The sequence below is a fragment of the Micromonospora sp. WMMD956 genome (assembly GCF_029626125.1).
Lineage (GTDB): Bacteria > Actinomycetota > Actinomycetes > Mycobacteriales > Micromonosporaceae > Micromonospora > Micromonospora carbonacea.
Genome location: NZ_JARUBI010000005.1, coordinates 132,362 through 247,704, shown reverse-complemented (window position 1 = coordinate 247,704; position 115,343 = coordinate 132,362). Strand labels below are relative to the sequence as shown.

The following is a 115,343-nucleotide window of genomic DNA, read 5'->3' as shown; positions in this document are numbered from 1 at the left end:
CGGACGGCCCGGGCCCGGTCCCCGGCCCAGGCCGCTTCGAGGATCGCGGTGAGGCTGGCGGTGTCGGTCGGGCCCGGATGGTTCTGGATCAGACGGGTGACGCCACCGGCCAGCTCCGCGAAGCGCGGGAGGTCGGCGCGGGCCACGCCGATGTCCGCCAGGCTGGCCGGGATGCCGATGTCGGCGAGGAGGCCGTCGAGCCAGGTGAGGAACGCGTCCGCGGCCTCGGCGTCCGAGGCGTCGGCCACGTCGAGCCCGCACACCCGGGCGAGGTCGGCCAGCCGGTCGCTGACGGCGTCCCTGGCCGCGTCGAGCGCGTAGGGCAGCAGCAGCCCGACGCCCAAGCCGTGCGGCGTGTGGGTGGCCGCGCCGATGGGGTACTGGAGGGCGTGCGGGGCGCCGTTGCCCGCGTGGGAGAAGGCGAGCCCGGCGAGCATGGACCCGTAGGACATGTCCGCGCGCGCGTCGGTGTCGCCCCCGTCTGCGACCGCGCGCCGCAGGCTGCGGGCGATCCGCTCCGCGGCCAGGAGCGCGTAGTGGTCGGTGACCGGGTTGCGACCGAGGAACACCTGCTCCACCGGGTCGCGCGGCCCGTGCGGCCGGGGCCGCGCCGTGTAGCTCTCCACCGCGTGACAGAACGCGTCGATGCCGGAGTGGGCGGTGACGGTCGCGGGGCAGCTGTAGGTGAGCTCGGGGTCGACGATGGCGAAGTCGGGCACGATGTGGACGCTGGAGACCCCCACCTTCAGCGCGCGCTCCGGGTCGGTCAGCACCGAGACGGGGGTGAGCTCGGAGCCGGTGCCGGACGTCGTCGGCACCGCGACGAGCGGAATGGTCGGCCCCGGCACCCTCGACTCGCCGTAGAAGTCGCGCGGCGTCCCGCCGTGTCGCCGGATGACGCCGACGATCTTGGCGAGGTCGATCACCGTGCCGCCGCCGATCGCGAGGATCACGTCGGCGTCCACCCGGGCGGCGGCCGAGACGGCCAGGGCGACATCGGTGAGGGGCACGTCCGGGGTCGCGTCGGAGAACACCTCGACGGCCTCGGCCCGCTCCCGCACGGCGGCCACGATCCCGGCGACGCCCGGCTGCCCCAGCAGGACCCGGTCGGTCACGACGAGGACCCGCGAGCCGCTCTCGGCCACCACCCGGGGGATGTTCTGCGCGACCCCTTCGCCCACGATCAGCTGGCGTGGTCCGCGGACGGTCTCAAGCATGTCGGTGCCTCTCCGGAACGTCGGCGGCGGTGTGCTGGGCGGACGTCCAGGTCACCTGCGGGACCGGGACGGCGTCGGCGAGGTCGGCCGCCCGGGTGGCGCAGCCGTCCCCCGGGTGAGGGCCGGTCAGGTCATGGGCGCGCGGGGCGCGGTGATCCGCGGCGAGCGCGCGGCGTGGCGGGACGGTCACGGCAGGTCGATCGCCGCGTAGGTGAGGTCGAGGTATTCGAGGATGCCCTCGTGCGACCCCTCCTTGCCGATCCCGGACTGCTTCACGCCTCCGAACGGGGCCGACGGGTCCGAGATCAGCCCACGGTTGACGCCGACCATCCCGGTCTCCAGCCCCTCGGCGAACCGGAGCGCCCGTTGCAGGTCACGGGTGAAGACGTAGCCGACCAGGCCGTGCTCGGTGTCGTTGGCCTTCGCCAGCACCTCGTCGTCGGACGTGAACGGGATGATCGGCGCCACCGGGCCGAAGATCTCCGCCCGGAGCAGCCGGGCGTCCTCGGGCACGTCCACGAGGACCGTCGGCGGGTAGAAGTGGCCCGGCCCGTCCGGACGCCCGCCGCCGACCAGGACCCGCGCGCCGCGGTCGACCGCGTCGGCGACGAGTTCGTCGATCTGGGCGACCGACGCCTCGTCGATCAGCGCCCCGACGTCCACGCCGTCGTCGAGACCGTGGCCCACCGACAGCGCGCCCATCCGCTCGGCGAAGCGCGCCGTGAACTCCTCGCGCACCGGCTCCTCGACGTAGATCCGATTGGCCGCGATGCAGGACTCCCCGATGTTGCGCATCTTGGCCACCATGGCCCCGTCGAGCGCGACGTCCAGGTCGGCGTCGGCACACACGATCAGCGCCGCGTTGCCGCCCAGCTCCATCGAGGTGCGCAGCACGTTGTCCGCGGCCTGCCGCAGCAGCACGCGCCCGACCTCGGTCGACCCGGTGAACGAGAGCTTGCGGGTCCGGCCGTCGGCCAGCAGCGCGGAGACGACCTTGCCGGAACGCCTGGTGGTCACCACGTTGACGACGCCCGGGGGTACGCCGACCTCCTCCATGATGCGGGCCAGCAACAGCATGGTCAGCGGCGTCTGGGCGGCCGGTTTGGTGATCGTCGTGCAGCCGGCGGCCAGCGCGGGAGCGATCTTGCGGGCGCCCATGGCCAACGGAAAGTTCCAGGGCGTCACGAAGACGCACGGTCCGACCGGCTTCGGCACGGTGAGGATGCGGTATCCGCCTGCGGGAGCGGTGCCGTAGCGCCCCTCGACGCGTACCGCCTCCTCGGCGAACCACCGGAAGAACTCGGCGCCGTAGGCGACCTCCGCCCGTGCCTCGGCGAGCGGCTTGCCCATCTCCAGCGTGATCAGCCGGGCGATCTCCTCGGACCGCCCGGTCAGGGCACGGTACGTCGCGGTCAGCAACTCCGACCGTCTCCGTGGCGGGGTCGCCGCCCACCCCGCCATCGCGCCGCTCGCCGCGTCCAGGGCCGCGAGGCCGTCGACGACGTCGGCGTCGGCCACCTCGGCGATGGTCTTGCCCGTGGCCGGGTCCTCGACGGCGAAGGTGGCTCCGCTGGCGGCGGCGCGCCAGGCGTCGCCGATCCGCAGCCGCCGGTGCTCGGGGGCCAGGACGTTCGTTGGGTCGCTCATCGCGTCGCCTCCTGTGATCTTCTTGGTCATGTCCGGCGCGCGTCAGCGCACGCGCCGGCCGCGCAGCCGGCCGCAGTCGCTGGCACCGTCGGCGGTGCGGCTACCGCCCGGCCCCGGACAGCGACAGCCCGGTGCCCGCGTCGAACAGGTGCGCCCGGTCCAGGTCGACCGTGACCTGCACCCGTTCGCCCGGCGTGCCGGTGGCGGTGGGTCGTGCCTTGACCTTGAGGATCTCGGTCCCCACCCGGACGTCGACCACCGTCCGGTCGCCGAGCGGTTCGAGCCCGTAGAGTTCCCCCGCCAACGACGCGTCCCCGCGCTGCTCGACGGAGAGGTCCTCCGCGCGCAGGCCCAGCAGCAGCGCCCGGCCCTCCTCCGCCGTGGTCCAGCGGGGCCGCGGCAGCGTCCAGCCCCCCGCGCCGACCAGGCGGTCCCCCTCGGCGCGGCAGGCGAGCAGGCTGATCGGCGGACTCCCGACGAACCCCGCGACCCACTGGTTGGCCGGCCGCTCGTACACCTCGGTCGGCGTGCCGACCTGTTGCACCTTCCCCTCCTTGAGGACCGCGACCTGGTCGGCCATGGACAGGGCCTCGACCTGGTCGTTGGTCACGTAGACGAAGGTCGCGCCGAGGCTGCGGTGGATGCGGGTGAGCTCGGTGCGCATCTCGACGCGGAGCTTGAGGTCGAGGTTCGTCAGCGGCTCGTCCATGAGGAACGCGCGCGGGCGACGGACCAGGGCCCGGGCCAGGGCGACCCGCTGCATCTCCCCGCCCGACAACTGCGCGGGACGACGCTGGAGCAGCCGTTCGATGTGCAGCAGGCTCGACATCCGCTCGACGGCCGCGGCGATCTCGCCCGAGGACGCGCCGCGCGCCCGCAACGGCGACGCGATGTTCTCGAAGGCCGTGCGTCGCGGGTAGAGGGCGTAGTTCTGGAAGACCATGGCCAGGTCGCGTGCGGCCGGGGTGTCACCGGTCGCGTCCCGGCCGTCCAGGCGCACCGAGCCGGCGTCGAGCTTCTCCAGGCCGGCGATCGCGCGCAGGGTCGTCGTCTTGCCCGCCCCCGAGGGCCCGAGCACGACGAAGAACGCGCCGTCCGGCACGTCGAGGGTCACCCCGTCCAGGGCCTGGACCTTGCCGAAGGACTTGCACAGCCCCTGCACCGCCACGGTTCCCATCAGGCCACCAGTTCTTCCGTGCGTACGTCGTAGACCGCTGGGGTCCCGCCGGTGTGCCGCAGCCCGACCTTCGCGTCGGCGGCGAACCGGACGGTCGGTGGCATCCGCACCCGCACGTCGCGCTCACCGCCGTGGTCGACCACGTAGATGATCTCGTCGCCCAGCCATTCGGCGGAGACCACGCGGGCCGGGATCGCGCCCTCGGCCCCCGGCGCGGTGACCTCCAGCGCCTCCGGCCGGACGCCGGCGACCAGGCGACGGTCGCGCGGCAGGCCCTGCGGGGGCGTGAGCACCAGCCCGCCCTGGCCGCGCAGCGTCCCGTCGGCCACCTCCACCTCGATCAGGTTGATCGGCGGCGAGCCGATGAACGCGGCGCAGAAGAGGCTCGCCGGCCGGTCGTAGACCTCCAGCGGCGTGCCGACCTGCTCGACGCGGCCCTTGTTGAGGATGGCGATCCGGTGGCCGAGCGACATCGCCTCCACCTGGTCGTGGGTGACGTAGACCATGGTCGCCCCCAGCTCGCCCTGCAGGTGCTTGATCTCCGTACGCATGTCGGCCCGCAGCTCCGCGTCCAGGTTGGTGAGGGGTTCGTCCATGAGGAACGCGCGCGGCCGGCGCACCAGGGCGCGGGCGAGCGCGACGCGCTGCTGCTCCCCGCCGGACAGCTGGCGTGGTCGCCGGTCCAGCAGCGGACCGAGCCGCATCAGCCGGGCGGCCTCGGCGACCCGCGCCTGCACCTCCGGCTTGGGCAGTCCCTCGGCCCGCAGCGGGAACGCCAGGTTGTCGCGGGTCCTCAGGTGCGGGTAGAGGGCGTAGAACTGGAACACCATGGCGATGTCGCGTTCGGCGGGCGGCAGGTCGTTGACCAGCGTGTCGCCGATGCGGATGTCGCCCGTCGTCTGCCGCTCCAGGCCGGCGATGGCCCGCAGCGTGGTCGTCTTGCCGCAGCCCGAGGGGCCGAGTATCACGAACAACTCGCCGTCGCCGATGGACAGGTCCACGTGCTCGACCGCGACGGTCCCGTCCGGGTAGCGCTTGTGCAGGGCGGTCACCTCGATGCGGGCCATCAGCGTCGCACCGCCCCGAGCGTCACACCGGCGACGAGGTGCTTGCGCACCAGGTAGGCGAAGATGAGCACCGGCAGGGCGAACACCACGGAGGCGGCGGCCACCAGGCCCCAGTCCACGGTGGTGCCGCCGATGAGGCCGGCGATCGCGGGCGGGGCCGTCCGGACGTCGTCGCTGGAGGTGAGGAAGATGGCGAACACGAACTCGTTCCACGAGAAGATGAGGGCGAAGACCGCCGTCGCGGCGATGCCGGGCACGAGCAGGGGGAGGGTGAACTTCCAGAACGCCTGCAGGCGGGTGTAGCCGTCGAGCATGGCGGCGTCCTCGTACTCCGCGGGCACCTCGTCGACGAAGCCCTTCATCATCCAGATCGTGAACGGGACGTTGTAGGCGGCGTAGATGAGGATCAGGCCGAGCTTGCTGTCGATGAGCCCGACCTGGCGGTACATGAGGAAGATCGGGATCACGACCACCACGGGCGGCATGAAGCGGGTGGACAGGATGAAGAAGAGCTGGTCCTTCTTGGCCTTCATGCCGAAGCGTGAGTAGGCCCAGGCCGCCGGGACCCCCAGCACGGTGGCCAGCACCGTGGAGACCCCGGCGACCACCACCGAGTTGAGGAACGAGACGGACAGGGCCGAGCGGCCGCCGTCGGGGGCGACGAACACGTCCCTGAAGTGGTCCAGGGTGACGTCGAAGTCGAAGAACTTCGCCGGGATGGCGTAGACGTCCCGGTTCTCCTTGATGGACGTCTCGATCATCCACAGCACCGGGAAGAGCATCACGACGGCCAGCACGGTCAGCAGCACGATCTCCAGCACGGAGCGGCCCCGGCCGCCGAAGCGACGCGCGGGGGGCGTGCGGTCCCGGGCGGGACCCGTGGACACGGCCTCGTCGACGGAGACGGCCATCAGCCCTCCTTCAGCTTGTTCAGGTAGCGCAGGTAGAGCTGCGTGAGGACCACGACGACGAGGACCATGAGAATCCCGTACGCCGAGGCGGTCCCGGTGTTGAAGCCCAGGAACGCGACCTTGTAGACGTGGAACGACAACGTCTCGGTGGAGACACCCGGGCCGCCGCTGGTGAGGATGTAGACGAGGTCGAACAGCCGGAACGCCTCGATGGCCCGGAACAGCACGGCGATGAGGAGCAGCGGCCACACCAGCGGAAGCGTGATGGTGCGGAACCGGAACCACTCGGAGGCCCGGTCGATCGAGGCGGCCTCGTACAGGTACCTGGGCACCGCGGTGAGGCCCGCGAGCGCGATGAGCATGATGAACGGCGTCCACTGCCAGGTGTCGACCACGATCAGGGAGACCAGCGCCGTCCGCTGCCGGGTGAGCCACTCGACCTGCCCGAGGCCGACCGAGCCGAGCATGCTGTTGATCACGCCGAACTGCGCGTCGAGCATGAATCGCCAGAACAGCCCGACCACGACCGGTGACAGCATCATCGGCACCAGGAACAGGGTGGTCAGCAGTCCCCGCCCGTGCGTACGCCGGGAGATCAGGTACGCGATGGCGAAGCCGAGCACGGTCTGCAACGAGACCGCGCCGACCACGTAGACCAACGTGGTCAGGGCCCTCGTGTGGACCTGCGCCGACGTCAGGATGGCGGTGTAGTTGCCGAACCCGACGAAGTTGGCGGGCCCGCCGCGGGTCGCCGAGTAGTCGGTGAACGACAGGTACAACGCCCACAGCAGCGGGAACACCGACATCGCGAGCAACAGCAGCAGCGCGGGGGAGACGAAGGCCACGGCGAGCCCGCGGTCGCCCAGCCGGCGGGACCGGCCCCGGGCAGGCGGTGTCGCGGACGCCACCTGCCCGGGGTCGTCGGTCGTCAGGGGGACGGGGTCACTCACAGTCCGCCGCCGCCCTTGCGGCCGCTCGAGTCGAGGACGCTCTGCTGCTCCCGGGCGATGTCGTCGAGCGCCTCCTTCGGCTTCTTCGCGCCGTTGAGGGCCGCGTTCACGTTGGTGTTCTCGATGTCGACGAGGCGCGCGTACTCGGGCACGTTCCACATGTCCCGCATCCGGGGCACCGAGTCGGCGTACACCTTGTTGAACGGCCCGGCGTTGAGGAACTCGGGCGACTCCAGGGCGTCCGTGCGCGCCGGCACGCCCCCGGCTGCGGCCCACTTCTTCTGGATGTCGGGCCGCTCGAACCACTTCATGAAGTTCAGCGCCTCCGCCTGGTTGGCCGCGGGGGAGTAGGCCGACACGTGCATCCCCATGCCGCCGAGGGGGACGAGGTTCGTCTTCTGGCTCGGCAGGGTGGCGAAGCCCAGCTTGTCGAGGATCTGCTCCCGCGTGGCGCCGAGCGTCGACTGCTTCGGATCGAGCAGGCCGCCGCTCGCGGCGATCCAGTTGAACGCGATGCACGCCTTGCCCTGGGCGACCGCCGCGTTGACCTCGTCGATGAACCAGTTGCCGGAGCCCTTGGCGGTCAGCGGCTTCATCTTGTTGACCAGGACGTCCATCGCCTCCTGGCCCGCGGCGTCGTTGAGGACGCCGTCGATCTTGCGCGTCTTCGGGTCCCAGAGGTTGCCGCCGTAGACGCCGTTGACCGTGTTGTAGGTGACGGCCGCGGCGTCGGAGCCGTTGGCCTGGTGGAACGCCAGCCCGCTGACGCCCGGGTTGTCCGCCTGGCACTTTCCGGCGACCGAGATCATCTCGTCCCAGGTCTGCGGCGGCTTGTCGCCGATCAGGTCCTTGCGGTAGATCATCGTCCACGTGTCGCCGAGCAGCGGCAGGCCGTACAGGCTGGCGTTCTCGTCGCGCTTGCCGGTCTCCGCCTGGGGGAACTGGCCGTAGGCCGCCAGCAGGTACGGGTTGTAGGCGTTGACGTCGATGTTGTTCTTGACGAAGTCGGTGAGGTCGAGGATGTTGCCGTTCGTCACGGCCTCGCCGATGTGCTGCGAGTCCAGGATCGCGATGTCGAAGTCGGTCTTGCGCGCCGCGAACTGGGTGAACATCGCGTCGTGCCAGTTCGCGTTCGGCACGGTGTTGACCTTGATGGTCGCGTTCGGCCGTTCCTTCTTGTACTCCGCGTTGGCGAACTCCTCCAGCGCGTGGGCGGGGGGCCAGTCGAACCAGATGAAGCTGAGGGTCAGCGGGTCCTTGGTGAGCTCCGGGATGGTCGCCGGGGCCTTGGGGGCGCTCGCCTGCGCGTCGTCGTCCTGGCTGTCGCCGCAGGCCGCCAGGGTGGTGGCGACCAGCAGCATGGCCGCCGTCGCCAGCCGCGCCTTTCGCCCGGGAACGGACAATCGTCCTGTCAGCTTCGGATGCCGCATCTTCTGGCCTGCTTTCTGGTGGGGGTGTGGAGCCTCGCTAGGTGCTTCGCCGAGCGGGTGCCGGATCGTTCAGGCGGGTTGCCGGGCTGTCGCGGGGCCGTCCCGCGGGGGTCGGCGTCGCGGGCGCGCCGGGACGCGCCGGGTCCTCGCGCCGTCGGGCGGCCCGTCGGCCCGTCCGGCCCGGTGCCGGCCGGGGCGGGACGTCGAGCATGCTCATGGGAGCGTCAGGTGATCGAGTGGAGCGGTGGCGGGTGGTGCTGGCGGTGCGGGATGACGGGCGCTCGTCGGATTTCCTATACGATCGAGCGGGGCGTCAGCATGTCGCAGCGTCGTTACCGATGTCAACAGGTTCCCGAAGATGCAGGAAAGGACCTCACGTCACGATGGACGACGAAGCGATGACCGCGCGGGGCCGCAGGGTCGTGACGGGCGGGACGTCGCCGGGTCGAGCCCGCGGCCGACTCGCCGACGAGGTGTACGACACGCTGCTCGGACAGCTGATGTCGCTGCGGATCGAGCCCGGCTCCCGCGTCACGATCGACGTCCTGGCGCGGGAACTGGGGGTCTCGCAGACGCCGATCCGGGACGCGCTCAACCGCATGGAGGCCGAGGGGCTGGTCGTGCGGGTGCCCCACGCCGGCTACCGCATTCCGCCCCAGATCACCCGGCAACGGTTCGAGGACATGCTTGAGATCCGCCTGCTCCTCGAACCGGCGGCGGCGCGCAGGTCCGCCGAACGCGCGTCCCTGGAGCAGGTGGCCGGCCTGCGCCGGATGCTGGAGGAGATGGCGGAGCTGGAGGGGGGCAGCGGGCCGATGGCCTACGGCGCCTTCGGGCTGCGCGACGCCGCCTTCCACGATCTCGTCGCCCTCAGCGCGGGGAACCAGGTCGTCCGCGAGGCGCTCGCCCGCCTGCACAGCCACGTGCACCTCTTCCGGCTGCTCCACGACACCCAGGTCACCCACCTGGCCATGGCCGAGCACGAGGAGGTCGTGGCCGCGGTTGCCGCCCGCGACCCCGACGCCGCCGCCTACGCGATGCGGCGACACATCCTGCGGTCCGGCGAGCGGTTCCGGCGACTGTTCGACGAGGTCGAAGACGCGGCGGCAGTGGCGGTGGAGGCTTGACGGGCGGGCGGGGCAGGGGAATGCTAGCCCCACCGGATCAGATCGGATCTGATCGCGTCCGCCTCACCGCCCACCGCCACCAGATGCGAGGAGAAGCAGGTGCCCAGAGCGCTGCTCCTGACCGGCGACGCCGCCGAGGAACTCGACACCATGTACCCCTACTACCGCGTGCAGGAGGGCGGCTGGGACGTCGACGTCTCGTCGCGGACGAGACGTGACGTGCAACTGGTCATCCACGAGTTCGACCCCAACTCCGACGCCTACGTGGAGAAGAACGGCCGGAAGCTCCCGGTCGACGTGCCCTGGGCCGAGGTCGACGTCGAGCGTTACGACGCCCTCATCATCCCCGGGGGGCGCGCCCCCGAGTGGATCCGGGTCGACGCCGACGTCAGGCGCATCACCGAGCACTTCTTCGCGCGCAACCTCCCCATCGCCCTGGTCTGTCACGGCGCGCAGGTGCCAGCGGTGTACGGGCTGCTGAAGGGCCGGAAGACGGCCTGCTTCCCGCCCATCACCGGTGACATGGAGAACGCGGGCGCGACGGTCATCGACGCTCCCGACGTCGTGGACGGCAACCTCGTCTCGTGCCGGGGCTGGCCCGACATGCCGCAGTTCGGCAGGGCGATGATGGAGGTCTTCTCGAAGTCCGTCGACCCCGCGTCGGCGTGAGCGCACCCGGCCGGTCCCGGTGACGGCACTGCGCACCGTCACCGTCGACGGCTGTCCCGTCCACGTCTTCGACAGCGGCGCGGGGCCCACGGTGCTGATGCTGCACGGCTCCGGACCCGGCACGACCGGGTCCGGAGCCTGGGCGACGACGGCGCAGGCGCTGGGCACGTCCTGGCGCGTGCTGGCTCCCGACCAGGCGGGGTTCGGCCGCACACCCGTCCCGGAGGGGGCCCGGGGCGGGCTCAAGCTGTGGACGGAGCAGGCCGCCGGCCTGATGGACGCCCTCGGGGTCGAGCGCTACGCCGTGGTGGGTCACTCCATGGGCGGGGCGGTGGCGCTGGCGTTGGCGGCCGCGCGCCCTGAGCAGGTCACCCGCGTCGTGGCGGTCTCGACGATGGGCGCCCCCGGGGCCCCGCTGTCCGCCGATCTCGACGCGATCTGGGCCGCCCCCGCCGGCCCGCTCGGGGCCCGCGACATGCTGCGCCGCCTCGTCCACGACCAGGCGCTCGTGACCGACCCGGCCGTCGAGGCCCGGGCCGCCGCGATGCGGGCGGGGGCGGCCGCGTACGCGTCGTTGTTCCCGCCGCCCCGGGCGCGCTGGGCCGACGACCTCGCCCTCCCGGCGCGGACGCTGGCGGCGGTCCGCGCCCCGGTGCTGCTCGTGCACGGCGCCGAGGACCGGGTCACCCCGCTCGCGGCGTCGACCCTGCCCCTGCTCGGGCACCTGGCCGACGTCCGGCTGCACGTGCTCGGCCGGTGCGGGCACGTGCCGGCCGTCGAGCATCCGCACGAGTTCCGGCACCTGCTGTCGTGCTTCCTCGGGCCGGGGCGCTAGGGGCCGGTGTGGATCAGCGCCGCCCACAGTTCCGGGCGATCCGGGTGCGCGCGTCGTACCCGGTCGACGGCCCGGTCCAACGCGACGGCCGCGGTGTCCGCGTCGAGGCGCTCCCCGGCCCTCAGGCCGGCGTAGACGTCGTCGGCGACCTGCGCGGCCACCCGGTCGGAGACCGCCCACTGGCTGCCGATGACGTGCCGGAAGCCGGCCATCTGCAACGCCGCGGTGAGATGGATGGCCTCGTCGGGCAGGTCACGGCCGCCCGCCGCGGTGCGGCACGCCGAGAGGTAGGCGAGGTCGGCGCCGCCGGCCGACCGGCTGCGGGCGGCGAGACGGCCGGCCAGGTCCAGGACGCTGAGCCTGCCGTCGACCAGGCGGAGGGCGGCCGCGCTGGGCCGCTCGAAGTCCTGGTCGCCGTGACAGGCGAAGTGCGCCCACCCGTGCTGTCCGAGCGCGGTCAGCACCCCCTCGACGGTGGCGCTGCGGCCGGTCAGCACCCGTAGGCCGGGCACGTGCGAGCTGACCGCGCGCAGCTCGTCGCTGACCGCCGGCAGCGGCGCCTGGCCGGGCAGCACGCCGAGTCCCACCGCGAACGCCCGCGGTGGTCCGGGCGACGCCGAGGCGGCGCGGGCGCGCAGCAGCGCCGTCAGGCTCGGGGTGTAGGACGACACGCACCGGGCGGCGACCGAGATCCGGCGTTTCGCGGCGAGCGGCGCACTCGCCCCGAACCGGCCGGCAGCGTGCAGCGGCAGCATCGTCAGCGGCCCGGTCGGGCACCACCACACCCGGTGCCGCCGATCCGGCGCGCTGCCGAGGATGTCGTCGAGGGCCGCGCAGACGGGCTCCCCGACGGTGTCCCAGAGCCACCGTTGCAGCGTCACCAGCGTCTGGCGCAGCGCGACCCGCTCGGCCGGCCCGCCGCCCTCCTCCGCCGCCCGCTGGGCCTTGAGGAACGCCACGGCGCGCTGCTGTGCCGTGTCGTGGGACAGCCACGGCAGCGGCACCGCGCGTACCCCGTCGGCGGTGACGATGATCGCGTCGCTGCGCCACCGCGAGGTGTTGACCAGCACCGCCGCGCCGCCGGCGGTCGCCGGTTGCAGGTCGGCGAACGACGGCGGACGGAGGAAGCCCGCGAAGCCCGGCCGGCGGCGGGCCTCGGCCACGAGCTGCTCCCAGCGCTCCGCCAGCCGGCGGCGGTGGCCGGCGTCCTCGGTCTCGGCGCGGTGCGGTCCGCCCAGCGCGCTGGTCAGCAGGTCGCGGCCCAGCTCCCAACCCGGATGGGCCGGCAGCTCGACGAGCTGGGCGGCCTCGGCGCCGTCCAACTCCCGGCGCGTCCGGTCGAGCTCGTCGGCGAGCACGGGCGCGACCGCGGCCAGCTCGGACAGGTCGCTGCGGGTCTGCAGGGCCTGCGACCACAGCACCTGGCGACCCTGCTCCAACAGCTCCACCGCGCGCTCCGGCTGCCCGGCAGCGACGGCCCAGGCGGCCGCGTCGCCGGCCAGGCCGGTCACCGTGGTCAGCCGCTTCTCCTGCACGGCGCGGTCCAGGCCACGCCACGCCAGCAGCGGCAGCAGTTCCACGGCGGCGACGTACGCCTCCAGGGCCAGCTCCGCGTCGCCGGCCTCGGCGGCGGTCCGCGCCCAGGTGCGGGCCGCGGTCATCCTGATCTCGACCGCGCCCGCCCGGGAGGCCGCCGCCGACCGCCACATCCCGACCGCGGCGTCGAGGTCGGCGGGGTCGTGCGCGATCAGGTAGCGGGTCCGCAACGCCATGCCGAGCACGTTGAGGGCGCGCGCCCGGTCCGGGTGGCCGGGAGAGAACCCGGCCAGGGCGGCCATGCCGGTCTCCACGGCGTCACTGACCCCGGCCGGGTCGCTGCTCATCCGGGCCCGGACGAGCAGCGAGTGGGCCAGGTTGACCAGGTGGCCCGCCCGCTGCGTGTCGGCCGTCGGCGAGTCGACGGCCTCCCGGGTGCTGCGGATCGCCTCGTCCAGGTGCCGCGACGAGTTGCTGCTGAGGCCGTGCATGACCAGCAGGGCGCCGTGGGTGGCCAGCAGTTGCGCGCGGACCGCGCCGACGGCCGGCAGGTCCTCGACCACCCGCCGGCTGACCCGGACCGCCTCGTGCAGGTCGGCGTCGTCGCCGTCGGCGCTCACCCAGCGCTGCACCAGCGCGATCACCAGCACGCCGTTGAGGGCGGCCCGGTCGACGTGCCGTTCGGGCATGGCGGCCAGGCCGTCCCGGCAGTGCGCGATCGCCTCGTCGAGGTCGCGTCGGCCGCCGGTCCGGGCGAAGCGCATGACCAGGCAGAGCGCCAGCAGCTGCCGGGCGGTGAGCGCGTGGTCCGGGTCGGTGGAGCGGTGGACCTCCCGGCTGAGGCGGACCGCGGTGTCGATGTCGGCCAGCCGGCCGAACCGCTCGAAACTGAGCCGGTACACGTTCACACAGCGGATCAGCACGTCCGTGCGGATGGGGTCGCTCTCGCCGACGGCGGCCACCGCGACGTCCGCGTGCCGTTTCGCCACCGACAGGTCCGACACCTCGCGCCGGTGCTCGAAGCGGAAGCCGACGACCGAGGCGAGCTGGGCGTTGACGTACGGCCACCACGGGTCGTCGGGCGAGGTCAGCGCCGTCGCCTTCGTGGCGACGGCCACGGCGGCGTCGAGGCGCGCCGGGTCCGAGGCCCGGCCGCGCAGCATCAGCACGGTGGAGAGCGCGGCGAGCACGTCCACCCGGGACGGATCCTCCGCGAGGAGGCCCCGCGCCAGGCCCTCGGCCCGGACCAGCAGCGACTCGTCACCGCTGTCGTTGTAGGCGACGACGAGCGGGTCCACCGCATCGGCGGAACCCGCTGCGGATGGCACCGACTCAGTAGATTCGACAGGAGCCGGGGCGTCAACCGACGGGAGTGTCGTGGATGGAGCAACGCCGTCTGCTGGCCCAGCTGTGCGCCGCCGTGCCGATCCTGCGCGAGCACGCGGAGGCGGGGCTGTGGACCGACCTGCTCGACGAGGCGCTCGACGACCTGGCCGCCGGCAGACCGGTGGCCGAGGTCTGCCGGCAGCTCGGCTGGGCGGTCGAGACCGAGACTGAGCCCGAACGCGGCGTCGGCGAGGCGGTTCCCGACGACGCCGGGGGCGCCCGGCTGGAGGGGCTCGCGCCGGTGGTGCTGGACGGCGGCTACCGCTGCCCGCGTCACCGGTGCACGCGCCGGGCGCACCGCGACGACCAGGGCCGGGTGCCGCACTGCGCGCTGGCCGGGACGCCGATGACGTACCGGTCCGAGCCATGATCGAAGTGCTGCTGGGCGAGGTCGGGCGGCGCATCGAACACCGCTGGCTGACCCGGGCGTTCGGCCCCGCCCTGCTGTGGTGCGCGGTGGCCGCCTTCGCCGTGCTGCCGGGTCGCGGCTCCGTCCTCGACGTACCCGGCGCGGCGCGCGCCGCCGCCGACGCGCTCGATCACCTGAAGGGCCGGGTCAGCCTGGCCGTCGTGGTCGGGGCGCTCGTCGTCGCGGTCGCGGCGGCGGCCGCGGTCGGCGCGCAGGCGGCCGGCGGCGTCGTCCGCCGCGTCTGGCTGGGCGTCTGGGCCGGCCCGGCGAGCCGGATCGCGGCCGCGGTGACCGCCCGCCGGCGGGCCGCTGCCCTGCGGCGGCTCGCCGCGCAGCGCCGGGTGGTGCCGGCGGTGTACCTGCCCGCGCGTCCGACGTGGATCGGCGACCGGCTCCGGCTTCTCGACGACCGGGTGGCCGCGCAGTACGGGCTCCGCCTGGGCCTGATCTGGCCGCGGCTGTGGCTGCTGCTCGGCCCCGACGGACGGACCGACGTGCTACAGGCGCGCGACCGGCTCGACCGGGCCGTCGGCTCGGCCGGTTGGGCGGTGCTCTACCTCACGCTGACGCCCTGGTGGTGGCCGGCGGCCCTGCTCGGCACGGTCCACGGTGTCGTCTCCTGGCGGCGGGCCCGGTCTGCGGCGGGCCTGTTCGCCGACATCGTGGAGGCGACCGTCGACCTGCGGCACCGCAGCCTGGTCGCCGAGCTGGGCTTCCCGGTCGAGGAGGGCCGTCCGCTCGCGCCGTCCACCGCCGACGCCGTCAACGACCTGCTGCACAAGGGTGCCAGCGGTCACGGGCAGGAGGCCCACACCGGTGCGGCGAGCGAGCTGACGCGGTATCCGTCGCCGTCCCTGGCGAGCGACAGCCGGGAACGCCGGCAGCCGGCTGACGAGCCGACGCCGCGCGGCTCGAACACCACGTTGACCTGAGGGTTTCCGTCGGCCGCCGTGCGCAGCCCGATGATCGTCGCGCCGGCGAACGGGCCCCGCTTCGTCAACGCGGCGACGCGGGCGGCCTGGGTCCTGCTCGGGTCGTCCAGGGGCGGCGTCTCGTTGTTGATCGAGCAGAGGAAGCTGCGGACGGCGAGGACGGCGGCCTTCGTCCGGGCGGACGTCCGGTTCAGGCCGGCTCCCACCCTGACGTCGGTGAGGAGACAGACCTCGATCAGGGGAAGCCGGTCGCCGAGGTAGGGATAGGTCGGCAGGGACAGGTCGGGATATCCGGGCAGCCCCGCGGGGCTGCCGGTGGGCAGGACCAGACCGGGAATCCTCGTCGGCGACCCGGGGTAGGCGAACGGTGGGGCGGTGTTCCGCCACAGTCCGGTCGGCAGGTTCTGCCGGGTCGTGGGCGACGGGTCGCCGTTGGCGGTGAGCAGGCCGACCAGCGCCGCGATGGCGGCGAACGCCGCGACGACGAGCGGACCCCAGCCCCGGGCGGCCGGCTGGGGGCCCGCCGCCCCGGGCCCCGGGACGACCCCGCGCACGGGGCTCCACCGGGGCGCGTTGCGGCGCGTCGGCTCCCGGCGCGGCGGGGGAGCGGCCGGTTCCGCCGGCGGTGGCGTCGGCGGCGTGCGTCGGATGCTCCGGTCCAGGGCGCCCAACCACTGCTCCGGCGTCGGCCGGCGGTCGGGGGCGGGGTCGAGACTCCTGCCGGCGAGGGCGACCAGCGGCCGGTCGAGCCGCCGCCGGGCCGCGTCCGGGTCACGTGTCTGCTGGTCACCGGCGAACAGGCGAACCGCGAGAAGCCCGAACTTGAACGCGTCGGTGGCCGGCGTGGCCAGCTCCTCGGCGTCCGCGTCCGGCACGTGCCACTCCGGGGTCTCGGCCTGCGCCAGCACCGAGTCGCCCGCCAGCCGCATCGCGTCGCAGTCGATGAAGTAGCACCGGGGCCGGCCGTCGAGGCTGAAGAGCAGGTTGTTCGGCGACAGGTCGCCGACGCAGACGCCGAGCCGGTGCAGCAGGGTCAGCGCCTCGCCGGTGTCCCGCAGCAGCTCGAGGCGCATCCGGTCGTCGACGTGCAGCCCGCGGTCGAACAGGTAGTCGTCGCTGTTGAGCAGATATTGCACCTGCGCCAGGACGGTGTCCGGCCCGCGCGGCAGCCGGAGCCGGACCCGGAACCGGTCGGGCACCCGGGGCATCAGGAACCCCCGGACCGTGCCCTCCTTGCGGACGACCGCGGTGGGCCAGGCGGCGAGACCGAGCAGCGCGTCCGCGTCCGGTCCGGCCTCGGCGGCGAGCCGGACGAAGCGGTTCAACGTGGCGACGTCGACGTCGTCGACGAGCCGGCTCGCGTACTCCTTGTAGACCCACCGCGGATCGTCGGCGAGGGCGTAGACCGTGCCCTGGCCGCCGGCGCCGATCCGGGTGCGCGGGCCGAGGGCGGACAGGCTCACCTCGGGCGGCAGCGGGCTGGTCATGGCCGACCGGGTGGCACCGGCCAGACGGCCAGCACGGTGCGATCGTCGTCCGACGGCCCCCCGGCGAAGTCGAGCATCCAGGCGAGCCGGGTCATCGGAGGTGGCGTGGCCAGCCCGTCGCCGAACAGCCGCCCGAGGTCCCCGGCGCCGTCGCCGAGCGGCTCGGCGAAGCCGTCGGTGGCCAGCACCAGCACGTCGCCCTCGGCGATCGTCACCTGCACCGGGTGGACCTCGGCGGGCACCCGGGGCAGCGCGGCGACGCCGTCGGGGAGCAGCTCGTCCTGCGGGTCGGACAGCGCGGCGAACAGCGGCTCCCACGCGCCGTCGCGCAACCGCCAGGCGGCCGAGTCGCCGACCCGGACCAGCTGGGCGACGGCCCGACCGGCGTCGTCCGGCCGGACGAGGGCGACGACCACGGTGCTGGCCAGCAGCGCCTCGGCCCGCTGCGGATCGGGTTCGCCCAGCTGCCGGCCGGCGTACTCCACGAGCGCCCATCCCGCGCAGCGCAGCAGGTCGGGCCAGTCGACGGCGGCGTCGGCGTCGGCGCGCAGCAGATAGTCGACGACCGTCCGGCACACCATGGTGGCACCCAGGTGGGACAGCGGGGCGTTGGAGACCCCGTCGGCCACCACCGCGATCACCGAGCCGGCCGCCGTGGCCAGCGCGAAGTCGTCCTGCCGGGGCACACCGGACGCCCGGTGGCCGGGCCCGCGCACCGACGCCGCGCGCACCTCGAAACCGGCCGTCGCCCAGCCGTCGATCACCGTGTCCGACCGGTAGGGCTGCGTCTGCGGGGCGCGGGCCGGCGACTCCGGGCCCGGTGACCCGATCTGCGGAGGCGCCCAGTCGAAGGTCACACCACGTCCACGGCCATCCGGAAGCTGTCCGGCCGCTCCACGACCAGCTCCGCCGTGTCACCGCCGACGGCCTGCCCCGACCGGATGACGCTGCGGGTCAGGGCGGTGCAGAACTCGGCGATCGCGAAGCCCACCTCCACGCCCGGCGTGGCCACGAACGCGAACTCCGGCCGGGTCGCCACGCGCAGGATCGTCTCGGCGCGCGCCTCGCCGATGCCGCACGCGATGATGTTCGGCGCGGTCGGGTTGCGTTCCCGGTCGACCAACTCGGCATAGACCGGCTCCCACTCGCCCGGATCGGTCGGTTGCCCGTCGCTGAGGAAGAACACCGCCGGCCGGTGCACCGCGAAGCCCTCCCGCTTGAGGGCCCGCACATCGGCCGGGATCCGATCGATCAGCAGGCCGAACGCGACGCCGTAGGCGGTCCCGGCCCGCACCGACAGCTGCGGCAGCGCCGTCTCGTTGCGCAGGTCGGACAGCGCCGAATGGACGATCACGTCCTCGGAGAAGCCGACGATCGAGAAGCGGACCTTGGCCGCCGCGAGGGGCTCGCGCAGCAGTGCGTCGTGCAGCGACTGGAGCCCCGCGTTCAACTCGTCCACGACCGGAGTCATGGAGGCGGACTCGTCCGCCACCAGATAGACCGGCAGCACCCGCCCGGCGGTCTCCGCCATGCACACCCCCGCAACCATCGCAAGTGGACGGCCTCAACGTAACACCGGCTGTCTATGCGGGGGTGGCGTCGGGGCGGGGCACGGGCCGCCGGCTCAGGAGCTGGCAGGCCGGTCACGATCCCTGCGGGGGTCGGCCGGCTGCTGTCCCGGCCAGAACGGCCACTCCTCGAACGCCCGGCACCGACCGTCGTCGGCGAATCGCATGACCCACAGGTCGCGGTACTCCTGCTCGACCGGATCGCCGTAGCGGACCTCGTGACGTGACACCGCCGTGTCGCCGTCGACCGCGACGATCTCCCAGGTCATCTGGAAGACCTCGTCGGGCCCCGTGCGCTGTTCCTCCCACATGCGGGCGATGGCGGGCAGACCCACGACGGGCGTCCAGTACGGCCCCTGCTGATAGCTCGCGTCCTCCGTGAAGATCGTGACCAGCGGGTCCGTTACGGTGTGCGCCACGCCTGCTCGTAGGCGGCGAGCCAGTCGCCGACGTGCTTCCTGTCCATGCACCACACCCTGCCATCCCGCCGCCCGTCGATCCGCCCATCCGGGCCACCGGCCCGGACCGGCGCGGGAACGGGTGCCAGAGCCCGCGGGTGTCAGCCGCAGCCGCAGCCGCAGTCGTCGGTGGCGGTGGCGGGTGACGTGGCCGGCGCGGTGGTCGGGGCGCAGCAGGTGTCGCCGCGCCAGGCGTCCCTGCCCTCCTTGACCGCCACGGCGGCGATGACGAGGGCGGCGACGGGGTCGGCCCACCACCAGCCGAACAGCGAGTTCACCGCGAGCCCGGCCAGCAGGACGGCGGACAGGTAGGTGCACAGCAGGGTCTGTCTGGAGTCGGCGACGGCGGAGGCGGAGCCGAGTTCGCGGCCGGCGCGTCGTTGGGCGGCGGAGAGCAGCGGCATGACCGCGAGGGAGACCGCGGCGAGGGCGAGGCCGACGGTGGAGTGCCCGGCTTGGTCGCCGTCGATCAGGGCGTGGACGGATTCGACGGTGACGTAGGCGGCGAGGGCGTAGAACGAGACCGCGATGACGCGCAGGGCGGCGCGTTCGCGGCGTTCGGGGTCGACGCCGGAGAACTGCCAGGCCACGGCGGCGGCCGAGGACACCTCGATGACGGAGTCGAGGCCGAAGCCGATCAGGGCGGTGGAGGACGCGCGGGTGCCGGCGGTGATCGCGATGATCGCCTCCACCACGTTGTAGGCGATGGTCGCGGCGACGAACAGCCGGATCCGGCGGGTGAGGACTGCCCGCCGGGCGGTCGACGGGGGTGTGCTGGGCAGGGCGGTGGCGGCCATCAGCAGCACCCGTCCCGGTCCGCGGCGGGGCAGACGGCGGGGTCCACGGCGACGACGAGGCCGAGCAGGTCGCTCAGGGCGTGGGCGAGCCGGGGGTCGGCGAGCTCGTAGCGGTTGCGGCGGCCCTCGGGCACGGCGACGACGAGGCCGCAGCCGCGCAGGCAGGCCAGGTGGTTCGACAGGTTCTGCCGGCTGGTGCCCAAGGCGTCGGCGAGTTCGGCCGGGTAGCCGGGGCCTTCGCGCAGGGCGAGCAGGAGCCGGGCGCGGACCGGGTCGGACAGGGCGTGGCCGAAGCGGGCGAGGGCCTGCCCCTGAGTCGACGTCTGCACCCGGCAACGATACATCGTACGATGAATTAATCGGCGGCTGTATCGTTGTGCGCGGTGGCGCGGCGCGCTGTCAGACGGGCCAGGGCGTTCCTGCCCCGGCCTCGGCTGCGCTCGGACCAGGGCCGGCCGATGCTGGTGCGAGGACGGCGAGGAGCGCATCCAACCGGCCGTCGAGCGGTCCACTCAACTCCAGGACTGGAGTGTCCTGCCACGCGTCGAGCGGGTCGTCGTACACCAGTTCCAGGAGCGCGTCGTTCATTCGCGCCCGAAGGCCGGGCAACTCCGCGGCGGGCAGGATCCGCTCGGTCTCCGGCGTGATCACCGCGATGACCAGCAGATCGAGGGACGCGAACGCGGAGCGCAACGTGGAGGCGTCGGCCTCCTCCGCCGGGTCCGCTCCGTGTGCGGCCAGGTATGCGAGACAGTCGAGCGGTGTCCGGTCGAAGACGGCCCTGGATGGTGACGGCGACCGCAGGCTCCGGACCGAGCAGGCCAGCATCGCCCGGTAGTCCTCCGGCGACGGCGGGAAACCGAACTCGTACCCCTGCTCTTCCAGAAGGTGGTACGGTTCGTCGACCATGACATGTCCCGGCAGGCGCGCACACAGCGCTTCGGCCAGCGTGGTCTTTCCGATCCCGTGCGTCCCGGAGACCGCGACCCTCATCCGCGCTCCCACTCCTCGAGGGTTCTCGGCGATCATAGGCTCGCGCCAGAACGGCTGGCCTTCGTCCCGGCGCGACGATGTCGAGGCGGAGCAGCCGGATCGGGCGGCACGGACCGGCGTCCTCGCCCCCGGCCCCGGGGCCAGCCGGAGCGACGCCGGGTGGTCACCGGGCGTCGGGGGCGTCCGTGCCGGTCGTTCCGGGGCGGCCGGTCAGACACGCCCGGGTGGCCGCCGTCGCCGGATGGTCGACGCCGAACCATGTGATCTGCTCCCTGAGCAGCCGTTCGAGGAGGTCGGTGGCCTCGGCGTGGCGTCCCTGGCCCTGCAGGGCACGGCCGAGCCAGTAGCGGGGGCAGTTGTCGAGGGTCTCCGGGTGGTCGGGGCCCAGCAGGCGATCACGAGCGGCGACGACCGTGCGCAGCACCGCCTCGGCCTCCTCGTGGCGGTCGTCGAGCACGTAGCCCTCGGCGAGTGAATGGTAGGCGTCGAGGACCTCCACGTGGTCGTCGCCGAGCACCGCCCGACGGTCCGCGATCACGCTCCGGTACTCGGCCTCGGCCTCGGCGGGGGATCCGGTGCGCCAGGTCGCCCAGGCGAGGCAGCACCGGGTGTGCAGCGTGTCCGGATGGTCGGCCCCCAGCAGGCGTCGACGTGCTTCGCCGACCGCGGTCAGTCCGGCTCGTGCCGACTCCCAGTCCCCGGTCCTGCCGATCGACCAGGCGAGCTTGTGGCGCACGTCCAGCACGGGCAGCGGCGGCCGGTCCGCCCGGCTCTCCCAGGTCCGGAGCACCGAGGCCAGCATGGAGCGGGCGGTGTCCCAGTCGCCGTTGCGGCCGGTCGCCCAGGCCAGCTCCGCGCGGAGGTTCAGGCGCGCGGGGTGGTCCTCGTCGAGGGGGGTGGTGCGGGCGAGCGCATGGGAGGCGAGTTGTCCGCTGGCGTCGGCCGCGCCGCTCCACGCCGCGGCGGCCACCAGCCGGGCTGCGACGTCGAGCAGCGCGGTGAGGTGCTCGTCGTCGAGGTAGGCCAGGCTCGTGTCGAGGAGTTGCCGCACGTGCGGGCTGACGATGGCGGCCAGTGGCCAGGTGCGGCTGTCGTCGGAGCGCAGCGGAGCGAGTGCCGCGACGACTGCTTCCACGGCCGCCTGGTGCGGTGCGCCGGCGGCCCGGCTGCGGCTGGCCTCGCTGACCAGCGGATGCAGCGACGCCGTCCGGATCCGCGCCCCGTTCCGCTCCAGGTGTCCTTCGGCGACGAGGCTCAACTGCGCCAGCCCGCGGAGCGCGGTGTGCAGGTGCCGCTGGCGGCCGGCTTCGTCGGCGGGGCCGCCGAGCAGCGCGTCGACCGCCTCGCAGGCGAGGAGGTCGACCGGGATCGGCAGGTTCGGGGCGTAGCAGGACAGCAGCCGCAGCAGCGGCGTCGCCTGCGGCAGGCCCTCCCCGGTGAGACTGGCCAGGGAGATCTCGAAGGTCGTTGCCGGGACCTGGCGCGGATCCGGGGGCCCGCCGACGCCCCGGTCCACGTGGAGCAGGCCGGTCACGTCCCCTGCGTCGAGCGCGCTCTCGTACTCCGCGAGCGACTCCCATCGGGAGAACTCCCAGCCGATGTCGCTGCCGGCGACCTTGAGCGCCAACGGCAGGCCGCCGAGACGGTGGGCGAGGCGGCGCGCCGCCGCCTCGCTGCCGCCGCCGGCCAGGTCCAGCAGCATCCGCGCGGCCGGTCCCTCGGCGAGCGGCCCGAGCCGGATCACCTCGGCGGCGCGTCCCCACGGGTGCGGGCTACCGACCCGGCTGGTGACCAGGACCAGCCCCCGTCCGCTCGGCCGGAGCCAGCCCGTGCCGTCCAGCGCGCCGAGCACCCGCAGTTCGTCGGCGTCGTCGATGACCAGCAGCCAGCCGCGACGCGCCCGGGACAGCAGCTCCCACCAGAGGTCCCGGGCGCGCGCGGTGCCCGCCCGGAGTTCGTCGGCGTCGGCAGGGATGGCGCCGAGGGTCTCCGCGACGTGGACGAGCCCGTCGGCGAACGTCTCCGGCGTGCGCGCCGAGATCCACCAGGCGCTGCGGCCGCGCCGGGCGGCCGCGTGCTCGTGCAGGGCCAGCGCCAGGGCGGACTTCCCGACCCCGCCGAGGCCGGCCAGTACCCGGAACCGTCCTCCCGGACGGGCCAGCGCCGACCGCAACCGGGCCAGCTCGGTCTCGCGTCCGTGCAGCATCCGGGGCGCATCACCGGTCGGCGCGGTCACCGATCGGCGCGGCGGGCCCGCCGCGGCCCCTTCGGCCTGCGGCGTCCGCTGCCGCAGCGGGAGCCAGACACCGAGCACGCCGGCCACCGCGCCCAGCACGCCCGTGACCTTCGCGATGGCCGGGGCGTCCAGGGCGAGGGCGGCGGCGGCGAGAGCGGCCACGGCGACCACGCTACCGACCAGCTGGAGTCGAGCCCGGCGAGAGCTGAGGTGGACTGCCACCACCAGCATTGTGGTCGGTCGGATCAACCCCGGTCGCTGCGTCGGGCACGGCCCGGCGGGGCGGCGCGGCGACGGTGGGCCGCCGCCGGGGGATCAGCGGCCTGCGCTGCGCGAACCCCACCTCCGCCACGGACGGCGGCGGAGGTGGGGCAGCGTTCACCACGTGGTACGGGCACCCGGCCCGCAGGTCGACGCGGGCTAGGAGTGCGGCTTGTCGACGTACCCGATCTCCTCCAGCTTGCCGTCGATGAGCCGGTAGGTGGCCGTCCGCTCGATCACCAACTCGACCATCGACGCGTCGTCGGGCCGGGTCAGGTAGACCACGTGCGCCTGCCCGGCGCTGATGGTGACCTTCTCGACCGGGGTGCGGTCGCCGAGGTCGACCGTGCCGACGTAGGCCGGGGTGCCCTTGACGTTGCGCCAGAGCACGATGCCCCAGAACTTGCCCGTCCCGCCTCCGTCGAGCATGACCGCACGCACCGCGTCGGCGGCGCCGTCGCCGGTCAGGTCGCCGATCGCGCAGGGGGGTTGCAGGGCGACCACCACGCCGTCCTCACCGGCCCAACGCCCCTCGGTCAGCGGGATCGGGTCGGGGTAGTCGTTGTACCGCACCTTGGCGCTGCCCAGCTCCGACTCGGCCACCTGGTCGCAGGTCAGCGCGGCGACCTTCGCGGGCGGGGCGGCGGTCGGCGAGACGTTGTCGTTCTCGCTGCTGCCGTCGCCGAATGGCTCGTCGGTCACCGGTGACTCCGACGGTGTGCTGCTCCCGCCGGGGTCCGGCGTGGTGCCATCGTTGATCTCGATCGTGCAACCGCCCGCCACGAGGACCAGGGCGAGCGCGGCCAGCGGCAGCAGCGTCCTGCGCATGTTTTTCCTTTCGATCAGGTCGGCCGCAGCGTAGTGCGCCCCCGCCACTGCCCGGCCGGCCCCCGCGTCCGGCGCGCGGGCCCCCGGCGCGGCCCCACCGCGCGGCGACCTGGCCGGGGGCGGCCGCCCCGGCTGTCCACGGTGGCGTCCGGCCAGGGACGCGCCGCGACGCGTCAACCGATGCCGTCGACGGCCGCCCGGAGCGCATTGATCGACGGGTCCCAGCTGAAGTTCAGGACGGGCAGGCCGGATGCGGCGGCGTTGCTGTCGCCGCCGAGGACCACCGCGCGCGGCTTGCCGGTGCCCTGGGGGACCACGAGATACCAGCTGCCCCGTACGTTGGCGATGAACACTTCGTCTACCTCCTGGTCGGGTGGGTTGGGGGTGGCGACGTCTCCGACGTAGCTCTCGAAGTCCGCCGTCGCGCCGAAGTTCGTCGGACTTCCGGTGTTCAGCCAGAGGCTCGTGTGCACGTGCGGCCCGACACCCTGGTCGCTGCCGTTCGCCGAGGCGCCGGAGTAGGCGATCGTCTGCCCGCGAGACACGCGTTGACCGGTCGAGACGGCGACCGCCGACAGGTGCAGGTGCCGGGTGTAGTTGCCGTCGTCGTGGGCCATTCCCACGACCCGCCCGGTCGCGGTCGAGGTGTCGCTCTTCACGTAACGGATCGTGCCGCTCGCCGCAGCCACGACGGGCGTGCCGGTGCCGACCGCGTAGTCGGTGCCCGGCTCGCCCGAGGGCGGCGTCCGGTTGCGGTGGTCCTGCCAGGAGCTCGAGATACGGACGTTCCCGCACGGCCGCTGATAGCTGCCGGCGGCCCGGGCGGAGCCGGGCAGCAGGGCGAAGGCGGCCGACACCCCGGACGCCGCCAACGCGGCCCCGGTGATGAACCCCCGCCTGGACAGCCCGCGCAGGTAGGCGACGCCGGCGAGCTCCTCCGGCCGCAGCTCGCCGGGGCTGACACCGTGCGGGTCGGGGCGGGGCTCCTCGTTGAGGATCATCAATGCAAACTAGGGCTACTTCCGTTGCGGGGCAAGGGGTGCTGAGCCTCGGGCGGGCAGACGGGGGCGCTCCGCGAGGGCTTCGGCCCCGATGTCTGCTCCTCGCCGGGGCCGCGTGCGATCAGACGGCGTAGGGCTGCACGCGTTGCTCGTGGCGAGCGTGCCTGAAGCTCAGCTCGTCGAGATTGCCCCTGAGGATGAGCTCCTGTGTCTCCCGGAGAAATCGGCACGGTTCCAGGCCGAGCTCCTCGCGGATCTGCCGTCGCGCCGTCTGGTAAACCTCCAGCGCGTCGGCGCGGCGACCGGACTGGCTGAGCGCCTCCATGAGGAACGCGTAGAGCTTCTCCCGGAGCGGGAACTCGGCGATCAGTCCGTACAGAATCCGCACGGCCTGGCTGCTCTGGTCCGACGCGAGCAGCGAGCGGGCCAGCATTTCGGTGCACTCGACCCGCAGTTCCTCGGCCCAGTTGGCAAACTCCCGGATGATCGGCCCTTTGTAGGAGGATGCCTGGACCGGCTCCCGCCAGTACCGCAGCGCCTCGGTCAGGGTCTCGACGGCCAGGTCGTGCCGGTGGACCGAGCGCTGTAGGCGCGCCTTCTCGGCCAGGGCCACGAACAGTTCGAGGTCGAGTTCGTCGCTGCCGAGCTCCAGCATGTAGCCGGGTGCCCGCGTCGTTATGACGCAGTTGTTGCGCGAGAACCTGTTGAGCACCTTGCGGAGCTGGGACACGTACACGTGGATGGAGGCCCGGGCTCGGATGGGAGGCCTGTCACCCCACAGTTCCATGGCTAGCTGATCGAGAGACAGAATGTGTCCGTTGCGGATCAGGAGCGTCCGCAGCAGCACCTCCACCTTGTGCGTCCCCACCGATGGCGTTTCCTTGCCGGCCGTGATGCGAACGGGACCAAGAATCTCGTATCTCAAGCCGTGGCCTCCAAGTACTCCAATCGGAGCGATGCGACGATAGCAGACCTCATTCTGGCGGAAACAGTTTCTTCTCGCGCTTAGGCGCAGATCGCCGCCCCCGTCCGGCAGCTGTTCATTCGAGCCGGACGAACTCTAACAAGCGGCTTGTTGTGCAGCAAATGGCAAAACTTGTGTGATCTACGACACACCATGCCCGCGGGCCGATTCACCTGGGATTTTATTGGGATTTTAGCGCCGCAAGAAGTGGCTTGTCGGACTACCGCAGTGTATGTCAGACATGCTGTTAACGCTCTTCTTGCAGTTGCACAGAGTTATGTTGGGCGCATTTCACAGGCGATGATCATGGTCGATGGATTTCTGTGCGCGTGGCGGATCCGACGTCGTCGGTCGCGTCGGGGCGGCCCCCTGTCATGGCGCCGTTCGACCTTGCCCCGCCGTGGGTCGGGGCTCCGCGTCGCGGACCGGCTCCGGCGTCGCGCGGCGTCGGCGCGGGGCGCATTTCGCCTCGGCGTGGGGGTGGGGGTCGGCCGGCCCGGCGACCGCCGGGCCGGAGGCCATGCACGCACGGTGACGAATCCTGTTCCCGCGGTGGCGGTCGGAGGTGGGCGCCCCCCGATGTCGCGGCGGCCGTACGGCGGGGCGGGGTGGCGGCGGTGGAGCCTGGGTCCGCGGCGGGGGCGTGGACGCCGCACATCCGGGCGCGCGTCCCCGGTGGCGTCCCGCTGCCCGGTGAGCGGGGACGGTCAGCCGTCGCCGTCGGGGCCGGGCGGCGGCGCGGGGTGCCCGGCAGGCGCGCCAGCCTGCTGGTGCAGGGTCGCGTTGATGGCGTCGGTCAGCAACTCGTTGACCAGCTCGGCCTGCTTGTCCCTGCCGGCCATGTCCAGCCGCCAGCGCAGGAGGGCCAGGATGGTGCGGATGTCGTGGAGCTCGGTGCGCAGTTCGCCGTCGGGAGGGCCCGGGTGCAGGTCCCCGCAGGCGGCTCTCACCGCCGCGGCGGTGACGTATGCCCCGACTGAAAGACCGGCTTTGTCGGCCGCCAATTGGACCAGCCGCAACTCGTCGTCGTTGAAACGCAGCGGGCCGACGCGATGGTCTCGTCGTTGTTTCGTCTTAGCCCGCCGATTGGCCGTCGACCTGGTCATGACGAGTCCTCGCCCCTGCTAGCGCCGCCCTGGTGCACACATCTGCGGGCAAGAATACGCCCTGCGTGTGGTCGGGCACAGGTTTGCGACTCGGGGCGCGGTTCCGCGCGCACCCGTCGGCGCGGTGATCCGTGGGCCGCAACTCTCGGCGGGCTCCGAGCTCTCGGGGCCGGATTGGACCCGACGCCGTGTCCCCGGTGGCGCGGCCATCGGCGGGACCGACGACCGGCTGGGGCCTGCGGTGGGCCGGACGCGGTCGCGCGCCGGCGGCCCTCGTGTCCAGGGCGTCGTCGGCGGCCCGCGTGTCCGGGGACCGTCCCCGGTCGCCGTGGGCGGCGGCGACCCGACGGGGATCCCGGCGGCCGACGTCGCCGCCCCGGGCCGGCGCGCTCCGGGACGCCGCCTCCACCGGCCGTGACGGAACAGCGGCGACTCGGAATGCTCCCGGCCGTTGTGGGAAAGGCGCTTTCGCCATGCTGCCGTCAATTCGCCATGCTGCCGTCAATGGGGACGACGGCGGCGCACAAATAATCCGGCAGGCGCGCGGGATCACCCTCAAGTTGGCGTTCCGCCGTCGAATCCTGGGGCGTCAAGAGCGCCTCCCCAGAGCGGGCGTACGCGCAATGCAGTTCGCTTCGGTGTCTGCGGGGTTCGATTCGGAAACCAGGTTCGGGAAGGTGGGTGGGTCACGGCTCCGGCCGCCGGCCGCGGGGCGCGGGCCGCCCGGCCGGTCGCGCCGTCGTCGCCCCGGCCGGGGAGATCCCCGCCACCCGGGCGGTTGCGCCCCGCGCGGCTGCTGGAGGTCGCCGAGCCGTCGGCGATAGGGTGGGCCGACCGATCTCGACAACCCATGATCCGACCCGGGGGGGCGCCACGCATGGGCGATTCGTTCGCGCATCTGCATGTGCACACCGAGTACTCGATGCTCGACGGTGCGGCCCGGCTGAAGGACCTCTTCGCCGAGGCCAACCGGCTCGGCATGCCGGCGGTCGCGATGACCGACCACGGGAACATGCACGGCGCGAACGACTTCTACAAGCAGGCCATGGCCGCCGGGATCACCCCGATCCTGGGCGTCGAGGCGTACGTGGCGCCGGAGTCGCGCTACCACAAGGCGCGGGTGAAGTGGGGCCGGCCGGAGCAGAAGAGCGACGACGTCTCCGGTAACGGCGCGATCACCCACATGACGATGTGGGCGGCGAACAAGACCGGGCTGCACAACCTGTTCACCCTCAACTCGCGCGCCTCCATGGAGGGCCACTACGTCAAGTGGCCCCGGATGGACATGGAGCTGATCGCCGAGCACGCCGAGGGGATCATGGCCACCACCGGGTGCCCCTCGGGCGCCGTGCAGACCCGGCTGCGGCTGGGCCAGTTCGACGAGGCGATCAAGGTCGCCTCCGCGTACCAGGACATCTTCGGCAAGGACAACTACTTCCTGGAGCTGATGGACCACGGCCTCTCCATCGAGCGCCGGGTCCGCGACGGGCTCACCGAGATCGGCAAGAAGCTCGGCATCCCGCCGGTGGTGACCAACGACTCGCACTACACGCACGAGGCGCAGGCCGAGGCGCACGACGTCCTGCTGTGCGTGCAGACCGGCAGCAACATCGCCGACCCCAACCGGTTCCGCTTCGAGGGCGGCGGCTACTTCATCAAGTCCGCCGACCAGATGCGCGCCGTCGACTCCTCCGACCTGTGGCTCCAGGGCTGCCGCAACACGCTGCTGGTGGCGGAGAAGGTCGACCCGGCGGGGATGTTCGAGTTCCACAACCTGATGCCGCGGTTCCCGATCCCCGACGGGGAGACGGAGGAGTCGTGGTTCCGCAAGGAGACGTTCAGGGGCCTCGCCCGGCGGTTCCCGGGCGGGGTCCCCGAGGGCCACGTGGTGCAGGCGGAGTACGAGCTGGGCGTCATCATCCAGATGGGCTTCCCGTCGTACTTCCTCGTGGTCGCCGACTTCATCCAGTGGGCGAAGAGCCAGGGCATCGCGGTGGGCCCGGGGCGTGGCTCGGCCGCCGGCTCCCTGGTGGCGTACGCGTTGGGGATCACGGACCTGGACCCGATCCCGCACGGGCTGATCTTCGAGCGGTTCCTCAACCCCGAGCGGGTCTCGATGCCGGATGTCGACATCGACTTCGACGAGCGTCGGCGCGGTGAGGTCATCAAGTACGTCACCGACAAGTGGGGCGAGGACAAGGTCGCGCAGATCGCCACCTTCGGCACGATCAAGGCGAAGGCCGCGATCAAGGACTCGGCGCGGGTGCTTGGCTACCCGTACGCGGTGGGGGACCGGATCACCAAGGCGATGCCGCCGGCGGTGATGGGCAAGGACATCCCGCTGTCAGGCATCTTCGACCCGAAGCACCCGCGCTACGCGGAGGCGGGGGAGATCCGGGGCCTGTACGAGTCGGACCCGGACGTGAAGAAGGTCATCGACACGGCGAAGGGCATCGAGGGGCTGATCCGGCAGACCGGCGTGCACGCCGCCGGGGTGATCATGTCGGCGGAGCCGATCATCGAGCACATCCCGCTGATGCGGCGCGACTCCGACGGGGTGATCATCACCCAGTTCGACTACCCGACGTGCGAGTCGCTCGGGCTGTTGAAGATGGACTTCCTCGGCCTGCGCAACCTCACGATCATCGACGACGCGGTCAAGAACATCCAGCTCAACCACGGCAAGGACCTGGACCTGCTGGGCCTGGACCTGGACGACAAGGCCGCCTACGAGCTGCTGGCGCGCGGCGACACGCTCGGGGTGTTCCAGCTCGACGGCGGGCCGATGCGGTCGCTGCTGCGGCTGATGAAGCCGGACAACTTCGAGGACATCTCCGCCGTCCTCGCGCTGTACCGGCCGGGCCCGATGGGCGTGGACTCGCACACCAACTACGCGCTGCGCAAGAACGGCCTCCAGGAGATCACGCCGATCCACCCGGAGCTGGAGGAGCCGCTGCGGGAGATCCTCGCCCCCACCCACGGCCTGATCGTCTACCAGGAGCAGGTGCAGCGCGCCGCGCAGATCCTCGCCGGCTACACGCTCGGCCAGGCGGACCTGCTGCGGCGGGCGATGGGCAAGAAGAAGAAGGAGATCCTCGACAAGGAGTTCGTGCCGTTCCGGGACGGCTGCCGCGAGCGCGGCTACTCCGACGAGGCGATCCAGGCCGTGTGGGACGTCCTCGTGCCGTTCGCCGGGTACGCGTTCAACAAGGCGCACTCGGCGGCGTACGGCCTGGTGTCGTACTGGACGGCGTACCTGAAGGCGCACTACCCGGCCGAGTACATGGCGGCGCTGCTGACCTCCGTCGGCGACGACAAGGACAAGATGGCGCTGTACCTGTCGGAGTGCCGGCGGATGGGCATCCAGGTCCTCCCGCCCGACGTGAACACCTCCGCCGGGCCGTTCACCCCGGTCGGCAAGGACATCCGGTTCGGCCTCGCGGCGATCCGCAACGTCGGGGCGAACGTGGTGACCTCGATCATGCGGTGCCGGCAGGAGAAGGGCGAGTACGCCGACTTCTACGACTTCCTGGCCAAGGTCGACGCGGTGGTCTGCAACAAGAAGACCATCGAATCGCTGATCAAGGCCGGCGCGTTCGACGTCATGGGCCACAGCCGCAAGGGGCTGCTCGCCGTGCACGCCGACGCCATCGACGCGTACGCCGACGTCAAGCGCAAGGAGGCCGTCGGCCAGTACGACCTGTTCGGCGCCGGTTTCGGCGACGCCGAGACCGCCGGCGGCAACACCACCGTCATGCCGACCATCGGCGAGGCCGAGTGGGACAAGCGCGACAAGCTCGCCTTCGAACGCGAGATGCTCGGGCTCTACGTCTCAGACCACCCCCTGTTCGGCCTCGAACACGTCCTCGGCGCGGCGGCCGACTGCACCATCGCCGCCCTCTCCGAGGAGGGCACCGTCCCCGACGGCGCGGTGGTCACCCTCGCCGGCATCCTCTCCGGCGTGCAGCGCCGCGTCACCAAGCAGGGCCGGGCGTGGGCGTCGGCCACCCTGGAGGACCTGGCCGGCGGCGTGGAGGCCCTGTTCTTCCCCAACACGTACGAGGTGATCGGCCAGTACATCGCCGAGGACGCCATCGTCGTGGTCAAGGGCCGGGTCGACCGCCGCGACGACACCCCCCGCATCATGGCGATGGACATGCAACTGCCCGACGTCACCAGCAACCCGGGCAGCAAGCCGGTCACCCTCACCATCCCCGTGCACCGCTGCACCCCGCCCCTGGTCGAACGCCTCAAGGAGACCCTCGTCCTGCACCCCGGCGACACCGAGGTCCACGTCAAGCTCCTCAACGGCGGCAAGACCACCACCCTGCGCCTCGGCCCGTTCCGGGTCGCCGCCACCACCGCCCTGATGGGCGACCTCAAGAGCGTCCTCGGGCCGGCCAACGTCAGCTGACCCTCCCGCCCGGCCCGGCCCCGGTCAGGCCGGGCGGTACTCCACCTCGGGGCGGCCCGGGGTGCCGTAGCGGGGCGCGCGCACCGCCCGCTCGGCGGCCACCAGATACTCCAGGTACCGCCGGGCGGTGACCCGGGAGATGCCGGCCAGCCCCGCCACCTCGGAGGCGGACCGGCCGGCGTCGTCGGCGAGCGAGCCGAGCACCACGCGCAGCGTCTGCTCGTCGAGCCCCTTCGGCAGCGTGTGGGCCGCCGGGCCCCGCAGGGTGGCGAACATCCGGTCCACCTCGTGCTGGGCGGCCACCTCCCCCTCGGCCAGCACCTGACGGCGGTACTCGGCGTAGCGGTGCAGCTTGTCGCGGAACGCCGCGAACGTGAACGGCTTGAGCAGGTAGTGGGTCACGCCAAGCGACACGGCCGTGCGGACCACCGCCAGGTCCCGGGCCGACGTCACGGCCAGCACGTCCACCGTGCTGCCGGCGGCCCGCAGCGCCCGGCACACCTCCAGCCCGTGCAGGTCGGGCAGCCGGAAGTCGAGCAGGACGAGGTCCACGGGGTGCTCCGCGCGCCGCCGCAGCGCCGCCATCGCCTCCCGGCCGGTGTGCGCCACCCCGACCACCACGAACCCCGGCACCCGCTCGGTGTACGCGCGGTGCGCCTCGGCCAGCAGCGGCTCGTCCTCCACCACGAGCACCCGGACGTCCCTCACGGCCGCCCCACCCGCTCCGCCGTCGACCCCGCGCCCGGCCCCGGCCCCGGCCCCGGCCCCGGCCCCGGCACCGGCACCGGCAGCCGTACGGTGAACAGGGTGCCGCCGTCGGCGGAGCGGCCCACGTCGGCCCGACCGCCGTGGCGGCGCACCACCTGGCCGACGAGGGCCAGGCCGAGGCCCCGCCCGGTGCTCTTGGTCGTCCAGCCGCGCCGGAACGCGTCGGCCACCCGGTCCGGCGTCAGCCCCGGCCCGCTGTCGCCGACCCGGACCACGACGGCCCCGTCGTCGGCGCCGACGAAGACCCGCACCCGCCGGGGCGGCGCGCTGCCGGCGACCGCCTCCAGCGCGTTGTCGACCAGGTTCCCGACGACGGTGATCAGGTCCGTCACGGGCAGCGGGGTCCCGTCGAGCCGGCAGTCCGGCTCCACCACCAGGTCGACGCCCCGCTCGCCGGCCTGCGCCGACTTGCCCAGCAGCAGGGCGGCCAGGGCCGGCTCGGTCACCGCGCCGACCACCCGGTCGGTGAGCTGTTGGGCCACCGCCAGGTCCTCGGTGGCCAGCCGGACCGCCTCGTCGGCCCGGCCCAGCTCCACCAGCGTCAGCACGGTGTGCAGCCGGTTGGCCGACTCGTGGGTCTGCGCCCGCAGCGCGTCGGTCAGCGCCCGCACCGAGTCCAGCTCGCTGGTGAGCGTGCGCAGCTCCGTCTGGTCCCGCAGGGTCAGCACCGTGCCGAGGCGGCGCCCCTCGAACAGCGCGGTGCGCTGGTTGACCACCAGCACCCGGTCGCCCGCCACCACCGCCTCGTCGTGCGCGTCCCGCCCGGACGCCAGCAGCTCCGCCACGGCCGGCGGCAGGTCGACCTGCCCGGCCGGCCGGTCCACCACCGCCGCGTCGTCGGCGAGCCCCAGCAGCCGCCGCGCCTCGTCGTTGACCAGGGCCACCCGGCGGTCCACCGTCGCCACCACCAGCCCCTCCCGCACCGAGTGCAGGACCGCGTCGTGGTACTCGTACATCCGGGTCATCTGGGCGGGGCCCAGGCCGTGCGTCTGCCGGCGCAGCCGCCGGCTCAGCAGCCACGAGCCGGCCGCCGCGACGGCGAGCGCCGGGGTCGCGGCGGCGAACAGCACGGGGGCCTGGGCCAGCAGGCGGCGGTTGATCGCGCGGGTGGTGATGCCGACGGAGACCAGCCCGACGACGCGGCCGTCGGCCGCGCGCACCGGCACCACCGCCCGCACCGACTCGCCGAGGGTGCCCACGTTGGTGGTGGTGAACGCCCGCCCGGCCAGCGCCGGACCGATGTCACCCACGAACGGCTGGCCGATCCGCTCCGGGCGGGGGTGGGAGTAGCGGGTCCGGTCGGGGGCCATCACCACTACGAAGTCCGTCCCGGTCGCCACCCGGGTGGCCTCCGCGTACGGCTGCAACGCCGCCGACGGGTCGGCGGCGGCGAGGGCCGCCCGCACGTCCGGGGAACCGGCCACGGTGTGCGCCACGGCCAGCACCTCCTCCCGGGCGGCGTCGCGCGCGTCGCTGCGGGCCAGCCACACCCCGCCGGCCGCGGCCACCAGCACCAGGAGGCCGACCACCAGGGCCTGGAGCGCGAAGAGCTGACCCGCGATGCTCCACTGCCGTCGGGCCACGACACCTCCTGTCCGCGTTCGGGCACGTCTCGGCTGCTGGGCAAGTGTGGCGCGCGGGGCTCGCCGCCGATGTCGGCCGTGGGTCACGGGAGTGAACAGAATGACCACAAGGCTGCCCTGCGGTGAGGCGCGGTTCACATTGTGGGCATGGACACCACCCCCACCGCCACCGCGAAGTCCACCCCCGCCCGCCGGGACCCCACCCGCTACCTCTACCTGGCCGTGATCGCCGCCGCGCTCGCCGGCATCGTCGTCGGGCTCGTCGCGCCCGAGGTCGGCAAGGCGCTCAAGCCGCTCGGCACCGGCTTCGTCGCGCTCATCAAGATGATGATCAGCCCGGTGATCTTCTGCACGATCGTCCTCGGCGTCGGCTCCGTGCGGCAGGCCGCGAAGGTCGGCAAGGTCGGCGGCCTTGCGCTCGGCTACTTCCTGCTGATGTCGACCGTCGCGCTGGCCATCGGGCTCGCCGTGGGCAACGTGATCCAGCCGGGCGCCGGCCTCGACCTGGGCGCGCAGACCGCCGACGCCGGCCAGGCGGCGGCCGCCGGCGAGAGCGGGGGTACGGCCGAGTTCCTGCTCGGGATCATCCCGACCACGCTGGTCTCGGCGCTCACCGGCGGCGAGGTTCTCCAGACGCTGCTGGTGGCCCTCCTGGTCGGCTTCGCCGTGCAGGGCATGGGCGGCCGCGGCGAGCCCGTCCTGCGCGCCGTCGGGCTGCTGCAACGGCTGGTCTTCAAGGTGCTGGCAATGATCATGTGGGTGGCTCCGATCGGCGCGTTCGGCGCGATGGCGGCCGTCGTCGGCGCCACCGGCCTGGACGCGCTCACCAGCCTCGCCCAGATCATGCTCGGCTTCTACGCCACCTGCCTGATCTTCGTGGTCGTGGTGCTCGGCGCGCTGCTCTGGTTCGTCGCCCGCATCTCGATCTTCGCCCTGCTGCGCTACCTCGGCCGGGAGTTCCTGCTGATCCTGTCCACCTCATCGTCGGAGTCGGCGCTGCCCCGGCTCATCGCGAAGATGGAGCACGTCGGCGTCAGCAAGCCGGTCGTCGGGATCACCGTGCCCACCGGCTACTCGTTCAACCTCGACGGCACCGCCATCTACCTGACCATGGCGGCGTTGTTCGTGGCCGACGCGATGGGCAAGCCGATGTCGATCGGCGAGCAGGTCGGCCTGCTCCTGTTCATGATCATCGCCTCGAAGGGTGCGGCCGGCGTCACTGGCGCGGGCCTGGCCACCCTCGCCGGCGGCCTCCAGTCGCACCGCCCCGACCTGCTCGACGGCGTCGGACTGATCGTCGGCATCGACCGGTTCATGTCCGAGGCGCGGGCGCTCACCAACTTCGCCGGCAACGCCGTGGCCACCGTCCTGGTCGGCACCTGGACCGGCGAGTTCGACCGCGCGCAGGCCCGCGATGTGCTCGCCGGCCGCCGCCCCTTCGACGAGGCCACCATGCTCGACGAGGACGCCCCCGGCGACGACCCGCAGCCGCCGGCCGGGCCGCAGCGCCCGGCGCTCAGCGGCACACCCACCTGACCGGCCCCGCCGCCGCGCCCGCCCCGCCCCGGGCCTTCCGAACGCCGCCACCCCCGCGTCGCCCGTCGCCTGCCGCGACCGGGGGCGGCGGCCACCAACGGTGAATTGGCGCTCACGGAGATGACTATGGCCGCACTACCGTCGGCGGCATGGAGTTGGAGCAGGCACGCAAGCTGTGGCAGCCGCAGCCCGGCTGGCTGAACACCGCCAGCTACGGGCTGCCGCCCGAGCCGGCCTGGGCGGCGGTGCAGGAGGCGCTGGCCGACTGGCGGACGGGACGTACCTCCTGGGAGGGGTGGGACGACGCCACCCGGCGCTCCCGCGCGGCCTTCGCCGGCCTGGTCGGCGTGGCGCCCACCGACGTGACGGTCGGCAGCACGGTGTCCGCGTTGTTCGCCCCCGTCGCGGCGGCCCTGCCGGCCGGCGCCACCGTCGTGGCCCCCGAGGTGGAGTTCACCTCCAACCTCTTCCCCTGGCTGGCCCAGGCCGAGCGGGGGGTGCGGGTGCGCACCGTCCCGCTCGACGGCCTCGTCGACGCGATCGACACCGACACCGACCTGGTCGCGTTCAGCCTGGTGCAGTCCGCCGACGGGGCCGTCGCCGACTACCACCGGATCGTCGCCGCCGCCCGCGCCCACGGCGCGCTGGTGGCCGTCGACGCGACCCAGGCGTGCGGCTGGCTGCCGTTCGACGCCGGCCTGGCCGACGTCGTCGCCGTCGGGGCGTACAAGTGGCTGATGGGGCCGCGCGGGTCGGCCCTGGCCTACCTGGCGCCGGCGCTGCGCGAGCGGCTGCGCCCCGACGGCGCCGGCTGGTACGCGGCCGAGGACCCGTTCTCCGCCTTCTACGGCCCGCCGCTGCGGCTCGCCGCCGACGCCCGGCGGTTCGACCAGTCCCCGGCGTGGTTCAGTTGGATCGGCACCGCCCCCGCCCTGGAACTGCTCGCCGAGATCGGCCTGCCTGCCGTGCGCGAGCACGATGTGGCGCTGGCCAACCGGTTCCTCGCCGGGCTGGGCCGCCCGCCCGGCGACAGCGCGATCGTCGCCGTCGAGGTGCCCGGCGCGCAGGAGAAGCTCGAACGGGCGGGCGTCCGGGCGGCGGTGCGCGCCGGCCGGATCCGGGCGTCGTTCCACCTCTACACCACCGAGGCCGACGTCGACCTGGCCCTCGACGCGCTGGCCGGCTGACGCGTTTGCCCTGCTGACGCGTTTGCCCTGCTGTCCGGCTGACGCGCTGGCCGGCCGACGTGGTTGCCCTGCCGCCCTGCTCGCCCGCGGGCCGGCTGATCTGTTGACGCGCCGGCCCGGCCCGACTACCGGCTGACGCCGGCCGTGAGCCGGCGCCGGTCGTGGCGGCTGCGCCCGCACGCGCCGCATCCGAATCACGCCGTCCGGACGAACCCCTGGTAGTGACCGTCTACCCGGGGGTACGTCGTGCTGACCGACTCGATGCCGGCCGAGGCCGTCGAGACCGCGCGCAAGCGCCTCTCCGCAGCCGCCGAGGACCTCGACGCCAACGAGGTCGCCGCCCTGCTGCTGGCCCTGGCCGCCGACCACGGGGTGCTGGCGTCCTGGCAACAGGTCTGCGTCCCGCTGCTCGCCGCGCTGCGGGGCCACACGGCGGCCGAGGTCGCCACCGAGCACGCCCTCTCCGAGGGCGTGCGCATCGGCCTGGACGTGTTCCGCCGTGAGCCCGCCCGGCAACTGCCCACCGGAGGCGTGCTGCTCGCCGGCGCCGAGCACGAGACCCACTGCCTCGGCCTGCACGCGCTCGCCGCCGCCCTGCGGGAACGCGGACGGGGCGCGCTGCTGCTCGGGCCCGCGCTGCCCTGGGCGGCGCTGGCCTCCGCCGTGCGCCGGGCCCGTCCGCACACCGTCGTGGTCTGGTCGCAGACCCCGGTCACCGGCCGCGCGTACCGGCTGGTCCGCTTCGGCCGCGACACCCCCGGGGTACGCGTGCACGCGGCCGGGCCGGGCTGGATCGAACCGCTGCCGCCCCCGTCGACCCGCTTGACGACCCTGGCCGCAGCCACCACCGCCTGCTTGCAAGGAAGGGCCCCTTGTTAACGCTTTCTGTAGTGGAGGGGCCCCTTCTTAACGTTCCTCGGCTGTTTTGGGTTGGGGGTGCCACCGGCCGGGTCCCTGGTGTTCGGGGCCCGGCCGGTAGCTGGTTGTGCTGGTGTCAGCTGTTGTTCCAGTGTTGGGTGACGAGGTCGGCGGCCTGCTGTTCCCACTGGGCGTAGGCGTCGGGGTAGGCGGAGACCTGGACGGTCTGGGCGGCGTCGGTCAGGGCCATGTCGTGCCAGCCGTCGACCTGTCGCAGGCCCTTGAGGAATGCTGTCGTCGCGTACTCGGGGTCGGTGATCTGTTCGGGGGTGCCCCAGCCGCTGGAGGGGCGCTGTTGGAACAGGCCGAGGGAGTCGTGGTCGTTGCGGTCGCCGAGGTGGCCCAGGTTCTGCAGCTTCGACTCCTGCAACGCGGTGCCGATGGAGATGACCGCGGCTCGCTCGTCGAGGCCGGCCTTCTTGGTGGCGGCGATGATGGCCTTGACGTTGGCGGTCTGCTCCGGGTCGAGGTCGATGCGGGACTGGGTGCCCTGCACGCCGTGGGGGATGAGCTTCCCGGCGTCCACGCCAGCGGTCTTGTCGGTCTTGTCGGCCTTGTCGGCCTGGACGGCGGCGACGGGGCGCGCCTCACCGGTGCCGGTGTCGGTGGTGGCGTGGTTCAGGGGGCCGGCGGCGAGGCCACCGGCGAAGGCGAGTCCAGCGATGCCCAGGACGCTCTTGCGCAGGATGGTCGTGTTCATCAGGGGTGACTCCAATCGGGGGGTCGGCACACCCTCACGCCCCGAACGCGGGTGGTGTGGGGGTGTGCGAGCACCACGTCGAGGCGCCCGAACAACGAACAAAGGGGGGAAAGACGAGGCAGGACCGGGCCGGCTGCCACATGTGGTGCCGGGCCGGGTCCGGTTGTAACGACCGGTGGCCCGTCCCCATTCCCGGCGGCTGCCTCGCCTTGGCGAGTGTGGTGCCGAGGCGGCTGGCCGGCCGCCCGGGGCGATTGCGGGGCTGGCGGCTGAGCCGGCACGCGGGCGGCCTGCGGAGGCCGGGGCCGGGGGGTCTGCTGGATCGGGGGAGCCTGGGTGGTGCTTCGGTCGTCCGTCGGGTGTAACACCCCCGGCCTTGGCGGGATTCCGGCCCGGGAGTGCCGCCGGTCACCCCGCGCCCGGGCGGTCCGGCCCGCCTCGTCGCCCCATACCGAACTCACCCCCGGCCAGGGTCGGACAATCCTCCCATTAGGGTGGAGGGGCGACGGGATGTCGGGCAGGTGGGGGCATCCCGCGCGGTTGATACCGCCATCTGCCCGACATGAAGTCGATCAACGTGGCATCAGTCCGGTCCGCTTCGTTCCGCCCCGGCCCGACTTCGGGCCTGGGGTCAGCCGGCCATCTCGCCCCGCCCCGCCCCGCGCCCGCCCCGCCCCGCGCCCGCCTCGCCCGCGCCGCGCCCGCCTCGCGTCGTCCCGTCCCGCCCCGCCTCACGCCCGCCCCGCTCCGCGTCGTCCCGTCGGGCCAGTCGCCCGGTGTGGTGGGAGGTGGCGGTTCGGCGGTGCGGGTTGCCGCCAGGTCTCCCCATCTGGAGGCGAGCGAGGAGGTGAGTCGGATTGCGGCGGATCGGCGCGTGACGTGGCGCACAAACGATACGATCCGGTTCCGTATCGAAACCGTGTGGCCTAGCCTCGTCTGGGTTACGAGTCTGCGCCGTATCGTATTTGCGGGGCGGGCGACATCGGGGAGGGGAACTGCCCATGCAACCGCACGAGAACACCGGACATCCGAGGCGGTGGGCGATCCTCGGGGTGCTGGTGATCAGCCTCCTCGTCGTCGTCCTCGACAACACCATCCTCAACGTCGCCCTGCGTACCCTCGCCGACCCGGTGCACGGCCTCGGGGCGAGCCAGGGCGAGCTGGAGTGGGCGATCAACTCGTACACCCTGGTCTTCGCGGGTCTGCTCTTCACATTCGGCGTGCTCGGCGACCGCGCCGGGCGCAAGCGCTTCCTGCTGGTCGGGCTGGTGCTGTTCGGGCTGTCGTCGCTGCTGTCGGCGTACGCGCAGAGCCCGGCCCAGCTCATCGGCGCCCGCGCGCTGATGGGCGTCGGCGGGGCGGCGATCATGCCGGTGACCCTGTCGATCATCTCCAACGTCTTCGACCCCCGGGAGCGCGGCCGGGCGATCGGCGTGTGGGCCGGCGCGGTCGGCCTCGCCGTGGCGATCGGCCCGATCCTCGGCGGCGCGCTGCTGGAGCACTACTGGTGGGGCTCCGTCTTCCTGATCAACGTGCCGGTGGTCGCTGTCGGGGTGGTCCTGGTCGCCCTGCTGGTGCCCGAGTCCCGCGACCCCGACCCGGGGCGCGTCGACGTTCTCGGCGTGCTGCTGTCGGTGGTGGGCCTGGTGGCCCTGACCTACGGCATCATCGACGGCGGCGAGCACGGCTTCGGCCGGCCCCTGGTCTGGGTGTCGATCCTCGGCGGCTTGGCCGTGCTGACCTGGTTCGTGCTGCTGGAGCTGCGCAGCGACCACCCGTCGCTGGACGTCCGGCTGTTCCGGGTGCCCCGCTTCGCCGCCCCGGTGGCGCTGGTCGGGCTGGTCTTCTTCGCCGCGATGGGCGTCATGTTCTTCAGCTCGTTCTATCTGCAACTGGTCCGCGGCTACACCCCGTTGCAGACCGGCCTGCTCTTCCTGCCCTTCGCCGCCGCCCAGCTCGTCTTCGCCCCGCGCAGCGCGGCGATGGTCCGCCGGTACGGGGGTCGGGCCGTCGCGGCCGTCGGGCTGGCGCTGACCAGCGTGGCCCTCGCGGCGTTCGCGTTCATCGACGCGGGCACCCCGATCTGGGTGGTCCTGGTGGTCTTCCTCCTCCAGGGCATCGGCATGGCCAACATCATGCCGCCCGCCACCGAGTCGATCATGTCGGCGCTGCCCCGGGAGAAGGCCGGCGTCGGGTCCGCGGTCAGCAACACCGTGCGCCAGGTCGCCGGCGCCCTCGGCGTGGCCGTGCTCGGCTCGGTGCTGTCCGCGGTCTACCGGGACGACGTCGCCCCGGCCCTGCGCGGCCTGCCGGCGGGGGCCCACGAGGCGGCGAGCGAGTCGATCTCCGGCGCGTACGCGGCGGCCGGGCAGCTCGGTCCGGGCGGGCCGACCCTGGTCACGGCCGCCAACGACGCCTTCGTCTCGGCGATGCACTGGGCCGCGGCGCTCTCCGCGGTGGTCGCCGTGCTCGGCTTCGTGGTCGTGCTGCGCTGGATGCCCGGCCGCGCCCTCGACCGGGCGGCCGGCGCGCCGGCGGCGAGCGAACCCGAGTTGGCCGGAACCGCGTAGGTCCGGGAACAATGTCGGACATGACTTCCGCCGCCGAGGCTCCGCGGTCGCCCGGGCGACCGCGGAGCAGCCGCGCGGACGAGGCGATCGTGGAGGCCACCCTCGACCTGCTGGCCGAGGGCAGCACGATCGAGGCGCTCTCCATCGAGGCGATCGCGGCCCGCGCCGGCGTCGGCAAGGCCACCATCTACCGCCGCTGGCCGGGCAAGGACGCGCTGCTGCTGGACGCGCTGCGTCGGCTCAAGGGCGTGCTGCCGAACCCGGCGGGCCACTCCGTGCGGGACGACCTGGTGCTGCTGGTCGGCGCGGTCGGGCAGAACATCGACCCGCGCGCCGCGAAGATCTTGCCCTGCCTCGTGCCGGAGGTGAACCGCAGCCCCGACCACTTCCGGCTCTACCAGAACATCATCGCGCCCCGGCGGCAGCTGATGCGCGAGGTGCTCCGCCGGGGGGTGCGCCTCGGCGAGCTGCGGGCCGACCTCGACATCGAGATGGCGATGGCGCTGCTCACCGGGCCGATGCTGATGCAGCGGATGCTGCGCTGGCACCCCGAGCTGGACGACGTCCTGCTCCCGGACCGGATCGTCGACGGCATCCTGGACGGCATCCGGGCCCGCTGACGCCCCCGCCCAGGCCGCCCGCGCAGCCAGTCACCCGGCCGGCCCGCGAAGGGCCGCACCCGACCGGCCCGATCACCCCGGCCGGTCAGGGCAGCCCGATCACCCCGGCCGGTCAGGGCAGCCCGGCGCCCCGGCCGGTCAGGGCAGCCCGATCACCCCGGCCGGTCAGGGCATCGGCTCGCGGAGCCGGTGCAGGCGCAGCGCGAGCTGCACCTCCAGGGCCCGGCCGGGCTTCTGCCAGTCGGGGCCGAGCAGCTGGCCGACCCGTTCCAGCCGCTGGGTCACCGTGTTGACGTGCACGTGCAGCAGCTCCGCCGCCCGGGCCAGGCTGCCACCCACCCCGAAGTACGCCTCCAGGGTCTTCACCAGCGCGGTGCCCCGCCGGGCGTCGTAGTCCACCACCGGCCCGACCGTGCCGGCGATGAACCGGGCCACGTCCCCGTCGCCCCGGTCGCCGACCGTCCCCAGCAGCAACCCGACGAAGCCCAGCTCGGCGGTGCTGGCCCCCTGCCCGGTCCGGCCCAGCGCGCCGAGCGCCGTCAGACAGCGGTCCGCCTCCTGGAAGATCGCCGCCAGCGAGGCGGGATCGGTCGACGGGCCGCTCGCCCCGGCGGTCACCGGCCGGCCGGTCACCCGGGACAGGTCCCGGGACACCGCGCGGGCCGCGCCGCCCGCGTCCCGGCCGGGCAGCATCAGCACCACCCGGCCGTCGCGCGCCGCGGCCAGGCCGCCGCGCGTCGAGGCGTACGTGGTGGCCCAGGAGAGCACCCGCTGCCGGGCGGAACCCGTCGCGGCGATCGCGTCGTCGCCGACCGCCACCAGCACGTGCGGGGCGTCCAGGTCGACACCGAGGCGGCGGGCCCGGGTGCGCAGGGCGTCGGTGTCGGCCAGCGGCCGGGCGATCAGGTCGTCGAGCAGTTCGCCCCGCACCCGCCCCTCGGCCTCGGCCACGGTGCGGCGGAACAGCAGCAGCAGCGCGGTCACCAGCGCCGCCCGCTCCAGGATGCGCTGGTCGGCGTCGACCAGCTCGCCGTCGGGGCGCAGCACCAGCGCGCCCAGGTTCTCCGTGCCGGCGACCACGGCGGCGTACCAGACGGGGCCCCGGCGGACGCTGCGCCCCTCGGTCCGCGACGCCGCGACCGCCTCGACCAGGTCCGCCCGGTCCGGCTCGTCGATCCGGCCGACCCGGGCCAGCCGCCGCCCGTGGGCGTCCAACGCCAGCAGCGCCCCGCCGAGCACGTCGGTGACCGCGGACGCCACGTCCTCGACCCCGCCGCCGCGCAGCACCAGCGCCGTCATCCGGTCGTGCGCCGCCGCCGCCCGCTCGACGGAGCTGCTGTGCGCCCGGATGGTGGTGTTGGCCGCCGACAGCTCCGCCAGCGCGGCCCGGGTCTCGGCCAGCAGCCGCGCCGTGTCGATCGCGACCGCCGCGTGCGCCGCGAGGGACACCAGCAGCGACACCTCCTCCCGGGCGAACGGCCGGGCGGAGCGGTTGGCCGCGTACAGCACGCCGATCGAGGTGGAGCCGAGCCGCAGCGGCACGCCGAGGATCGCCACCAGGCCCTCCTCGCCCACCCCGGCGTCGATCTCCCCGGTGTGGTGGAAGCGGTCGTCCTCGGGGTAGTTCGCGGTGACGTACGGGGTGCCGGACTGGGCCACCAAGCCGCCCAGGCCCGCGCCCATCGGCAGCCGCAGCCGCTGGAACCGCGCCGAGATCGACCCGTCGGTGACCCGCATGTACGTGTCGCCGCGCTCGTCGTCGTCGAGCGTCATGTACGCCACGTCCGCGCCGAGCAGGTGCCGGGCCCGGTGCACGATCGCCCGCAGCACGGCGTCGAGGTCGCGCAGCCCGGCCAGGTCGCTCGCGGTGTCGTACAGGCCGGACAGCTCGCTCTCCCGGCGGCGTCGGCGCTCCAGCAGCGCGCGGACCCGCAGCGCGACCACCTTCGCCTGTTCCAGCTCGGCGAGCCGGTCGGGGGGCACGCCGGCCGCGCGGGCCGCCACCAGCGGGCCCTCGAACTCCACCGCGGCGGCCTCCCGGGCGAGCAGTTCCAGGAACTCCACCGGCGACGACATGACCGACATTGTGCGCGAGGCCACTAGTTCGCCGTCCAGCCCCCGTCGAGGGCGATGGACGCGCCGGTGATGAACGCGGCCGGCGGCGCGCACAGGTACGCCAGCAGCTCCGCGACCTCCTCCGGCTCGATGAGCCGCTTGATCGCCGCCCGGGCCAGCATGATCTTCTCCACCACCTCGGCCTCGCCGATGCCGTGGGTGGCGGCCTGGTCGGCGATCTGGTCCTGCACCAGCGCCGTGCGCACGTACGCCGGGTTGATGCAGTTGGCGGTGACCCCGTGCGCCGCGCCCTCCAGCGCGACCACCTTCGACAGCCCTTCCAGGGCGTGCTTCGCCGACACGTACGCCGACTTGTACGGCGAGGCCCGCAGCCCGTGCACGGAGGAGATGTTGACGATCCGCCCCCAACCCCGGGCGTACATGTGGGGCAGCGCCCGGCGCACGATCCGGAACGGGGCCTCCACCATCACCCGGTGGATGTACGCGAAGCGCTCGGGCGGGAAGTCCGGCACCGGCGCGACGTGTTGCAGCCCGGCGTTGTTGACCACGATGTCCACGTCGGCGTCGAGCCGGTCCACCGCCGCCGGGTCGGCCAGGTCGACCCGCACGGCCCGGCCGCCGGCCAGCGCCGCGACCTCCTCGGCCGCGTCGGCGTCGCGGTCGAGGACCAGCACGCGGGCCCCGGCCGCCGCGAGCCGCAGGGCGCAGGCCCGGCCGATGCCGCCGCCTCCGCCGGTCACCAGCGCGGTCCGACCGGCCAGGTCGACGTGTACGACGTGGGGGCCCGCCACGGGTTCTGCCGTCATGGCGCACAAAGCTACGAGCCGGGTGGCCGGGGGCACATGGGGGCGGGACACATACTCGACGCCCCGGCTGTGTGCCGCCGCGCCCCCCGGCCCGTCGGCGGCCCGACCCCCGGCCCGTCGGCGGGCTGCCCCCTGCTCTTCGGCGGCGTGTCCCCGCAGCCGGCGGTCGGGGCCGCCCAGTAGGGTGTCGAACACACGTACTGCCGACGTGGTGGGGAGGAGGCGGCGTGCGCGTGCTCGGCGTCGACCCGGGGCTGACCCGGTGCGGGGTCGGCGTGGTCGAGGGCGTGCCGGGCCGGCCCTGCACCCTGGTCGCCTACTACGTCGTCTACACCGACCCGGGCGACGACCTGCCGCTGCGCCTGCTGCACCTGGACCGCTCGCTCACCGACCTCGTCGCCGAGCACCGGCCGGACGCCGTCGCCGTCGAGCGGGTGTTCAGCCAGCACAACGTGCGCACCGTGATGGGCACCGCCCAGGCCAGCGGGATCGCCGTGCTGGCCGGCGCGCGCGCCGGGCTGCCCGTGCAGACCTACACCCCGAGCGAGGTCAAGGCCGCCATCACCGGCTCCGGCCAGGCCGACAAGGCGCAGATGACGACCATGGTGACCCGGCTGCTGCGGCTGCCCGAGCCGCCGAAGCCGGCCGACGCCGCCGACGCCCTGGCCCTGGCCATCTGCCACGTCTGGCGCGGCGGCACCCGCTCGAAGCTGGCCGAGGCGGCCGACCGGGCACGACGAGGAGGAGCACGATGATCGCCAGTGTGCGCGGGACGGTGACCGCGACCGGCCCGGACCACGCGGTGGTGGAGGTCGGCGGGGTGGGCCTGGCGGTGCACTGCGCGCCCGGCACGCTCGCCGACCTGCGGGTCGGCCAGCCGGCCCGGCTGGCCACCAGCCTGGTGGTCCGGGAGGACTCGCTCACCCTCTACGGCTTCGCCGACGACGACGCCAAGCAGCTGTTCGAGCTGCTCCAGACCGCGAGCGGGGTGGGGCCCCGGCTGGCCCAGGCGGTGCTGGCCGTGCACACCCCCGACGCGGTGCGCAAGGCGATCGCCAACGCCGACACCGCCGCGCTGACCCGGGTGCCGGGCATCGGCAAGAAGGGCGCCGAGCGCCTTGTGCTGGAGCTGCGGGACCGGATCGGCCCGGTGCCGGTGGGCGCCGACGGGGCGGCCGGGGTGACCGGGGGCGCCTGGCCCGAGCAGGTCCGTCAGGCCCTGGTGGGCCTCGGCTGGACGGCGGGCCAGGCCGACCAGGCGGTCGCCGCGGTCGCGGAGACCGTCGACGGCCCGCCGCCGCCCGTGCCGGTCCTGCTCAAGCAGGCCATCCGCCTGCTCGGCCGCACCCGATGACGGGGCCCGACGGCAACCTCGTCTCGGCGTACGTCAACGACGCGGAGCGCGACGCCGAGGCCAGCGTCCGGCCGAAGCGGCTGGAGGAGTTCATCGCCCAGCACCGGGTCCGCGAGCAGCTCGACCTGCTGCTGCGCAGCGCGATGCGGCGCGGCTCCCCGCCCGACCACATCCTCCTGTCAGGGCCCCCAGGCTTAGGTAAGACGACCCTGGCCAACATCGTGGCGGCCGAGCTGGGCTCCGGCATCCGGGTGACCAGCGGCCCGGCCATCGAGCGCTCCGGTGACCTCGCGGCGATCCTGACCAGCCTCACCGAGGGTGACGTGCTGTTCATCGACGAGATCCACCGGATCGCCAAGCCGGCGGAGGAGCTGCTCTACAGCGCGATGGAGGACTTCCGGGTCGACGTGATCGTCGGCAAGGGGCCGGGGGCGACCGCCATCCCGCTGGACGTCGAGCCGTTCACCCTGGTCGGGGCGACCACCCGGTCGGGCCTGCTGACCGGGCCGATGCGGGACCGCTTCGGCTTCGTCGCGCACCTCGACTTCTACTCGCCGGCCGACCTGGAGGTGCTGCTGCGCCGGTCGGCGCGCATCCTCGGGGTGCCGATCACCGACGACGGGGCCGCCGAGATCGCCGGCCGGTCCCGGGGCACCCCCCGGATCGCCAACCGGCTGCTGCGCCGGGTGCGCGACTTCGCCGAGGTCCGGGCCGACGGCACGGTGACGGTGGAGACGGCCCGGGCGGCCCTGACGGTGTACGACGTCGACGCGCTCGGGCTGGACCGGCTGGACCGGGCGGTGGTCACCGCGCTGGTCGACTCGTTCCGGGGCGGCCCGGTGGGCCTGTCGACGTTGGCCGTGGCGGTGGGGGAGCAGCCGGACACCGTCGAGGAGGTGTGCGAGCCGTTCCTGGTGCGGGCCGGGTTGCTGGCGCGTACGCCCCGGGGGCGGGTGGCCACCGAGGCGGCCTGGCGTCATCTGGGCCGTACCCCACCGAATGGTACATTTGGCACCGGTGCCCCTCCCGCGCCCGATCTGTTCTCCGCCGCGCCCGATGAGCCGTGATCCGTTCGTGATCTGTGCCGCATTCGGCGTTCCCAGGTGCAGGGACTAGACTCGCCGCGGTCTGTACAGGACGTGAGAATCCGCCTCCGCTCCGGTGCCCCTCGTGCCGAGCCGGAGGCCAATCGGAAGGTCTGTAACCGTGCTTTACGCAGCAGCGGGTGGCGGGGGAGCCGGCGGTCTCACGCCGATCCTCATGATCGCCCTGCTCTTCGGCGTCATGTACTTCATGATGATCCGCCCCCAGCAGAAGCGCCGCCGCGAGGCGGAGCGGATGCAGTCCACCCTCGGTCCCGGCGACGAGGTGGTCACCATCGGCGGGCTCTACGGCACGGTCACCGGCGTGGACGACGAGACCGTCCTGCTCGAGGTCGCCCCCGGCGTGCAGACCCGGTACGCCCGCCCGGCCATCGCCCGCGTCGTCAGCCAGGCCGAGCGGCCCGAGGCCACCGAGGACGTCGAGGACGCCGAGACCGTCAAGGAGTGACCGTCGTCCCGGGGACGGGGCAGCGGAGACAGCGATAAAACTGGATAGTTGGGCCCGACGCCCGACGCCGACGCGTGAGCGCTGCCGGCCGCCGCCCCCGCGACGGCCGTGGGCAGCCGTGTCGACGTCGGGTCGCCGGCCCGGACACCCGTCGCCGGGACCCCCGGCCCGACCCTCGTGCCGCCGCAGACGGCGGTGCGACCGTAACAGGGAGACAGACAGCCGTGGCACCACCACCTCAGGGACAGATGCGGCCCGGACGGCAGCTCGCCGTGCTCGGGCTCATCTTCGTCGTCCTCTATCTCTTGGTGTTCTTCTCGGGCGGCGCCAGTGGTGGCTTCAAGGACCGGCTGGAGCCCCGGCTCGGCCTGGACCTGGTCGGCGGCACCCGGTTGACGCTGGAGGCGACGAACAGCCTCGACGGTCGGCCCCCGACGGCGGAGAACCTCGAAGAGGCCCGCCAGATCATCGAGAACCGGGTCAACGCCTACGGCGTGGCCGAGGCCGAGGTGGTCACCGAGGGCAACCGGAACATCGTCATCTCCCTGCCCGGCGAGAACCGCGACCTCACCGACGTCGGCAGCGCGGCCGAGCTGCGCTTCCGCAAGGTGCTCAAGGCCGCCGACGGCAGCGGCGCGGCGGCGGCCCCGGCGCCCACCCCGACGCCGGCCCCGTCGGGCAGCGCGTCGCCGGCCCCGTCCGGCAGCGCCAAGCCGTCGGGCAGCGCGTCGCCGTCCGGCGCGAAGGCCACCGCGTCGCCGAGCGCGGGCGGCCAGGGCGGCGGGGCACCGGCCCCGAGCGCCAGCGCCACCGGGTCGCCCTCGGCGAGCGCCGCGCCGTCGTCGAGCGCCAGCGCCGAGCCGGTGCCGGCGGGTGTCGAGGAGCAGCGCAAGGCCGTCGAGCAGAAGGTCGGCGCCGCTGCCTGGCAGGCGGCGAGCGGGCTCCAGGCCCCGGCCGACCTGACCGCCGACCCGTCGCTGGCCGACAAGCTCAAGCCGTTCGGCGCGCTCAGCCCGCGCGAGATCGCCGTGCTGCCCGCGGAGATGCAGTTCAACGTGCCGACGATCACCTGCGCGCAGCTCGACCAGCGCCCCCCGGCGTCGATCAAGGACGAGAAGCAGAAGGCGGTCGCCTGCGAGGACGGTGTCCAGAAATACCTGCTGGACGTGGCGAAGGTGCTCGGCACCGACGTCGGCGACGCCAACGCGGTGCTCGACCAGACCAGTTCCTGGGTGGTGAGCCTCGACTTCAAGGGCGCGGGCCAGGAGAAGTGGACCAACCTGACCCGCGAGGCGTTCAACAACGAGGGCCAGGCCTGCGACCAGACCGCGCTGGGCCAGGACGGCAAGTGCCGGGTCGCCGTGGTGCTGGACAACAAGGTCGTCTCCTCGCCGGAGATCCAGGGCGTGCTGACCGGTGACTCGCAGATCACCGGCAGCTTCGACAACAAGACGGCCAACGCCCTGGCCGGTCAGCTGCGCTACGGCGCGCTGCCGGTGACCTTCGAGGCGCAGGAGCAGCAGAACGTCACCGCCACCCTCGGCGCGAGCCACCTGCGCGCGGGCCTGCTCGCCGCCGGCATCGGCATGCTGCTGGTCATCATCTACTCGTTCTTCTACTACCGGCTGCTCGGCTCGGTCATCTTCCTGAGCCTGGTGCTGTCGGGTCTGCTGGTCTTCGGCGCGCTGGTCTTCCTGGGGCGGCAGATCGGCTTCACCCTCACGCTCGCCGGCATCGCCGGCATGATCGTCTCACTCGGTGTGGCGGCGGACTCGTTCGTCATCTACTTCGAGCGGCTCAAGGACGAGATCCGGGAGGGCCGCAGCCCGCGCAGCGCGGTGCCCCGGGCGTGGATCCGGGCCCGGCGGACGATCATCTCGGCCAACGCGATCACCATCATGTCGGCCGTGGTGCTCTACATCGTCTCGGTCGGCGCGGTGAAGGGCTTCGCCTTCGCGCTCGGCCTGGCCACGGTGCTCGACCTGGTCGTGGTCTTCCTGTTCCGTCACCCGATCATGACGATGTTCGCCCGGACCCGGGCGTTCCTGTCCCCGCGGGTCAGCGGTCTCGGCCGGATCCTTCCGCCCGCGCGGAGCGAGCAGGCCACCCGCACCTCGCGCGTCAAGGAGGCCTGAGATGGCTAAGACTGGTTTGGCGAGCCGCCTCTACGCGGGCGAGGCCGGCCTCGACGTCATCGGCCGGCGCAAGCTGTGGTTCGGCGTGGCCGGGGCGCTGATCCTCGTCGCCGTGCTCAGCTTCGCCCTGCGCGGCTTCAGCCTGGGCATCGAGTTCGCCGGCGGCAACTCGTTCCAGGTGCCGGCCAGCGTCGGCACCCTCGACGACGCCGAGAAGACGGTCGACACGGTGCTGGCGCGCACCGCGGCGGGCGCCGAGGTGGTCACCGCGCAGAGGGTCGGCGGCACCGGCGGCGACTTCTACGAGATGCGCACCACGCAGCTCGACGCCGAGCAGGCCAACGAGGCCAAGGCCGAGATGGCCCGCGTGTTCGGCATCCAGGCCGACCAGATCAGCGGCAACCAGGTCAGCGAGGCGTGGGGCAGCCAGGTCACCTCCCGGGCGCTGCTCGGTCTGGTGATCTTCGTCCTGCTGGTGACGGTCTACCTGGTCCTGCGGTTCGAGTGGCGGATGGCGGCCGCGGCCGTCTCCTCCCTGTTCATGAACCTGATCCTCACCGCCGGCATCTACTCGCTGGTCGGCTTCGAGGTCACCCCGTCGACGATCATCGGCTTCCTCACGATCCTGGGCTTCGCGCTCTACGACGTGGTGGTGGTCTTCGACAAGGTGCAGGAGAACACCCGGGGCATCACGGCGAACAACAACCAGACGTACGGCGAGGCGGCCAACCTGGCCATCAACCAGAGCCTCATGCGGTCGCTGAACACCTCGGTGGTCGCGCTGCTGCCCGTCGGTGGCCTGCTCTTCATCGGCGCCGGCCTGCTGGGCGCGGGCACGCTGAAGGACCTCGGCCTGGTGCTGTTCGTCGGCATGGCGGTCGCCTTCCTGACCTCGATCCTGCTGGCCACCCCGCTGCTGGTGCTGCTGAAGAACTACGAGCCGCGCATCCAGGCGCACAACAAGCGGGTCCTGGCCCGGCGGGCCGCCCTCGCCAAGGGTGAGATCACCCCGAAGGGCGCGGCGCGTCCGGCCGCGGACGCCGACGAGCCCGTCGACGCCGACGCGGCCCTGGCCGGGGCCGCCCCGAAGGTGGGCGCCCGGCCCGCCGGCAAGCGGTCGACCGGCGCCCGGGGCGGCCGCCCCGCCGGTGGCGGCGGCAACCGGCCGGGCGGCGCCAAGCGGCGCTGATCGGCCACACCGGTAGGAGACAGGAAACACGTTCCGACGGCGTCCTGCGGGCTGTGCGAGCAGCGCGCGGGACGCCGTCGGCCATGAAGGGAGACGGGCCGCCGTGACGGAGACGCACAGCGCCGGGGTACGGGGAGACAGCGGCCCACGGGTCGCCGAGCTGGTCGCCAGCCGCGTGCTGGACGTGCCGGACTTCCCGAAGCCGGGCGTGATGTTCAAGGACCTGATGCCCCTCTTCGCCGACGGCGAGGTGTTCCGGCAGGTCGTCGACGGGATCGTGGCCCACCACGGGCGGGACGCGTTCGACGCCGTGGTGGGCATCGAGGCCCGGGGCTTCGTCGTCGCGGCGGCCATCGCGTACGCGGCGGGGGTGGGCGTGGTGCCGGTGCGCAAGGCCGGCAAGCTGCCCCGCCCCGCCTACTCGGCCTCCTACGCGCTGGAATACGGCGAGGCGACGCTGGAGGTGCACGAGGACGCGTTCACCGCCGGGCACCGGGTGCTGGTGGTCGACGACGTGCTCGCGACCGGGGGCACCGCCGAGGCCACCCTCGACCTGGTGGAGCGGGCCGGCGGCACGGTGGCCGGCTTCACGGTGCTGCTGGAGCTGGGGTTCCTCGGCGGGCGCGAGCGGCTGGCCCCGCGCCCCGTGCACGCCCTGCTGAGCGTGTGAGCCGCCGGGGCCTCGTCCCCCGTCCCGGCGTCGACGACCCGGGGCGTCGGGCCGGGAACGGTGCCCGTGCCCGTCCGCGTGGCGCGCGGAGCGCCTGTTCGTGCCCCGGTGCCCGATTGGTGGCCCCGGCCGCCGGGCGGACCCGGTGGGGACCGTCCGGCGGAGCGGCGGGGCACCGTGCGTGCGGGTAGCATTGCCCATTGCTGACCGGGCGGGTGACCGTCCGGGCGGTGCGAAGACCAGGCCGGCCGGACGGTCGGCGCATCCCCGGCGAGCGGTGAGGAGGCCGGTGTCCCACGATGTCGTCCCTCCGGTGGAGGGCACGGTGCACCCGACAGGCGACGCTGACGGTTCGGTGACCGATCGGGGCGCTGACGCCCTGGCCGTGGCGGGTGGTGACGGCGCGGGCCCCGGGTCCGCCGACGGCGCGGCGGCGGGTGCCGGGGCGTCGCTGTTCCCGGCCGACGCCGCCGACGATCCGGCGCAGCTCAGCGGTGATCCCTCGCCGAGCGGCGGCTTCGCCCTCTCCAACGCGCCCACCGGGCGGCGGGTGCGGGCGAGGCTGGCCCGGTTCAACGCGCCCTGGCAGACCTCGCAGGTCAGCGAGGTGCTGGAGCCGCTGATCTCCAGCCACCGGGAGAACCACCCGAAGGCCGACGCGAAGTTGATCCAGACCGCGTTCGACACCGCCAACCGCTGGCACTCCGGCCAATACCGCAAGTCCGGCGACCCGTACATCACGCATCCCCTCGCGGTGGCCACCATCCTGGCCAACCTGGGCATGGACACCACGACGCTGGTCGCCGCGCTGCTGCACGACACGATCGAGGACACCGAATACACGCTCGACCAGATGAAGGTCGACTTCGGTCCCGAGGTGACGCTGCTCGTCGACGGCGTGACCAAGCTCGACAAGGTCAAGCTCGGCGACGCCGCGAAGGCGGAGACGATCCGCAAGATGGTCGTGGCGATGGCGAAGGACCCGCGGGTCCTGGTGATCAAGCTGGCCGACCGGCTGCACAACATGCGCACCCTGTCCTTCCTGCCCGCGCCGAAGCGGGAGCAGAAGGCGAAGGAGACGCTGGAGATCCTGGCGCCCCTGGCCCACCGCCTGGGCATGAACACGATCAAGTGGGAGCTGGAGGACCTCGCCTTCGGCACGCTGTTCCCGAAGCGGTACGAGGAGATCCTGCGCCTGATCGGGGAGCACCAGCCGCAGCGGGAGTCGCTGCTGCGTCAGGTGACGCAGAAGGTGGGCACCGACCTGAAGGCCGCCAAGATCAAGGCGGAGACGACGGGCCGGCCGAAGCACCTCTACTCGATCTACCAGAAGATGATCGTGCGGGGCCGCGACTTCAACGACATCTACGACCTGGTCGGGGTGCGGATCCTGGTCGACACGGTGCGCGACTGCTACGCCGCGCTGGGCGTGATCCACGCGAACTGGCAGCCGGTGCCGGGCCGGTTCAAGGACTACATCGCGATGCCCAAGTTCAACATGTACCAGTCGCTGCACACGACGGTCATCGGGCCCACCGGCAAGCCGGTGGAGATGCAGATCCGCACGTACGCGATGCACCGCACCGCCGAGTTCGGCATCGCCGCGCACTGGAAGTACAAAGAGCACAAGGGCACCCAGATCGTCGGCCCGCCCGCGCACATCGACGAGATGACGTGGCTGCGCCAGTTGCTCGACTGGCAGCGGGAGGCGGCGGATCCGAGCGAGTTCCTCGACGCGCTGCGCTTCGACCTGTCGAGCCAGGAGGTGTACGTCTTCACCCCCAAGGGTGACGTCATCCCCCTGCCGACGGGGTCGACGCCGGTGGACTTCGCGTACGCGGTGCACACCGAGGTCGGGCACAAGTGCATCGGGGCGCGGGTCAACGGCAAGCTGGTGCCCCTGGAGTCGACGCTGTCCAACGGCGACGTGATCGAGATCTTCACGTCGAAGTCCGACACGGCGGGGCCGACGCAGGACTGGCTGGGCTTCGTGAAGAGCCCCCGCGCCCGCACGAAGATCCGGCAGTACTTCAACAAGGAGCGGCGCGAGGAGGCGATCGAGGCCGGCAAGGACTCGATCGTCAAGGCGATGCGCAAGCAGGGCATGCCGTTGCAGCGGATGCTCACCTCCGACGCGCTGATGGCGATCGCGCGGGACCTGCACCTGGCCGACGTGGCGTCGCTCTACGCGGCGGTCGGCGACAGCCAGGTCTCCGCGCAGTCGGTGGTGCAGAAGCTGATGGCCGCGTACGGGGGCGAGGAGGGCGCGGCGGAGGACATCGCCGAGACCGCCGTGGCCACCCGGCCCCCGCGCAGCCGGCAGAGCAGCGCCGACCCGGGCGTGGTGGTGCGGGGCGTCAGCGACGTCTGGATCAAGCTGGCCCGCTGCTGCACGCCGGTGCCGCCCGACTCGGTCTTCGGGTTCGTCACCCGCTCCGGCGGCGTCAGCGTGCACCGCGACGACTGCGCCAACGCCGAGGACCTGCGGGCCCAGGCCGAGCGGGTGGTCGAGGTGAGCTGGAAGCTCACCTCCGCCTCCACGTTCCTGGTGGCCATCCAGGTGGAGGCCCTCGACCGGCACAAGCTCCTCGCGGACGTCACCCGGGTGCTCTCCGACGAGCGGGTCAACATCCTCTCCGCGACCGTCACCACCACCCGCGACCGGGTGGCCGTGAGCCGGTTCAGCTTCGAGATGGCCGACCCGAAGCACCTGGGGCACCTGCTGGCCGCCGTCCGCAAGGTCGACGGCGTGTTCGACGCCTACCGGGTCACCTCGGGCTCCTGAGCGGCCCGGAAGGCCCCACCCACGACAGCGCCCGCCGGCGGTGACCGGCGGGCGCTTCGTCGTGCGGGGGCGGGGCGGGCGGTCAGCCCTGCGCCTCGCTCATCGTCATCTTCTCGATGACGATCTCCTTCTTGGGGTGGCCGCCGCCGGCCTGCTTGGCGTACGCGCCGTCGTCGCCGGCCTTCGCCACCTGGTTGACGATGTCCATCCCGCCGGTGACGGTGCCGAGCACCGTGTAGTTCGCGTCCAGCGGCGAGTCGCCGTAGACGATGAAGAACTGGCTGCCGGTGCTGCCCGGCTGCCCCGAGTTGGCCATCGCGATGACGCCCTCCGGGTACGGCGGGCGCTTGTCGGTCGGCAGGTTCTCCTCGGCCATCCGGTAGCTCGGGCCGCCGGTGCCGTCGGTGTCCCGCCAGCCCTTGCCGGTGGCGCTCGGGTCGCCGCACTGGAGCACCTTGATGCCCTCGGTGACCAGACGGTGGCACTTGGTGTTGTCGAGGAAGCCCTTGCTCGCCAGGTGGGTGAAGCTGGCGGCGGTGCACGGCGCGACGGACCGGTCGACCTTGGCGGTGATCGGGCCCAGGTTGGTGTCGAACGTCAGCGTCTGGGTGCCGGTGTTCGGTTGCTGGGCGGCCGGCAGCCCGACGTCCTTGATCTCCTTGGTCCGCTGCTCCTTGGGAACCTCGGTCCAGGTGCACTGCACGAAGCCGGGGGCGGCGGCGGTGTCCTGCTTCTTGTCGTCGTCGCCGCCGATGCTGGCGGCGAGCCAGACGGAGCCGGCGACCACGAGCAGCAGGGCCGCCCCGGCCCCGACGATCGCCTGCGTCTGCCGGCGCTTGCGGGCCCGGGCCGCACGCTCGGCCATCTCCCGCTCGAGCCGGGCGCGCGCCGCCGCGCGCTGCCGCTCTCTGGTGGACGTCACGGTCGATCCTCCTGGACTGTCTCGGGCGCGGCCGGTGCCGCAAAAGGCTGTGGGGTGCGGGGGAGCCGGGTCAGCCGGCGCTGGGGCTGGCCGACGCGCCGCTGGGGGCCGGGGCCGGCGCGGTCGACGGCTCGCCGACGGTGAGGCTCTGGATCACCACGTCGGTCTTCGGCTTGGCCTTGGCTCCGCTCCCATTGTCCACGGTCGGCAGGGCACCGATCTTCGTGACCACGTCCAGGCCGCCGGTGACCTTCCCGATCACCGGGTAGGCCGGCTTGTCCGGGTCGAAGTCCTTGAAGAAGATCAGGAACTGGCTGCCGTTCGCGCCCGGCGGGTTGGCGATCATCGCCACCGTGCCCTTCGGGTACGCCGGGGGCTCGTTGGGCGCCGGGCTGGCCTCGGGGGCCACCGGGACGTTCTCGTCGTAGAACGAGTAGGCCGGGCCGCCCAGCCCGGTGCCGCTCGGGTCGCCGCAGCGCAGCGCGCCCTCGGAGGTGATCTCGTGGCACTTCGTGTTGTCGTAGAAGCCCTTGCTGGCCAGGTGGGCGATGCTCGCCCCGGCGCACGGGGCCGACGCGAGGTCCAGCTCGGCGGTGATCGGGGCGCCCTGGTTGGTGGTGACGGTCAGCGCCCGGGTGCCGGCGGTCGGCAGGCCCTTGGTGGCCGGGGTGCCCACGTCCTTGAGGTTGGTGTTCGCGGCGGCGTCCTGCGGCGTCCAGAGGCAGACGTCCTCGGCGGCCGTGTCCTGCTTCGGGTCGTCGTCGAAGGCGCCCAGCGCCCAGGCCGAACCGGCCACGATCAGCACGAGCACCACGGCGGCGCCGACACCGGCCTGGATCTGCCGCCGGCGTCTGGTCCGGGCGGCCCGTCGCGCCAGCTGCCGGTCGAGCTTGGCCCGCGCCAGTTTGCGCTGCCGGTCCCTGCTGGAAGCCACCCGTGCTCCCCTTCCTCTACCCTGATGGTCACCGGCGGTCGGCGTCGCGCCCCGTCGGGCGCCACGTGCGCCACGCCACACGCCCGCCAGAGTGTACGGGTAGCGGCTGGGAAAGTGGTGTACGAGGTCCGGGCTGGCTTTATCGGAGTTGCTCACTGGGCCGCTGTGGCCACGGGGGCGGGTGGGCCGGCGCGGTCCGCCCGCCGCTGCGGCTAGGCTTCCGGTGCAGGCTAGACAGCGACGGAAGGGGAGCGCCGTGCTCGTGGCGAGCTTTCCCGCGGACGCCTTCGGCACCAACTGCTACGTGGTGGCGACCGGGCCGGGGGAGCAGTGCGTGGTGGTCGACCCGGGCATCGGGGTGATCGACCGGCTCGACGCCGTCCTCGCCGAGCATCGCCTGCACCCCGCCGCCGTGCTGCTCACCCACGGCCACCTCGACCACACGTTCTCCGTCGCGCCGGTCTGCGGCGCGCGGGGCGTGACCGCGTACGTCCACCCGGAGGACCGCGAGCTGCTGGCCGACCCGGCCAAGGGGCTGTCGATGGACCTCCGGGGGCTCTTCGGCGGCCGGCTGCCCTACTCCGAGCCCGACGACGTCGCCGAGCTGACCGACGGCGCGACCCTGTCGCTCGCCGGGCTGGAGATCACCGTCGACCACGCCCCGGGCCATACCGGCGGGTCGGTGCTGTTCCGGCTGCCCGGCACGGGCTCGCAGTGGGAGGCCGAGCAGGTCTGCCTCTCCGGCGACGTGCTCTTCGCCGGCTCGATCGGCCGCACCGACCTGTGGGGCGGCAGCATGCCCCGGATGCTCGCCAGCCTGCGCGACAAGATCCTGCCGCTGGCCGACGACACGGTGGTGCTGCCCGGCCACGGCCCCGCGACCACCATCGGCCGCGAGCGCGCGAGCAACCCGTACCTCATCGAGGTGGCGGCCTCGGGCGACGCGCGCCCGGCCGCACCCACCCGCGGCCTCTAGGCCGCGCCTCGACCTTTCCCGCGCCGCCGCGCGGGTGCTGAACGGAGCGTCATGAGCAAGCCCACGCCCATCTCCGGCTTCCCCGAGTGGACCCCGGCGCAGCGGATGATCGAGCAGTTCGTGCTCGACCGGATCCGCGCCACCTTCGAGCTGTACGGCTTCGCGCCGCTGGAGACCCGCTCCGTCGAGCCGCTGGACCAGCTGCTGCGCAAGGGGGAGACCTCCAAGGAAGTCTACGTGCTGCGCCGCCTCCAGGCCGACGCCGACGGCCCGGCCGGCGACGACTCCCTCGGCCTGCACTTCGACCTGACGGTGCCGTTCGCCCGCTACGTGCTGGAGAACGCCGGCCGGCTCCAGTTCCCGTTCCGCCGCTACCAGATCCAGAAGGTGTGGCGGGGCGAGCGCCCGCAGGAGGGGCGCTACCGGGAGTTCCTCCAGGCCGACATCGACATCGTCGACCGGGACACCCTGCCCGCCCACTACGAGGCGGAGATGCCGCTGGTCATCGGCGACGCGCTGCGGTCGCTGCCGATCCCGCCGGTGACCATCCAGGTCAACAACCGCAAGATCTGCGAGGGGTTCTACCGGGGCATCGGCCTGACCGACCCGGAGGCCGCCCTGCGCGCGGTCGACAAGCTCGACAAGATCGGCCCGGCGAAGGTGGCCGAGCTGCTCGCCGAGACGGCCGGGGCGAGCGAGGCGCAGGCCAAGGCGTGCCTGGCCCTGGCCGAGATCTCCGCACCGGACGCCTCGTTCGCCGACGCCGTGCGCGGCCTCGGGGTGACCCACCCGCTGCTCGACGAGGGCGTCGCCGAGCTGGTGGCGGTGGTGGAGACCGCCGCCGCGCACTCGCCGGGGCTGTGCGTGGCCGACCTGCGGATCGCCCGCGGGCTCGACTACTACACCGGCACCGTCTACGAGACGTCGCTGGCCGGCTACGAGCGGTTCGGCTCGATCTGTTCCGGCGGCCGGTACGACAACCTGGTCAGCGCCGGTGGCGCGTCCTTCCCCGGGGTGGGCATCTCGATCGGGGTGAGCCGGCTGCTCGGGCTGCTCTTCGGCGCGGGCGCGCTCACCGTGTCCCGCAGCGTGCCGACGTGCGTGCTGGTCGCGGTGACCAGCGAGGAGCGGCGGCCGGCGAGCAACGCGGTCGCCGACGCGCTGCGTCGCCGGGGGGTGCCCACGGAGGTCGCGCCGAGCGCGGCGAAGTTCGGCAAGCAGATCCGGCACGCCGAGCGGCGCGGCATCCCATACGTCTGGTTCCCCGGCGTCGACGGGGCGCCCGACGAGGTGAAGGACATCCGCTCCGGTGAGCAGGTGGTCGCGGCGGCCGGCGAGTGGACCCCGCCGCGGGCCGACCTGTCGCCCCTGGTGAGCTGAGCAGACGCCGCGCGGGCGGGCGCTACTGGCGCGTACGGCGCGGAGGACCTACGGTGGCGTAAGTTACGCCACCGTAGGGAGAACTTCGTGACCGCACTCAGCCAGACCGCCCTGCTCGTCGAGCTCGAACCCGTCGTGGCGAAGAACCTCGACCGCCACCTCGCGATGGCGAAGGAGTGGTTCCCGCACGAGTACGTGCCGTGGAGCGAGGGGCGCACCTTCGACGGCCCGCTCGGTGGCGAGGCGTGGTCGCCGCAGGACTCGACGATCCCCGAGATCGCCCGCACCGCGCTGATCGTGAACCTGCTGACCGAGGACAACCTCCCCTCGTACCACCACCAGATCGCCACCCTCTTCGGCCCGGACGGGGCGTGGGGGACGTGGGTGGGCCGGTGGACCGCCGAGGAGGGCCGGCACGGCACCGCCATCCGCGACTACCTGACGGTGACCCGGGCGGTGGACCCGGTGGCGCTGGAGCGGGCCCGGATGGTGCACATGACCGCCGGCTACACCAACTCGCACGACGCCTCGATGCTGCGCTCGCTGGCGTACGTGTCGTTCCAGGAGCTGGCGACCCGGATCTCGCACCGCAACACGGGCCGGGTGGCCGGCGACCCGGTGTGCGAGGCGCTGCTCGCCCGCGTCGCCGCCGACGAGAACCTGCACATGGTCTTCTACCGCAACCTGCTCGCCGCCGCCCTGGAGGTGGCCCCGAGCCAGGCGATGCGGGCCATCGCCGAGGTCCTCGCCGACTTCCAGATGCCCGGCGTGGGCATCGAGGGCTTCGCCCGCAAGTCGGTGGCGATCGCCCTGGCCGGCATCTACGACCTGCGGCAGCACCGCGACGAGGTGGTCGTCCCGGTGCTGCGCCAGTGGGACATCTTCAACGTCACCGGGCTGGACGCCGACGGCGAGGCCGCCCGCGACCAGATCGCCGCCCACCTGGACACCCTGGAGACGCACGCGTCCCGCTTCGAGGAGAAGCGCGACGCCCGCGCCGCCCGCCTGGCCGCCGCCCGCTGACCCACCCACCCCCTGCCCCCGCCCCCCCTGCCCCCTGCCCCCTGCCCCCCCGCCCCCGTCCCCCGTTCCCCCGCGATCTTGCAGTTGGGGCCCCGGCAAAAGGCACATGACGCCCATCCTCGGGGCCGAAAGTGCAAGATCGCCGGGGAGGGGTGTGGGGGAGGGGGCAGGGGGGGTGGGGGTGGTTACCAGTGGAAGCCGGCGGTGTATGTCACCGTGGCTAGCGCCTGCTGGCCGGCGGCGTTCGGGTGGAAGTAGTCCCAGGTGGAGAGCTGGCTCAGGGTGAACGGGTAGCCGAACACGGCGTTGTCGTCGAAGTCGCAGTTCGGGCCGTACGCGGCGCACGCCTGGGCGAGCTGGGTGTTGTAGTCGACGACCCGCTGGCGCACCCGGGCCCGGCGGTCGACGTCGGCCTGGGCGGTGGAGGTCGGGTTGGCCAGCATGGACTGGCAGATGCCGAACAGCGCCCACGCCGTACGGGCGCTGCCGCTGTCCTTGCCGACGGACCAGAGCCGGTGGAGGTCCGGGATGCTGACGATCGCCACCCGGGCGTTCGGCAGGCCCGCCTTGATCCGGCCGAGCGCGGCGTCGATGTTGGCGCGGTAGGTGCTCACCGGCGTCATGCTCGACTCCGAGCCGGTGCAGGCGTCGTTGGCGCCGATCAGCATCGTCACGTACCCGACGCCCTGGCTGACCGCCGTGCCGGCCTGGCCGGACATGTCGGCGGACTTCGCGCCGGTCCTGGCGTCGTTGTGGTTGTTGCCGGCGATGGCCGGGTTGACCGCGCGGATGCGCAGGTAGTGGCTGTTCACCGAGGAGTTGTCGCCGGTGCTGAACGAGCGGGAGGCGCAGTCGACGTACCAGCCGCAGGCGTTGAAGCCGCGGGTGATGGAGTCGCCGAGGCTGGCCATGGAGCCGGGCGGCGGGCCGGCGTCGGCGTGGGCGGCCGTGGCGCCGAGGGGGACGAGGGCGGTGGCGGCGAGGGCGGCCAGGGCGCGTCGGATGGGGGTCATGGTGGCCTCCGGATCACGGGTGCCGACGGGGGAAATCGGGGTGCATCGATCATATTGATCCACCTGAGGGGCCACAATGTTGCGAACATGTGTCGCGGGTAGCTCGGGCGAAACAGGGCGAAGCTGGGTCTTGCGAGTGAATCTAAGTATGTGAATACTTCAGTTCACTCGGCCGGTTCACCCCAGCTCCGGCCGGATGGTCCTCGGGTCCGTCACCCCCGGCGCGACCCGTCACCCCCTTCCGGGAGGTTGTTACATGCGACCCACGAGGTCATCGCTCCTCCGCGCCGCTTCCGTCGCCGCAGCCGGCACCCTGGTCGCCACCGCGTTGATCGGCGCACCCGCCCAGGCCGCCCCCGTCGCCTCGCCCGACGCCGCCGCCACCCTGGCCGAGCGGCTCGGTGACCGCTCCGCCGGCACCTACGCCGACGCCAGCGGCAGGATGGTCGTCACCGTGACCGACGCGGCCGCCGCCCGTCAGGTCCGCGCCTCCGGCGCCATCGCGAAGCTCGTCAAGCGGGGCGCCGCGGAGCTCGACCGGGCCACCGCCGAGCTGGAGCGCTCCGCGAAGATCCCCGGCACCGCGTGGTGGACCGACCCGGCCACCAACCAGGTCGTCGTCTCCGTCGACAGCACCGTCACCGGGGCCAAGCTGGAGCGCGTCAAGGCCGCCGCCGCCCGGACCGGCGGCGCCGTGCGCATCGAGGCCGAGGCCGGCGTGCTGAGCACCCGCATCTCCGGCGGCCAGGCGATCTACGCCGCCGGCGGCGGCCGCTGCTCGCTGGGCTTCAACGTGCGCAGCAGCTCCGGCGTCACCTACTTCCTGACCGCCGGCCACTGCACCAACATCGCCTCGACCTGGTACTCGAACTCGGCGCAGACCAGCACCCTGGGCATCCGCGCCGGCACCAGCTTCCCGGGCAACGACTACGGCATCGTCCGGCACAGCAACTCCGCCAACGCGACCGGCAACGTCTCCCTCTACAACGGCAGCTACCGGGACGTCACCGGCGCGGCCAACGCGTACGTCGGCCAGAGCGTGCAGCGCTCCGGCAGCACCACCGGCGTGCACAGCGGCACGGTCGGGGCGCTCAACGCCACGGTGAACTACGCCGAGGGCTCCGTCTCCGGCCTGATCCGCACCAACGTCTGCGCCGAGCCCGGCGACAGCGGCGGCTCGCTGTTCAGCGGCAGCAGCGCCATCGGCCTCACCTCCGGCGGCAACGGCAACTGCACCCGCGGCGGCACCACCTACTTCCAGCCCGTCACCGAGCCGCTGAGCGTCTACGGCGTCAGCATCATCTGATCCACCTCGCCCTCCCCCCGAAGCGGGTCGCCGGCCTCCGGCGGCCCGCTTCCGGCGTACCCGAACCCGGCGCAGCCGGAGCAGGCCGCGACCGACGGCCGGTGGGGAACGGCGGCCTGGTCGGGCGGGATCCGCTGGTGGGGCGGGATCCGCGGGAGGATCGACTGGGCGGGCCGAACCGGGGTACCTTGCGGCCGGTGAGCGCCACACCGACCCCCGCCCCGCCCGCGTCGGCCTGGGCCCCGCTGCGCCTCGCCGCGTTCCGCAGCCTCTGGCTGGCCGTGCTGGCCAGCAACGTCGGCACCTGGATGCAGACCGTCGGCGCCCAGTGGCTGCTGGTCGACCAACCCAACGCGCCGACGCTGGTCGCCCTCGTGCAGACCGCGAGCATGCTGCCCGTACGGCTGCTGGCCCTGCCGGCCGGCGCGCTCGCCGACACCCTCGACCGACGCCGGCTGCTCATCGGCGTGCAGTGCTTCCTCGCCGCCGTCGGGGTGCTGCTGACCGCGCTCACCGCCGCCGACCGGATGCCGCCCGCCCTGCTGCTCACCCTCACCTTCGCCCTCGGCGTGGGCCAGGCGCTCACCCTGCCCGCCTGGCAGGCGGTGATCCCGGAGCTGGTGCCCCGGGAGCAGCTCGTCAGCGCCTCGGCGCTCGGCTCCATCAGCGTCAACCTGGCCCGCTCGGTCGGCCCGGCGGTGGCCGGCGTGCTGGTCGCCCAGGCCGGGGTGGCCGTGGTCTTCGCGGTGAACACCGCGTCCTTCGCGATCTTCGCCGGCGCGTTGCTGCGCTGGCGGCCGGACCGCCCCGACGGCGCGGCCATGCCGGAACGGTTCGCCGCCGCCCTGCGCGCCGGCGGCCGGTACGTGCGCCACTCGCCGGTCGTCCGCCGCATCCTGCTGCGGGCCGCGCTGTTCGTGGTGCCCGGCAGCGCGCTGTGGGCGCTGCTGCCGCTGGTGGCCAGCCACCGCCTCGGCCTGGGCCCCGGCGGGTACGGCGTGCTGCTGGCCGCGCTCGGCGCCGGCGCGGTCGCCGGCGCGCTCGTGCTGCCCCGGGTACGCCGGGCGCTCACCGCCAGCCAGCTCCTGCTCGTCGCCGGGCTCGTCTACGCCGGGGTGCTGCTGGTGCTCGCCCTCGTGCCCGTGCCGGCCCTGGTGACGGTGGCCCTGGTGCCCGCCGGGCTGGCCTGGATGACGGTGCTGTCCACCGTGAACGCCGCGATGCAGCTCTTCCTCCCCGGCTGGGTACGCGCCCGGGGGCTCTCGGTCTACCAGATGGTCTTCGCGGGCGGGCAGGCGCTCGGCGCCCTCGCCTGGGGCGCGCTCGGCGAGCTCGCCGGCCTGGTCGCCGCGCTCGCCGTGGCCGGGGCGGCCATGGCCGTCGCCGCGCTCACCGTGCCGCTGTGGCCGCTGCGCGAGACCCGGGGGGTCAACCGGGACCCGGCCGTCTACTGGCCCGAGCCGCACCTGACCCTGGACGCGCACCCGCGCACCGGGCCGGTGCTGGTGACCGTCACCTACACCGTGCCGCCCGAGCGGCAGGACGCCTTCGTCGAGGCGATGCGGGCGGTGGGCCGGTCGCGGCGGCGCACCGGGGCGATGCGCTGGGGACTGTTCCGGGCGGGGGAGCGGGCGCACGGCTTCGTCGAGGTCTACCAGGTGCCGTCCTGGGAGGAACACCTGCGCCAGCACGGCGGGCGGCTGACCGGCGCCGACCGGACGGCGGAGGAGCGGGCGAGGGCGCTGACCGAGGGCGAGGTCCACGTCAGCCACCTCCTCCCCGCCGACGAGCCGTAGCGGCGCTGGTGCAAGGAGGGGCCCCTTGTTAACGCTTTCTGTTGTACAGGGGCCCCCTGTTAACACCACGGGCCGTGTCGGGCCGCCTCGGGCCGCGGTGCGCCCGGCGGTGTCGTGGGCGGTGCGCCCCGCGGTGCCGGGGTCAGCCCCGGCTCAGCCACCCGGCGACCAGCAACGGGCAGAGCGCCTCCGCCCCGGCGGCCACCCGCTCGGCCAGGCCGATCCGGTCACCCCCGGTGGCCAGCTCGATCACGAACCAGACCACCGGCGTCAGCAGCCCCGCCGCCAGCGCCGCCCAGGCGGCCCGCCCGCCGCCGGCGTACCCGTCGGGGGTGGACCGGGCCCGGCGGCCCGCGTCGCCGAGGGCCGGCCGCAGCGCGTCGCCGCCGGGGTGGCCGGGCCGTGGCCCGGCACACCGTACGCGGCGCGGTACCGGTTAGCAGGGGCCCCCTGTGCAACAGAAAGCGTTAACAAGGGGCCCTTCCTTACCCCCAACCGCGCCCGGTGACGGCGGGGGGCGGGGCACCCTGACAGAATGCGAGGGCAGACCGAACGCAGACGATGAGGAGACGCAAGCCGTGATCCGTACCCATGACGCCGGCAGCCTGCGCGCGACGGACGCCGGCACCACGGTGACGCTCGCCGGGTGGGTCGCCCGCCGGCGCGACCACGGCGGTGTCATCTTCGTCGATCTGCGCGACGCCTCGGGCGTCGTGCAGGTGGTCTTCCGCGAGGAGGACGCCCACGCGCTGCGCAACGAGTTCTGCGTGAAGGTGACCGGCGAGGTGACCCGCCGTCCCGAGGGCAACGAGAACCCGGAGCTGCCGACCGGCGAGATCGAGGTGACCGCGAGCGCGCTGGAGGTGCTCTCGGAGGCCGCGCCGCTGCCGCTGCCCGTCGACGACCAGGTCGAGGCCGGCGACGACATCCGGCTCAAGTACCGCTACCTGGACCTGCGCCGGGGCGGCCCGGCGAAGGCGATGCGGCTGCGGTCGCGGGCCAACCAGCTCGCCCGGGGCGTGCTGCACGAGCGCGACTTCCTGGAGATCGAGACGCCGACGCTGACCCGGTCCACCCCGGAGGGCGCGCGCGACTTCCTGGTCCCGGTCCGGCTCCAGCCGGGCAGCTGGTACGCGCTGCCGCAGTCCCCGCAGCTGTTCAAGCAGCTGCTGATGGTCGGCGGCATGGAGCGCTACTACCAGATCGCCCGCTGCTACCGCGACGAGGACTTCCGGGCCGACCGGCAGCCGGAGTTCACCCAGCTCGACATCGAGATGTCCTTCGTCACCGAGGACGACGTGATCGACCTCGGCGAGGCGATCGTGTCCGCGCTCTGGTCCGACCTGGCCGGCTACGAGATCCCCCGGCCCATCCCGCGCATCACCTGGCACGACGCGATGGCCCGGTACGGCTCCGACAAGCCGGACCTGCGCTACGGCGTCGAGCTGACCGAGCTGACGGACTACCTGCGCGGCACGGCGTTCCGGGTGTTCGCCGGGGCGATCGACGCGGGCGGCTACGTCGGCGCGGTCGTCATGCCGGGCGGCGCGGGCCAGACCCGCAAGGAGCTGGACGGCTGGCAGGACTGGGCGAAGGCGCGCGGCGCGAAGGGCCTGGCGTACGTGGTGCTCGACGCCGAGACCGGCGCGCCGCGGGGCCCGGTGGCGAAGAACCTCTCCGAGGAGCACCTGGCGGGGCTGGCCGACGCGGTCGGCGCGAAGCCGGGCGACGCGGTGTTCTTCGCGGCCGGCGCCGACGCCCGGGAGGCGCAGGAGCTGCTCGGCGCGGCCCGCATCGAGATCGCCAGGCGGGCGAAGCTGATCGACGAGTCGGCGTGGGCGTTCTGCTGGGTGGTCGACGCCCCGATGTTCGAGCGGACCTCCGACCAGGAGAGCGGCGGGGCGGGCGGCTGGACGGCCGTGCACCACCCGTTCACCTCGCCGAACGCCGAGTGGGTGGACCGGTTCGAGGAGGCCCCGGACCGGGCGCTGGCGTACGCGTACGACATCGTCTGCAACGGCAACGAGATCGGCGGGGGGTCGATCCGTATCCACCGGGGCGACGTGCAGCAGCGGGTGTTCGACCTGCTCGGCATCACCCCCGCCGAGGCGCAGGACAAGTTCGGCTTCCTGCTGGAGGCGTTCAAGTACGGCGCCCCGCCGCACGGCGGCATCGCGTTCGGCTGGGACCGGGTCTGCATGTTGCTGGCCGGCGCGGACTCGATCCGTGAGGTGATCGCGTTCCCGAAGACCCGGGGCGGCTTCGACCCGCTGACGGGCGCGCCGACGCCGATCACCGCGCAGCAGCGCGCCGAGGCGGGCGTCGACGCCAAGCCGAAGGCCCCGACCGGCGCGCACGCCGGCACCGCCGGCCCGGCCGCCCCGGTGGCCGACCCGGTCTGAGCCGACCTGCGACCCCGGCCTGAGCTGAGGCGGCCGGGGCGACCAGCGATCCCGGCGGGCGGTCCCACGGTGGGGCCGCCCGCCGCCGTGGAGGGGGCGACCCGTGACGCTGCTCGTGGTGGGTGCCAGCGGGCACCTCGGGGGCGAGGTGTGCCGCCGGGCGGTCGCGGCGGGGCGGCGCGTGGTCGGCACGTACCACGCCCACCCCGGCGCGCCGGCCGGCGTCGAGGCGCGCCGGCTCGACGTGACCGACCGGGCCGCCGTGCGCGCGCTGGTCGCGGCGGTGCGGCCGGCCGCCGTGGTGAGCACCCCCTACCGGTACGCCGACTGGACGGTCACCGCCGACGGCGCGGCGAACGTGGCGTACGCCGCCGCGGAGGCGGGCGCGCGGCTGGTGCACCTGTCCAGCGACGCGCTGCACGCCGGCCGGCCCGAGCCGTACGCCGACGACGACGTGCCGACGCCGGTGTTCGCGTACGGGGCGGCGAAGGCGGCGGCGGAGACCGCCGTGCGGGCGGTCGACCCGGGCGCGGCGCTGGTGCGTACCTCGTTGATCCTGGGCGACGAGCGGAGCAGGCAGGTGCGGCTCTGCCTGGACGCCCTCGCCGGCCGGGGGGTCCTGTTCACCGACGAGGTCCGCTGCCCGGTCGACGTGGGCGACCTGGCCGCCGCCGTGCTGGAGTTGGCCGCGTCGGACTACGCCGGCCTGCTCAACGTGGCGGGGCCGGACGCGGTCAGCCGCGCCGAGCTGGGGCTGCTGGTCGCCCGGCGGTTCGGGCTCGACCCGGGCGGCCTGCGGACCGCCCCGAGCGCCGCGTCGGGCCTGGTCCGCCCCGTCGAGGTACGCCTCGACAGCTCCCGCGCCGCCGCCCTGCTGCGGACCCGCCTGCGCGGGGTCGCCGAGCTGCTCGCCCCCTGACCGTGCCGGCCGCGTGCCGGGCGGAACCGCACACCTTCTATGCAAAGAGATTGTGCATAGAAGGTGTGCACAGTTATTGTGCTGCCATGGGCAACGACGAGAGCACGGGCCGGCAGGCCCCCCGCCAGGTCCGGCTGGACCCGAGACAGGTGCGGGTGCTGGCGCACCCGCTGCGGCTGCGGCTGCTCGGCGCGCTGCGGGTCGACGGTCCCGCCACCGCCACCGGGCTCGCCGAGCAGCTCGGCACCAACACCGGCGCCACCAGCTACCACCTGCGTCAACTCGCCGAGGCCGGGCTCGTCGTCGAGGCCCACGACCTCGCCGGCGGGCGGCAGCGCTGGTGGCGGGCGGCGCACGACCTCAGCAGCTGGGAGCCGTCCGACTTCGACGACGACCCGGACGCCCGGGCCGCCGCCGAGTGGATCCAGGCCGAGCAGGTGCGCCTGGTCGTCGAGCACTCCGACCGGTGGTTCGCCGTCCAGCAGGACTTCCCACCCGCCTGGCGCGACGCCGCCGGCATGAGCGACGCGCTGCTGCACCTCGGGCCCGAGCGGCTCCGGGCGATGGAGGCGGAGCTGTGGGAGGTCCTCATGCGCTACCGCGACCAGTCGCGCCCCGACGAGGAAGACGCCCGGCCGGTGCAGGTCTTCCTGGCCGCGTACCCGATGATCGAGCCGACCCGGTGAGCGCCCTGTCCGTCCGCCAGGTGCGGTCGCGCTACCTGGTCCTGCACGGGCTGCGCTGGCTGCCCACCGGCCTGCTGATCCCGGTCATGATCCTGCTGATGCAGGAGCGCGGCCTCTCGCTGTCGCAGATCGGCATCGCGTTCACCGCCCAGGGCCTCGTGGTGCTGGCGCTGGAGCTGCCGACCGGTGGCATGGCCGACGCCCTGGGCCGCAGGCCCGTGCTGGTCGCCGCCACGGCGCTCAACCTGGCGTCGCTGGCGCTGTTCGCGGTGGCCGACTCCCTCGCCCTGTTCGTCCTGGTCTTCGCCCTGCAGGGCATCTACCGGGCGCTGGACAGCGGCCCCCTGGAGTCCTGGTACGTCGACGCCACCCTCGCCGCCGACCCCGCCGCCGAATACGAGCGCGGCCTCGGCCTCGGCGGCACCGTCGCGGGCGTGGCCATCGCCGGCGGCGCGCTGCTCAGCGGCGGCCTGATCACGCTCGGCCCGCTCGGCCCGGTGAGCGCGCTGACCGTGCCGGTGCTGGCCGCCGTGGCGGCGCAGGCGGTGGCGCTGGCAGCCCTGCTGGCGCTGCTGGTCGAGGTCCGGCCGGGGCGGGGGGCCGGTGCGCTGCGCGCGTCGGTGGCCGAGGCGCCCCGGATGGTCCGGCAGGCGTTTGGCCTGCTGCGCCGCTCCCGCGTGCTGCTCGCCCTCGTGGCGGTCGAGCTGTTCTGGGGCTTCGGCATGGTCACCTTCGAGTCGCTGCTGCCGGTCCGGCTCGCCGAGGTCGTCGGCGACCCCGAGCGGGCCGCCGCGCTGCTCGGCCCCGCCAGCTCCGCCGCGTGGCTCGCCTCGGCCGCCGGGGCCGCGCTCACCCCGTTGCTGCTGCGCTGGCCCGGGGCCGCGCCCGGGGCCGCGCTGCTGCGCGTCGGGCAGGGCGCGACCGTGGTGGCGATGGGGCTGTTCGCCGGCCCGGTCGGGGTGCTCGTGGCGTACCTGGCCTGCTACACGGTGCACGGCGCGTCCAACCCGCTGCACCTGGGCCTGCTGCACCGCCAGGTCGACGGCCCGTACCGCACCAGCGTGCTCTCGCTCAACTCGATGATGGCCCAGCCGGCCGGTGCGCTCGGCGCGGTCGTGCTGACCGCCCTGGCCGAGCGCGCCAGCGTCAGCACCGCGATGCTGGTCGGCGCGGTGGTGCTCGCCGCCGCCGCCCCGTTGTACCTGCCCGCCTGGCGCGCCGCCCGCGCCCCCGCCGAGGTCCCCGCCGCCCCCGCTCCCGCCGCCCCCGCCGCCCCGGTTCGGCAGTGAGAAGGGGACCCTTCTCTACCGTAGGCGTTAACAAGGTGCCCTTCCTTGCACCGCAGGCGAGCGGGCGGTGACCCACCGTCGTCCGGGCCGGGCCGGTCCACCGTGGAGATTGGCGATCGGACCGTTTGGGTACATCCCCCGGCGACCTACTGGGAACCCCCACCGGAGGACCGTCATGCTCGCCATTCTCGCGGCCGTCGTCTTCGGCTTCGCCCTGTTGATCGACCTGCTCGACACCAACTTCGGCGCGCCGGACCTGTTCAACGTGCACACCCTGCTGATGCTGGGCCTGCTGCTGCTCTCCCTCTACCTGGCCGGTGTGGGCAGCGGCCCGCGCGGCGGTGGCGGCGGCCGCTGGTACCGGGGCCGCCGCCCCGGCCGTGGCTGACCGTAAATGATCTAACCGGGCCGGGCCCGCGGCGCAGTTCCGGCGCGGCGGACCCGGCCCGGTACTGTCTTCGTGATGGAGTCCGACGCTCTCTTCTCCCTCGGCGCACCCGCCGGGGCGCACGGCGCCCCCACGGGTTCCGTCGGCGTCGACGGCTTCACCCCCGTGGCCGCCGACTCGCCGCTCCCCGTCCGGATGCGCCCGGCCAGCATCGACGAGCTGGTGGGGCAGGGGCACCTGCTCGCGCCCGGCGCGCCGCTGCGCCAGCTCGTCGGCGGCGCCACCCCGATGTCGGTGATCCTCTGGGGGCCGCCCGGCTGCGGGAAGACCACGATCGCGCACCTCGTGGCGACCGCCACCGATCGCCGCTTCGTGGCCATGTCGGCGCTCACCGCCGGGGTCAAGGACGTCCGCGCGGTGATCGACACCGCCCGCCGGCAGCGCCGCTCCGGCGGACCGCCGACGGTCCTGTTCATCGACGAGGTGCACCGGTTCAGCAAGACCCAGCAGGATTCGCTGCTCGCCGCGGTGGAGGACCGGACGGTCACCCTGCTCGCGGCGACCACGGAGAACCCGTACTTCTCGGTCATCTCGCCGTTGTTGTCGCGGTGCGTGCTGCTCACCCTCCAGCCCCTGGACGACGCGGCCGTGCGTGACCTGCTGCGCCGCGCGGTCAGCGACGCGCGCGGCCTCGCCGGCGCGTTCACCCTCCAGGCCGACGCCGAGGACCACCTCGTCCGCCTCGCCGGCGGCGACGTGCGCAAGGCCCTGACCGCGCTGGAGGCCGCGGCGGCCTCGGCGGCGGCGCTGGGCGTCGACCGGATCGACCTGTCCACCGCCGAGCAGGCGGTGGACGTCGCGGCGGTGCGCTACGACCGGGCCGGCGACGCGCACTACGACGTGACCAGCGCCTTCATCAAGAGCATGCGGGGCTCCGACGTCGACGCGGCGCTGCACTGGCTGGCCCGGATGCTGGTGGCCGGCGAGGACGCCCGGTTCATCGCGCGCCGGCTGGTCATCTTCGCCAGCGAGGACGTCGGGATGGCCGACCCGGGCGCGCTGGGCGTGGCCACCGCCGCCGCGCAGGCCGTGGAGTTCGTCGGCCTGCCGGAGGCGCAGCTCAACCTCGCCCAGGCCGTGATCCACCTGGCCACCGCGCCGAAGTCCAACTCGGCGACCGCCGCGATCGGGGCCGCCACGGCCGACGTCCGCGCCGGCCGGGGCGGGCCGGTGCCGCGCGGCCTGCGCGACGCCCACTACTCCGGAGCGCGGGGGCTCGGCCACGGCACGGGCTACCGCTACCCGCACGACGACCCCCGTGGAGTGGTCACCCAGCAGTACGCTCCCGACGATCTTGTCGGGGCCGACTACTACCGTCCCAGCGGGCACGGTGCGGAGCGGGCGGTGGCCGCCCGGCTGCCCCTGCTGCGCCGGATCGTCCGGGGGCTGCCAGCCCCGGCGCGTCCGGCGGAGCCGGCCCCGCCGGGGAACGGCCGCCACCCGTCGGGCAACGGGCACGCCAGCGCGGCGGACGAGGACGGCACGGGCGCCGTCGGGGAGGGTCAGCAGTGAGATCCCGTGGTTCGGAGCGACCGGAGGACGGCCCCGAGGAGCGGCGCGAGCCGCGCCCCAAGGGGCGCCGGTGGGGCCGGGGCCGACCCGACAGCGAGCCCGAGGAGCCGGTGGCCGGCGAGGAGTTCGGCTGGATCGACGACCTGCGCTCCGCCAAGCGGCAGCGCGGCGAGTTGGGGCCGGACGGCGGCGAGCCGGGACAGGCCCCGCCACCCGGCCAGCCCGACCCGCTGGCGCGGCAGGGTCCGGCGCGCGGCGGCGAACCGGGTCCGGCGCGTCCGCGACCGGTCGACGGCCCGTGGCCCGGCTCGCCGCAGCCGGGGCGTCGCCCCGGGCCCGCCGAGCCGCCCCGCCCGGGGCAGGCCCCGCCGGAGCCGGCGAACCGCCTGCCGCAGGGCCCCCCGCAGCCGCCCCACCAGCCCCACCGCCCGCCGCAGGGCGCGGCGGAGCCGCCCCGGGCCGCGCCACCGGCGGCCCGCCCACCGCAGGGCCTCCCGCAGCCGCCGGCCCAGCCGTCGACGCCGCAGGCCGGGCCGCTGCCGGGGCCGGCCCAGCCGGCGGCCCCGCCCCGCCAGCAGGGCCAGCCCGCCGGGTCGCCCTATCCGGGCGGCCAACCGTCCGGGCCGCCGTATCCGGCGGGGCAGCCCGCCCGGCCCCCGTACCCGACGGACGCCGCGCCCCGGCGCTCGCGCGACGACGGCGATCCGTCCGGCGAACTGCCCCGGGCGGCGGCCCCGGTGGGCCCGCCGGGCGACCGGTCCGGCGGGCCGGCGACCTCGGGTCCCGGCGCACCCGGGCAGCGCCCCGGCCCGCCGGTGGCCCCGCCCGCGCGCGGCGGCCAACCCCCCAGCGGCGGCTGGCCGGTCGTCCCGGCCGGATCGCCCCCCGCCGGCCGGGCCGCCGCACCGCCGCCCCCCGCCGGCCGGGCCGTCGTCTCCCCACCTCCCGCCGGCCGGGCCGCCGCACCTCAGTCCGGGCCGGGCCGCGCCGCGTCCGTTCCCGCCGGCCCGCCCTACCCGGCGTCGGCGCCGCCCGGCGACGGGCCCCGGCGCGAGCCGACGGGCGAGCGTCCCGGCGCACCCGGTGCGGACGAGCCGGCCGGTCGTGGCGTCGCCGGGCCGATCGCGCCCGCGCCCGGCCAGGGCGGTCGTCGACGGGCTGCCGAGGAGCAGCCGGTCGTCCCGCTCAGCGGCAACGCCCCCGAGGTGCCGGGGGTGCCCAGCGGCCCCGCCGGGCTGCCGGGCGTGCCCGGCGGCCCCGCCGGGTCCGATCCGGCCGTCGTCCAGGAGCCGGCGGCCACGGGCCGGGAAACCGGTGGCCGCCGCCGGGCCCGGTCCGAGGAGGAACCGGGCGAGGCGACGTCGCGCCGCCCCGCCGGTCCCGTCGACGCCGGGTTCCCCGGCGCCGCCGAGCGGGGCGGTCCCCCGCAGGGGCGGGGCGACCGGCCGCAGCGTCCGGCGGAGTGGCTGCGCCAGGCCGGTCGTGGCGTCAACCCGGACGCCGCGATGCCGATGGTCAACCGGGCGGCCGTGCCGTCGCCGCCGCCGGGCGTCGCGCCGCCGGCCGGGGAGCCGGGCAACCGGCCCGGTGACGGCGGTCGGGGCGCGGCGGCCCAGCACGGCGTCGGGCCGGCAGCCCCGGTGGGCCGGGCGCGGCCCGCCGCGCCCGTCGACCCGGCGGAGGAGCCGGTCCCACTGCCCACCGGCCGGGCGGCAGCGCCGTCCCGTCCGCAGGTGGCGGGCCCGCGCCCCGGCGAGCCCCGTCCGCCGGCCGACCCCCGCACGGGCGAGCTGCGGCCCGCCGCGGTGGATCCACGCACGGGCGAGCTGCGGTCCCCGGTGGTCGACCCGCGCACGGGTGAGCTGCGTCCGCCCATGGTGGAGCCGCGCACCGGCGAGGTGCGCCCCGGGCCGGCGGAGGAGCGCCGCCCGCAGGCCCCGCCGTTCGGGCCCGGCCCCGGTGCCGGACCCCGGTCCAGCCCGGACCCCAGGTCCGGGTCCGCCCCCGGCCTTCGGCCCGCCGGCTCCGCCCCCGAGCCCGGGCCGACCGCCCGGGCGTCGGCGGCGCCCACCGCGCCCGGCCGGGCCACCCCGCCCGGCGGTCCCGCCGCCGGCCGGGCCGTCCCCGGGCCCGGTGCCGCCGGCCCGGTCGACCCGCCCTCCGGTCCTGCCGGCCGGGCCGCGCCGCCGGTGGGGCCCACCGGCCGGGACGTGCCCCCGTCCGGTCCCGCCGGCCGCGCGACGCCGCCCGGAGGGCCCGCCGGGCGGGCCGTGCCGCCCGGCGCCCCGGCCGCCGGGCCCCACCAACCCGGCGTGGCACGGGCGGTGGTCCCGCCCGGTCGCCCCGGCGAGCGGCCGGGCGACCAGGCCGACGGCCGTGCGACCCCGCCGCAGCGCGGCCCCGGCCCCTCGTCGCCGCCCCCGCCGGGCGGGTCCGGCGAGGCGCACCCGCACCGCCGGCCGGAGCCGGCCGCCGGCGCGGCGTCGCCGGCCCGTTCCGACCAGCCGCCCGCGGTGGCCCGGGCCGCCGCCGTGGTGCCGGCCGCCGACGCGCCACCGGCCCGACCGGGCCCGGACGCGGACCGCTCCGGCCCGGACGAGCGCCGGCCCGGCCTGGAGGTGCACCGGCTCGGCCCGGGTCCCGCCCCCCGGGCGGGCGACGACGGGCCCGGCCCCGCCGGCCCGGAGCCCGCCGGGGCGGCGCAGCTGCGTCGGGCCGCGACCGCCGACGACCCGGACGAGGCGGACGAGGCGGACGGGGCGGCATCGGGCGGCCCGCCCGGCGCGCGGTCGGAGCTGCGGCGGCAGCTGCGCCAGCGGCGTCGGCTGCGGATGGGCGTGCTCGCGCTGGTCAGCGTGGTGCTGCTGGGTGCCCTGCCGCTCTACTTCGGCATCCGTACGCTCAGCCGCGACCCCGTCTTCGACACCCTCGACGGGCTGAACGTGCCCGGCTGGGCGGCGACGAAGACCGTGGACAACGTCAGCGGCAGCCGCTGGTGCGTGGAGGAGTGCCGGCTGCGCGAGCGCACCGTCGAGTCGCAGCGGCCGGTCGAGGAGACCGCGCAGGCCTACGAGCGGGCCCTGACCGAGTCCGGCTGGCAGCGGTGGAAGGTGACCCGCTGCCCCGAGCAGCCGGCGAAGGGCGACTACACCTGCTGGCGTCGCGACGAGCTGACCCTCGACCTGTGGGTGCGCGAGCCGACCTGCGTCCCGCCGCCGATCGACGGGGAGCCCGCGCCGACGTCCCTGGCCACGCCCCCCGCAGCGGGGGAGTGCAATGGGTCGTTGGTGTCGGTGAAGGTCCGCAACGCCATCGACGACGAGCGGACCAGGCCCCAGCCGAGCACCGACCCGTCACTCACCGGCGAGGATCCCTTCCCGACCCTGAGCGAGGATCCGCTCGGCGAGTCGACGCCGACACCGTCACCGTCGTGAGCCGGGTTTCATCACTGACGGTAGGGTCTGGGGCTGGCAGGCCCGCCTGCCCCCGCTGACCCGGGGTGGGTCGCCGTACGACGGTGTGGGTATGACGGTCGCGCGTTCCGGGGCGTCGGGCCCCGGAACCCTGCTCGAGGAGGACAGGCGTGAGTTTTGGAGAGGTCGCGGCGCTGATCGCGGCGATCGCGTTCGCGATGCTCGTGTTGATCCTGACGCTGCCCATCCTGCGGCTGCGGCACACCGTGGACGCGGCCACCCGCATGATCAACGACCTCAACGACCGCACCGCGCCCCTGCTCGGTGACGTCAACACCACCGTGAAGAACGTGAACACCGCCCTGGAGCAGGTGCAGGTCTCGCTGGACGGGGTCAACCTCCAGCTGGCCAAGGTGGACACCATGACCACCCACGCCCAGAACGTCACCGCCAACGTGGCGAACCTGGCCACCGTGGTCTCCGCCGCCGCCGCGAACCCGCTGGTGAAGGTGGCCGCCTTCGGCTACGGCGTGCGCCGCGCCGCCTCCGCCCGCCGGCACGCCGAGACCGAGCGCGAGGTGCGCGACACCATCAAGCAGCAGCGCCGCGCCGCCAAGCGCGGCAACGCCTGAGCCGCCGGCGACGGAGGGACGAGAGAACATGAGACGCCTGTTCTGGCTGGGCATCGGCCTGGCCGTCGGCGTGGTGGTCGTGCGCAAGGCGACCCGCGCCGCGCACGCGTACACGCCGGCCGGCATCGCCGGTGGCCTGTCGCAATCCGCTGGCGGCCTGGCCGAGTCGCTGCGTAGCTTCGTGGAGGACGTCCGGATCGGGATGGCCGAGCGCGAGCAGGAGATCCACGAGGCGTTCGCCCGGGGCGAGGCGTTCGACGACCAGTTCGCCGAGCTGCGGGAGGACCCGCGCATCGGCGACCGAGAGATCTTTCCGGAGGAGCACCAGCGATGAAGACGGCGGAGATCAAGCGGCGGTATCTCGCCCACTTCGAGGCGAACGGTCATGCCGTGGTGCCGTCCGCTCCGCTGCCCGCCATCAGCGACCCGAACCTGCTGTTCGTCAACGCCGGCATGGTGCAGTTCGTCCCCTACTTCCTGGGGCAGCACACCCCGCCCTACTCGCGGGCGGTCAGCGTGCAGAAGTGCATCCGCACGCCGGACATCGACGAGGTCGGCAAGACCAGCCGGCACGGCACGTTCTTCCAGATGAACGGCAACTTCTCCTTCGGTGACTACTTCAAGGCCGGTGCGATCCCGCTCGCCTGGGACCTGGTCACCAAGCCGGTCGCCGAGGGCGGCTTCGGCCTGGACCCGGAGCGGATCTGGGCGACGGTCTACCTCGACGACGACGAGGCGGCGGAGATCTGGCGTTCCGTCGGCATGCCGGCCGAGCGGATCGTCCGGCGGGGCAAGAAGGACAACTTCTGGTCGATGGGCATCCCCGGCCCGGCCGGCCCGTGTTCCGAGCTGTACTACGACCGGGGCCCCGCCTACGGGCGCGAGGGCGGCCCGGAGGTCGACGAGGACCGCTACCTGGAGTTCTGGAACCTCGTCTTCATGCAGTTCCAGATCGACGACGTGCAGAGCAAGGAGCACTTCCAGATCGTCGGCGAGCTGCCGAAGAAGAACATCGACACCGGCATGGGCCTGGAGCGGATGGCGTCGCTGCTCCAGGGCGTCGACAACCTCTACGAGATCGACGAGGTCCGGCCGATCCTGGCGCGCGCCGCCGAGCTGACCGGCAAGCGGTACGGCGCGCAATCCGGCCACGTGGCCAGCGAGTCGCACCCCGACGACGTGCGGCTGCGGGTGATCGCCGACCACGTGCGCACCGCGCTGATGCTGATCGGCGACGGGGTCACCCCGAGCAACGAGGGGCGCGGCTACGTGCTGCGCCGCATCATGCGCCGCGCCATCCGGGCGGTGCGGCTGCTCGGCTGGCAGGACCGGGCGCTGCCCGAGCTGCTGCCGGTGGCGCGGGACTGCATGGCCCCGTCGTACCCGGAGCTGGCGGCCGAGTTCGACCGGATCTCGCAGTACGCGTACGCCGAGGAGGACGCCTTCCTGGCGACGCTGCGCGCCGGGACGACGATCCTGGACACAGCGATCGCCGAGACCAAGTCGGCGGGCAAGCCGGCGCTCTCGGGCGACAAGGCGTTCCAGCTGCACGACACCTACGGCTTCCCGATCGACCTGACCCTGGAGATCGCGGCCGAGCAGGGCCTGGCGGTCGACGCCGACGGGTTCCGCCGGCTGATGGCCGACCAGCGGGCGCGGGCCAAGGCCGACGCGCGGGCGCGCAAGACCGGGCACACCGACCTGTCGGCGTACCGGTCGGTGCTGGACGCGGGCGGGCCGGTGGAGTTCACCGGCTACACGGAGCTGACCCGGGAGTCGCGGGTCCGTGCCGTGCTCTCCGGCGGCGACCAGGTCGGCGCGGCCGCCGAGGGCGACACGGTCGAGCTGGTGCTCGACACCACCCCGTTCTACGCCGAGGGCGGCGGCCAGCAGCCCGACCAGGGCCTGATCACCGTCGGCGGCGGCCAGGTCGAGGTCTTCGACGTGCAGCAGCCGGTGCCGGGCCTGATCGTGCACCGCGCCCGCGTCGTCCGGGGCGAGGTGCGCGCCGGCGAGACCGGGTACGCCGAGATCGACGCCACCCGGCGGCGGGCCATCTCCCGCTCGCACACGGCCACCCACCTGGTGCACCAGACGATGCGCAACTTCCTCGGCGAGTCGGCGACCCAGGCGGGTTCGCTGAACGCGCCGGGCCGGCTGCGGTTCGACTTCAACACCCCGACCGGGGTGTCGCCGAGCGTCCTGCACGACGTGGAGCAGCAGGTCAACGAGGTGCTCCTGGCCGACCTGGAGGTGCACGCCTTCGTCACCAGCCAGGAGGAGGCCCGCCGCATCGGCGCGATGGCGCTGTTCGGCGAGAAGTACGGCGAGCGGGTGCGGGTCGTCGAGGTCGGCGACTACGCCCGGGAGCTGTGCGGTGGCACCCACGTGGCCCGCTCGGCCCAGCTCGGCCTCGTCAAGATCCTCTCCGAGGCGTCGGTCGGTTCGGGCGTACGCCGCATCGAGGCCCTCGTCGGCATGGACGCGTTCGGCTTCCTGGCCCGCGAGCACCTGCTGGTCTCCCGGCTCGCCGAGCTGTTCCGGGTGCCCGGCGACCAGGTCGCCGACCGGGTGGAGCAGACCGTCACCCAGCTCCGCGACGCCGAGAAGGAGCTGGAGAAGCTGCGCGCCCAGCTCGTGCTCGGCGGCGCGGCGGCCCTCGCCGGGCAGGCGAAGGACGTGCGCGGGGTGGCGTACGTCGGCACCGAGGCGCCCGAGGGCGCGGCCGGTAACGACGTGCGGACCCTGGCCCAGGAGATCCGCGGCAAGATCGACCCGGCCCGGCCGGCCGTGGTGGCCGTGGCGGCCCGGTCGAACGGCAAGGCGTCCCTCGTGGTGGCCGTGAACGCGGCGGCCCGCAGCCGGGGCCTCGCGGCGAAGGACCTGGTCAAGGCGGCCTTCTCCGGCCGGGGCGGCGGCAGCGACGACCTGGCCCAGGGCGGCGGCCTGCCGGCGGCCGAGGCGCCGAAGCTGCTGGCCACGGTCGAGCAGGCGATCGCCGACGCGTGAGCGCACCGCACGTCGGGTCAGGGCGGGCCGTCACGGTCCGCCCTGACCCGTTCCAGGGCAGGACGAAGGCCCCTCCAGGGCGGACGACGGTCTTTTCGGGCAGGACGCACGCCGTTCCGGGGCGGGCGACGGTCTTCTCAGGGCAGGATGAACAGGACATGGCCGAAGCGGTGCGCGGGGTCCGGCTGGGCGTCGACGTGGGGCAGGTGCGGGTCGGGGTCGCCCGTTCCGACCCGCACGGGGTGCTGGCCACCCCGCTGGTGACACTCGCCCGGGACCTGACAGCGGCCGAGGACGCGGTGCCCGGCGACATGGCCGAGCTCGTCGCCCTGATCGCCGAGCACGAGTGCGTCGAGGTGGTCGTCGGCCTACCGGTCAACCTCTCCGGCCAGCACGGCCCGGCCGCCCGGAATGTGAAGGCGTATGCTGACCGGTTGGCTGACGTAATAGCGCCCGTCCCGGTAACGCTCACCGACGAGAGGATGTCGACGGTCGTGGCTTCTCGTAGGCTTGCCGAGCGTGGCGTCCGGGGAAAGCGCCAACGCGCGGTGGTCGACCAGGCCGCCGCGGTCGAGATCCTGCAGAGCTGGCTGGACGCGCAGCGGAGGCGGACGCGATGATCGACGATCTGGACCTGGGTTTCGACGAGTCGGAACGGAGTGGCGACAAGGGCAAGCACCGGCGCAGCTACGTACGCAAGCGCAAGGGCGAGTCCTCCGGTGGCCGGGGCAAGACCGCCCTCGCCCTGCTGATGGCCTTCGTGCTGCTCGGCGTCATCGGCGGCGGGGCCTTCTACGGCTTCGACCGGGTGCAGAGCTACTTCGTCACCCCCGACTACGATGGGTCCGGCACGGGCGAGGTGACCGTCGAGATCAAGCAGGGCGCGCTGATCGCCGACATGGCCGTCGCGCTCTACGACGCCGGGGTGGTCAAGAGCGCCAAGGCGTTCATCGAGGCGGCCGAGGCCAACTCGCGCAGCAAGAACATCCAGCCCGGCACCTACAAGGTGCGCAAGCAGATGAGCGGCGAGCAGGCCCTGGTCATGCTGCTCGACCTGAAGAACAAGATCACCAACCAGGTCACCATCCCCGAGGGGCGCACCGCCAAGGGCGTCTACAAGCTGCTGTCGGAGAAGACCAAGATCCCGGTCAAGGAGTTCGAGGCCGCCGCGAAGGACCCGGAGGGGCTCGGCGTGCCGGACTGGTGGTTCAAGCGCACCGACGGCAAGTCGGCGAAGAAGTCGGTCGAGGGCTTCCTCTACCCGGACACGTACGAGATCCCGCCGAAGGCCACCGCCGAGATCCTGCTGACGACGATGGTGCAGAACTTCCTCACCGTCACCGGCGAGATGAAGTTCGCCGACCGGGTGCAGGAGGAGCGGGGCGGCATCAGCCCGTACGAGGCGCTGATCGTCGCGTCCCTCGCCCAGGCCGAGGCCGGCAACCCCGACGACCTCGGCAAGGTCGCCCGGGTGGCCTACAACCGGGTGTACGGCGAGTTCCCGTGCAACTGCCTGGAGATGGACGTCACGGTCAACTACTACTTCGAGTCGATCGGCCAGGAGGGCAAGAAGTCGAAGGACATGACCGCGGCCGAGCTGGACAACCCGAAGAACCCGTACAACCGCAAGCTCAAGGGGATGATCCCCACCCCGATCAACAACCCGGGCAAGCAGGCGCTGGAGGGGGCGATGGACCCGCCCACCGGCAAGTGGCTCTACTTCGTGGCGATCGACAAGGAAGGGCACTCCGCCTTCGCCGAGACCTACGAGCAGCACCAGCGCAACGAAAACAAGGCCAGGGAGGCCGGGATCATCTGATGACGACGCCACGGCGGGCGGCGGTGGTCGGCAAGCCGATCAGTCACTCCCTCTCCCCGGTGATCCACAACGCCGGCTACGCCGCCGCCGGCCTCGCCGGGTGGTCGTACACGACGATCGAGTGCGCGGAGGCGGAGCTGGCGGCGATGGTCGGCGGCCTCGGCCCCGAGTGGGCCGGGCTGTCGGTGACCATGCCCTGCAAGGAGGCCACCCTCGCCCTCGCGGCCGAGGTGTCGCCCGTCGCCGCCGCGATGGGCGCGGCGAACACGCTGGTCCACCGCCCCGACGGCTCCTGGTACGCGGACAACACCGACGCCGCCGGCATGATCGAGCTGCTCGGCGCGGCCGGCGTGCCGCCGGGGGCCAGCTTCACCGTGCTCGGCGCGGGCGGCACCGCGCGGGCCGCCCTGGCCGCCGCCGCCCGCCTCGGCTCGGGCACGGTGACCGTGGTGGCCCGCCGCGCGTCGGCCATCGACGAGCTGCGCCCGGCCGCCGACGCGCTCGGCCTGCGGCTGGCCGGCGCCGACTGGGCCGACGCCGCCGGCCACACCGACGCCGACGTGGTCGTCTCCACCGTCCCGAAGGGCGTCGCCGACCCTATCGCGGCGCAGGCCCGGTGGCGGCCCGGCGCGGTCTACTTCGACGCGTTGTACGACCCGTGGCCCACGCCCCTCGCCGCCTCGGCCGAGGCGGCCGGCTGCCGGGTGGTGTCCGGGCTGGACCTGCTGGTCGCGCAGGCGGTCGGCCAGTTCGAGCACTTCACCGGCGTCCGCGCCCCGGTCGCGGCGATGGCCGCCGCACTCTCGTCCGAGGTGGGCATCAAGATCCGCCCGACCCGCTAGCCCCGGCCCCCGGTGTGCATCCGGGGGTCGGCCGGTGGCAGTGGTGGCGACATCGGGCGTTCGGGCGCGGTTCCTAGCGTGCGGGGCATGTTGACCTTGAACCTGCGGCCGCGCCGGCCCGGGGCCGTGCTCGCGGCGCTCGCCACGACCGCCGGGCTGCTCGCCGCCGTGCCTGTCTCCGCCCCGGCCACCGCGAAGCCCGGTGACGTCGTCGTCGCCGAGGACTTCTCCGCCGGCACGCTGCCCGCCGGCTGGCGGGCCGTCGACGGGGAGTGGACGGTGCGCGACGGCCGGCTCCACGGCACCGCCACCAGCGGCACCAGGAAGATCACCTTCGGGCGGCACCTCACCGACTTCCGGTTCTCCGCGACCGTCCGCTTCGAGTCCGTCGCCGAGCCGACCCGGTGGACGGCGCTCGGCCTCGACGTGCCCGCCGACGGGCGTACCCCGTGGTGGATCGCCACCATGCGCAGCGGCACCACGGCCGCGAACGGCCTGGAGTTCGCCCAGCTCACCACCGCCAACGCCTGGAACGTCACCAACACCGGCTCCGCGCCGTACGCCGCCGGCACGGGGCGGGACATGCAGGTCGCCGTGGAGGTGCACGGCAACCAGGCCCGCTGGTTCCTCGACGGCCGCCAGCTGCTGCGCACCAGCAGCCTCACCCGGTCCACCGACGGCGGGCAGGCCCTGATCGTCAACGGCGGCAGCGTCTCCTTCGACGACGTGCTGGTCACCGAGCTGCCGCCGAACGGCTACCTGCGCCCGGCCGGTGCGCCGCTGACCGTCATCGCCCACCGGGGCGCGTCCGCCGCCGCCCCCGAGAACACCCTCGTCGCGCAGGAGATCGCCCGCCGCTCCGGCGCGGACTTCGTCGAGAACGACGTGCAGCCCAGCCGCGACGGGGTCCCGTTCGTGCTGCACGACGCCACCGTCGACCGCACCACCGACGGCTCGGGCGCGATCCGTACGCTCACCGCCGCCCAGCTCAAGGCGCTCGACGCCGGCTCCTGGTTCGCCCCGCAGTACGCCGGGGCCCGGCTGCCCACCCTCGCCGAGCAGCTCGCCGACCTGCGGACCCGGGGCGGCAACCTGCTGCTGGAGATCAAGGGCGCGCACACCCGCGACGAGGTGGCCCGCATCGTCGAGGTGATCCGCGCCGAGAAGATGACGACGCGAGTCTTCGTGCAGAGCTTCGAGGTCGACGCCCTGCGTCACACTCGGGAGCTCGCCCCCGAGCTGCCGACCGGCCTGCTGCGCAGCGGCCTGGACGCCGACCCGGTCGCCGTGGCCCGGGAGCTGGGCGTCACGGCGTACAACCCGACGGGTGCGGCGCTGCTGGCCCGGCCGTCGGTGATCGCCGACCTGCACGCCGCCGGTGTCGCCGTCATGGCCTGGACGGTCGACTCGCCGGCCCAGTGGCAGCAGCTGGAGCGGATCGGCACCGACGGGATCATCACGAACCGGCCGGCGGAGCTGGCCGGCTGGAACGCCGCCGGTCAGCTCGGCGCGGCCGCACCCACCGTGTCGATCGCCGCCCCGGCCGACGGCGTCGAGCTGGACCGGGCGCAGCGGCCCGTGCTCACCGTGCCGGCCACCGACGCCGACACCGTGACCGTCACCCTCGACGGGACGGCGGTGCCGGCGGGCAAGCCCCTCGACCTGACCGGGCTGGCGGCCGGCGCGCACAAGCTGCGCGCCGAGGCGACCGGCCCGAAGGGCACCGCCACCGCCGAGGCCACCTTCACCGTGGCGGTGACCCCGGCCGGCCTCGGTCACCTGGTGCTCACCTCCGGCGCGAAGGAGCACGCCCTCACGGTGCTCACCAACCACCTGGTCAAGGGCCGGTACGCGGAGCTGGCCCGGTACGCCGACCAGCACGCCGGCCGCTTCCTGCCGGCGGCGAAGGCACGCGTCATCGCCGCCGACGCCCGCACCCTGGCCCCCCGCTAACCCCGCCCCGCCCCGTCCCCGCCCCGCCCCGCCCCGTCCCCGACCCGCCCCGGCCCCGCCCCGCCCCGGTCGGTGATCAAGAGATTTGCGTCATCGTGAAGATCAAAGTTGACGCTTTTCTCTTGATCACCGGGCCCGGGGGGCGGGTCGGGGTCGGGGTCGGGTGCCCGCGCCCGGCCCGTGGCGGGCGGGCGGCGCGTCCGTAGGGCGGGACGCGGTGGGCGGCCCGGTGGGACGTGACCCGGTCGTGACAGACTTGCCCACGTGTTGCGCTGGTTGACTGCAGGTGAATCGCACGGTCCCGCCCTCGTCGCGATGCTGGAGGGCGTGCCCGCCGGGATCGAGGTGACCACCGGCGAGATCGCCGGTGAGCTGGCCCGCCGCCGGCTCGGCTACGGCCGGGGCGCCCGGATGGCCTTCGAGCAGGACGTCGTCGAGATCATCGGCGGGCTCCGGCACGGGGTCACCCTCGGCAGCCCCGTCGCCATCCGGGTCGGCAACTCCGAGTGGCCCAAGTGGCAGACGGTGATGGCCGCCGACCCGGTGGACCCCGACGAGCTGGCCCAGCAGGCCCGCAACGCGCCGCTGACCCGCCCGCGTCCGGGCCACGCCGATCTTGCCGGCATGCAGAAGTACGGCCACACCGACGCCCGGCCGATCCTGGAGCGGGCCAGCGCGCGGGAGACCGCCGCCCGGGTCGCCGTCGGCACCGTGGCGAAGGCCCTGGTGAAGCAGGCGCTCGGCATCGAGATCGTCTCGCACGTCGTGGAGCTGGGTCCGGTCGCCGCGAAGCCGGGGCTGCGCCCCACGCCGGAGGACGCCGAGCGGATCGACGCCGACCCGCTGCGCTGCCTCGACTCCGACGCGAGCGCCCGGATGGTCGCCGAGGTCGACGCCGCGAAGAAGGCCGCCGACACGCTGGGCGGCGTGGTCGAGGTGCTGGCGTACGGGGTGCCGCCGGGCCTGGGCAGCCACGTGCAGTGGGACCGCAAGCTCGACGCCCGGCTCGCCACCGCGCTGATGTCGATCCAGGCGATCAAGGGCGTGGAGATCGGCGACGGCTGGTTGCAGGCCCGCTCCCGTGGCTCGGAGGCGCACGACGAGATCGTGCCGACCGCGACCGGGGTGCGTCGGGTGACCGACCGGGCCGGTGGCCTGGAGGGCGGCATCACCACCGGCGAGCCGCTGCGGGTGAAGGCGGCGATGAAGCCGATCTCGTCGCTGAACCGGGCCCTGGCCACGGTCGACGTGACCACGGGAGAGCCGGCGACCGCCATCAACCAGCGTTCCGACGTGTGCGCCGTGCCGGCCGCCGCCGTGGTCGCCGAGGCGATGGTGGCGCTGGTGCTCGCCGAGGCCGCCGTGGAGAAGTTCGGCGGTGACTCGGTGGCCGAGATGCGCCGCAACCTGGCCGGCTACCTCGACTCCCTGGTGATCCGGTGAGCCCGTCGCCAGGTGGTGATGCGGTGGACAGCAGTGGTGATGCGGTGAGCCGGACGCGGCCGGTGGTGGTCCTCGTCGGGTCGCCCGGCTCCGGGAAGACCACCGTGGGGGAGGCCCTCGCCGCGCTGCTCGGGGTGGAGTTCCGCGACACCGACGCCGACATCGAGGCGATGGCCGGCAAGCCGATCCCGGAGATCTTCGTCGACGAGGGCGAGGACCACTTCCGCGCCCTGGAGCGGGCCGCCACCGCCGCGGCGCTGACCTCCTGCGCCGGGGTGCTCGCCCTCGGCGGCGGCGCGGTGCTCGCCGAGGAGAACCGCGCCGCCCTGGTCGGGCACACCGTGGTGCACCTGAGCGTCGAGCTGGCCGACGCGGTGAAGCGGGTCGGGCTGGGCGCCGGCCGTCCGCTGCTGGCGATCAACCCGAGGGCGACGCTGAAGCACCTGATGGACCAGCGCCGCCCCCTCTACGCCGAGGTGGCGACCGCGACGGTGGTCACCGACGGGCGTGCGCCGGAGGAGATCGCCGCCGAGGTCGCCGCCCTGCTCAAGCCCTGAGGCGTTCCCCGCTGCCCTATGCGAGGGTGTTTGCAGGGGGCCCTTCCTATGCAGAATGCGTTAACAAGGGGCCCCTCCTTACCTGCGGGCGCCAGGTGGCGAGGAGGGCCAGCGCCAGGGCGATCTCGGCCAGGTCGCCGCCGTAGTACATGACCGTCGCCCCGGCGCGCAGCTGCTCCGGCGGGGCGGGGACGTCCACGGCGAGCCCCGCGTACAGCAGTTGGGCGAGGGCGGCGTGGGCGGCCACGGCGACCCCGAGCACCACGAGCCGCACCGGGACCCGGGGCCGGTGCGGGCCGGGGTCGGGCCCGGCGACCGACCAGGTGAAGAGCAGCCCCGAGAGCAGGAAGTGCAGGTGCACCAGGTGGTGCAGCACCGGGTGCGCCAGCGTCGCCCGGTACAGCGGCGTCAGGTACAGCGCGTACAGCCCGCCGGTGGTGAGCACGAGGCCGGTCACCGGGTGGGCGAGCGCGGCGAGGGCGGGGCGGCGCAGCAGCCGGACCAGGGCCCGGCCGCGCCGCCGGTCGATGCTGCGCAGCGCCAGGGTGACCGGCGCGCCGAGCACCAGCCCGAGCGGCGCGAGCATGCCGACCAGCAGGTGCTGCCACGCGTGCGCGGCGAAGCCGCCGGCCGGCAGGGCCAGCCCCACCGCGAGCAGGCCGGCCCCCGCGCCGAAGGCCGCCGTGCGCCGGTGCGGCCAGCCGCCCCCGTCGGGCCCGCGCTGCCGCAGCGCGGCGGCGAGATAGACCCAGAACAGCACCAGGGGTACGAGCAGCGCGGGCCCCGGCGCGTACCCGTCGTGCCCGCCGTGGCCGTCCCCACCGACCACCCGGCCTGCGGTCGTCGCCAGCGCGTCGCCCACCGCCTGGGTTCCCCCCACCGTCAGGTCCCCGGTCACCAGCGGTCGGCGCAGAGGTCCACGGTCGTGCCGCGGCGCTGCACCAGCCAGCCGGCGGCGACCAGCGCCGCCCCGAGCGCCAGGAACCCGAGGTCCCACCACGTCCGGTACGCGCCCTCGCGCACGTGGTGGATGCCGAGCAGGTGGTGGTCGACGATCCCCTCGACGAGGTTGAACAGCCCCCAGCCGACCAGCGCCCAGCCCCACAGCACGGGGGAGCGCCACAGCCGACCCCGTGACCGGGTGACCCGGGCGTAGAGCAGCGCCAGGCCGGTCAGCACCGCCACCCAGGTCACCACGTGGAAGATCCCGTCCCAGAGGGTGTTCATCTCCAGGCCGGGCACGGTGTCCACCGGGTACGCCCTGACCCCGACGTTGTCGCTGCCGGTGCCGCTGAGCATGTGGTGCCACTGGAGCACCTGGTGCAGCACGATGCCGTCGGCGAAGCCGCCGAGGCCGACGCCGAGGATCGTGGCGGGCAGCCGGATGTCGGCGCCCTCGCTGCCTTTGGTGCTGGGTGTGCTCATCGCGGGGTACCTCCGCCTCGTCGGCCGGCCGGCCCGGAAACGCCGCCGTCCCGGCGACGCTGCCGTCCCGGCGACGCCGTCATCCCGGAACGCCCCCGGGCCGGAACGACGTCCGGGTCCGGACCGTCGCCTGTGCTGGAAACGCTGCCCCCGCTCTGCCCGGCTAAACGCCGCCGGCCGCCACCGGTGACGTGTCGCGGCGGCGACCCGTGATACGCCGGCGTCGCCTCATGCGGCGGAGTCGCGCCGTGCGTGGTGTTAGGAAGGGGCCCTTCCCATACAGAAAGCGTTAACAAGGTGCCCTTCCTTGCACCTACCCCGCCACGGAGTGGACACGCGCCGTCGTGCGGGCCTCGGCTCGACTAGGCTGCCGGGCGATGGACGAGGTGACCCGGATTCCGGTCGGCGGCGAACGGCCGTACGACGTGCTGGTGGGACGCGACCTGCTCGGTTCGCTCCCGACGTTGCTGCCCGGCGCGACCCGGGTCGCGGTGCTGCACGCGCCGCCGCTGAAGGGGCTGGCCGACGCGATCGGCGCACGCCTGGCGGCGGCCGGGGCGGCCCCGCTGCTCGTGGAGGTGCCGGACGCCGAGGCGGGCAAGGCCATCGAGGTGGCCGCCGCGTGCTGGGACCGGCTCGGCGAGGCGGGCTTCACACGTACGGACGCGGTGGTCGGGGTGGGCGGCGGCGCGGTCACCGACCTGGCCGGCTTCGTCGCGGCCTGCTGGCTGCGCGGGGTGCGCTGGGTGCCGGTGGCGACGTCGCTGCTGGGCATGGTCGACGCGGCGGTGGGCGGCAAGACGGGGATCAACACGGCGGCCGGCAAGAACCTGGTGGGCGGCTTCCACCCGCCGGTCGGGGTGCTGTGCGACCTCGCGGTGCTCGACAGCCTCCCGCCGGCCGACCTGGCGGCGGGGCTGGCCGAGGTGGTCAAGTGCGGCTTCATCGCCGACCCGGTGATCCTCGACCTGGTCGAGCGGGACCGGGCGGCGGCGACGGACCCGACGTCGCCGGTGGTCCGGGAGCTGATCGAGCGGGCGATCCGGGTGAAGGCCGACGTGGTCTCCGGCGACCTGCGCGAGTCCGGGGTGCGCGAGGTGCTCAACTACGGCCACACCCTCGCCCACGCGATCGAGAAGGTGGAGGGCTACCGCTGGCGGCACGGGCACGCCGTGTCCGTCGGGCTGGTCTACGCGGGGGAGCTGGCCCGGCTGGCGGGCCGGCTGGACCCGGAGACCACCGCGCGGCACCGCGCGGTGCTGACGGCCCTGGGGCTGCCGACGGCGTACCGGGCCGACGCGTGGCCGCAGCTGCTGGCCGCGATGCGGGTGGACAAGAAGAGCCGCGGCTCGCGGCTGCGGTTCGTGGTGCTCGACGCGCTGGCCCGCCCGGCGATCCTGGAGGGCCCGGACGACGAGCTGCTGCACGCCGCCTACCGGGAGGTGTCACGGTGAGCGCGAGGAGTGCAGCGCAGCGGAGCCCCGCAGTCGCGAACGAAGGGGGAACCGCGTGAGGGTGTACGTGCTCAACGGGCCGAACCTGGGCCGGCTGGGCACCCGCCAGGTCGACGTCTACGGGGCGACCAGCTACGCCGACCTGGTGGGGCTCTGCGAGGCCACCGGCCGGGAGCTGGGGCTGGACGTGACGGTGCGGCAGACCGACGCCGAGCACGAGCTGGTGGGCTGGCTGCACGACGCGGCCGACGAGCGGGCGGCGGTGGTGCTCAACCCGGCCGCCTGGTCGCACTACTCCATCGCGGTGCGGGACGCCTGCGCCCTGCTGCGCGGCCCGCTGGTGGAGGTGCACATCTCCAACATCCACGCCCGGGAGGAGTTCCGCGCGCACTCGGTGGTCTCGGCGGTGGCGACGGGGGTGATCTGCGGGTTGGGCGTGGACGGCTACCGGCTGGCCCTGCACCACCTGGCGGCCCGCGCGGACGCGGCCCGCTAGGGACGCCGCCCGCGCAGGGGTCGGTGGGGGTGGCTCGCGCGGGCGCGGGAACGACCGGCGGCCGACGGCGGGTACGGCCGGCGGGGGCAGCTAGTAGACTTGCCAGGTCTGTCCGCCAATTGATGATCAAGGCAGGAAATGGCCACCACCAACGACCTGAAGAACGGCCTGGTACTCAACCTCGACGGGGAGCTCTGGGCCGTCGTAGAGTTCCAGCACGTCAAGCCCGGTAAGGGTGGCGCCTTCGTGCGTACCACGCTGAAGAACGTGCTGTCCGGCAAGGTGGTCGACAAGACCTTCAACGCGGGCACCAAGGTCGAGACCGCGACCGTGGACAAGCGCACGATGCAATACCTCTACGCCGACGGCGAGGACTACGTCTTCATGGATCTGGAGACGTTCGACCAGATCACCGTGCCCGGGGGCACCGTCGGCGAGGCCGCCAACTACCTCCTGCCGGAGGCCGAGGCGACCGTCGCCACCCACGAGGGCGTGCCGCTCTACATCGAGCTGCCGACCTCCGTGGTGCTGGAGATCACCTACACGGAGCCGGGCCTGCAGGGCGACCGGTCCACCGGCGGCAACAAGCCGGCGACGGTCGAGACCGGCGCGACCGTGCAGGTGCCGCTCTTCATCACCACCGGCGAGAAGATCAAGGTCGACACCCGCGACGGCCGTTACCTCGGCCGCGCCTGATGGCCGAGGGGCCCAAGCAGCAGATGCCGGCGCGCCGCAAGGCGCGCAAGCGGGCGCTGGACGTGCTCTTCGAGGCCGACCTGCGTAACCGGCCGCCGGTGGAGGTGCTCGCCGGCTACGTCGAGCGGATCGAGAAGCCCCACCCGGAGCACCTGGGTTACGCGGTCGGCCTCGTCGAGGGGGTGGCCGCGCACCTGGACCGGATCGACGAGCTGATCGCCAGCTACGCCGAGGGGTGGACGCTGGACCGGATGCCGGCGGTGGACCGCAACCTGGCCCGCATCGCCGTCTACGAGCTGCTCTACGTCGACGAGCTCGACGACGCGGTGGCGATCAGCGAGGCCGTGGAGCTGGCCCGGCAGATGTCGACCGACGATTCGCCGCGCTTCCTCAACGGGGTGCTCGGCCGGATCGCCGAGTACGCCACCCGCTGACCGCCGCCCCTCGGGGGCGGCGGCCGGCGAGCGGTGTCGAAAAGGGCCCGTGCCTGCGGCACGGGCCCTTTCGGCGTGGCCTGGTCAGGGCGTGCGGAACGCCCCACGACACGTCAGGACGCGAAGAACGCCCGCGGGTCGGCGACGAGCACCCCGTGCTCGGTGAGGCGCTCGATCAGCCCGGACGGCGAGGCGTCGTAGACGATCGCCAGGGCGCGCAGGTCGTCGGCGCGGATGGAGAGCACCCGGCCGTTGTAGTCGCCCCGCTGCTGCTGGATGGCGCGGGCGTACCGGGCGACGTAGGCCAGGTCCTCGGAGGCGTCGTCGTAGAGCCGCTCCAGGTCCAGGACGATCTTGCTGGTGGGCTCGTGTCGCACCCCGCTGCCGTCGGGCAGCAGCTCGGAGACGGGCACCCGGTAGAAGTCGGCCAGCTCGGCCAGGCGGGACACCGTGACGGCGCGGTCACCGCGCTCGTACGAGCCGACCACCACGGCCTTCCACCGCCCGTTGGACTTCTCCTCCACTCCCTGCAGGGACAGGCCCTGCTGCTGGCGGATGGAGCGCAGGCGGGCGCCCAGCGACTTGGCGTATTCAGAGGGCATTCGGACACTCCCAGTGCTGCTCGGGGTTCACCCCGCGATCGCTACGGAGCGTGACGGTACGGGGATTGCGACAACTGGTCAAGTGGTCGGGACCCTACCGTTGGGCTGGGCGGGGGGAGTTGTACCGATTCGCCAGCCTGATTCTGGGGTCAGTGCCGGCGTCGGGTGGTCCCGTGACCGCTGGTAACGTGGCACGCAGCCCCCGACCGGGCCGCCCGCGGCCCGCCGGAGGCGTCAGACGTCCTTTAACGACCCGTCCCGTGAGGCGGGGAAGGAGGTCCGCCGTGGCCTACCCGTCGGCTGCCCACCCGTCGCCACCGCGACAACCCTCGGTGAAGGTGATCCTCGCCGCAGCGGACGTCTCGCGCGTGGTCGACCGCATCGCACACCAGATCCTCGAGAAGACCCAGGGCGCCGCCGGCACGGTGCTGCTGGGGATTCCCACCCGCGGCGTGCCGCTCGCCCGGCGGCTCGCCGCCCGGATCGGCGCCTTCGAGGACGTCGCCATCCCGGCCGGTGTGCTCGACATCACCCTCTACCGCGACGACCTGCGCCGGCACGCCACCCGCGCGGTCGGCCCGACCCAGCTGCCGGCCGGCGGGATCGACGGCAAGCGGGTCGTCCTCGTCGACGACGTCCTCTTCTCCGGCCGCACCGTCCGGGCCGCGCTCGACGCGCTCAGCGACGTGGGCCGCCCCGCCTCGGTGCAGCTCGCCGTCCTGGTCGACCGGGGCCACCGGCAGCTGCCCATCCGCGCCGACTACGTCGGCAAGAACATCCCGACCGCGCTGGCCGAGAACGTGAAGGTCACCCTCGCCGAGACCGACGGCGTCGACGAGGTCAAGCTGTACGGGGAGGCGACCGCCGCATGATCCGCCACCTGCTCTCCGGCGCCGACCTGGACGCCGCCACCGCCACCCTGATCCTGGACACCGCCGCCGAGATGGCCACGGTCGCCGGCCGCGAGGTCAAGAAGCTGCCCGCGCTGCGCGGGCGGACCGTGGTGAACCTCTTCTACGAGGACTCCACCCGCACCCGGATCTCGTTCGAGGCGGCGGCGAAGCGGCTCAGCGCCGACGTGATCAACTTCTCGGCCAAGGGCTCCAGCGTCGCCAAGGGCGAGAGCCTGAAGGACACCGCGCTCACCCTCCAGGCGATGGGGGCCGACGCGGTCGTCGTCCGGCACCCCGCCTCGGGCGCCCCGCACCGGCTGGCCGACTGGGTCGACGGCTCGGTGGTCAACGCCGGCGACGGCACCCACGAGCACCCCACCCAGGCGCTGCTGGACGCGTACACGATGCGGGCCCGGCTGGGCCGGCTCGCCGGCCTGCACGTCGCGGTCGTCGGGGACGTGCTGCACTCCCGGGTGGCCCGCTCCAACGTGCTGCTGCTGTCCACCCTCGGGGCGAAGGTCACCCTGGTCGGCCCGCCGACGCTGATCCCCGTCGACATCGCGCAGGCCCTCGCGCCCGGCATCGACGTCTCCTACGACCTCGACGCCGTGCTGCCGAACGTCGACGTGGTGATGATGCTGCGGGTGCAGCGGGAGCGGATGACCGACTCCTACTTCCCGTCGGCCCGCGAGTACGCCCGCCGCTACGGCCTCGACGCGCCCCGGATGCGCCGGCTGCCGGAGCACGCGATCGTCATGCACCCCGGGCCGATGAACCGGGGCATGGAGATCACGCCCGAGGTCGCCGACTCGCCCCGCTCCACCATCGTCGAACAGGTCGCCAACGGGGTCTCCGTGCGGATGGCCGTCCTCTACCTGCTGCTCGGGGGGAACAACCTGTGACCGCGTACCTGATCACCAACGTGAGCGTCGTCGGCGCCGCGCCGACCGACCTGCTGATCCGCGACGGCGTCGTCGCCGAGACCGGCGCCGGCCTCACCGCGCCCGACGCCACCCGGGTCGACGGCACCGGGCTGGTCGCCCTGCCCGGCCTGGTCGACCTGCACACCCACCTGCGCGAGCCCGGCCGCGAGGACGCCGAGACCGTGGAGTCCGGCTCCCGGGCGGCGGCGCTCGGCGGCTACACGGCGGTCTGCGCGATGGCGAACACCTCCCCGGTCGCCGACACCGCCGGCGTGGTCGAGCAGGTCTGGCGGCTCGGCCGGGAGGCCGGGCTGGTCGACGTGCAGCCGATCGGCGCGGTCACCGTCGGCCTGGCCGGCGAGCGCCTGGCCGAGCTGGGCGCGATGGCCGACTCGGCGGCCCGGGTGCGGATCTTCTCCGACGACGGGCACTGCGTCGCCGACCCGAAGCTGATGCGCCGGGCGCTGGAGTACGTCAAGGCGTTCGACGGGATCATCGCCCAGCACGCCGAGGAGCCCCGGCTCACCGAGGGCGCGCAGATGCACGAGGGCGAGGTGTCCACCCGGCTCGGGCTGACCGGCTGGCCGGCGGTCGCCGAGGAGGCGATCATCGCCCGGGACGTGCTGCTCGCCGAGCACGTCGGCAGCCGCCTGCACGTCTGCCACGTCTCCACCGCCGGCAGCGTCGAGGTGCTGCGCCAGGCCAAGGCCCGGGGGGTACGCGTCACCGCCGAGGTGACCCCGCACCACCTGCTGCTGACGGACGAGGTCGTGAGCGGGAGGGGTGAGCTGGCCAGCCCCGCGCTCGCGGGCGACTGGAGCCCGGCGGGAGCCTACGACCCGGTGTTCAAGGTCAACCCGCCGCTGCGCACGGCCACCGACATCGCCGCGCTGCGCGCCGCGCTGGCCGAGGGCGTGATCGACGTCATCGCCACCGACCACGCCCCGCACGCCGTGGAGGACAAGGAGTGCGAGTGGGCGTACGCCCGGCCGGGCATGCTCGGTCTGGAGACGGCGCTGTCGATCGCGCTCGACGTGCTCGGCCCGCAGTGGGACCTGATCGCCGAGCGCATGTCGCGCGCCCCGGCCCGCATCGCCGGGCTCGACGGCCACGGCGTCGACCCGGCCCCCGGCGTGCCGGCCAACCTGACCCTGGTCGACCCGGCCGCCCGCCGGGTCATCGAGCCCGCGGAGCTGGCCAGCCGCAGTCGCAACACCCCGTACGCCCGCATGACGCTGCCGGGTCGCATCGTGGCGACCTTCCTGCGCGGCGAGCCGACGGTCCTGGACGGAAAGGCTGTTAACTAATATGGAGAAGCGCAGGAGCGCGATCCTGGTGCTGGAGGACGGGCGCACGTTCCACGGCGAGGCCTACGGCAGCGTCGGCGAGACCTTCGGCGAGGCGGTCTTCAACACCGGCATGACCGGCTACCAGGAGACGCTGACCGACCCCTCCTACCACCGGCAGGTGGTGGTGCAGACCGCCCCGCACATCGGCAACACCGGCGTCAACGCCGAGGACGACGAGTCCGCCCGCATCTGGGTGGCCGGCTACGTGGTGCGCGACCCGGCCCGGGTCGCCTCGAACTGGCGGTCCACCGGCGCGCTGGCCGACCGGCTCGCCGCCGAGGGCGTGGTCGGCATCAGCGGCGTGGACACCCGGGCGCTGACCCGGCACCTGCGCGAGCGCGGCGCGATGCGGGTCGGCGTCTCCAGCGTCGACGACGACCCGCGTGCCCTGCTGGCCCGGGTCCGCCAGGCGCCGCAGATGGTCGGCGCGGACCTCTCCGCCGAGGTGAGCACCGCGCAGCCGTACGTCGTCGCGGCCGAGGGCACCCACCGGTTCACGGTGGCCGCCCTGGACCTGGGCATCAAGCGCAACGTGCCGCGCCGGCTCGCCGCGCGCGGCGTCACCACCCACGTGCTGCCCGCCGGGTCGAGCATCGACGACCTGCTCGCCACCGGCGCGGACGCCGTCTTCTTCTCGCCCGGCCCCGGCGACCCGGCGACCGCCGACGGCCCGGTGGGGCTGGCCCGGGAGGTGCTCGCCCGGCGGATCCCGCTGTTCGGCATCTGCTTCGGCAGCCAGATCCTCGGCCGGGCGCTCGGCTTCGGCACCTACAAGCTCGGCTACGGCCACCGGGGCATCAACCAGCCGGTGCTCGACCGGGCCACCGGCAAGGTCGAGGTGACCAGCCACAACCACGGCTTCGCCGTCGCGTGGCCGGGCCGCGAACAGGAGCAGGGCGCGGTGCAGGCGCCGGGTGCGCGGGCCGGCGCGGTCGTGCCCGACCAGGTGATCGACACCGAGTTCGGCGGCGTCGAGGTGTCGCACGTCTGCCTCAACGACAACGTGGTCGAGGGGCTGCGGGCGCTCGACGTGCCCGCCTTCACCGTCCAGTACCACCCGGAGGCGGCGGCCGGCCCGCACGACGCGGACTACCTGTTCGACCGCTTCGCCGACCTCATCGAAGGCCGGAGCAACAGCGAGGGGCGCGCGCATGCCTAAGCGGACCGATCTCAAGCACATCATGGTCATCGGCTCGGGGCCGATCGTCATCGGGCAGGCCTGCGAGTTCGACTACTCGGGCACCCAGGCGTGCCGGGTGCTGCGCAGCGAGGGGATCCGGGTCAGCCTGGTCAACTCGAACCCGGCGACGATCATGACGGACCCGGAGTTCGCCGACGCCACCTACGTCGAGCCGATCACCCCGGAGTTCGTCGAGCTGGTCATCGCCAGGGAGCGCCCCGACGCGCTGCTGCCCACCCTCGGCGGGCAGACCGCGCTGAACACGGCGGTCGCCCTGCACTCGGCGGGCGTGCTCGACAAGTACGGCGTCGAGCTGATCGGCGCGAACATCGAGGCGATCAACCGGGGCGAGGACCGGCAGCTGTTCAAGGACATCGTCGCCAAGGCGGGCGTACGCCTGGGCCTGGCCGACCCGGCGGGACTGGTGCCCCGCTCGCGGGTCTGCCACTCGATGGCCGAGGTCGAGGCCACGGTCGCCGAGCTGGGCCTGCCGGTGGTGATCCGGCCGTCGTTCACGATGGGCGGCCTCGGCTCCGGCATGGCGCACACCGACGCCGACCTGCGCCGCATCGCCGGGGCGGGCCTGGCCGCCAGCCCCGTGCACGAGGTGCTCATCGAGGAGAGCGTGCTCGGCTGGAAGGAGTACGAGCTCGAACTGATGCGCGACCGCCACGACAACGTGGTGGTCGTCTGCTCGATCGAGAACGTCGACCCGATGGGCGTGCACACCGGCGACAGCGTGACCGTCGCCCCGGCGATGACGCTGACCGACCGGGAGTACCAGCGGCTGCGCGACCTCGGCATCGCGGTGCTGCGCGAGGTCGGGGTGGACACCGGCGGCTGCAACATCCAGTTCGCGGTGAACCCGGCCGACGGCCGGATCGTGGTGATCGAGATGAACCCCCGGGTGTCGCGCTCGTCGGCCCTGGCGTCGAAGGCGACCGGCTTCCCGATCGCGAAGATCGCCGCGAAGCTGGCCATCGGCTACACCCTCGACGAGATCCCCAACGACATCACGTTGAAGACCCCGGCGGCGTTCGAGCCGACCCTGGACTACGTGGTGGTGAAGATCCCCCGGTTCGCGTTCGAGAAGTTCCCCGGCGCGGACCCGGAGCTGACCACCACCATGAAGTCGGTGGGCGAGGCGATGAGCCTCGGGCGCAACTTCACCGAGGCGCTCAACAAGGCGATGCGTTCGATGGAAACCAAGGCGTCGGGCTTCTGGACCACCCCGGACCCGGAGGGCGCGACGAAGGAGAACACGCTCGCCGCGCTGGGCATGCCGCACGACGGCCGGCTCTACACCGTGGAGCGGGCGCTGCGGCTCGGCGCGTCGGTCGCGGAGGTCTCCGCCGCGTCCGGCGGGATCGACCCGTGGTTCCTGGACCAGATCGCCGCCCTGGTGGAGCTGCGCGCCGAGATCGTCGACGCCCCGGTGCTCGACGCGGACCTGCTGCGCCGCGCCAAGCGGGCCGGCCTGTCCGACCGCCAGCTCGCCGCGCTGCGCCCCGAGCTGGCCGCCGAGGACGGGGTGCGCACGCTGCGCCACCGGCTCGGCGTCCGCCCGGTCTACAAGACGGTGGACACCTGCGCCGCCGAGTTCGAGGCGACCACGCCCTACCACTACTCGACGTACGACTCGGAGACCGAGGTCGCGCCGTCGGCCCGGCCCAAGGTGATCATCCTGGGCTCGGGGCCGAACCGGATCGGCCAGGGCATCGAGTTCGACTACTCGTGCGTGCACGCCGTCCAGGCGCTGCGCGCCGCGCCCGTCGGCCCGGCCGCCGCCGGCGCGGGTGGCGGCCACGAGACCGCCGGTGGTGGCGCTGGCGGCTACGAGACCGTCATGGTCAACTGCAACCCGGAGACCGTGTCGACGGACTACGACACGGCCGACCGGCTCTACTTCGAGCCGCTGACCTTCGAGGACGTCCTGGAGGTCTGGCACTCCGAGGACTCGTCCGGCAAGGCGGCCGGCGGGCCGGGCGTGGTCGGGGTGGTCGTGCAGCTCGGCGGGCAGACCCCGCTGGGCCTGGCGCAGCGGCTGAAGGACGCCGGCGTGCCGATCGTGGGCACCTCCCCGGAGTCGATCCACCTGGCCGAGGAGCGCGGCGCGTTCGGCGCGGTGCTGGCCCGGGCCGGGCTGCGCGCCCCGGCGCACGGCATGGCCACCTCCTACGAGGAGGCGAAGGCGATCGCCGCCGAGATCGGCTACCCGGTGCTGGTCCGCCCGTCCTACGTGTTGGGCGGGCGGGGCATGGAGATCGTCTACGACGACCCGACGCTGCGCGACTACATCGGGCGGGCCACCGACATCTCCCCGGACCACCCGGTGCTGGTGGACCGGTTCCTCGACGACGCCATCGAGATCGACGTGGACGCCCTCTGCGACGCCGACGGCGAGGTCTACCTCGGCGGGGTCATGGAGCACATCGAGGAGGCCGGCATCCACTCCGGCGACTCGTCCTGCGTGCTGCCGCCGATGACGCTGGCCGGCTCGCACCTGGCGCAGGTGCGCCGCTACACCGAGGCCATCGCCCGGGGGGTGGGGGTGCGCGGCCTGCTCAACGTCCAGTACGCCCTCAAGGACGACGTGCTCTACGTGCTGGAGGCCAACCCCCGCGCGTCGCGGACGGTGCCGTTCGTGTCGAAGGCCACGGCGGTGCCGCTGGCCAAGGCGGCGGCCCGGATCGCGCTCGGCGCGACGGTCGCCGAGCTGCGCGCCGAGGGGCTGCTCCCGCCGACGGGCGACGGCGGCACCCTGCCGGCCGACGCGCCGATCGCGGTGAAGGAGGCGGTGCTGCCGTTCAAGCGGTTCCGCACCCCGACCGGCAAGGGCGTGGACTCGTTGCTCGGCCCGGAGATGAAGTCCACCGGCGAGGTGATGGGCATCGACACCAAGTTCGGGCACGCCTTCGCCAAGAGCCAGTCCGCCGCGTACGGGTCGCTGCCGACGTCCGGGCGGATCTTCGTCTCGGTGGCCAACCGGGACAAGCGCGGCATGATCTTCCCGATCAAGCGCCTCGCCGACCTGGGCTTCGAGATCGTGGCGACCGCCGGCACGGCGGAGGTGCTGCGCCGGCACGGCATCGCCTGCGAGCAGATCCGCAAGCACTACGAGGCCGGGGCGGGCGCCGACGCGGTGTCGATGATCCTCGCCGGCGACGTGGCGCTGGTGGTGAACACGCCGCAGGGCTCCGGGGCGAGCGCCCGCTCCGACGGCTACGAGATCCGCAGCGCGGCCGTGACGGCGGACATCCCGTGCATCACCACGGTGCCCGGCGCGGCGGCGGCGGTGATGGGCATCGAGGCCCGCATCCGCGGCGACATGACCGTGCGTCCGCTCCAGGACCTGCACGCCACCCTGCGGGCCGCCCAGTGACCGCCGGCACACCGGGGAGCGGCCGGTGATCTTCGAGCGGGTGGTGCGGCCCGGGCTGTTCCGGCTCGGCGGCGGCGACGCCGAGGCCGCCCACGAGTGGACGCTGCGCCGGCTGGCCGCCGTGTCGCGGTCGCCGGTGGCGCTCGCCGCGCTGCGGGCCCGCTACGCCGTGCGGGCGCCCCGGACCGTGTTCGGGGTGGACTTCCCGAACCCGGTCGGGCTGGCCGCCGGCATGGACAAGGACGGCGCGGCGCTGGCGGCGTGGCCGGCGCTGGGCTTCGGCTTCGTCGAGGTCGGCACGGTCACCGCGCACGCCCAGCCGGGCAACCCCCGGCCCCGGCTGTTCCGGCTGCGCGACAGCGAGGCCGTGGTCAACCGGATGGGCTTCAACAACGCCGGGGCGCGGGCCCTGGCGGACCGGCTGGCGGCGCTGCCCCGCCCGGTCGGCGCGCCGCTGGGGATCTCGCTCGGCAAGTCCAAGGTGACCCCGCTGGACGAGGCCGTGGAGGACTACCTCGCCTCCTACCGGGCGCTGCGCGACCACGGCGACTACTTCGCGGTCAACGTCTCCTCGCCCAACACCCCGGGCCTGCGCTCGTTGCAGGACCGCGCCCACCTCGACGCGCTGTTGGCGGCCCTGGTGGGGGAGAAGCCGGTGCTGGTGAAGATCGCCCCGGACCTCACCGAGCCGGCGATCGCCGAGCTGTTGGAGGTCTGCCTCGACCGGGGCGCGGCCGGGGTGATCGCCACCAACACCACCCTGGCCCGCGACGGGCTCGCCCCCGCCGACCGGGAGCGCGGCGGGCAGGCGGGCGGCCTGTCGGGGCGTCCGCTGGCGGCGCGCGCCCGCGCGGTGGTGTCGTTCGTGCACCGGGAGACCGGCGGGCGGCTGCCGGTGGTCGGCGTGGGCGGCATCGTCGACCCCGACGACGCCGCGCGCATGTTCGACGCCGGTGCGGCCCTCGTGCAGCTCTACACCGGCTTCATCTACCGGGGCCCCGGCCTCGTCCGGGCCGCCGCCCGGGCCGCCGGGCCGTTGCCCGCGCCGGTGCCCTCGGGCGGCCGGTCGTGACCGGGGAGCCGGCCACAGCGGGTCCCGCCGGGGCCCGCAGGGGGCGCGGGTGACGCCGGAGGAGATCCTCGCCGCCGACCGGGCGCACGTGTGGCACCCGTACGCGCCGCTGCCCCCCGCGACGCCCCCGTACGTGGTGGCGGGCGCGCGGGGGGTGCGGCTGCGGCTGGCCGACGGGCGGGAGCTGGTCGACGGGATGTCGTCGTGGTGGGCGGTGATCCACGGCTACCGGCACCCGGTGCTGGACGCGGCGGTCGTCGACCAGCTCGGCCGGATGAGTCACGTGATGTTCGGCGGGCTCACCCACGAGCCGGCCGTGCGCCTGGCGCAGACGCTGGTCGAGCTGGCCCCGGACGGGCTGGAGCGGGTCTTCCTGTGCGACTCGGGCTCGGTGAGCGTCGAGGTGGCGGTGAAGATGTGCCTGCAGTACCAGCGGGCGCTCGGGCGGCCGGAGCGCCGGCGGCTGGGCACCTGGCGGGGCGGCTACCACGGCGACACCTTCCACCCGATGAGCGTCTGCGACCCCGAGGGCGGCATGCACCACCTGTGGGGCGACGTGCTGCCCCGGCAGGTCTTCGCGCCCGTGCCGCCGGCCGGCTTCGACACCCCGCCCGACCCGGCGTACTGCGCGGCGCTCGCCGACGCGGTGGCGCGGCACGCGCACGAGCTGGCCGCCGTGGTCGTGGAGCCGGTGGTGCAGGGCGCGGGCGGGATGCGCTTCCACCACCCGCACTACCTGCGGGTGCTGCGCGAGGTGACCCGCGCCCACGGGGTGCTGCTGGTCTTCGACGAGATCGCGACCGGCTTCGGCCGCACCGGCACGATGTTCGCCGCCGAGCACGCCGGGGTGAGCCCCGACGTCCTCTGCGTCGGCAAGGCGCTCACCGGCGGCTACCTGACGCTTGCCGCCGCCCTGTGCACGGCGGAGGTGGCGGCGGGCATCTCCCGCGACGGGGTGCTCGCGCACGGGCCCACGTTCATGGCCAACCCGCTCGCCTGTGCGGTCGCGAACGCCTCCATCGGCCTGCTGCGGGCCGGAGACTGGGCGGCCGAGGTGTCGAGGGTGGGCGCGGCCCTGCGCGCCGGCCTGGAGCCGCTGCGCGGGGCCCCGGGCGTGGCGGACGTCCGCGTGCTGGGCGCGATCGGCGTGGTCCAGCTCGACCACGAGGTGGACGTGGCGCGGGCGACGGCCGCGGCGGTGGACCGGGGGGTGTGGCTGCGGCCGTTCCGCGACCTGGTCTACGCCATGCCGCCGTACGTCGCCGACGACGCGGACGTCGCCCGGATCGCCACCGGGATGGCCGCCGCCGTGGCGGCCGGCTGACCGCGTCCCGCGCGGGTGGCGGCATGAGCGTGATCGGACAGGCGTGGCGCGCCGGCGGACGCCGGGCGCCCGGAGGAGTCGAGAGGAAGAGGCGCGATGGAGACCTTCGGTGACCGGTTGCACCGGGCGATGGCGCAGCGCGGCCCGCTCTGCGTGGGCATCGACCCGCACCCGGGGCTGCTGACCCGCTGGGGGCTGACGGACGACGCCGACGGTCTGGAGCGGTTCTGCCGCACCGTGGTGGAGGCCCTAGGCGACCGGGTCGCGGTGGTCAAGCCCCAGTCCGCGTTCTTCGAGCGCTTCGGAGCGCGGGGCGTGGCGGTGCTAGAGTCAACTATCCGACAGTTGCGGGATTCTGGCTCGCTCGTTCTGCTCGACGTCAAGCGCGGGGACATCGGCTCCACGGTCGCGGCGTACGCCTCCGCGTACCTCGATCCATCCAGCCCGCTGTATGTCGACGCGGTTACCGCGAGCCCCTACCTGGGAGTAATGTCGCTGGCCCCGATGTTCGAGCTCGCCGCCACGCACGGCGGCGGGGTGTTCGTCCTGGCGCTCACCTCCAACCCCGAGGGCGCCGCCGTGCAGCACGCCCGCGGCGCCGACGGGCGCACCGTCGCGCAGGCGGTGATCGACGAGATTGCCCAGCTCAACCGGGGTGCGCAGACGATGGGCAGCTTCGGTCTCGTGGTCGGGGCGACCATCGGCGACACCGGCCACGACCTGTCGGCGGTGCGCGGCCCGCTGCTCGCCCCGGGGCTCGGCGCGCAGGGCGGCAGGGCCGCCGCGCTACGGACCGTGTTCGGCGCGGGCCTGCCGTGGGTCCTGCCGTCGTACTCCCGCGAGGTGCTGCACGCGGGGCCCGACGTGGGTGCTCTGCGGGCCGCCGCGCAGCGGGCCCTGACCGACTGCCGGGCGGCTCTCGGCGGCTCCTGACTGAGTGACGGCTCGGTCATTTTGCCGTGGTCGTGGCGTGCCCACGTTGCCGAATGCGTCCGCGACCGCTAGTTTTCCCCGCGCTGGGAACCACGGACCCCTTTGGTTTCCGGCGACTCCACGTTTCACATCTGCGGCGTGGCGTCCCGCCCGTCGCGACAAGGACCTGAGGAGAACTGGTGCCCCTCCCGTCACTTACCCCCGAGCAGCGCGCAGCTGCGCTCGAGAAGGCCGCGGAGATCCGCAAGGCCCGCGCTGAGCTGAAGGAGCAGCTCAAGCAGGGCAAGACCACCCTCGCCGCCGTGCTGGAGCGGGCCGAGGGCGACGACGTCGTCGGCAAGCTGAAGGTCTCGGCCGTCCTGCAGGCGATGCCGGGCATCGGCAAGATCCGGGCGACCCAGATCATGGAGAAGCTCAAGATCGCCGACAGCCGTCGCCTGCGTGGCCTGGGCGAGCAGCAGCGCAAGGCCCTGCTCGGCGAGTTCGCCGCCAACTGAGCCCGGCGGTTCGCCGCCGACCGCGCACGGCGCCGTGTAGAAACGAGCCGTGAGCACGGATGACGAGGCGCGCCCGGCGGCTCGGCTCACCGTCCTGACCGGACCCTCCGGGGCCGGCGTGGGCAGTGTCGTCGAGCCGTTCCGGGCGCGTTCTCCGTCGGTCTGGATCCCGGTGCCGGCCACCACCCGGCCCCGCCGGGCGGGCGAGGTGGACGGCGTCGACCGGGTCTTCCTCGCCCCGGCGGAGTTCGACCGCCTGATCGCCGCCGGCGGGCTGCTGGAGTGGGCCCGCGTCGGGCCGTACGCCCGCGGCACCCCGGCCGCGCCGGTGGCCGAGCGGCTCGCCGCCGGCCGGCCGGTGCTGCTCCCGCTCGACCTGCCCGGCGCGCTCGCCGTCCGCGCGGCGCGCCCCGACGCCCGGCTGGTCCTGCTCGCCCCGCCCGGCTGGCGGCCGGCGGCGGTGGCCCCGGCCGGCGACGCGCACGTCGTGGCGCACGACCACACCGGGCGGGCGGTGGACGAGCTGGTAGGCTTGTTCGGTTCTTCCTATCTGGCTCCGGCCCGACCACGGCGGAGCGGCTGAGTGACCCCACCAACCGCGTCCGCGTGGTTGGGCCAGACGAACCGCGTCCGCGCGGTGCCGACAGACGCAGAGGTTTAATTCGTGGGATCCATCGCCAACCCCGAGGGCATCACCAACCCGCCGATCGACGAGCTGCTCGAGAAGACGACGTCGAAGTACGCCCTGGTGATCTTCGCTGCCAAGCGCGCCCGTCAGGTCAACGCCTACTACAGCCAGCTCGGCGAGGGCCTGCTGGAGTACGTGGGCCCGCTCGTGGAGACCACCCCCCAGGAGAAGCCCCTCTCCATCGCCATGCGCGAGATCAACGCGGGCCTGCTCACCGCCGAGCCGACCGACCAGCCGTAACCGCGCCGCGCGCCGATGTCCGCCGAGATCGTCCTCGGGGTCGGCGGCGGCATCGCCGCCTACAAGGCGTGTGAGCTGCTGCGGCTCTTCACCGAGTCGGGCCACCGGGTCCGCGTGGTGCCCACCGCGTCGGCGCTCCGCTTCGTCGGGGCGCCGACCTGGGCGGCCCTGTCCGGCCAGCCGGTCGCCGACGACGTCTGGGCCGACGTGCACGAGGTCCCGCACGTCCGGCTCGGCCAGCGGGCCGACCTGGTGGTGGTCGCCCCGGCGACGGCCGACCTGCTCGCCAGGGCGGCCCACGGCCTCGCCGACGACCTGCTCACCAACACCCTGCTCACCGCCCGGTGCCCGGTGCTGCTCGCCCCGGCGATGCACACCGAGATGTGGGAGCACCCCGCCACCGTGGCCAACGTCGCCACGCTGCGCTCCCGGGGCGTCCGGGTCATCGAGCCCGCCGTCGGCCGGCTCACCGGCGCGGACACCGGCAAGGGCCGGCTGCCCGACCCGGCGGAGATCTTCGCCGTCGCCCGGCGGACCCTCGCCCGGGGCCCGCACGCCCCGGCCGACCTCGCCGGCCGGCACGTGGTGGTGACCGCGGGCGGCACCCGCGAGCCGCTCGACCCGGTCCGGTTCCTCGGCAACCGCTCCTCCGGCAAGCAGGGTTACGCCTTCGCCCGGTCGGCGGTCGCCCGGGGCGCCCGGGTCACCCTCGTCGCCGCCAACGTGGCGCTCGCCGACCCGGCCGGCGTGGACCTGGTGCGGGTCGGCACCACCGAGGAGCTGCGCGAGGCCACGCTCCGCGCGGCCGGCGACGCGGACGCCGTGGTGATGGCGGCCGCGCCCGCGGATTTCCGGCCCGCCACCTACGCCTCGGCCAAAATCAAGAAAACGGAGGCGGGGCCACCTACGATCGACCTCGTCACCAACCCTGACATCGCCGCCGAGTTGGGCCGGCGACGCCGACCGGAGCAGGTGCTGGTGGTGTTCGCCGCGGAGACGGACGACGCGGAGGCCAACGGCCGGGCCAAGCTCGCCCGCAAGCGGGCCGACCTCGTCGTCGTCAACGAGGTCGGGCCGGACAAGGTCTTCGGCGCCGAGACCAACGCGGCGACCGTCATCGGCGCGGACGGCGCGGTGCACCCGATGGCCGAGCAGTCCAAGGAGGAACTGGCCGACGCCGTCTGGGACCTCGTCGTGGCGCGCTGGTCGTCTTCCCGAGGGGTGACGGGGTAGCGACCATTCCAGCGCGCCTTTAGCCCGGGTGACTACACTTCCGCGGAACGACTATTCCATAACTTAGGAGTGCCGTGACACGCCGCCTCTTCACGTCCGAATCGGTCACGGAAGGCCACCCGGACAAGATCGCCGACCAGATCAGCGACGGCATTCTCGACGCACTGCTGGCTCAGGACGCGCACAGCCGCGTCGCCGTCGAGACCCTGATCACCACCGGCCAGGTGCACGTGGCCGGCGAGGTGACCACCAAGGCGTACGCCGACATCCCGACCATCGTGCGGGAGACGATCCTCGACATCGGCTACGACTCGTCGAAGAAGGGCTTCGACGGCGCGTCCTGCGGCGTCAGCGTCTCCATCGGCGCCCAGTCCCCCGACATCGCGCAGGGCGTCGACAACGCGATGGAGCTGCGTACCGGCTCGTCGGAGAGCGCGCTGGACGCCCAGGGCGCCGGCGACCAGGGCATGATGTTCGGGTTCGCCTGCTCCGAGACGCCCGAGCTGATGCCGCTGCCGATCGCCCTGGCGCACCGGCTCGCCCGCCGGCTCACCGCGGTCCGCAAGGACGGCACGATCCCCTACCTGCGGCCGGACGGCAAGACCCAGGTCACCATCGAGTACGAGGGGCTGCGCCCGGTCCGGCTGAACACGGTCGTCGTGTCCAGCCAGCACGCGGCCGACATCTCGCTGGACTCGCTGCTCACCCCGGACGTGCGCGACCACGTCATCGCGCCGGAGCTGGAGAGCCTCGGCCTGGACACCGACGGCTACCGGCTGCTGGTCAACCCGACCGGGCGGTTCGAGATCGGCGGCCCGATGGGCGACGCCGGCCTCACCGGGCGGAAGATCATCGTCGACACCTACGGCGGGTACGCCCGGCACGGTGGCGGCGCGTTCTCCGGCAAGGACCCGTCCAAGGTGGACCGCTCGGCGGCGTACGCGATGCGCTGGGTGGCCAAGAACGTGGTGGCCGCCGGCCTCGCCGAGCGCTGCGAGGCGCAGGTCGCCTACGCGATCGGCAAGGCGCACCCGGTGAGCCTGTTCATCGAGACGTTCGGCACCGAGACCGTGCCGGTCGCCTCGATCGAGAAGGCCGTGCACGAGGTCTTCGACCTCCGCCCGGCCGCCATCATCCGGGACCTGCACCTGCTGCGCCCGATCTACCGGCAGACCGCGGCGTACGGCCACTTCGGCCGGGAACTGCCCGAGCTGACCTGGGAGGGCACCGACCGGGCCGCCGACCTCAAGTCGGCCGCAGGAGCCTGACCGGCGACACGCGCAGCGACCGGCGACCCGCTGACGGGTCGCCGGTCGCTCGCGTCTGCGTCGACGTGCCCCTGGCCCACCTCGACCGCCCCTTCGACTACCTGGTCCCCGCCGACCTGGCCGACGCGGCGGTCCCCGGCACCCGGGTGAAGGTGCGCTTCGCCGGCCAGCTCGTCGACGGCTGGCTGCTGGAGCGGGCCGACGCCTCGGGGCACACCGGGCGGCTGGCCTACCTCGACCGGCTCGTCTCGCCCGAGCCGGTGCTGGCCGACGAGGTCGCCCGGCTGGCCCGGGCCGTCGCCGACCGGTACGCCGGCAGCCTCGCCGACGTGCTCCGGCTGGCCGTGCCGCCCCGGCACGCCCGGGTGGAGAAGGAGCCGCACGTCCCGCCGACGCCGCCCGCGCCCCCGGCCCCGCCGGAGGCGGCCGGCTGGCGGGCGTACCCGGCCGGGCCGGCGTTCCTGCGGGCGCTGACCGAGGGCCGCCCCGCCCGGGCGGTCTGGTCGGCGCTGCCGGGGGAGGACTGGCCCGCCCGGTACGCCGAGGCGGTCGCCGCCACCGTGGCCGGCGGGCGGGGCGCGGTGGTGGTCGTGCCCGACGCCCGGGACCTCGACCGCCTCGACGCGGCGCTGACCGCCGTCCTCGGCCCCGGGCGGCACGTCGGCCTCTCCGCCGCGCTCGGCCCCGCCCGCCGCTACCGCGCGTTCCTGGCCGCCCGGCGCGGGGACGTGCCGGTCGTGATCGGCACCCGCGCGGCGATGTTCGCCCCGGTGGCCCGGCTCGGCCTGGTCGCCATCGTCGACGACGGCGACGACCTGCACGCCGAGCCGCGCGCCCCCTACCCGCACGCCCGCGAGGTGCTGCTCACCCGCGCCCGGCTCGCCGACGCGGCCGCCCTGGTCGGCGGGTACGCCCGCAGCGCCGAGGCGCAGCTGCTGGTGGAGACCGGCTGGGCGCGGGAGGTGGTGGCCGACCGGGCCGCCGTGCGGGCGCGTACCCCCGCCGTCGCGCCGACCGGGGACGACCCGCAGCTGGCCCGCGACCCCGGCGCGGCGACGGCCCGGCTGCCCAGCCTGGCCTGGGCCGCCGCCCGGGACGCGCTCGGCGGTGATGCGCCGGTGCTGGTGCAGGTGCCCCGGCGCGGCTACCTGCCGTCGATCTCCTGCGCGGAGTGCCGCACGCCGGCCCGCTGCCCGCACTGCGCCGGCCCGCTCGCCCTGCCGTCGGCGCGGGGGGCACCGGCCTGCCGCTGGTGTGGCCGGACCGCCGCCGCGTACGCCTGCCCGGAGTGCGGCGGCCGGCGGCTGCGCGCGGCCGTCACCGGCGCCCGGCGCACCGCCGAGGAGCTGGGCCGGGCCTTCCCCGGGGTGCCGGTGCGCACCTCCGGGCGGGAGGAGGTGCTCAGCACCGTGCCCGGCGGCGCCGGCCTCGTGGTGGCCACCCCGGGGGCCGAGCCGATCGCCGACAGCGGCTACGGCGCGGTGCTGCTGCTCGACTCGTGGGCCCTGCTCACCCGGGCCGACCTGCGGGCCGGCGAGGAGGCGCTGCGCCGCTGGCTGGCCGCCGCCGCGCTGGCCCGGCCGGCGGCGGCCGGCGGCCGGGTGGTGGTGGTCGCCGACGGGGCGCTCGCGCCGGTGCAGGCGTTGCTGCGCTGGGACGCCGCCTGGTTCGCCGCCCGGGAGCTGGCCGAGCGCCGCGAGCTGGGGTTCCCGCCGGCGGTGCGGATGGCCAGCGTCACCGGCCCGGCCGAGGCGGTGGCCGACCTGCTGGCCGCGGCCCGGCTGCCCGAGGCGGCCGAGGTGCTGGGCCCGGTCCCCGCCGACGGCGAGAAGGAGCGGATGCTGGTCCGGGTGCCCCGGGCCCGGGCGGCGGCCCTCGCCGAGGCGCTGCACGCCGCCGCCGGGACGCGTACTCTCCGTAAGGCTGCCGATCCGGTCCGCGTCCAGATCGACCCTCTTTTGCTGTTCTAGGCGATCGGTGTGGCGGTCACGATCCGTGGTCGCCGGTGCGTGATAGCATCGCCCGTCATGCCCGGGCGCACGACGGAGTGTCGGTACGACGCCACGTCGACGACGCCAGTCAGCCGGTGATCAGGGGTGGACCAGTCGTGACCGTTCGTCAATCGATCGTCTTCAACGGTGACCTCGGCAGCGGCAAGAGCACCGTGTCCGTCGAGATCGCCAAGCGGCTCGGGCTGCGCCGGGTCAGCGTCGGCGACCTCTACCGCCAGATGGCGCAGGAGCGGCAGATGACCGCGCTCCAGCTCAACCTGCACGCCGAGCTGGACCAGGCCGTCGACGGCTACGTCGACCAGCTCCAGCAGGACATCGCGGCCTCCGGCGAGAGCCTCGTCATGGACTCCCGGCTCGCCTGGCACTTCTTCACCGACGCGCTCAAGGTGCACATGATCACCGAGCCGACCGAGGCGGCCCGCCGCGTCCTGGCCCGCCCCTCCGGCCCGGCCGAGAGCTACACGTCGCTGGAGGAGGCCCGGGCCAAGCTGCGCGAGCGCAGCGAGAGCGAGCGGGGCCGGTTCATCGTCCGCTACGGCGTCGACAAGGCCCGGCTGCGCAACTACGACCTGATCTGCGACTCCACCCGGGCCAACCCGGAGCAGGTGATCGGCCACATCATCGACGTGTACGAGGGGCGGCTCGGCGCGGACGTGCTGCGCGACGCCCCGCCGCTGCTGCTGCTCGACCCGACCCGGGTCTACCCGACCGAGGACGTCGGCGCCCTGCGCGGGCTGTGGGACGCGGGCTTCGTCGACGAGGTCGCCGCCGCCGGCGACGAGGCGCTGGAGCCCCTGACCATCGGCTTCACCGGGGAATACTTCTTCGTCGTCGACGGCCACCGGCGGCTCAGCGCGGCCATCCGCAGCGGCTTCCCGCTGGTGCCCGCCCGGCTGGCCGCCGAGGTCGACGAGCCGGTGGTCGGCGGGACGAGCGCGGTGGACTACTTCACCGCCCAGGTCCGCCCCGGCACCGTCTACGACTGGGAGGCCGCCCACGGCATCACCCTGCCGCTGCCGGCGCACTGCCTGCTGGCCGGCGACGCCGTGCTCGCCGGGGAGCCGGCCCCCGGCGCCTGACCCGTCCCGGTCGCGGGCGGGGGGAGGCCCCCGGGCACTCCGTAGACTGGTACGGCCCGACCCGCCCGACCGAAGGAGTCGTCCCGCGTGACCGTCCAGCCCATCCGTCTGTTCGGGGATCCGGTGTTGCGCACGCCGGCCGATCCGGTGGTCGACTTCGACGCCGAGCTGCGCAGGCTCGTCGCCGACCTCACCGACACGATGCGCGAGCAGAGCGGCGCGGGTCTCGCCGCGCCCCAGCTCGGAGTGGGCCTGCGGGTGTTCACCTTCGACGTCGACGACGTGCTCGGCCACCTGGTCAACCCGGTGCTGGAGTTTCCCGACGCCGAGGAGCAGGACGGCCCCGAGGGCTGCCTGTCCATCCCCGGCCTCTACTTCGACACCAAGCGCCGGCAGAACGTCGTCGCCAAGGGCTACAACAGCTACGGCGACCCGGTCCAGATCGTCGGCACGGGCCTGATGGCCCGCTGCGTGCAGCACGAGACCGACCACCTCGACGGCGTGCTCTTCGTCGACCGGCTGGACCCGGCCGGCCGCAAGGAGGCGATGAAGGCGATCCGCCAGGCCGAGTGGTACGACGCGGCGGCCCCGCCGACGGTCAAGCTCGACCCGCACGGCGGCAGCCCCTTCGGCCTGGGGCGGTGACCCGGTGCGCCTGATCTTCGCCGGCACGCCGGCCGTCGCCCTGCCCGCCCTCGACGCCATCGCGGCCTCCGGCCACGACCTCGTCGCCGTCGTCACCCGCCCCGACGCCCCCGCCGGCCGGGGCCGGGGCCTGGTCCGCTCGCCCGTCGGGGCCTGGGCCGACGAGCGCGGCGTCGAGGTGCTCACCCCGGCCCGCCCGCGCGAGCCGGAGTTCCTCGACCGGCTGCGCGAGCTGGCCCCCGACTGCGTCCCGGTGGTCGCCTACGGCGCGCTGGTGCCCCCGGCCGCCCTGGAGATCCCCCGGCACGGCTGGCTCAACCTGCACTTCTCGCTGCTGCCCGCGTGGCGGGGCGCGGCCCCCGTCCAGCAGGCCGTGCTGCACGGCGACGAGCTGACCGGGGCGAGCGTCTTCGCCCTGGAGGAGGGGCTCGACACCGGCCCGGTCTACGGCACCGTCACGGACGAGATCCGCCCCACCGACACGTCCGGCGACCTGCTGGGGCGGCTCGCCGACTCCGGGGCCGGGCTGCTGGTGGCCGTCCTCGACGCGATCGAGGCGGGCACCGCCCGGGCCGAGCCGCAGCCGGCCGACGGGGTGTCGCTCGCGCCGAAGCTGACCGTCGACGACGCCCGGGTGCGCTGGGGCGACCCCGCGTTCGCGGTGGACCGGCGGATCCGGGCGTGCACCCCCGCGCCCGGGCCGTGGACCACGTTCCGGGGCGAGCGGGTCAAGCTCGGCCCGGTCGTCCCGGTGCCCGACGGCCCCGAGCTGAAGCCCGGCGAGCTGCTGGCCGAGAAGTCCCGGGTGCTGGCCGGCACGGCCACCGTCCCGGTCGCCCTCGGCGAGGTGCGGGCCGCGGGCAAGAAGGCCATGCCGGCGAGCGACTGGGCGCGCGGCGCCCGGGTCACCGCGGGGGAGGAGCTCGCGTGACCGGGTCTGCGGAGCGCCCCCGACAGCGGTACGACGAGCAGTCCGCCCCCCGCCCCGACCGGCGGCCCGACCGGTCGGCCGGCGGCCCCCGGGGTGACCGCCCGGCCTACGGCGACCGCCCGGCCCGCGCCGGCCGGGGCGACGACCGCCGGGACGCGCGGCGGCCGGCGCGGCCCGCCGTCGACCTGCCCCGGCACGTCGCCTACCAGGCGGTCGCGGCGGTGCACCGCGACGACGCGTACGCCAACCTGGTGCTGCCGGCGTTGCTGCGGCAGGAGCGGCTGACCGGCCGGGACGCCGCCTTCGCCACCGAGCTGACCTACGGCACGCTGCGCCACATCGGCACCCTCGACGCGATCCTCACCGACGCGGCCGGCCGCGACGTGGCCCGGATCGACCCGCCGGTGCGCGACGCGCTGCGGTTGGGCGCCTACCAGTTGCTGCACACGCGGGTGCCGGCGCACGCGGCGGTCTCCTCGACCGTCGACCTGGTGCGCGCGGTCGGCATCGGGGCGACGGGCTTCGCCAACGCCGTGCTGCGCGAGGTGGCGGGGCGCGACGCCGACGCCTGGGTGGCGAAGCTCGCCCCGGCCTTCGAGACGGACCCGATCGGGCACCTCGCCCTGGCGTACAGTCATCCACAGTGGATCGTGCGGTCCTTCGCCGAGGCGCTCGGCGGCGACCTGGGCGAGACGACCCGGCTGCTGATCGAGGACAACGAGCGCCCGCCGGTGCACCTGTGCGCCCGGCCGGGCCTGGCCGATCCGGCCGCCCTGGCCGACGAGGTCGGCGGCGCGCCGGGGGCGTTCTCCCCGTACGCGGTCTATCTCTCCGGCGGCGCGCCGGGCGACCTGCCGGCGCTGGCCGAGGGGCGGGCGCACGTGCAGGACGAGGGCTCCCAGCTGGTGGCCCACGCCCTCGCGGTCGCCCCGCTCGACGGGTCGGACGCCCACTGGCTGGACCTGTGCGCCGGGCCGGGCGGCAAGTCGGGCCTGCTCGGGGCGCTGGCCGCCGAGCGCGGGGCCCGGCTGACGGCGGTCGAGGTCTCCGAGCACCGGGCCCGGCTCGTCGGCCAGGCCACGCGGGGGCTGCCGGTGACCGTGCTGCACACCGACGGGCGCACCGTCGGCGCCGACCCGGAGCTGCCGGAGGGGCACTTCGACCGGGTCCTGGTCGACGCGCCCTGCACGGGTCTGGGCGCGCTGCGTCGCCGGCCGGAGGCCCGCTGGCGCAAGCAGCCGTCGGACCTGCCGCCGCTGACCCGCCTGCAACGGGAGCTGCTCTCGGCGGCGCTGCGGGCGGCCCGGCCGGGCGGCCTGGTGGCCTACGTGACCTGCTCCCCGCACACGGTGGAGACGCACGTGACGGTGACCGAGGCGGCGCGGCGGGCCGGGGTGCCGGCGGACTTCGTCGACGCCCGGCCGCTGCTGCCGGCCGGCATGCCGGGGCTGGGCGACGGGCCGTCGGTGCAGCTGTGGCCGCACCGGCACGGCACCGACGCCATGTTCCTGGCGGTCCTGCGCCGGGGCTGAGCCGAGATGGCGGGCTGAGCCGAGACGGCGGCGGGGCGGCCCTTCCGGGCCGCCCCGCCGCGTCAGTCGTCCGCCGGGTGGATCACTGCACCGGCAGGCCCTTGGTGCCGATGCCCTTCACCGAGCGGGTGAGGTCGCGGTCGACCCAGAGGAAGCACTGCACGCCCCGGTTGCCGTCCTTCCACTCCTCCTCGAAGGGGTGGTAGAAGATGGTGCCCGCCCGGTATTCCAGGTCGCCGTTGTTCGGCACCTTCGCGTACGAGGCGATCAGCGTCCGGCAGCCCTTGTGCAGGCGCATCCGGTTCTTGTCGACCTGGGCGAAGGGGATGTCGGGTGCCTGGTAGACGCCCACGAACTCGACCCGGTGCTTCTTGGTGCAGGCGACGGCGGTCATCTCCTGCACGTCGTCCTTCTTGATCTTGGGGTTGAAGCAGCGGTGGGCCAGCGCCGAGGAACCCTTCAGCGCGCCGGCGAGGCTGCCGGTGCGGGACACGGCGCTGGGGTCGTCGACGCTCTCCACCTCGCTCACGTCGCAGCGGAACCAGCGGGCCCCGCCGGACCAGGCCTGCCGGGACGGCAGGACCGGGGACAGGAACAGCCGCCCCGCGCGCCAGTCCGCCCCGAGGACCTTGCCGACCTCCCGGTCGCACTCGGCGCGGACGGCCCGCATCCCCGCCGAGCCGGCGGCGGGCGGCGCGCCCAGCTCGGCGGCGGCGTCGGTGAGCGTGCCGACGTGCAGGGTCTCCACCCGGTGCGACGTCGCGCAGTCCACCGGGTTGTAGCCGCTGAGGTAGCCGACGTCGGCGAAGACGGTGTGGCAGGCCCCGGCGGCGGGCACGAACTGCGTCGGCGCCGCCATCGCCCGCCAGTCGTCGGCGAGGTCACCGTCCAGACCGGCCGGCGTGCCGCAGCCGCCCAGCGCCAGCGCCGCCCCCGCCGACACGGCGACCGCCGTCCACCATCGCCGCATCAGTCCGACCTCCCCGTCGCGGTGGTCGCGGGCACCGGCCTCCGTCGCCGGGCGCGCCACGGAGCGGCACTTTACGGCACCGGCGCTCAGCTCGCGGGTAGTCCCTTCGGCCCGGCGCCGCGCATCGACCGGGTGAGCTTGCGGTCGTCGCTCCACAGGAAACACCGCACCCCGCGGTCGCCCTCGTCCCACTCCCGCTGCGACGGAGGATAGAAGATCGACCCCGCCCGGTACGGCAGGTCGCTGTTGTTGGGCACCTCGGCGAAGTCGGCGATCAGCGCCATGCAGCGGCGGTGCACCTTCTGGTTGGACCGGATGAACTCGGCCCAGGTCATGTCGCGTTCGGTGTAGACCCCGACGAACTCGGCGCGGTGCGGCTCGGTGCACAGCACGGGCGCCATGTAGTTCAGGTTCGCGCCGATCAGCTTCGGGTCGAAGCAGCGGTGGGTCAACGGCGAGTCGCCGACCATCGCGCCGCGCAGGCTGCCGACGCGGTTGACCGGCCGGGTGTTGTCGATGCTGTCGGTCTCGCTGAGGTCGCAGCGGTACCAGCGGGCCCCGCTCGCCCAGGCCGACGTCGACGGCAGAGCGATGGTGAGGCTCAGCCGGGCCGAGTGCCAGTCGCCGCCGAGCACCTCCCGGGCCCGCTGGTCGCACTCGGCACGGGCGACGCGCAGGACGGGCGTGCCCGCCTCGGGGCGCGGGCCGGCGTCGATGACCGGGTCGGTGAAGATGCCGACGTGGATAGTCTCGGCCAGGTGGCTGCGGGCGCAGTCCACCGTCTCGTACGTGCCGGCCTGGACGACCGTGGTGATCCGGGGCAGGCAGGCGTCGGTGGCCGGGATGAACATCTGCGGTTCCCGCAGCGTCGGCCAGTCGTCGGTGAGGTCGCCGTCGGCACCGTGCGGACGGGCGCAGCCGCCCAGCAGCATCGTCACCGTGCCGGCCAGCGCCAGCGCCACAAGCCACCGTCGCATCGTCCGCCCTTTCCGGGAGCTGACGGTCGGGCGCCACGGCCCGTGGGGGCGTTTCCGCCACCGGGCGTGCAGCTTACGTGACCGTCCTGCATGGAGTCTTGCTGCGTTTCCCTCGATCGGCCAGTCGCGGCTGACTTTTCGTCCGGGATTGCCGTCCGGACCGGCCGATCTTGCACCATCGGTCACGGCTGGGTCACAGCGCGTCCGGAAAGGTGCCGCGATGCGGGCGGCTGATGGCCGCGTTCGTACACTGACCTCGTGACCGTACCGCCGTCGATCATCGCGCCCAGCATCCTCGCCGCCGACTTCGCCCGCCTCGCCGAGGAGGTCCGCGCCGTCGAGGGCGCCGCGGACTGGTTGCACGTGGATGTGATGGACAACCACTTCGTGCCGAACCTGACCATCGGGCTGCCCGTCGTGCAGAGCCTGCGCGCCGCGACCGAGCTGCCGTTCGACGTGCACCTGATGATCACCGACCCGCGCCGGTGGGCCCCGGGGTACGCCGACGCCGGGGCGCACAACGTCACCTTCCACGCCGAGGCGTGCGACGACCCGGTGTCGCTGGCCAAGGACCTCCGGGCGGCCGGGGCGAAGGCCGGGCTGGCGATCGACCGGGACACCCCGATCGAGCCCTACCTGGAGCTGCTGCCCAGCTTCGACACGCTGCTGATCATGACGATCAAGGCCGGCTTCGGCGGGCAGCGGTTCATCCCCGAGCTGCTCGACAAGGTGCGCGCGGCCCGCCGGCACGTCGACGCCGGCCACCTGGAGCTGCGCATCGAGGTCGACGGCGGGATCGCCGCCGACACCATCGAGCAGGCGGCCGCCGCGGGCGCGGACGCGTTCGTGGCCGGCACCGCCGTCTACGGCGCCGACGACCCCGCCGAGGCGGTCCGCCGCCTGCGGGGCCTGGCGGAGCGCGCGACCGCCGGGGCCTGAGGTGGACCCGGCCGACGAGCGACCCGACCTCATCCTCGTCGTCGACGACGACGCCGACATCGCCCGGTTCGTCGAGTTCAACCTGCGGCTGCACGGCTTCGAGGTGATCCACGCCGGCGACGGCCAGGAGGCCCTGGAGGTGATCGAGCGGCAGCGGCCCGACCTGGCGGTGGTCGACCTGATGATGCCGCGCGTCGACGGGCTGGAGCTGACCCGGCGGCTGCGCGCCGACCCGATGACCTCCGCCCTGCCGGTGATCATGCTGACCGCCAAGGGGATGACCGTGGACAAGGTCCACGGGCTCAGCGCCGGCGCGGACGACTACCTGGTCAAGCCCTTCGACACCGCCGAGCTGGTCGCCCGGGTCAGCTCCACGCTGCGCCGCAACAAGGAGTTCCGGGAGGTCTCGCCGCTGACCGGCCTGCCCGGCAACTCCCGGATCCGGCGGGAGATCAGCGACCGGGTCCGCAGCGGCGTCGACTACGCCGTCGGCTACGTCGACATTGACCGGTTCAAGAGCGTCAACGACCGGTACGGCTTCGTCCGGGGCGACGAGTTCATCTCCGCCCTGGCCCGCAGCCTGCACCGGGCGGTCGTGGCGATCGGGCTGCCGCCGGCCTTCCTCGGCCACGTCGGCGGCGACGACTTCGTCATCGTCTGCGCCCCCGACCAGGTGCGGCCGCTGACCTCCCGGGCCGTGGTCGACTTCGAGACCGCCGCCGACAAGCTCTACGACCCGTCCGACGCCGCGCGCGGCTACGTCGAGCTGAAGGACCGGCGGGGCAACATCCGGCGGGCCGCCCTGGTCACCCTGTCGATCGGGGTCTCCGTCTCCGACGCCGGCAAGCGCCTGACCAACCCGCTGGACGCGATCGCGGTCGCCTCGGAGATGAAATCCGTGGCCAAGAGCCAACCCGGCTCGTACGTGGCGGTCGACCGGCGGCGCAGCCTTTCTTGAATCTTGCCCACCTGTGTGAGGTAGCTCCCCGAGGGCAGACGCGCGGCGGGTGGCGTGTAACACTTCTCGCAGTACCCACCACGCGCTGGCGGGACTCGGTGTAATTCCGAACCGGCGGTGATCCACGGCTGCGGCCGTGGTAAGCCCGCGACCCGGACGGCCCTGCCGCCCGGTGGACCTGGTGAGACTCCGGGGCCGACGGTTGGGGGCGGGCCAACCCACCCCCAGACAGTCCGGATGGGAGACAGCGCGCGGGACGGGGCGGGCCCTGTGCCGACGGCTGTCCTCGGCCGCCGCGTGGGCTCCCCGGGGCCGGCTCTGCCGTTCCCGGCCGCCGCCGCCTGCCCGCGGCCTCCCGTGTCCTGCCCGCGCGGACCGGCGAGTGAGAGGGCAGGACAGGGCGATGGCCAGCGTCTCCGTGGACGACGCGATGCGTCGGGCGATCGCGCTCGCGGCCCGTGGCCTCGGCACCACCAGCCCCAACCCCGTGGTCGGCTGCGTGCTGCTCGACCCGGACGGCGAGGTCGTCGGGGAGGGATTCCACGCGTACGCGGGCGGACCGCACGCCGAGATCGTCGCGCTCGCCCAGGCCGGGCCGCGGGCCCGGGGCGGCACCGCCGTCGTCACCCTGGAACCCTGCGACCACACCGGCCGCACCGGCCCGTGCAGCCACGCCCTCCTCGCCGCCGGCGTCGCCCGGGTGGTGATCGCCGTGCCCGACCCCAACCCGGTCGCCTCCGGCGGCGCCGCGACCCTGCGCGCCGGCGGCGTCGACGTCGAGGTGGGGGTGCGCGCCGCCGAGGCCGAGGCCGGCAACGTCGCCTGGCTGACCTCGATGCGCCGGGGCTGGCCGTACGTCGTCTGGAAGTGCGCCGCGACCCTCGACGGGCGCTCCGCCGCCGCCGACGGCACCAGCATGTGGATCACCTCGGAGGCCGCCCGGACCGACGTGCACGCCCTGCGCGGCACCGTCGACGCGGTCATCGCCGGGGTCGGCACCGTGCTCGCCGACGACCCCCGGCTCACCGCCCGCAACCTGCGCGACGGCACCCTGGCCATCCGGCAGCCGCTGCGGGTGGTCGT

General features: G+C 74.1%; 97 protein-coding genes and 1 pseudogene (2 of these 98 running past the window's edge). 64 read left to right on the top strand and 34 right to left on the bottom strand.

The genetic code is table 11. The features are described 5' to 3' along the window. The 7 genes from O7628_RS01390 to O7628_RS01360 form a co-directional block, all read right to left on the bottom strand. A protein-coding gene (locus O7628_RS01390; RefSeq protein WP_278127738.1) for an iron-containing alcohol dehydrogenase crosses the window boundary here: on the bottom strand, nt 1-1,217 show its 5' portion. 19 nt of this gene lie to the left of the window's left edge; 1,217 of the gene's 1,236 nt are visible here — the first part of the coding sequence; its start codon is at nt 1,215-1,217; the stop codon falls past the left edge of the window. A gap of 186 nt (nt 1,218-1,403) precedes the next feature. Continuing rightward, on the bottom strand, nt 1,404-2,864 hold the full coding sequence (locus O7628_RS01385; RefSeq protein WP_278127737.1) for an NAD-dependent succinate-semialdehyde dehydrogenase: 1,461 nt from the start codon (nt 2,862-2,864) through the stop codon (nt 1,404-1,406). A 100-nt stretch (nt 2,865-2,964) separates the two neighbouring features. Next, nucleotides 2,965-4,041 carry an ABC transporter ATP-binding protein gene (locus O7628_RS01380; RefSeq protein ID WP_278127735.1) on the bottom strand — a complete coding sequence of 359 codons (1,077 nt, stop codon included), beginning with the start codon at nt 4,039-4,041 and terminating at the stop codon, nt 2,965-2,967. Continuing rightward, nucleotides 4,041-5,108: an ABC transporter ATP-binding protein gene (locus O7628_RS01375; RefSeq protein ID WP_278127733.1), complete on the bottom strand. Its 1,068-nt coding sequence runs from the start codon at nt 5,106-5,108 to the stop codon at nt 4,041-4,043. Before O7628_RS01375 ends, O7628_RS01380 begins: the two co-directional genes overlap by 1 nt. Beyond that, complete coding sequence (locus O7628_RS01370) at nt 5,108-6,019, bottom strand: carbohydrate ABC transporter permease (RefSeq protein ID WP_278127732.1); 912 nt, start codon at nt 6,017-6,019, stop codon at nt 5,108-5,110. Before O7628_RS01370 ends, O7628_RS01375 begins: the two co-directional genes overlap by 1 nt. After that, nucleotides 6,019-6,969, bottom strand: coding sequence for a sugar ABC transporter permease (locus O7628_RS01365; protein ID WP_178065621.1), 951 nt, complete (start codon nt 6,967-6,969; stop codon nt 6,019-6,021). Before O7628_RS01365 ends, O7628_RS01370 begins: the two co-directional genes overlap by 1 nt. Beyond that, on the bottom strand, nt 6,966-8,399 hold the full coding sequence (locus O7628_RS01360; RefSeq protein ID WP_278127729.1) for an extracellular solute-binding protein: 1,434 nt from the start codon (nt 8,397-8,399) through the stop codon (nt 6,966-6,968). The genes O7628_RS01365 and O7628_RS01360 overlap by 4 nt, the downstream gene beginning before the upstream one ends. A gap of 383 nt (nt 8,400-8,782) precedes the next feature. On the opposite strand from O7628_RS01360, the gene O7628_RS01355 reads away from it, so the two are divergent. The 3 genes from O7628_RS01355 (at nt 8,783) to O7628_RS01345 (ending at nt 11,030) form a co-directional block, all read left to right on the top strand. Continuing rightward, a complete protein-coding gene (locus O7628_RS01355) occupies nt 8,783-9,526 on the top strand; it encodes a GntR family transcriptional regulator (protein ID WP_278127727.1) in 744 nt (247 codons plus the stop codon). Nucleotides 9,527-9,625: 99 nt separating this feature from the next. Further along, nucleotides 9,626-10,195, top strand: a complete 570-nt coding sequence (locus O7628_RS01350) for a DJ-1/PfpI family protein (protein WP_074474091.1) — start codon at nt 9,626-9,628, stop codon at nt 10,193-10,195. Between the two features lie 19 nt (nt 10,196-10,214). Further along, a complete protein-coding gene (locus tag O7628_RS01345) occupies nt 10,215-11,030 on the top strand; it encodes an alpha/beta fold hydrolase (RefSeq protein WP_178065617.1) in 816 nt (271 codons plus the stop codon). On the opposite strand, the gene O7628_RS01340 is transcribed toward O7628_RS01345, so the two are convergent. Next, the gene (locus O7628_RS01340; RefSeq protein ID WP_278127721.1) at nt 11,027-13,894 is read right to left on the bottom strand and encodes a CHAT domain-containing protein; all 2,868 of its coding nucleotides are present in this window, start codon (nt 13,892-13,894) and stop codon (nt 11,027-11,029) included. The genes O7628_RS01345 and O7628_RS01340 overlap by 4 nt on opposite strands. Nucleotides 13,895-13,947: 53 nt before the next feature. Here O7628_RS01340 and O7628_RS01335 point away from each other — a divergent pair, with 53 nt between their 5' ends. Continuing rightward, nucleotides 13,948-14,322 carry a hypothetical protein gene (locus O7628_RS01335; RefSeq protein WP_278127719.1) on the top strand — a complete coding sequence of 125 codons (375 nt, stop codon included), beginning with the start codon at nt 13,948-13,950 and terminating at the stop codon, nt 14,320-14,322. 832 nt (nt 14,323-15,154) lie between these two features. On the opposite strand, the gene O7628_RS01330 is transcribed toward O7628_RS01335, so the two are convergent. The 12 genes from O7628_RS01330 to O7628_RS01275 all read right to left on the bottom strand — a co-directional run bounded on the left by O7628_RS01330 (nt 15,155) and on the right by O7628_RS01275 (nt 26,992). After that, nucleotides 15,155-16,780, bottom strand: a complete 1,626-nt coding sequence (locus tag O7628_RS01330; protein ID WP_278127717.1) for a hypothetical protein — start codon at nt 16,778-16,780, stop codon at nt 15,155-15,157. Further along, nucleotides 16,777-17,637, bottom strand: a complete 861-nt coding sequence (locus tag O7628_RS01325; RefSeq protein ID WP_278127716.1) for a protein phosphatase 2C domain-containing protein — start codon at nt 17,635-17,637, stop codon at nt 16,777-16,779. Before O7628_RS01325 ends, O7628_RS01330 begins: the two co-directional genes overlap by 4 nt. After that, on the bottom strand, nt 17,634-18,311 hold the full coding sequence (locus O7628_RS01320; protein ID WP_278127715.1) for a hypothetical protein: 678 nt from the start codon (nt 18,309-18,311) through the stop codon (nt 17,634-17,636). The genes O7628_RS01325 and O7628_RS01320 overlap by 4 nt, the downstream gene beginning before the upstream one ends. Before the next feature lie 93 nt (nt 18,312-18,404). Continuing rightward, nucleotides 18,405-18,767, bottom strand: coding sequence for a nuclear transport factor 2 family protein (locus O7628_RS01315; RefSeq protein WP_278127713.1), 363 nt, complete (start codon nt 18,765-18,767; stop codon nt 18,405-18,407). A 140-nt stretch (nt 18,768-18,907) separates the two neighbouring features. Continuing rightward, the gene (locus O7628_RS01310) at nt 18,908-19,603 is read right to left on the bottom strand and encodes a cation transporter (protein WP_278127712.1); all 696 of its coding nucleotides are present in this window, start codon (nt 19,601-19,603) and stop codon (nt 18,908-18,910) included. Further along, nucleotides 19,603-19,947: a metalloregulator ArsR/SmtB family transcription factor gene (locus tag O7628_RS01305; protein ID WP_278127710.1), complete on the bottom strand. Its 345-nt coding sequence runs from the start codon at nt 19,945-19,947 to the stop codon at nt 19,603-19,605. Before O7628_RS01305 ends, O7628_RS01310 begins: the two co-directional genes overlap by 1 nt. Before the next feature lie 55 nt (nt 19,948-20,002). After that, a complete protein-coding gene (locus O7628_RS01300; protein WP_278127708.1) occupies nt 20,003-20,596 on the bottom strand; it encodes an AAA family ATPase in 594 nt (197 codons plus the stop codon). A 163-nt stretch (nt 20,597-20,759) separates the two neighbouring features. Beyond that, a complete protein-coding gene (locus O7628_RS01295; protein WP_278127706.1) occupies nt 20,760-22,994 on the bottom strand; it encodes a tetratricopeptide repeat protein in 2,235 nt (744 codons plus the stop codon). Nucleotides 22,995-23,252: 258 nt separating this feature from the next. Beyond that, nucleotides 23,253-23,921 carry a hypothetical protein gene (locus O7628_RS01290; protein ID WP_278127705.1) on the bottom strand — a complete coding sequence of 223 codons (669 nt, stop codon included), beginning with the start codon at nt 23,919-23,921 and terminating at the stop codon, nt 23,253-23,255. A gap of 173 nt (nt 23,922-24,094) precedes the next feature. Continuing rightward, entirely contained in the window at nt 24,095-24,922 is an 828-nt protein-coding gene (locus tag O7628_RS01285; RefSeq protein WP_278127704.1) for a M23 family metallopeptidase, read from the bottom strand. Nucleotides 24,923-25,043: 121 nt separating this feature from the next. Beyond that, nucleotides 25,044-25,847 carry an AfsR/SARP family transcriptional regulator gene (locus O7628_RS01280; RefSeq protein ID WP_278127702.1) on the bottom strand — a complete coding sequence of 268 codons (804 nt, stop codon included), beginning with the start codon at nt 25,845-25,847 and terminating at the stop codon, nt 25,044-25,046. 746 nt (nt 25,848-26,593) lie between these two features. Continuing rightward, on the bottom strand, nt 26,594-26,992 hold the full coding sequence (locus tag O7628_RS01275) for a hypothetical protein (protein WP_278127701.1): 399 nt from the start codon (nt 26,990-26,992) through the stop codon (nt 26,594-26,596). A gap of 877 nt (nt 26,993-27,869) precedes the next feature. Here O7628_RS01275 and dnaE point away from each other — a divergent pair. After that, complete coding sequence (gene dnaE, locus O7628_RS01270; RefSeq protein ID WP_278127698.1) at nt 27,870-31,406, top strand: DNA polymerase III subunit alpha; 3,537 nt, start codon at nt 27,870-27,872, stop codon at nt 31,404-31,406. Between the two features lie 24 nt (nt 31,407-31,430). On the opposite strand, the gene O7628_RS01265 is transcribed toward dnaE, so the two are convergent. Together O7628_RS01265 and O7628_RS01260 are read right to left on the bottom strand one after the other, a co-directional pair. Continuing rightward, the gene (locus O7628_RS01265; RefSeq protein WP_278127697.1) at nt 31,431-32,114 is read right to left on the bottom strand and encodes a response regulator; all 684 of its coding nucleotides are present in this window, start codon (nt 32,112-32,114) and stop codon (nt 31,431-31,433) included. Further along, nucleotides 32,111-33,757: a sensor histidine kinase gene (locus O7628_RS01260; protein ID WP_278127696.1), complete on the bottom strand. Its 1,647-nt coding sequence runs from the start codon at nt 33,755-33,757 to the stop codon at nt 32,111-32,113. Before O7628_RS01260 ends, O7628_RS01265 begins: the two co-directional genes overlap by 4 nt. Before the next feature lie 147 nt (nt 33,758-33,904). Between O7628_RS01260 and O7628_RS01255 the strand changes: the two genes are divergently transcribed. From O7628_RS01255 to O7628_RS01245, 3 genes are all read left to right on the top strand, one after another. Next, a complete protein-coding gene (locus O7628_RS01255; RefSeq protein ID WP_278127695.1) occupies nt 33,905-35,293 on the top strand; it encodes a cation:dicarboxylase symporter family transporter in 1,389 nt (462 codons plus the stop codon). Nucleotides 35,294-35,442: 149 nt separating this feature from the next. After that, the gene (locus O7628_RS01250; protein WP_278127694.1) at nt 35,443-36,480 is read left to right on the top strand and encodes an aminotransferase class V-fold PLP-dependent enzyme; all 1,038 of its coding nucleotides are present in this window, start codon (nt 35,443-35,445) and stop codon (nt 36,478-36,480) included. A gap of 246 nt (nt 36,481-36,726) precedes the next feature. Further along, a complete protein-coding gene (locus O7628_RS01245; RefSeq protein WP_278127693.1) occupies nt 36,727-37,359 on the top strand; it encodes a transcriptional regulator in 633 nt (210 codons plus the stop codon). Nucleotides 37,360-37,474: 115 nt separating this feature from the next. Here the strand turns inward: O7628_RS01245 and O7628_RS01240 are convergent, their stop codons facing one another. Further along, nucleotides 37,475-38,098 (bottom strand): hypothetical protein, encoded by a 624-nt coding sequence (locus O7628_RS01240; protein WP_278127691.1) that lies wholly within the window; start codon nt 38,096-38,098, stop codon nt 37,475-37,477. Nucleotides 38,099-39,099: 1,001 nt separating this feature from the next. Between O7628_RS01240 and O7628_RS01235 the strand changes: the two genes are divergently transcribed. Continuing rightward, entirely contained in the window at nt 39,100-40,668 is a 1,569-nt protein-coding gene (locus tag O7628_RS01235; protein ID WP_278127690.1) for an MFS transporter, read from the top strand. Nucleotides 40,669-40,679: 11 nt separating this feature from the next. After that, nucleotides 40,680-41,288 carry a TetR/AcrR family transcriptional regulator gene (locus tag O7628_RS01230; protein ID WP_278127688.1) on the top strand — a complete coding sequence of 203 codons (609 nt, stop codon included), beginning with the start codon at nt 40,680-40,682 and terminating at the stop codon, nt 41,286-41,288. 165 nt (nt 41,289-41,453) lie between these two features. Here the strand turns inward: O7628_RS01230 and O7628_RS01225 are convergent, their stop codons facing one another. Both O7628_RS01225 and O7628_RS01220 read right to left on the bottom strand, forming a co-directional pair. Next, entirely contained in the window at nt 41,454-43,373 is a 1,920-nt protein-coding gene (locus O7628_RS01225) for a helix-turn-helix domain-containing protein (RefSeq protein WP_278127686.1), read from the bottom strand. A 14-nt stretch (nt 43,374-43,387) separates the two neighbouring features. Continuing rightward, a complete protein-coding gene (locus O7628_RS01220) occupies nt 43,388-44,170 on the bottom strand; it encodes a 3-hydroxybutyrate dehydrogenase (protein WP_278127685.1) in 783 nt (260 codons plus the stop codon). 227 nt (nt 44,171-44,397) lie between these two features. Here O7628_RS01220 and ruvC point away from each other — a divergent pair, with 227 nt between their 5' ends. From ruvC to O7628_RS01180, 8 genes are all read left to right on the top strand, one after another. Beyond that, nucleotides 44,398-44,925 carry a crossover junction endodeoxyribonuclease RuvC gene (gene ruvC, locus O7628_RS01215; protein WP_091283461.1) on the top strand — a complete coding sequence of 176 codons (528 nt, stop codon included), beginning with the start codon at nt 44,398-44,400 and terminating at the stop codon, nt 44,923-44,925. Next, on the top strand, nt 44,922-45,524 hold the full coding sequence (gene ruvA / locus O7628_RS01210) for a Holliday junction branch migration protein RuvA (protein WP_043967885.1): 603 nt from the start codon (nt 44,922-44,924) through the stop codon (nt 45,522-45,524). The genes ruvC and ruvA overlap by 4 nt, the downstream gene beginning before the upstream one ends. After that, nucleotides 45,521-46,591: a Holliday junction branch migration DNA helicase RuvB gene (gene ruvB, locus O7628_RS01205; protein ID WP_043967887.1), complete on the top strand. Its 1,071-nt coding sequence runs from the start codon at nt 45,521-45,523 to the stop codon at nt 46,589-46,591. Before ruvA ends, ruvB begins: the two co-directional genes overlap by 4 nt. 139 nt (nt 46,592-46,730) lie before the next feature. Next, nucleotides 46,731-47,075 (top strand): preprotein translocase subunit YajC, encoded by a 345-nt coding sequence (gene yajC / locus O7628_RS01200; protein ID WP_074478714.1) that lies wholly within the window; start codon nt 46,731-46,733, stop codon nt 47,073-47,075. Between the two features lie 248 nt (nt 47,076-47,323). After that, the gene (gene secD, locus O7628_RS01195; RefSeq protein ID WP_278136173.1) at nt 47,324-49,210 is read left to right on the top strand and encodes a protein translocase subunit SecD; all 1,887 of its coding nucleotides are present in this window, start codon (nt 47,324-47,326) and stop codon (nt 49,208-49,210) included. 1 nt (nt 49,211) lies between these two features. Next, entirely contained in the window at nt 49,212-50,399 is a 1,188-nt protein-coding gene (gene secF, locus O7628_RS01190; protein ID WP_278127680.1) for a protein translocase subunit SecF, read from the top strand. A 103-nt stretch (nt 50,400-50,502) separates the two neighbouring features. Next, nucleotides 50,503-51,069, top strand: a complete 567-nt coding sequence (locus O7628_RS01185) for an adenine phosphoribosyltransferase (RefSeq protein WP_178065594.1) — start codon at nt 50,503-50,505, stop codon at nt 51,067-51,069. A 313-nt stretch (nt 51,070-51,382) separates the two neighbouring features. After that, a complete protein-coding gene (locus O7628_RS01180; protein WP_278136172.1) occupies nt 51,383-53,854 on the top strand; it encodes a bifunctional (p)ppGpp synthetase/guanosine-3',5'-bis(diphosphate) 3'-pyrophosphohydrolase in 2,472 nt (823 codons plus the stop codon). Nucleotides 53,855-53,936: 82 nt separating this feature from the next. Here O7628_RS01180 and O7628_RS01175 read toward each other — a convergent pair whose 3' ends face one another. After that, a complete protein-coding gene (locus O7628_RS01175) occupies nt 53,937-54,776 on the bottom strand; it encodes a peptidylprolyl isomerase (RefSeq protein ID WP_278127677.1) in 840 nt (279 codons plus the stop codon). Nucleotides 54,777-54,846: 70 nt separating this feature from the next. Continuing rightward, nucleotides 54,847-55,710 (bottom strand): peptidylprolyl isomerase, encoded by an 864-nt coding sequence (locus tag O7628_RS01170; RefSeq protein WP_278127675.1) that lies wholly within the window; start codon nt 55,708-55,710, stop codon nt 54,847-54,849. 256 nt (nt 55,711-55,966) lie between these two features. Between O7628_RS01170 and O7628_RS01165 the strand changes: the two genes are divergently transcribed. The 3 genes from O7628_RS01165 to O7628_RS01155 all read left to right on the top strand — a co-directional run bounded on the left by O7628_RS01165 (nt 55,967) and on the right by O7628_RS01155 (nt 59,089). Beyond that, entirely contained in the window at nt 55,967-56,686 is a 720-nt protein-coding gene (locus O7628_RS01165; protein WP_178065591.1) for an MBL fold metallo-hydrolase, read from the top strand. A 51-nt stretch (nt 56,687-56,737) separates the two neighbouring features. Beyond that, nucleotides 56,738-58,066, top strand: a complete 1,329-nt coding sequence (gene hisS, locus O7628_RS01160; RefSeq protein WP_278127673.1) for a histidine--tRNA ligase — start codon at nt 56,738-56,740, stop codon at nt 58,064-58,066. 87 nt (nt 58,067-58,153) lie between these two features. Continuing rightward, entirely contained in the window at nt 58,154-59,089 is a 936-nt protein-coding gene (locus O7628_RS01155; protein ID WP_278127671.1) for an acyl-ACP desaturase, read from the top strand. Nucleotides 59,090-59,274: 185 nt separating this feature from the next. Here O7628_RS01155 and O7628_RS01150 read toward each other — a convergent pair whose 3' ends face one another. Further along, entirely contained in the window at nt 59,275-60,102 is an 828-nt protein-coding gene (locus tag O7628_RS01150; protein WP_278127670.1) for a GDSL-type esterase/lipase family protein, read from the bottom strand. A gap of 256 nt (nt 60,103-60,358) precedes the next feature. Between O7628_RS01150 and O7628_RS01145 the strand changes: the two genes are divergently transcribed. Then, nucleotides 60,359-61,408: a S1 family peptidase gene (locus O7628_RS01145; protein WP_278127669.1), complete on the top strand. Its 1,050-nt coding sequence runs from the start codon at nt 60,359-60,361 to the stop codon at nt 61,406-61,408. A 197-nt stretch (nt 61,409-61,605) separates the two neighbouring features. Continuing rightward, nucleotides 61,606-63,204: an MFS transporter gene (locus O7628_RS01140; RefSeq protein ID WP_278127668.1), complete on the top strand. Its 1,599-nt coding sequence runs from the start codon at nt 61,606-61,608 to the stop codon at nt 63,202-63,204. Nucleotides 63,205-63,346: 142 nt separating this feature from the next. Here the strand turns inward: O7628_RS01140 and O7628_RS01135 are convergent, their stop codons facing one another. Beyond that, complete coding sequence (locus O7628_RS01135; protein WP_278127667.1) at nt 63,347-63,469, bottom strand: hypothetical protein; 123 nt, start codon at nt 63,467-63,469, stop codon at nt 63,347-63,349. A gap of 313 nt (nt 63,470-63,782) precedes the next feature. On the opposite strand from O7628_RS01135, the gene aspS reads away from it, so the two are divergent. The 16 genes from aspS to O7628_RS01055 all read left to right on the top strand — a co-directional run bounded on the left by aspS (nt 63,783) and on the right by O7628_RS01055 (nt 84,128). Continuing rightward, nucleotides 63,783-65,606 carry an aspartate--tRNA ligase gene (gene aspS, locus O7628_RS01130; RefSeq protein ID WP_278127665.1) on the top strand — a complete coding sequence of 608 codons (1,824 nt, stop codon included), beginning with the start codon at nt 63,783-63,785 and terminating at the stop codon, nt 65,604-65,606. Nucleotides 65,607-65,709: 103 nt separating this feature from the next. Beyond that, the gene (locus O7628_RS01125) at nt 65,710-66,525 is read left to right on the top strand and encodes a sugar nucleotide-binding protein (protein ID WP_278127663.1); all 816 of its coding nucleotides are present in this window, start codon (nt 65,710-65,712) and stop codon (nt 66,523-66,525) included. A gap of 86 nt (nt 66,526-66,611) precedes the next feature. Continuing rightward, nucleotides 66,612-67,211 (top strand): winged helix-turn-helix domain-containing protein, encoded by a 600-nt coding sequence (locus O7628_RS01120; RefSeq protein ID WP_278127660.1) that lies wholly within the window; start codon nt 66,612-66,614, stop codon nt 67,209-67,211. Beyond that, nucleotides 67,208-68,500: an MFS transporter gene (locus tag O7628_RS01115; protein ID WP_278127658.1), complete on the top strand. Its 1,293-nt coding sequence runs from the start codon at nt 67,208-67,210 to the stop codon at nt 68,498-68,500. The genes O7628_RS01120 and O7628_RS01115 overlap by 4 nt, the downstream gene beginning before the upstream one ends. Before the next feature lie 175 nt (nt 68,501-68,675). Next, nucleotides 68,676-68,888 carry a hypothetical protein gene (locus tag O7628_RS01110; RefSeq protein ID WP_074478696.1) on the top strand — a complete coding sequence of 71 codons (213 nt, stop codon included), beginning with the start codon at nt 68,676-68,678 and terminating at the stop codon, nt 68,886-68,888. A gap of 75 nt (nt 68,889-68,963) precedes the next feature. Next, nucleotides 68,964-70,460 (top strand): replication-associated recombination protein A, encoded by a 1,497-nt coding sequence (locus O7628_RS01105; RefSeq protein WP_347405113.1) that lies wholly within the window; start codon nt 68,964-68,966, stop codon nt 70,458-70,460. A 2,795-nt stretch (nt 70,461-73,255) separates the two neighbouring features. Next, the gene (locus tag O7628_RS01100; protein ID WP_278136171.1) at nt 73,256-73,894 is read left to right on the top strand and encodes a hypothetical protein; all 639 of its coding nucleotides are present in this window, start codon (nt 73,256-73,258) and stop codon (nt 73,892-73,894) included. A gap of 149 nt (nt 73,895-74,043) precedes the next feature. Continuing rightward, entirely contained in the window at nt 74,044-74,505 is a 462-nt protein-coding gene (locus O7628_RS01095) for a DUF948 domain-containing protein (protein WP_278127654.1), read from the top strand. Nucleotides 74,506-74,533: 28 nt separating this feature from the next. After that, nucleotides 74,534-74,839, top strand: coding sequence for a hypothetical protein (locus O7628_RS01090; RefSeq protein WP_074478694.1), 306 nt, complete (start codon nt 74,534-74,536; stop codon nt 74,837-74,839). Next, nucleotides 74,836-77,514 (top strand): alanine--tRNA ligase, encoded by a 2,679-nt coding sequence (alaS, locus tag O7628_RS01085; RefSeq protein WP_278127651.1) that lies wholly within the window; start codon nt 74,836-74,838, stop codon nt 77,512-77,514. Before O7628_RS01090 ends, alaS begins: the two co-directional genes overlap by 4 nt. 158 nt (nt 77,515-77,672) lie before the next feature. Further along, the gene (gene ruvX, locus O7628_RS01080; RefSeq protein WP_278127650.1) at nt 77,673-78,134 is read left to right on the top strand and encodes a Holliday junction resolvase RuvX; all 462 of its coding nucleotides are present in this window, start codon (nt 77,673-77,675) and stop codon (nt 78,132-78,134) included. Continuing rightward, nucleotides 78,131-79,333, top strand: coding sequence for an endolytic transglycosylase MltG (gene mltG, locus O7628_RS01075; RefSeq protein WP_278127648.1), 1,203 nt, complete (start codon nt 78,131-78,133; stop codon nt 79,331-79,333). The genes ruvX and mltG overlap by 4 nt, the downstream gene beginning before the upstream one ends. Beyond that, nucleotides 79,333-80,175, top strand: coding sequence for a shikimate dehydrogenase (locus O7628_RS01070; RefSeq protein ID WP_074478691.1), 843 nt, complete (start codon nt 79,333-79,335; stop codon nt 80,173-80,175). The genes mltG and O7628_RS01070 overlap by 1 nt, the downstream gene beginning before the upstream one ends. 87 nt (nt 80,176-80,262) lie before the next feature. Next, nucleotides 80,263-82,128, top strand: coding sequence for a glycerophosphodiester phosphodiesterase family protein (locus O7628_RS01065; protein WP_278127646.1), 1,866 nt, complete (start codon nt 80,263-80,265; stop codon nt 82,126-82,128). 264 nt (nt 82,129-82,392) lie between these two features. After that, entirely contained in the window at nt 82,393-83,571 is a 1,179-nt protein-coding gene (gene aroC / locus O7628_RS01060) for a chorismate synthase (protein WP_178065571.1), read from the top strand. A 44-nt stretch (nt 83,572-83,615) separates the two neighbouring features. Continuing rightward, a complete protein-coding gene (locus O7628_RS01055; RefSeq protein WP_278127644.1) occupies nt 83,616-84,128 on the top strand; it encodes a shikimate kinase in 513 nt (170 codons plus the stop codon). A 46-nt stretch (nt 84,129-84,174) separates the two neighbouring features. On the opposite strand, the gene O7628_RS01050 is transcribed toward O7628_RS01055, so the two are convergent. Both O7628_RS01050 and O7628_RS01045 read right to left on the bottom strand, forming a co-directional pair. After that, the gene (locus O7628_RS01050; protein WP_278127643.1) at nt 84,175-85,008 is read right to left on the bottom strand and encodes a cytochrome c oxidase assembly protein; all 834 of its coding nucleotides are present in this window, start codon (nt 85,006-85,008) and stop codon (nt 84,175-84,177) included. A 14-nt stretch (nt 85,009-85,022) separates the two neighbouring features. Continuing rightward, nucleotides 85,023-85,553 carry a DUF2243 domain-containing protein gene (locus O7628_RS01045; protein WP_278127642.1) on the bottom strand — a complete coding sequence of 177 codons (531 nt, stop codon included), beginning with the start codon at nt 85,551-85,553 and terminating at the stop codon, nt 85,023-85,025. A 377-nt stretch (nt 85,554-85,930) separates the two neighbouring features. Here O7628_RS01045 and aroB point away from each other — a divergent pair, with 377 nt between their 5' ends. The 4 genes from aroB (at nt 85,931) to nusB (ending at nt 88,633) form a co-directional block, all read left to right on the top strand. After that, nucleotides 85,931-87,007 carry a 3-dehydroquinate synthase gene (aroB, locus tag O7628_RS01040; protein WP_074478684.1) on the top strand — a complete coding sequence of 359 codons (1,077 nt, stop codon included), beginning with the start codon at nt 85,931-85,933 and terminating at the stop codon, nt 87,005-87,007. Between the two features lie 55 nt (nt 87,008-87,062). After that, on the top strand, nt 87,063-87,503 hold the full coding sequence (gene aroQ / locus O7628_RS01035) for a type II 3-dehydroquinate dehydratase (protein ID WP_278127639.1): 441 nt from the start codon (nt 87,063-87,065) through the stop codon (nt 87,501-87,503). Between the two features lie 138 nt (nt 87,504-87,641). Continuing rightward, a complete protein-coding gene (gene efp, locus O7628_RS01030) occupies nt 87,642-88,199 on the top strand; it encodes an elongation factor P (RefSeq protein WP_007075814.1) in 558 nt (185 codons plus the stop codon). A gap of 23 nt (nt 88,200-88,222) precedes the next feature. Next, a complete protein-coding gene (nusB, locus tag O7628_RS01025; RefSeq protein WP_176735041.1) occupies nt 88,223-88,633 on the top strand; it encodes a transcription antitermination factor NusB in 411 nt (136 codons plus the stop codon). A gap of 113 nt (nt 88,634-88,746) precedes the next feature. On the opposite strand, the gene O7628_RS01020 is transcribed toward nusB, so the two are convergent. Beyond that, complete coding sequence (locus O7628_RS01020; RefSeq protein ID WP_007075816.1) at nt 88,747-89,235, bottom strand: transcriptional regulator; 489 nt, start codon at nt 89,233-89,235, stop codon at nt 88,747-88,749. Between the two features lie 284 nt (nt 89,236-89,519). Between O7628_RS01020 and pyrR the strand changes: the two genes are divergently transcribed. The 18 genes and pseudogenes from pyrR to O7628_RS00930 form a co-directional block, all read left to right on the top strand. Further along, complete coding sequence (pyrR, locus tag O7628_RS01015) at nt 89,520-90,107, top strand: bifunctional pyr operon transcriptional regulator/uracil phosphoribosyltransferase PyrR (protein WP_178065567.1); 588 nt, start codon at nt 89,520-89,522, stop codon at nt 90,105-90,107. Next, nucleotides 90,104-91,030, top strand: a complete 927-nt coding sequence (locus tag O7628_RS01010) for an aspartate carbamoyltransferase catalytic subunit (RefSeq protein ID WP_178065566.1) — start codon at nt 90,104-90,106, stop codon at nt 91,028-91,030. Before pyrR ends, O7628_RS01010 begins: the two co-directional genes overlap by 4 nt. Then, entirely contained in the window at nt 91,027-92,358 is a 1,332-nt protein-coding gene (locus O7628_RS01005; RefSeq protein ID WP_278127636.1) for a dihydroorotase, read from the top strand. The genes O7628_RS01010 and O7628_RS01005 overlap by 4 nt, the downstream gene beginning before the upstream one ends. Nucleotide 92,359: 1 nt before the next feature. Further along, the gene (gene carA, locus O7628_RS01000; RefSeq protein ID WP_278127634.1) at nt 92,360-93,559 is read left to right on the top strand and encodes a glutamine-hydrolyzing carbamoyl-phosphate synthase small subunit; all 1,200 of its coding nucleotides are present in this window, start codon (nt 92,360-92,362) and stop codon (nt 93,557-93,559) included. Further along, the gene (carB, locus tag O7628_RS00995) at nt 93,552-96,962 is read left to right on the top strand and encodes a carbamoyl-phosphate synthase large subunit (RefSeq protein WP_278127632.1); all 3,411 of its coding nucleotides are present in this window, start codon (nt 93,552-93,554) and stop codon (nt 96,960-96,962) included. The genes carA and carB overlap by 8 nt, the downstream gene beginning before the upstream one ends. Before the next feature lie 25 nt (nt 96,963-96,987). After that, nucleotides 96,988-98,034, top strand: a complete 1,047-nt coding sequence (locus O7628_RS00990; RefSeq protein WP_278127631.1) for a quinone-dependent dihydroorotate dehydrogenase — start codon at nt 96,988-96,990, stop codon at nt 98,032-98,034. A gap of 49 nt (nt 98,035-98,083) precedes the next feature. Beyond that, nucleotides 98,084-99,358: an adenosylmethionine--8-amino-7-oxononanoate transaminase gene (locus O7628_RS00985; protein WP_278127629.1), complete on the top strand. Its 1,275-nt coding sequence runs from the start codon at nt 98,084-98,086 to the stop codon at nt 99,356-99,358. 96 nt (nt 99,359-99,454) lie between these two features. Further along, entirely contained in the window at nt 99,455-100,291 is an 837-nt protein-coding gene (gene pyrF, locus O7628_RS00980; RefSeq protein WP_278127628.1) for an orotidine-5'-phosphate decarboxylase, read from the top strand. 179 nt (nt 100,292-100,470) lie between these two features. After that, nucleotides 100,471-100,788 carry an integration host factor, actinobacterial type gene (mihF, locus tag O7628_RS00975; RefSeq protein WP_007075824.1) on the top strand — a complete coding sequence of 106 codons (318 nt, stop codon included), beginning with the start codon at nt 100,471-100,473 and terminating at the stop codon, nt 100,786-100,788. Between the two features lie 49 nt (nt 100,789-100,837). Beyond that, the gene (locus O7628_RS00970; RefSeq protein ID WP_278127626.1) at nt 100,838-101,371 is read left to right on the top strand and encodes a guanylate kinase; all 534 of its coding nucleotides are present in this window, start codon (nt 100,838-100,840) and stop codon (nt 101,369-101,371) included. Nucleotides 101,372-101,452: 81 nt separating this feature from the next. After that, nucleotides 101,453-101,716: a DNA-directed RNA polymerase subunit omega gene (gene rpoZ, locus O7628_RS00965; protein ID WP_007075826.1), complete on the top strand. Its 264-nt coding sequence runs from the start codon at nt 101,453-101,455 to the stop codon at nt 101,714-101,716. Between the two features lie 15 nt (nt 101,717-101,731). Then, on the top strand, nt 101,732-102,949 hold the full coding sequence (coaBC, locus tag O7628_RS00960) for a bifunctional phosphopantothenoylcysteine decarboxylase/phosphopantothenate--cysteine ligase CoaBC (RefSeq protein ID WP_278127625.1): 1,218 nt from the start codon (nt 101,732-101,734) through the stop codon (nt 102,947-102,949). A gap of 74 nt (nt 102,950-103,023) precedes the next feature. Next, nucleotides 103,024-104,217, top strand: a complete 1,194-nt coding sequence (gene metK / locus O7628_RS00955; RefSeq protein ID WP_074478666.1) for a methionine adenosyltransferase — start codon at nt 103,024-103,026, stop codon at nt 104,215-104,217. Further along, nucleotides 104,214-106,187 carry a primosomal protein N' gene (locus O7628_RS00950; RefSeq protein ID WP_278136170.1) on the top strand — a complete coding sequence of 658 codons (1,974 nt, stop codon included), beginning with the start codon at nt 104,214-104,216 and terminating at the stop codon, nt 106,185-106,187. Before metK ends, O7628_RS00950 begins: the two co-directional genes overlap by 4 nt. A 137-nt stretch (nt 106,188-106,324) precedes the next feature. Then, nucleotides 106,325-107,308, top strand: a complete 984-nt coding sequence (locus tag O7628_RS00945) for an AAA family ATPase (protein WP_278127624.1) — start codon at nt 106,325-106,327, stop codon at nt 107,306-107,308. 87 nt (nt 107,309-107,395) lie between these two features. Continuing rightward, the gene (gene def / locus O7628_RS00940) at nt 107,396-107,953 is read left to right on the top strand and encodes a peptide deformylase (RefSeq protein ID WP_278127622.1); all 558 of its coding nucleotides are present in this window, start codon (nt 107,396-107,398) and stop codon (nt 107,951-107,953) included. Nucleotides 107,954-107,957: 4 nt separating this feature from the next. After that, entirely contained in the window at nt 107,958-108,884 is a 927-nt protein-coding gene (fmt, locus tag O7628_RS00935) for a methionyl-tRNA formyltransferase (protein WP_278127620.1), read from the top strand. Nucleotides 108,885-109,045: 161 nt separating this feature from the next. Continuing rightward, nucleotides 109,046-110,416, top strand: a pseudogene (locus tag O7628_RS00930) (transcription antitermination factor NusB); the annotation flags it as partial. Between the two features lie 82 nt (nt 110,417-110,498). Here O7628_RS00930 and O7628_RS00925 read toward each other — a convergent pair. Next, on the bottom strand, nt 110,499-111,386 hold the full coding sequence (locus tag O7628_RS00925) for a septum formation family protein (RefSeq protein WP_278127616.1): 888 nt from the start codon (nt 111,384-111,386) through the stop codon (nt 110,499-110,501). 86 nt (nt 111,387-111,472) lie between these two features. After that, nucleotides 111,473-112,363: a septum formation family protein gene (locus O7628_RS00920; protein ID WP_278127615.1), complete on the bottom strand. Its 891-nt coding sequence runs from the start codon at nt 112,361-112,363 to the stop codon at nt 111,473-111,475. Nucleotides 112,364-112,621: 258 nt separating this feature from the next. On the opposite strand from O7628_RS00920, the gene rpe reads away from it, so the two are divergent. From rpe to ribD, 3 genes are all read left to right on the top strand, one after another. Beyond that, on the top strand, nt 112,622-113,302 hold the full coding sequence (gene rpe / locus O7628_RS00915) for a ribulose-phosphate 3-epimerase (RefSeq protein ID WP_278127614.1): 681 nt from the start codon (nt 112,622-112,624) through the stop codon (nt 113,300-113,302). A gap of 1 nt (nt 113,303) precedes the next feature. Beyond that, nucleotides 113,304-114,260 (top strand): response regulator, encoded by a 957-nt coding sequence (locus tag O7628_RS00910; RefSeq protein ID WP_043967997.1) that lies wholly within the window; start codon nt 113,304-113,306, stop codon nt 114,258-114,260. A gap of 403 nt (nt 114,261-114,663) precedes the next feature. Next, nucleotides 114,664-115,343, top strand: partial view of a bifunctional diaminohydroxyphosphoribosylaminopyrimidine deaminase/5-amino-6-(5-phosphoribosylamino)uracil reductase RibD gene (gene ribD / locus O7628_RS00905; RefSeq protein ID WP_178065555.1) — the 5' portion only. Its footprint extends 382 nt past the window's final position; the window shows 680 of its 1,062 coding nt (coding positions 1-680); the start codon lies at nt 114,664-114,666; the stop codon falls past the right edge of the window.

Coding starts and splice junctions, on each gene's coding strand:
- ruvB (WP_043967887.1), top strand. CDS start 45,521: ATGACGGGGCCCGACGGCAACCTCGTCTCGGCGTACGTCAACGACGCG.
- nusB (WP_176735041.1), top strand. CDS start 88,223: ATGCCGGCGCGCCGCAAGGCGCGCAAGCGGGCGCTGGACGTGCTCTTC.
- O7628_RS00925 (WP_278127616.1), bottom strand. CDS start 111,386: ATGCGGCGATGGTGGACGGCGGTCGCCGTGTCGGCGGGGGCGGCGCTG.
- O7628_RS01300 (WP_278127708.1), bottom strand. CDS start 20,596: ATGAGGGTCGCGGTCTCCGGGACGCACGGGATCGGAAAGACCACGCTG.
- ruvA (WP_043967885.1), top strand. CDS start 44,922: ATGATCGCCAGTGTGCGCGGGACGGTGACCGCGACCGGCCCGGACCAC.
- O7628_RS01065 (WP_278127646.1), top strand. CDS start 80,263: ATGTTGACCTTGAACCTGCGGCCGCGCCGGCCCGGGGCCGTGCTCGCG.
- O7628_RS01320 (WP_278127715.1), bottom strand. CDS start 18,311: ATGGCGGAGACCGCCGGGCGGGTGCTGCCGGTCTATCTGGTGGCGGAC.
- ruvX (WP_278127650.1), top strand. CDS start 77,673: ATGGCCGAAGCGGTGCGCGGGGTCCGGCTGGGCGTCGACGTGGGGCAG.
- O7628_RS01335 (WP_278127719.1), top strand. CDS start 13,948: ATGGAGCAACGCCGTCTGCTGGCCCAGCTGTGCGCCGCCGTGCCGATC.
- O7628_RS01010 (WP_178065566.1), top strand. CDS start 90,104: ATGATCCGCCACCTGCTCTCCGGCGCCGACCTGGACGCCGCCACCGCC.
- O7628_RS01355 (WP_278127727.1), top strand. CDS start 8,783: ATGGACGACGAAGCGATGACCGCGCGGGGCCGCAGGGTCGTGACGGGC.
- O7628_RS01285 (WP_278127704.1), bottom strand. CDS start 24,922: ATGATCCTCAACGAGGAGCCCCGCCCCGACCCGCACGGTGTCAGCCCC.
- O7628_RS01235 (WP_278127690.1), top strand. CDS start 39,100: ATGCAACCGCACGAGAACACCGGACATCCGAGGCGGTGGGCGATCCTC.
- O7628_RS01360 (WP_278127729.1), bottom strand. CDS start 8,399: ATGCGGCATCCGAAGCTGACAGGACGATTGTCCGTTCCCGGGCGAAAG.
- O7628_RS00920 (WP_278127615.1), bottom strand. CDS start 112,363: ATGCGACGGTGGCTTGTGGCGCTGGCGCTGGCCGGCACGGTGACGATG.
- O7628_RS01150 (WP_278127670.1), bottom strand. CDS start 60,102: ATGACCCCCATCCGACGCGCCCTGGCCGCCCTCGCCGCCACCGCCCTC.
- O7628_RS01255 (WP_278127695.1), top strand. CDS start 33,905: ATGGACACCACCCCCACCGCCACCGCGAAGTCCACCCCCGCCCGCCGG.
- O7628_RS01045 (WP_278127642.1), bottom strand. CDS start 85,553: ATGAGCACACCCAGCACCAAAGGCAGCGAGGGCGCCGACATCCGGCTG.
- O7628_RS01220 (WP_278127685.1), bottom strand. CDS start 44,170: ATGACGGCAGAACCCGTGGCGGGCCCCCACGTCGTACACGTCGACCTG.
- secF (WP_278127680.1), top strand. CDS start 49,212: ATGGCTAAGACTGGTTTGGCGAGCCGCCTCTACGCGGGCGAGGCCGGC.
- carA (WP_278127634.1), top strand. CDS start 92,360: ATGGAGAAGCGCAGGAGCGCGATCCTGGTGCTGGAGGACGGGCGCACG.
- coaBC (WP_278127625.1), top strand. CDS start 101,732: ATGTCCGCCGAGATCGTCCTCGGGGTCGGCGGCGGCATCGCCGCCTAC.
- O7628_RS01230 (WP_278127688.1), top strand. CDS start 40,680: ATGTCGGACATGACTTCCGCCGCCGAGGCTCCGCGGTCGCCCGGGCGA.
- hisS (WP_278127673.1), top strand. CDS start 56,738: ATGAGCAAGCCCACGCCCATCTCCGGCTTCCCCGAGTGGACCCCGGCG.
- carB (WP_278127632.1), top strand. CDS start 93,552: ATGCCTAAGCGGACCGATCTCAAGCACATCATGGTCATCGGCTCGGGG.
- alaS (WP_278127651.1), top strand. CDS start 74,836: ATGAAGACGGCGGAGATCAAGCGGCGGTATCTCGCCCACTTCGAGGCG.
- secD (WP_278136173.1), top strand. CDS start 47,324: ATGCGGCCCGGACGGCAGCTCGCCGTGCTCGGGCTCATCTTCGTCGTC.
- O7628_RS01290 (WP_278127705.1), bottom strand. CDS start 23,921: ATGCGCAGGACGCTGCTGCCGCTGGCCGCGCTCGCCCTGGTCCTCGTG.
- O7628_RS01145 (WP_278127669.1), top strand. CDS start 60,359: ATGCGACCCACGAGGTCATCGCTCCTCCGCGCCGCTTCCGTCGCCGCA.
- O7628_RS01110 (WP_074478696.1), top strand. CDS start 68,676: ATGCTCGCCATTCTCGCGGCCGTCGTCTTCGGCTTCGCCCTGTTGATC.
- O7628_RS01385 (WP_278127737.1), bottom strand. CDS start 2,864: ATGAGCGACCCAACGAACGTCCTGGCCCCCGAGCACCGGCGGCTGCGG.
- O7628_RS01090 (WP_074478694.1), top strand. CDS start 74,534: ATGAGACGCCTGTTCTGGCTGGGCATCGGCCTGGCCGTCGGCGTGGTG.
- O7628_RS01225 (WP_278127686.1), bottom strand. CDS start 43,373: ATGTCGGTCATGTCGTCGCCGGTGGAGTTCCTGGAACTGCTCGCCCGG.
- O7628_RS01380 (WP_278127735.1), bottom strand. CDS start 4,041: ATGGGAACCGTGGCGGTGCAGGGGCTGTGCAAGTCCTTCGGCAAGGTC.
- O7628_RS01020 (WP_007075816.1), bottom strand. CDS start 89,235: ATGCCCTCTGAATACGCCAAGTCGCTGGGCGCCCGCCTGCGCTCCATC.
- O7628_RS01275 (WP_278127701.1), bottom strand. CDS start 26,992: ATGACCAGGTCGACGGCCAATCGGCGGGCTAAGACGAAACAACGACGA.
- pyrF (WP_278127628.1), top strand. CDS start 99,455: ATGGAGACCTTCGGTGACCGGTTGCACCGGGCGATGGCGCAGCGCGGC.
- dnaE (WP_278127698.1), top strand. CDS start 27,870: ATGGGCGATTCGTTCGCGCATCTGCATGTGCACACCGAGTACTCGATG.
- mltG (WP_278127648.1), top strand. CDS start 78,131: ATGATCGACGATCTGGACCTGGGTTTCGACGAGTCGGAACGGAGTGGC.
- O7628_RS01250 (WP_278127694.1), top strand. CDS start 35,443: ATGGAGTTGGAGCAGGCACGCAAGCTGTGGCAGCCGCAGCCCGGCTGG.
- O7628_RS01370 (WP_278127732.1), bottom strand. CDS start 6,019: ATGGCCGTCTCCGTCGACGAGGCCGTGTCCACGGGTCCCGCCCGGGAC.
- O7628_RS01070 (WP_074478691.1), top strand. CDS start 79,333: ATGACGACGCCACGGCGGGCGGCGGTGGTCGGCAAGCCGATCAGTCAC.
- O7628_RS01240 (WP_278127691.1), bottom strand. CDS start 38,098: ATGAACACGACCATCCTGCGCAAGAGCGTCCTGGGCATCGCTGGACTC.
- O7628_RS01375 (WP_278127733.1), bottom strand. CDS start 5,108: ATGGCCCGCATCGAGGTGACCGCCCTGCACAAGCGCTACCCGGACGGG.
- O7628_RS01120 (WP_278127660.1), top strand. CDS start 66,612: ATGGGCAACGACGAGAGCACGGGCCGGCAGGCCCCCCGCCAGGTCCGG.
- efp (WP_007075814.1), top strand. CDS start 87,642: ATGGCCACCACCAACGACCTGAAGAACGGCCTGGTACTCAACCTCGAC.
- O7628_RS01310 (WP_278127712.1), bottom strand. CDS start 19,603: ATGGCCGCCACCGCCCTGCCCAGCACACCCCCGTCGACCGCCCGGCGG.
- aroB (WP_074478684.1), top strand. CDS start 85,931: ATGGACGAGGTGACCCGGATTCCGGTCGGCGGCGAACGGCCGTACGAC.
- O7628_RS01305 (WP_278127710.1), bottom strand. CDS start 19,947: ATGTATCGTTGCCGGGTGCAGACGTCGACTCAGGGGCAGGCCCTCGCC.
- O7628_RS01330 (WP_278127717.1), bottom strand. CDS start 16,780: ATGACCAGCCCGCTGCCGCCCGAGGTGAGCCTGTCCGCCCTCGGCCCG.
- O7628_RS01105 (WP_347405113.1), top strand. CDS start 68,964: ATGGAGTCCGACGCTCTCTTCTCCCTCGGCGCACCCGCCGGGGCGCAC.